This window comes from Bradyrhizobium semiaridum, assembly GCF_020329505.1.
GTDB lineage: Bacteria > Pseudomonadota > Alphaproteobacteria > Rhizobiales > Xanthobacteraceae > Bradyrhizobium > Bradyrhizobium semiaridum.
Window position 1 is genome coordinate 1 of sequence record NZ_JAGKJJ010000034.1, and the last position, 81,619, is coordinate 81,619.

79 protein-coding genes are annotated in these 81,619 nt (G+C 65.5%); 38 read left to right on the forward strand and 41 right to left on the reverse strand.

Annotated features, from left to right (window positions below):
* Positions 1-2 precede the first annotated feature (2 nt).
* From pcaG to J6500_RS27375, 5 genes are all read left to right on the forward strand, one after another.
* Complete coding sequence (gene pcaG, locus J6500_RS27355) at positions 3-626, forward strand: protocatechuate 3,4-dioxygenase subunit alpha (RefSeq protein ID WP_225715809.1); 624 nt, start codon at positions 3-5, stop codon at positions 624-626.
* Positions 627-790: 164 nt separating this feature from the next.
* Complete coding sequence (locus tag J6500_RS27360; RefSeq protein WP_225715810.1) at positions 791-1,114, forward strand: ArsR/SmtB family transcription factor; 324 nt, start codon at positions 791-793, stop codon at positions 1,112-1,114.
* A 10-nt stretch (positions 1,115-1,124) separates the two neighbouring features.
* Positions 1,125-1,589 carry an SRPBCC domain-containing protein gene (locus tag J6500_RS27365; RefSeq protein ID WP_225715811.1) on the forward strand — a complete coding sequence of 155 codons (465 nt, stop codon included), beginning with the start codon at positions 1,125-1,127 and terminating at the stop codon, positions 1,587-1,589.
* 21 nt (positions 1,590-1,610) lie between these two features.
* A complete protein-coding gene (locus J6500_RS27370; RefSeq protein ID WP_225715812.1) occupies positions 1,611-2,462 on the forward strand; it encodes a shikimate dehydrogenase in 852 nt (283 codons plus the stop codon).
* Between the two features lie 19 nt (positions 2,463-2,481).
* Complete coding sequence (locus J6500_RS27375; protein ID WP_225715813.1) at positions 2,482-3,651, forward strand: Gfo/Idh/MocA family protein; 1,170 nt, start codon at positions 2,482-2,484, stop codon at positions 3,649-3,651.
* A 242-nt stretch (positions 3,652-3,893) separates the two neighbouring features.
* Here the strand turns inward: J6500_RS27375 and J6500_RS27380 are convergent, their stop codons facing one another.
* The 4 genes from J6500_RS27380 to J6500_RS27395 form a co-directional block, all read right to left on the reverse strand.
* Positions 3,894-5,204 carry an ABC transporter substrate-binding protein gene (locus J6500_RS27380; protein WP_225715814.1) on the reverse strand — a complete coding sequence of 437 codons (1,311 nt, stop codon included), beginning with the start codon at positions 5,202-5,204 and terminating at the stop codon, positions 3,894-3,896.
* A gap of 252 nt (positions 5,205-5,456) precedes the next feature.
* Positions 5,457-7,013, reverse strand: a complete 1,557-nt coding sequence (locus tag J6500_RS27385; protein ID WP_225715815.1) for an MDR family MFS transporter — start codon at positions 7,011-7,013, stop codon at positions 5,457-5,459.
* Between the two features lie 185 nt (positions 7,014-7,198).
* Positions 7,199-8,365, reverse strand: coding sequence for an HlyD family secretion protein (locus J6500_RS27390; RefSeq protein WP_225715816.1), 1,167 nt, complete (start codon positions 8,363-8,365; stop codon positions 7,199-7,201).
* The gene (locus J6500_RS27395) at positions 8,358-8,837 is read right to left on the reverse strand and encodes a MarR family winged helix-turn-helix transcriptional regulator (protein WP_225715817.1); all 480 of its coding nucleotides are present in this window, start codon (positions 8,835-8,837) and stop codon (positions 8,358-8,360) included. Before J6500_RS27395 ends, J6500_RS27390 begins: the two co-directional genes overlap by 8 nt.
* A gap of 156 nt (positions 8,838-8,993) precedes the next feature.
* On the opposite strand from J6500_RS27395, the gene J6500_RS27400 reads away from it, so the two are divergent.
* Both J6500_RS27400 and J6500_RS27405 read left to right on the forward strand, forming a co-directional pair.
* Positions 8,994-9,482: a Fur family transcriptional regulator gene (locus J6500_RS27400; protein WP_225715818.1), complete on the forward strand. Its 489-nt coding sequence runs from the start codon at positions 8,994-8,996 to the stop codon at positions 9,480-9,482.
* Between the two features lie 218 nt (positions 9,483-9,700).
* A complete protein-coding gene (locus J6500_RS27405) occupies positions 9,701-10,657 on the forward strand; it encodes a DMT family transporter (protein ID WP_225715819.1) in 957 nt (318 codons plus the stop codon).
* 157 nt (positions 10,658-10,814) lie between these two features.
* On the opposite strand, the gene J6500_RS27410 is transcribed toward J6500_RS27405, so the two are convergent.
* Positions 10,815-11,690: a sulfurtransferase gene (locus J6500_RS27410; RefSeq protein WP_225715820.1), complete on the reverse strand. Its 876-nt coding sequence runs from the start codon at positions 11,688-11,690 to the stop codon at positions 10,815-10,817.
* Positions 11,691-11,951: 261 nt separating this feature from the next.
* Here J6500_RS27410 and ispG point away from each other — a divergent pair, with 261 nt between their 5' ends.
* The 4 genes from ispG (at position 11,952) to J6500_RS27430 (ending at position 15,468) form a co-directional block, all read left to right on the forward strand.
* The gene (gene ispG, locus J6500_RS27415) at positions 11,952-13,241 is read left to right on the forward strand and encodes a flavodoxin-dependent (E)-4-hydroxy-3-methylbut-2-enyl-diphosphate synthase (protein WP_225715821.1); all 1,290 of its coding nucleotides are present in this window, start codon (positions 11,952-11,954) and stop codon (positions 13,239-13,241) included.
* A 241-nt stretch (positions 13,242-13,482) separates the two neighbouring features.
* Positions 13,483-14,376, forward strand: a complete 894-nt coding sequence (locus J6500_RS27420; protein ID WP_225715822.1) for a TauD/TfdA dioxygenase family protein — start codon at positions 13,483-13,485, stop codon at positions 14,374-14,376.
* Positions 14,377-14,449: 73 nt separating this feature from the next.
* The gene (locus J6500_RS27425; protein WP_225715823.1) at positions 14,450-15,121 is read left to right on the forward strand and encodes a Rieske 2Fe-2S domain-containing protein; all 672 of its coding nucleotides are present in this window, start codon (positions 14,450-14,452) and stop codon (positions 15,119-15,121) included.
* On the forward strand, positions 15,088-15,468 hold the full coding sequence (locus tag J6500_RS27430; protein WP_225715824.1) for a hypothetical protein: 381 nt from the start codon (positions 15,088-15,090) through the stop codon (positions 15,466-15,468). The genes J6500_RS27425 and J6500_RS27430 overlap by 34 nt, the downstream gene beginning before the upstream one ends.
* Before the next feature lie 284 nt (positions 15,469-15,752).
* On the opposite strand, the gene J6500_RS27435 is transcribed toward J6500_RS27430, so the two are convergent.
* Positions 15,753-17,360, reverse strand: a complete 1,608-nt coding sequence (locus tag J6500_RS27435; protein WP_225715825.1) for a Na+/H+ antiporter — start codon at positions 17,358-17,360, stop codon at positions 15,753-15,755.
* Positions 17,361-17,467: 107 nt separating this feature from the next.
* Positions 17,468-17,842 carry a nuclear transport factor 2 family protein gene (locus J6500_RS27440; protein WP_225715826.1) on the reverse strand — a complete coding sequence of 125 codons (375 nt, stop codon included), beginning with the start codon at positions 17,840-17,842 and terminating at the stop codon, positions 17,468-17,470.
* A gap of 255 nt (positions 17,843-18,097) precedes the next feature.
* Between J6500_RS27440 and J6500_RS27445 the strand changes: the two genes are divergently transcribed.
* A complete protein-coding gene (locus J6500_RS27445; protein ID WP_225715827.1) occupies positions 18,098-19,945 on the forward strand; it encodes a caspase family protein in 1,848 nt (615 codons plus the stop codon).
* A 523-nt stretch (positions 19,946-20,468) separates the two neighbouring features.
* Here the strand turns inward: J6500_RS27445 and J6500_RS27450 are convergent.
* Together J6500_RS27450 and J6500_RS27455 are read right to left on the reverse strand one after the other, a co-directional pair.
* The gene (locus J6500_RS27450; protein WP_225715828.1) at positions 20,469-21,149 is read right to left on the reverse strand and encodes a DUF1345 domain-containing protein; all 681 of its coding nucleotides are present in this window, start codon (positions 21,147-21,149) and stop codon (positions 20,469-20,471) included.
* 16 nt (positions 21,150-21,165) lie between these two features.
* Positions 21,166-22,086: a polyprenyl synthetase family protein gene (locus tag J6500_RS27455; protein WP_225715829.1), complete on the reverse strand. Its 921-nt coding sequence runs from the start codon at positions 22,084-22,086 to the stop codon at positions 21,166-21,168.
* 184 nt (positions 22,087-22,270) lie between these two features.
* Between J6500_RS27455 and mtgA the strand changes: the two genes are divergently transcribed.
* From mtgA to J6500_RS27470, 3 genes are all read left to right on the forward strand, one after another.
* Entirely contained in the window at positions 22,271-22,942 is a 672-nt protein-coding gene (gene mtgA / locus J6500_RS27460) for a monofunctional biosynthetic peptidoglycan transglycosylase (RefSeq protein ID WP_225715884.1), read from the forward strand.
* Between the two features lie 160 nt (positions 22,943-23,102).
* The gene (rpmF, locus tag J6500_RS27465) at positions 23,103-23,285 is read left to right on the forward strand and encodes a 50S ribosomal protein L32 (protein ID WP_211990280.1); all 183 of its coding nucleotides are present in this window, start codon (positions 23,103-23,105) and stop codon (positions 23,283-23,285) included.
* Between the two features lie 136 nt (positions 23,286-23,421).
* A complete protein-coding gene (locus J6500_RS27470) occupies positions 23,422-24,039 on the forward strand; it encodes a hypothetical protein (RefSeq protein ID WP_225715830.1) in 618 nt (205 codons plus the stop codon).
* A 243-nt stretch (positions 24,040-24,282) separates the two neighbouring features.
* On the opposite strand, the gene J6500_RS27475 is transcribed toward J6500_RS27470, so the two are convergent.
* The gene (locus J6500_RS27475; RefSeq protein ID WP_225715831.1) at positions 24,283-24,567 is read right to left on the reverse strand and encodes a hypothetical protein; all 285 of its coding nucleotides are present in this window, start codon (positions 24,565-24,567) and stop codon (positions 24,283-24,285) included.
* A 222-nt stretch (positions 24,568-24,789) separates the two neighbouring features.
* Between J6500_RS27475 and J6500_RS27480 the strand changes: the two genes are divergently transcribed.
* Positions 24,790-26,481, forward strand: coding sequence for a bifunctional diguanylate cyclase/phosphodiesterase (locus tag J6500_RS27480; RefSeq protein ID WP_225715832.1), 1,692 nt, complete (start codon positions 24,790-24,792; stop codon positions 26,479-26,481).
* A gap of 150 nt (positions 26,482-26,631) precedes the next feature.
* Here the strand turns inward: J6500_RS27480 and phaR are convergent, their stop codons facing one another.
* Positions 26,632-27,228, reverse strand: coding sequence for a polyhydroxyalkanoate synthesis repressor PhaR (phaR, locus tag J6500_RS27485; RefSeq protein ID WP_225715833.1), 597 nt, complete (start codon positions 27,226-27,228; stop codon positions 26,632-26,634).
* A gap of 313 nt (positions 27,229-27,541) precedes the next feature.
* On the opposite strand from phaR, the gene J6500_RS27490 reads away from it, so the two are divergent.
* The 3 genes from J6500_RS27490 to yddG all read left to right on the forward strand — a co-directional run bounded on the left by J6500_RS27490 (position 27,542) and on the right by yddG (position 30,589).
* Positions 27,542-28,720, forward strand: a complete 1,179-nt coding sequence (locus J6500_RS27490) for an acetyl-CoA C-acetyltransferase (protein ID WP_225715834.1) — start codon at positions 27,542-27,544, stop codon at positions 28,718-28,720.
* Between the two features lie 185 nt (positions 28,721-28,905).
* On the forward strand, positions 28,906-29,631 hold the full coding sequence (phbB, locus tag J6500_RS27495) for an acetoacetyl-CoA reductase (RefSeq protein ID WP_225715835.1): 726 nt from the start codon (positions 28,906-28,908) through the stop codon (positions 29,629-29,631).
* A gap of 85 nt (positions 29,632-29,716) precedes the next feature.
* Positions 29,717-30,589 (forward strand): aromatic amino acid exporter YddG, encoded by an 873-nt coding sequence (gene yddG / locus J6500_RS27500; RefSeq protein ID WP_225715836.1) that lies wholly within the window; start codon positions 29,717-29,719, stop codon positions 30,587-30,589.
* Between the two features lie 134 nt (positions 30,590-30,723).
* Here the strand turns inward: yddG and J6500_RS27505 are convergent, their stop codons facing one another.
* Both J6500_RS27505 and gloB read right to left on the reverse strand, forming a co-directional pair.
* The gene (locus tag J6500_RS27505) at positions 30,724-31,155 is read right to left on the reverse strand and encodes a cupin domain-containing protein (RefSeq protein ID WP_225715837.1); all 432 of its coding nucleotides are present in this window, start codon (positions 31,153-31,155) and stop codon (positions 30,724-30,726) included.
* A complete protein-coding gene (gene gloB / locus J6500_RS27510; protein WP_225715838.1) occupies positions 31,155-31,922 on the reverse strand; it encodes a hydroxyacylglutathione hydrolase in 768 nt (255 codons plus the stop codon). Before gloB ends, J6500_RS27505 begins: the two co-directional genes overlap by 1 nt.
* A gap of 145 nt (positions 31,923-32,067) precedes the next feature.
* On the opposite strand from gloB, the gene J6500_RS27515 reads away from it, so the two are divergent.
* Positions 32,068-32,820, forward strand: coding sequence for a class I SAM-dependent methyltransferase (locus J6500_RS27515; protein ID WP_225715839.1), 753 nt, complete (start codon positions 32,068-32,070; stop codon positions 32,818-32,820).
* Positions 32,821-32,930: 110 nt separating this feature from the next.
* On the opposite strand, the gene J6500_RS27520 is transcribed toward J6500_RS27515, so the two are convergent.
* Together J6500_RS27520 and prmC are read right to left on the reverse strand one after the other, a co-directional pair.
* Positions 32,931-33,680, reverse strand: a complete 750-nt coding sequence (locus J6500_RS27520) for a DUF4167 domain-containing protein (protein WP_225715840.1) — start codon at positions 33,678-33,680, stop codon at positions 32,931-32,933.
* Between the two features lie 442 nt (positions 33,681-34,122).
* Positions 34,123-34,881, reverse strand: a complete 759-nt coding sequence (gene prmC, locus J6500_RS27525; RefSeq protein ID WP_376707868.1) for a peptide chain release factor N(5)-glutamine methyltransferase — start codon at positions 34,879-34,881, stop codon at positions 34,123-34,125.
* 36 nt (positions 34,882-34,917) lie between these two features.
* Between prmC and J6500_RS27530 the strand changes: the two genes are divergently transcribed.
* Positions 34,918-35,343 (forward strand): HIT family protein, encoded by a 426-nt coding sequence (locus J6500_RS27530; protein WP_225715841.1) that lies wholly within the window; start codon positions 34,918-34,920, stop codon positions 35,341-35,343.
* Positions 35,344-35,466: 123 nt separating this feature from the next.
* On the opposite strand, the gene J6500_RS27535 is transcribed toward J6500_RS27530, so the two are convergent.
* The 4 genes from J6500_RS27535 to J6500_RS27550 all read right to left on the reverse strand — a co-directional run bounded on the left by J6500_RS27535 (position 35,467) and on the right by J6500_RS27550 (position 40,364).
* On the reverse strand, positions 35,467-36,165 hold the full coding sequence (locus J6500_RS27535; RefSeq protein ID WP_225715842.1) for an ABC transporter ATP-binding protein: 699 nt from the start codon (positions 36,163-36,165) through the stop codon (positions 35,467-35,469).
* Complete coding sequence (locus J6500_RS27540; protein ID WP_225715843.1) at positions 36,162-38,009, reverse strand: branched-chain amino acid ABC transporter ATP-binding protein/permease; 1,848 nt, start codon at positions 38,007-38,009, stop codon at positions 36,162-36,164. The genes J6500_RS27535 and J6500_RS27540 overlap by 4 nt, the downstream gene beginning before the upstream one ends.
* A gap of 10 nt (positions 38,010-38,019) precedes the next feature.
* Positions 38,020-38,895 carry a branched-chain amino acid ABC transporter permease gene (locus J6500_RS27545; protein ID WP_225715844.1) on the reverse strand — a complete coding sequence of 292 codons (876 nt, stop codon included), beginning with the start codon at positions 38,893-38,895 and terminating at the stop codon, positions 38,020-38,022.
* A gap of 113 nt (positions 38,896-39,008) precedes the next feature.
* Entirely contained in the window at positions 39,009-40,364 is a 1,356-nt protein-coding gene (locus tag J6500_RS27550; protein WP_225715845.1) for a substrate-binding protein, read from the reverse strand.
* Positions 40,365-40,605: 241 nt separating this feature from the next.
* Here J6500_RS27550 and J6500_RS27555 point away from each other — a divergent pair, with 241 nt between their 5' ends.
* Both J6500_RS27555 and J6500_RS27560 read left to right on the forward strand, forming a co-directional pair.
* On the forward strand, positions 40,606-41,091 hold the full coding sequence (locus J6500_RS27555; protein ID WP_225715846.1) for a hypothetical protein: 486 nt from the start codon (positions 40,606-40,608) through the stop codon (positions 41,089-41,091).
* Positions 41,092-41,247: 156 nt separating this feature from the next.
* On the forward strand, positions 41,248-41,688 hold the full coding sequence (locus J6500_RS27560) for a MarR family winged helix-turn-helix transcriptional regulator (protein WP_225715847.1): 441 nt from the start codon (positions 41,248-41,250) through the stop codon (positions 41,686-41,688).
* A 101-nt stretch (positions 41,689-41,789) separates the two neighbouring features.
* Here J6500_RS27560 and prfA read toward each other — a convergent pair whose 3' ends face one another.
* From prfA to J6500_RS27575, 3 genes are all read right to left on the reverse strand, one after another.
* Positions 41,790-42,869, reverse strand: coding sequence for a peptide chain release factor 1 (gene prfA / locus J6500_RS27565; RefSeq protein ID WP_225715848.1), 1,080 nt, complete (start codon positions 42,867-42,869; stop codon positions 41,790-41,792).
* Between the two features lie 58 nt (positions 42,870-42,927).
* Positions 42,928-45,195 carry a phosphoenolpyruvate--protein phosphotransferase gene (ptsP, locus tag J6500_RS27570; RefSeq protein ID WP_225715849.1) on the reverse strand — a complete coding sequence of 756 codons (2,268 nt, stop codon included), beginning with the start codon at positions 45,193-45,195 and terminating at the stop codon, positions 42,928-42,930.
* A 453-nt stretch (positions 45,196-45,648) separates the two neighbouring features.
* The gene (locus tag J6500_RS27575) at positions 45,649-46,905 is read right to left on the reverse strand and encodes an aspartate kinase (protein WP_225715850.1); all 1,257 of its coding nucleotides are present in this window, start codon (positions 46,903-46,905) and stop codon (positions 45,649-45,651) included.
* Positions 46,906-47,091: 186 nt separating this feature from the next.
* Between J6500_RS27575 and J6500_RS27580 the strand changes: the two genes are divergently transcribed.
* The 3 genes from J6500_RS27580 to J6500_RS27590 all read left to right on the forward strand — a co-directional run bounded on the left by J6500_RS27580 (position 47,092) and on the right by J6500_RS27590 (position 49,427).
* A complete protein-coding gene (locus tag J6500_RS27580) occupies positions 47,092-47,559 on the forward strand; it encodes a PH domain-containing protein (RefSeq protein ID WP_225715851.1) in 468 nt (155 codons plus the stop codon).
* Between the two features lie 13 nt (positions 47,560-47,572).
* Positions 47,573-48,331: a bifunctional 2-polyprenyl-6-hydroxyphenol methylase/3-demethylubiquinol 3-O-methyltransferase UbiG gene (gene ubiG, locus J6500_RS27585; RefSeq protein WP_225715852.1), complete on the forward strand. Its 759-nt coding sequence runs from the start codon at positions 47,573-47,575 to the stop codon at positions 48,329-48,331.
* 196 nt (positions 48,332-48,527) lie between these two features.
* On the forward strand, positions 48,528-49,427 hold the full coding sequence (locus tag J6500_RS27590) for an EamA family transporter (protein WP_225715853.1): 900 nt from the start codon (positions 48,528-48,530) through the stop codon (positions 49,425-49,427).
* A 1-nt stretch (position 49,428) separates the two neighbouring features.
* Here J6500_RS27590 and J6500_RS27595 read toward each other — a convergent pair whose 3' ends face one another.
* From J6500_RS27595 to J6500_RS27615, 5 genes are all read right to left on the reverse strand, one after another.
* A complete protein-coding gene (locus J6500_RS27595) occupies positions 49,429-49,869 on the reverse strand; it encodes an EamA family transporter (RefSeq protein ID WP_225715854.1) in 441 nt (146 codons plus the stop codon).
* Positions 49,870-49,975: 106 nt separating this feature from the next.
* A complete protein-coding gene (locus J6500_RS27600) occupies positions 49,976-50,449 on the reverse strand; it encodes a DUF1178 family protein (RefSeq protein ID WP_225715855.1) in 474 nt (157 codons plus the stop codon).
* Positions 50,446-51,324, reverse strand: a complete 879-nt coding sequence (locus J6500_RS27605; RefSeq protein ID WP_225715856.1) for a carbon-nitrogen hydrolase family protein — start codon at positions 51,322-51,324, stop codon at positions 50,446-50,448. Before J6500_RS27605 ends, J6500_RS27600 begins: the two co-directional genes overlap by 4 nt.
* Positions 51,324-51,608: a glutaredoxin 3 gene (gene grxC / locus J6500_RS27610; RefSeq protein WP_225715857.1), complete on the reverse strand. Its 285-nt coding sequence runs from the start codon at positions 51,606-51,608 to the stop codon at positions 51,324-51,326. Before grxC ends, J6500_RS27605 begins: the two co-directional genes overlap by 1 nt.
* Positions 51,609-51,638: 30 nt before the next feature.
* On the reverse strand, positions 51,639-52,448 hold the full coding sequence (locus tag J6500_RS27615) for a ComF family protein (protein ID WP_225715858.1): 810 nt from the start codon (positions 52,446-52,448) through the stop codon (positions 51,639-51,641).
* Between the two features lie 75 nt (positions 52,449-52,523).
* Here J6500_RS27615 and J6500_RS27620 point away from each other — a divergent pair, with 75 nt between their 5' ends.
* Positions 52,524-53,366, forward strand: a complete 843-nt coding sequence (locus J6500_RS27620; protein WP_225715859.1) for a methyltransferase domain-containing protein — start codon at positions 52,524-52,526, stop codon at positions 53,364-53,366.
* 437 nt (positions 53,367-53,803) lie between these two features.
* Here J6500_RS27620 and J6500_RS27625 read toward each other — a convergent pair whose 3' ends face one another.
* The 5 genes from J6500_RS27625 to J6500_RS27645 all read right to left on the reverse strand — a co-directional run bounded on the left by J6500_RS27625 (position 53,804) and on the right by J6500_RS27645 (position 61,209).
* Positions 53,804-54,214, reverse strand: coding sequence for a (deoxy)nucleoside triphosphate pyrophosphohydrolase (locus J6500_RS27625; protein ID WP_225715860.1), 411 nt, complete (start codon positions 54,212-54,214; stop codon positions 53,804-53,806).
* A 249-nt stretch (positions 54,215-54,463) separates the two neighbouring features.
* Complete coding sequence (locus tag J6500_RS27630; protein WP_225715861.1) at positions 54,464-55,969, reverse strand: FG-GAP repeat domain-containing protein; 1,506 nt, start codon at positions 55,967-55,969, stop codon at positions 54,464-54,466.
* A 35-nt stretch (positions 55,970-56,004) separates the two neighbouring features.
* Positions 56,005-58,440 (reverse strand): FG-GAP repeat domain-containing protein, encoded by a 2,436-nt coding sequence (locus tag J6500_RS27635; protein ID WP_225715862.1) that lies wholly within the window; start codon positions 58,438-58,440, stop codon positions 56,005-56,007.
* Positions 58,441-58,682: 242 nt separating this feature from the next.
* Positions 58,683-59,924 (reverse strand): bifunctional glutamate N-acetyltransferase/amino-acid acetyltransferase ArgJ, encoded by a 1,242-nt coding sequence (gene argJ / locus J6500_RS27640; RefSeq protein WP_225715863.1) that lies wholly within the window; start codon positions 59,922-59,924, stop codon positions 58,683-58,685.
* 358 nt (positions 59,925-60,282) lie between these two features.
* Positions 60,283-61,209: a peptidylprolyl isomerase gene (locus J6500_RS27645; protein WP_225715864.1), complete on the reverse strand. Its 927-nt coding sequence runs from the start codon at positions 61,207-61,209 to the stop codon at positions 60,283-60,285.
* Positions 61,210-61,576: 367 nt separating this feature from the next.
* Between J6500_RS27645 and secA the strand changes: the two genes are divergently transcribed.
* On the forward strand, positions 61,577-64,447 hold the full coding sequence (gene secA, locus J6500_RS27650) for a preprotein translocase subunit SecA (protein WP_225715865.1): 2,871 nt from the start codon (positions 61,577-61,579) through the stop codon (positions 64,445-64,447).
* Between the two features lie 106 nt (positions 64,448-64,553).
* On the opposite strand, the gene J6500_RS27655 is transcribed toward secA, so the two are convergent.
* Together J6500_RS27655 and J6500_RS27660 are read right to left on the reverse strand one after the other, a co-directional pair.
* Positions 64,554-64,991, reverse strand: coding sequence for a VOC family protein (locus J6500_RS27655; protein ID WP_225715866.1), 438 nt, complete (start codon positions 64,989-64,991; stop codon positions 64,554-64,556).
* Between the two features lie 163 nt (positions 64,992-65,154).
* Positions 65,155-65,598: a MarR family winged helix-turn-helix transcriptional regulator gene (locus tag J6500_RS27660; RefSeq protein ID WP_225715867.1), complete on the reverse strand. Its 444-nt coding sequence runs from the start codon at positions 65,596-65,598 to the stop codon at positions 65,155-65,157.
* A 179-nt stretch (positions 65,599-65,777) separates the two neighbouring features.
* Here J6500_RS27660 and J6500_RS27665 point away from each other — a divergent pair, with 179 nt between their 5' ends.
* The 7 genes from J6500_RS27665 (at position 65,778) to J6500_RS27695 (ending at position 73,373) form a co-directional block, all read left to right on the forward strand.
* Positions 65,778-66,968, forward strand: coding sequence for a substrate-binding domain-containing protein (locus tag J6500_RS27665; protein WP_225715868.1), 1,191 nt, complete (start codon positions 65,778-65,780; stop codon positions 66,966-66,968).
* 250 nt (positions 66,969-67,218) lie between these two features.
* Entirely contained in the window at positions 67,219-68,733 is a 1,515-nt protein-coding gene (locus J6500_RS27670; protein ID WP_225715869.1) for an amidase, read from the forward strand.
* 39 nt (positions 68,734-68,772) lie between these two features.
* Positions 68,773-69,630, forward strand: a complete 858-nt coding sequence (locus J6500_RS27675) for a branched-chain amino acid ABC transporter permease (protein WP_225715870.1) — start codon at positions 68,773-68,775, stop codon at positions 69,628-69,630.
* 4 nt (positions 69,631-69,634) lie between these two features.
* Complete coding sequence (locus J6500_RS27680; RefSeq protein ID WP_225715871.1) at positions 69,635-70,855, forward strand: substrate-binding protein; 1,221 nt, start codon at positions 69,635-69,637, stop codon at positions 70,853-70,855.
* A gap of 7 nt (positions 70,856-70,862) precedes the next feature.
* On the forward strand, positions 70,863-71,945 hold the full coding sequence (locus J6500_RS27685) for a branched-chain amino acid ABC transporter permease (RefSeq protein WP_225715872.1): 1,083 nt from the start codon (positions 70,863-70,865) through the stop codon (positions 71,943-71,945).
* Positions 71,945-72,679 (forward strand): ABC transporter ATP-binding protein, encoded by a 735-nt coding sequence (locus J6500_RS27690; protein ID WP_225715873.1) that lies wholly within the window; start codon positions 71,945-71,947, stop codon positions 72,677-72,679. Before J6500_RS27685 ends, J6500_RS27690 begins: the two co-directional genes overlap by 1 nt.
* Entirely contained in the window at positions 72,672-73,373 is a 702-nt protein-coding gene (locus J6500_RS27695; RefSeq protein WP_225715874.1) for a branched-chain amino acid ABC transporter ATP-binding protein, read from the forward strand. The genes J6500_RS27690 and J6500_RS27695 overlap by 8 nt, the downstream gene beginning before the upstream one ends.
* A gap of 19 nt (positions 73,374-73,392) precedes the next feature.
* Here the strand turns inward: J6500_RS27695 and J6500_RS27700 are convergent, their stop codons facing one another.
* Genes J6500_RS27700 through J6500_RS27710 form a run of 3 tightly spaced genes read right to left on the reverse strand, consistent with a single transcriptional unit; the run spans position 73,393 to position 74,788 of the window.
* Positions 73,393-73,827, reverse strand: coding sequence for a hypothetical protein (locus tag J6500_RS27700; protein WP_225715875.1), 435 nt, complete (start codon positions 73,825-73,827; stop codon positions 73,393-73,395).
* On the reverse strand, positions 73,824-74,171 hold the full coding sequence (locus J6500_RS27705) for a DUF3147 family protein (RefSeq protein ID WP_225715876.1): 348 nt from the start codon (positions 74,169-74,171) through the stop codon (positions 73,824-73,826). The genes J6500_RS27700 and J6500_RS27705 overlap by 4 nt, the downstream gene beginning before the upstream one ends.
* Complete coding sequence (locus J6500_RS27710) at positions 74,168-74,788, reverse strand: phosphatase PAP2 family protein (RefSeq protein ID WP_225715877.1); 621 nt, start codon at positions 74,786-74,788, stop codon at positions 74,168-74,170. The genes J6500_RS27705 and J6500_RS27710 overlap by 4 nt, the downstream gene beginning before the upstream one ends.
* 174 nt (positions 74,789-74,962) lie before the next feature.
* On the opposite strand from J6500_RS27710, the gene J6500_RS27715 reads away from it, so the two are divergent.
* Positions 74,963-76,039 carry a flavodoxin family protein gene (locus J6500_RS27715; RefSeq protein ID WP_225715878.1) on the forward strand — a complete coding sequence of 359 codons (1,077 nt, stop codon included), beginning with the start codon at positions 74,963-74,965 and terminating at the stop codon, positions 76,037-76,039.
* A gap of 112 nt (positions 76,040-76,151) precedes the next feature.
* Positions 76,152-76,340, forward strand: a complete 189-nt coding sequence (locus tag J6500_RS27720; protein ID WP_225715886.1) for a hypothetical protein — start codon at positions 76,152-76,154, stop codon at positions 76,338-76,340.
* 371 nt (positions 76,341-76,711) lie between these two features.
* Here J6500_RS27720 and J6500_RS27725 read toward each other — a convergent pair whose 3' ends face one another.
* From J6500_RS27725 to J6500_RS27740, 4 genes are all read right to left on the reverse strand, one after another.
* Positions 76,712-78,196 (reverse strand): L,D-transpeptidase family protein, encoded by a 1,485-nt coding sequence (locus tag J6500_RS27725; protein WP_225715879.1) that lies wholly within the window; start codon positions 78,194-78,196, stop codon positions 76,712-76,714.
* Between the two features lie 229 nt (positions 78,197-78,425).
* Entirely contained in the window at positions 78,426-79,388 is a 963-nt protein-coding gene (locus tag J6500_RS27730) for an acetyl-CoA carboxylase carboxyltransferase subunit alpha (RefSeq protein ID WP_225715880.1), read from the reverse strand.
* A gap of 227 nt (positions 79,389-79,615) precedes the next feature.
* Positions 79,616-80,599: a site-specific tyrosine recombinase XerD gene (xerD, locus tag J6500_RS27735; RefSeq protein WP_225715881.1), complete on the reverse strand. Its 984-nt coding sequence runs from the start codon at positions 80,597-80,599 to the stop codon at positions 79,616-79,618.
* A 16-nt stretch (positions 80,600-80,615) separates the two neighbouring features.
* Positions 80,616-80,762 carry a histidine kinase gene (locus tag J6500_RS27740; RefSeq protein ID WP_225715882.1) on the reverse strand — a complete coding sequence of 49 codons (147 nt, stop codon included), beginning with the start codon at positions 80,760-80,762 and terminating at the stop codon, positions 80,616-80,618.
* A gap of 144 nt (positions 80,763-80,906) precedes the next feature.
* Between J6500_RS27740 and J6500_RS27745 the strand changes: the two genes are divergently transcribed.
* A complete protein-coding gene (locus tag J6500_RS27745; protein ID WP_225715883.1) occupies positions 80,907-81,539 on the forward strand; it encodes a shikimate kinase in 633 nt (210 codons plus the stop codon).
* Positions 81,540-81,619 lie beyond the last annotated feature (80 nt).

Sequence of the window (81,619 nt, forward strand, 5' to 3'; positions counted from 1 at the left end):
CAATGCCACGCCGATGGAGACCAAATAACGTGCCGAACCAGCGTCCTGATGGCGTCACCCCGTCGCAAACCGTCGGCCCCTATTTCAAGTACGGCCTGACGCCGAATGGCGAATATCGGTGGAATGACGCCTTCACCAATAATTTGCTGACGCCTGACGTCTCGGGCGAGCGCATTCGCGTCGAGGGCAAGGTCTATGACGGCGACGGCGCCGCGGTCGTGGACTGCATGCTGGAGATCTGGCAGGCCGACGCGCAGGGCCGCTTCTGCGATCCGCAGGACAAGCGCGCGCTGCCGAACTCGTCCTTCAAGGGCTTCGGCCGCGTTGGCACCGACAAGACCGGCGGCTATGCCTTCGACACCATCAAGCCGGGCTCGGTGCCCGATCCCGACGGCAAGCCGCAGGCGCCGCACATCCTGCTCGCAGTGTTCGCGCGCGGCATGCTGTTGCATCTCTACACGCGCATTTACTTCGATGACGAAGCGTCAAATGCGGCCGATCCTGTTCTCGCCCAAGTGCCGGCCGATCGCCGCGCGACCCTGATCGCGAAGAAGGCTACGGGCAGCGTCTACACGCTCGACATCCATCTGCAGGGCGACAACGAGACCGTGTTCTTCGACGTCTAGTCGTCGGCCGTAAGCCTGCCACCGCGCGCCGACAAGAGCGCGCTGATCCCATCGTCCGCATCACTGCCCGGATCTTGCTGAGGCCTTCGCCGCGCCAGGTTTCGGTTGACTATGCACATCCAATTATATAATATATAGGTTATATAACGAAGGTGACATTAACTGTGCCCAACCTCGATGCCGCTTTTTCAGCACTCGCCGACCCCACTCGCCGCGCGATCCTGGCCCGGCTCGCGCTGGGCGAGGCGACCGTGATGGAGCTGGTCGAGCCGTTCGACCTGACCCAGCCCGCGATCTCCCGGCACCTCAAGGTGCTCGAGGGCGCCGGCCTGATCTTGCGCCGGGTCGAGGGCACCAAACGGCCGTGCCGGCTCGCGCCGGCGGCGGTTGCCGAAATCGATCAGTGGCTCGCAATGCTGCGGCGGGCGCTGGAATCCAACTACGACCGGCTGGACGGTGTGCTGGCCGCGATGAAGCCCGAACAGTGAAGGACAAGTGATGAGCAAGCTGACGCTGACCACCGAAGGCGATCGCCACATCGTCGTGACCAGGCGCTTCGCGGCGCCGCCCGAGGCCGTCTACCGCGCGCATACCGAGCCGAAGCTGCTGCAGACATGGCTGCTCGGGCCGGAAGGCTGGACCATGCCGGTCTGCATCAGCGAGCCGCGGCCCGGCGGCAAGATCCGCTACGAGTGGACCGACGGCAAGGGCGGCGGCTTCCATCTCACCGGCGAATATCTCGAGCTCGAGCCGTTCAGCCGCATCGTCCATGTTGCGCGCATGCATCTGCCCGATCCGACGCCCGACAATCATGTCGAGACGCGCTTTGCCGCCGACGGCAGCGGCACGCTGATGGCGATGCGGATGACGCTGCCCGATGCAGAAACCCGTGCGGCGATGCTCGCCAGCGGCATGGAGCGCGGCATGGAAGCCAGCTATGCTCGGCTCGACAGCATGGGCTGAGACTTCCGCAATCGGGGGACAATGCGCGATCGCTTCCTCACCGGCCTGATCGGCTATCCGATCGCGCACTCCGCCGCCCCGGCCATGCACGAGCAGGCCGCAGCAGTGCTCGGATTGCATTGCCATTATCAGCTGATCGAGGTGCCGGGCGCTGCGCGCGACGATCTGCGCGCGATGCTCGACGGCATCAGGCGGCTCGGTTTCGCCGGGGTCAACGTCACGTTTCCCTACAAGGAAGCCGTCGGCGATCTGCTGGATGAGTTGTCGGCGGATGCGCGCGCGATCGGCGCTGTGAACACCATCGTCGTCGATGGCGCGCGGCTGGTCGGACACAACACCGACGCCACGGGCTTTGCACGCGCGGTCAAGCCGCTGCTTCCCGCCGCGCCTGATGCCGCGATCGCGCTGATCGGCGCCGGCGGCGTCGGCAAGGCGATCGCCTTCGCGCTGGTCGGGCTTGGTGCACGCGAGCTGCGCATCTTCGATGCGGATGCTGCCAAGGCTGCGCAGCTTGCGCACCAGTTGCAGGATCGTGGTGCGGTGCGTGCCGCCAGCGTCGCGGCGGCGGTCGAAGGCGCGGCCGGGCTGGTCAACGCAACGCCGGTCGGCATGCTGCCGAGCCGCGACACGCCGGTGCCGGACGCACTGCTGCATCCGGCGATGTGGGTCGCCGACGCCGTCTACACGCCGCTCTGGACCCCGCTGCTGACGGCTGCGAAGGCCAAAGGCGCCGAGGTCATGACCGGACGCGATCTCGCGATCGGGGCCGCGGCGGATGCATTCGCGCTGTTCACCAGCAAGACGGCGCCTCACGCCGTAATGGGAAATGCGTTCGACGCGGTGATGGCGGCGCGCTACGCTGCCTCCGCTTGAGGACGCGGAGAGAATCCCAATGACAACAATCAGGATCGGTCTGGTCGGCTGCGGCTTCGTGTCGGAGCTGCATATGTATGCCTATCGGCGCGTCTATGGCGTCGACGTCGCGGTCAAGGCAGTCGCGGCGCGGGGCGACCACGTCGTCGAATTCGCCCGCAAGCACCAGATCTCGACCGCCTATCGCAGTTTTGCCGAGCTCGTCGCCGACCGCGATCTCGACGTCATCGACATCTGCACGCCGCCGAATCTGCACGCTGCGATGATCGTCGAAGCGATGCAGGCCGGCAAGCACGTGATCTGCGAAAAGCCGTTCAGCGGCTATTTCGGCCGCGACGGCGACACGGCGCCGATCGGCAAGACCGTGCCGAAAGCGCTGATGTATCAGCGCGTGATGGAGGAGATGGCGACGACCCGCGCTGCCATCGAGAAGACCGGCAGGCTGTTCATGTATGCCGAGGACTGGATCTACGCGCCGGCGGTGACCAAGACCGCGGAGATCATCCGTGCCACCAAGGACAAGATCCTGTTCATGAAGGGCGAGGAGAGCCATTCCGGCTCGCACGCCGCGCATGCCGCGGAGTGGGCGATGACCGGCGGCGGCTCGCTGATCCGGATGGGCTGCCATCCGCTGTCGGCGGTGCTCTGGCTCAAGCAGGTCGAGGCCCGCGCGCGCGGCGAAACCATCACCGTCGCCAGCGTCACCTGCGACGTCGGCAATGTCACCGCCAGCCTCAAGCCGGACGAGCGTGCCTTCATCAAGGCCAGGCCGGTCGATGTCGAGGACTGGGGCACGCTGACCGCGACCTTCTCCGACGGCACCAAGGCCACGGTGTTCTCCGGCGACATGATCATGGGCGGCGTGCGCAACCTGATCGAGACCTATACGAGCGGCGGCTCGCTGTTCGCCAACATCACGCCGAACACGCATCTGACCAGCTACCAGACCTCGGAGGAGAAGCTCGCCTCCGTCTACATCACCGAGAAGGTCGACCGTAAAACCGGCTGGCAGTTCGTCTGCCTCGAGGAGGAATGGACCCGCGGCTATCTGCAGGAGATCCAGGACTTCATGGAATGCGTCGCCACCGGCCGTCAGCCGCTCGCCGACCTTTCGCTGGCGTATGAGACGACCAGGGTGAACTACGCGGGCTATTGGGCGGCGGATGAAGGGAGACGGGTGGTGTTGTAGACATTTGCATTGCGATTGATCGGACACCGGAGCAGCAGCGTGATTGCCGTGGTTTCACCGACATCTATGTCAGCCCCGTCATCCTGAGGTGCGAGCCTTGCAATGCAATTGCGCAGCTGGGCGGGCCTCGAAGGATGGATCGGCTAGAACTGGGGCCGTGCATCCTTCGAGGCTCGCCGAAGAGGCTCGCACCTCAGGATGACGGGGCTGATTCCCAACACGACGCAGCAAGCGGTCGAGCCCTACGCCGCGTACACCGATCCCTTCGGCAGCGGGAATACCGGGTCCTGCGTCCGGATGTTGGTCGGCCACACCACGGAGATGCGCTCGCCGGCGTTCTGCATCACGACGGGGGTCGAGCGCTCGTTCTGGCCGGCGAGCGGCGTGCCCGGCCGATAGAATTTCACGCCATAGCCCTGGATGGTGCCGCCTGCGGGGATATCGACGTCGAGCGCGGCCTTGCGGATCGCCTCGGGGTCGAAGCCGCCGTATTTTTCCTTGGCGACAGGCAGCACGTTGTTGAGCAGGATCCAGGTCTGGTTGAAGCCCATCGAGCAGTGCGGCGGCACCTCGGTCGCCTTGGTCTTCTCGCGATAGCGCGCGACCATCACCTTGGTGAGATCGCCGACCCCGGGCGCCAGCTTGGCCGGATCGAGCAGCTGTGCCGGCACCGGATCGATGTTGCAGAAATTGTCGATATCGGCACCAAACGTCTCGCGCAGCTTGTCGAGCTGGCTGTAGCCGGCACCAGCGCCGAACAGCATCTTGAACTTCAGCCCGCTCTCGCGCGCCTGGCGCAGGAACAGGGTGATGTCCGGGTTGTAGCCGGCATGCGAGATCACGTCGGCCTTGGCGCGCTTCAGCTTGGTGACGAGTACCGACAGGTCGGGCGCGGAGGCGGAATAGCCTTCCTTGAGCACGATCTGCAGCCCGGCCTCCTTGGCGAAGGCTTCGTCGGCTGCCGCGACGCCGACGCCATAGGGGCCGTCCTCGTGGATGAGCGCCGCCTTGACGTCCTTCGGGTCCATGCCGAGCTTGGCCTTGGCGTGCTCGGCGATGAAGCTGGCAAAGGCCTGGCCGTATTGGTCGGAATGGATCTGCGCACGGAACACGTATTGCAGGTTCTTGTCCTTGAACACGGCGGTGGAGACTGCGGTCGTGATCCACAGGATGCGCTTCTGCTGCTCGACCTTGGCGGCCAGCGGCACCGCATGAGAGCTTGCGAACACGCCGTTGAGGATATCGACCTTCTCCTGATCGATCAGGCGGTTGGCCTCGTTGATGGCGACATCGGGCTTGCTCTGGGAATCGACGTTGACCGGCGCCACCTTGTACTTGCCGCCGACGCCGCCCTTCTCGTTGACGAGATCAATGGCAATCTGGGTGCCGATCGAGGAGGCGACCGACCCGCCGGCGGCGAACGGGCCGGTGAGGTCGTAGATCACGCCGATGCGCACCGTCTCGGCCTGCGCCTGCGCGCGTGTCCAATCGAAACTGAAAGCAGCGGCGGCAGCCGCGGATGTCTTGAGCAGCGTCCTGCGTGACGTCGGCATCGCGTCCTCCCCTGAAGCCCGCCCTTTGTGACGGATTGTGATTTTTTCGGGAGTATTGGGAGCGGGCGGGCGAAAGTCAACGCGGCTCGCAGGCGCCGCGGCTCGCTCCTTGGTAGGGGGAGTGTCACGACTGTCGTCGCCGTCATTCCGGGGCGCGCCTCTTGGCGCGAGCCCGGAATCCACTGGGCCGCAGATTTGATGGATGAATGGATTCCGGGCTCTCGCTTCGCGAGCCCCGGAATGACGGGGAGATTACTCCATCACCGCGGCATGATCCGGCGGTGCCTGCTGCGAGCGCAGCGCGGCCTTGGTCGAGCCGATCATGATCGCGAGCGGGATCGAGATCAGGATGAACAGCATCACCAGCTGGTAGTCGTGCGAGAAGGCGATGATCTGCGCCTGCGCCGCCACCATCTTGTCGGCCATGGCGCGGCCGGCGTCGGTGCTGAGGTTGATCATCCTGGAGACGTCGGGCATCTGCAGCGCGTGGTTGAACGGGTTGATCTGCTCCGACAGCTTGGCGTAGATCCGCCGCGAGCCCTCGGTGAGCTGCGCGATCACGATCGAGATGCCGACCGAGCTCGCGACGTTGCGCAGCAGCGTCAGCATCGAGGTGCCGTCGGTGCGCAGATGGCCCGGCAGTGTCATGAACGACACCGTCGACAGCGGCACGAACACGAGGCCGAAGCCGAAGCCCTGGATCACGCTGACGACGACGATCTCGGTCGCCTGGGTCATGTCGGTCCAGCCGGTCATCTGGAACAGCGAGGCCGCGGTCAGCGCCAGGCCGGAGATGATCAGCGTGCGCGCCTCGAAATAGCGCATCATGCGGCCGACCAGCATCATCGCCACGAAGGTGCCGATGCCGCGGCTCGCCAGCAAAAGACCGGCGGTGATAATCGGATAGCCGATCACGTTCTGCAGGTAAGGCGAGGACAGCGCCATGGTCGAATACAGCACGAGGCCCATCACCGTCATGAACACGCAGCCGCCGAGGAAATTGCGGTCCTTGAATAGCGCGAACTGGATGAACGGCCGGTCGGTGGTCAGCGAATGGGCGAAGAAGAAATAGGCGCCGACCGCCGCGACGATGAACTCGATCATGATCTCGTTGGATTCCAGCCAGCCGAGCTGCTCGCCGCGGTCGAGCGCGAGCTGCAGCGCGCCGATCGAGACGGCCAGCGCGCTGAAGCCGAACCAGTCGAAGCGCAGATTGAGGTCCTGCTTGGTCTCGTCCATGAAGACGGCAAGGCCGAGCACGGTGATGGCGCCGAACGGCAGGTTGACGAAGAACACCCAGTGCCAGGAATAGGTTTCGGTCAGCCAGGCGCCGAGCGAGGGCCCCATAATGGGGCCCATCATCACGCCCATGCCCCAGATCGACATCGCCTTGGCGCGCTCGTGCAGCGCATAGGAGTCGAGCATTACGGCCTGCGACAGCGGCACCAGCGCCGCGCCGAACACGCCCTGCAGCAGGCGGAACAGCACCATCTGGTTGATGTCCTGCGCGAGGCCGCAGAGCACCGAGGCGATGGTGAAGCCGGCCGAGCAGATGATGAAGATGCGCTTGCGGCCGAAGCGGTTGGCGACCCAACCGACCGGCGCGGTCATGATCGCGGCCGCGACGATGTAGGAGGTCAGCACCCAGTTGATCTGGTCCTGCGAGGCCGACAGCGAACCCTGCATGTAGGGCAGCGCGACGTTGGCGATGGTGGTGTCGAGCGCCTGCATGATCGTCGCCGTCATGGCGCAGATCGTCACCATGTTCCGGCGCAGGCCGGGGACGGCGGAGGGTGACGGTGCGTTCATTCAGTTAGTCCTGTTCAAGCGACGGGAATCACCTCTCCCGCTTGCGGGGGAGGTCGGCGCGTAGCGCCGGGTGGGGCTCTTTCCACCGAACGATTCGTGGAGGGAGCCTCCGCCCCGACCCTCCCCGCAAGCGGGAGAGGGGGCGCACTGTCTTTGCGGTCGCTGGCTCGATCGATTTTCACCCGTCAGTCCTGATGCGCCGCCGCCGGCGACAGCCCGAGCAGGCCGGCCAGCGTGCGGCGGTGCTTGGTGTCGATCGTGGCGTAGACGCTCATGCCCGCTTTCAGCTTCTTCACGAACGGATCGCTCTCGTCGAAGTAGATGCGGACCGGCACGCGCTGCACCACCTTGACGAAGTTGCCGGTGGCGTTCTGCGGCGGCAGGATCGCGAACTGCGCGCCGGTGCCGGGCGAGAGCGAGCCGACCTTGCCCTTGAACACGTGGTTGGGGAAGGCGTCGACGTCGAGCGTCACCTCCTGGCCGACCGCGACATAGGTGAAGTCGCTCTCCTTCGGATTGGCGTCGACCCAGGGATGATCGACGTCGATCACCGAGAACACCGGCGAGCCGGCTGAGACGAAGCGGCCGAGCTGGATCTGGTCGACCTGGGTGGCGACGCCGTCGATCGGCGCTCGCAGTACGGTGTTGTCGAGGTTGCGCTGGGCGTCGTCGAGCTTGGCCTTGGCCTGGGCGTAGGGCGGGAACTGCTCGATCGGCAGGTCGATGTCGCCGAGCAACTGGGTCTTGTCCTTGGAGATCTGCTGCTTGATGTATTGCGCGAGACTCTCGGCCGTCACCTGCGCGTTGGCGGCATTGTCGAGGTCGAGCTGCGAGCCGAAATTCTGCTTGGCCAGCGTCGACTTGCGGTCGACGTCGCGCTTCTTCAACTCGATGCTCTGCTGGGCGAATTCGAGCATCTTGGTGTTGATTTTGATGTTGTCGACCAGATTGTCATAGGTGGTCCTGGTCTGGTCGAGCGCCGCCTTGGCCTGCGCGAGCGCGAGGCGGAACGGCACCGGGTCGATCTCGAACAGCTCGTCGCCCTTCTTGACGTGCTGGCCTTCCCTGACGATGACCTTGTCGATCTTGCCGGAGATCTCCGGCGTGATCAGCACCTTCTGCGCGCCGACATAGGCGTCGTCGGTGCCGACATAGCGGCCACCATTGAGATAGAACACGACGCCGCCGATCGCGGCGATCGTCGGCAGCACGACCAGCAGCAGCACCCGGCGATAGCGCCGCAGTCCCGCCATCAGGCGGCGGCGCGGCGCGCGGCTGGCCTTGCCCGCCGGCGCCGGCGTGTCGGGATTGCTCTTCTGCTCCGGCGCCAGTTTGAGGGCGGGTTCAGCCATAGCGCTGTTCCTTTCGGGAGGGCTCGCCGGCCGGGCTTTGGATGGCATTGCGAACGTTTTCCTTGATCTGTTCCAGTTGCGTGAGCAGGCGATGCGCATCCGCGGGATTGATGCCCTCGAGCGCGGTCGTCGTGAGTTCGGAGCGGAGGCCGGCCAGCTTGCCAAGCAGCGGGCGGGCGGCCTTCTTCAGATAGAGGCGGTTGACGCGACGGTCGTTCTCGTCGCTGCGGCGCTCGATCCAGCCATTGTCGCAGAGCTTGTCGATCAGCCGGGTCAGCGTGATCGGCTGCATCTCGAGCAGCTCGGCGAGCTCGGTCTGCTTCATGCCCTCGCTGCGCTCGACCTTGGCCAGCACCGCCCATTGCGCGCGGGTGATGCCGTAGCGCGCCGCCTCTTTGTCGGCGTAGACGCGGATCAGGCGGAACAGCTCGCCAAGCGTAAACATGAAGTTCGCGTCCACCGGACCGCGCATGGGCCTGCCTCCATAAGCTTGGAATATTATAAGCTTGCTTATGATTACTTCATGCCCGGTTAACGGGGAGCTGCCCCGCCCTCCGCACATGGCTGCGGAACGACCAGCGCGGCGCGGGCTTTGGGAACAGACGCAAAAATGCTACATATCGAGCCAATGAGCCTCGCCAAGCCGACATTTCCTGCCCCCGACCACGATCACGGCCGCTGCGCCGCGGACGCGATGGTGCATGCCGAGCAGGTCTGCGCGCGCCGGGCGCAGAAGTTCACCCCGATCCGCCGCCAGGTGCTGCAGGCGCTGCTGTCCAGCCACCGCCCGCTCGGCGCCTATGAGGTGATCGATGAACTCGCCAAGTCGATGCCGCGGCCGGCACCGATTACCGTCTACCGCGCGCTCGACTTCCTGATGGAGAACGGCCTCGTCCACCGCATCGAGAGCCGCAACGCCTTCCTCGCCTGCGCGCACGACCATGACGAAACCTCGATGGTGGCCTTCCTGATCTGCGACCATTGCGGCTCGGTCGGCGAGATCCCGGCGGCGCCGGTTGCGCAAAGCCTCACCGCTGCGGCGCGCGCCTCGGGCTTCATCCCAAAACTCTCCGTCGTCGAGATCGCCGGCACCTGCGCGCATTGCGCGAAGGCGTGATGGACTCTCCCTGCCGTCTTGGAGTCACCTCGTCCCGTTTGTGGGGAGAGGTCGAAATTCGCGGTAGCGAATTTCGGGTGAGGGGGAGTCTCCACGCGCGAACATCTATCGAATTTGCGGAGACGGCCCCTCACCCCTCCCTCTCCCCGCAAGAGCGGGGAGAGGGAGTCGAACCATCGAATAAAACAACACGCCGATAGAACCGGCCGCGAGGAAACATGTCGACCCAAGCGATATCAGCCAATGCTGCAAGGCCCGTCAGCGTCGGGCACGGCCTGCCGCCGGGCGCCATCGCCATCATGCTGATGCTGTGCGTGAGCTGGGGCTTCAACCAGCTTGCAGTCAAGCTGGCGCTGCCCGACGTGCCGCCGATGCTGCAGGCGATGATCCGCTCGGCCGGCGCGCTGCCGGTGATGCTGATCGTCGGCTGGCTGCGCGGCGTGCAATTCTTCAAGCGCGACGGTTCGCTGGTCCCCGGCATCGTCGCGGGGCTGATGTTCGGGCTCGAGTTCGTGCTGATCTTCTCCGGTCTCGTCTTCACCTCGGCGTCGCGCGCGTCGGTGTTCCTCTACACCGCGCCGTTCTTCGTCGCGCTCGGCTCGCACCAGTTCCTCGGCGAGCGCCTCTCCACTGTGCAGTGGAGCGGGCTGGCGCTGAGCTTCGCCGGCGTCGCGCTCGCGATCGGCGTGCCGCAGCCCAATGTCGACGCCAAGGTGCTGCTCGGCGACCTCCTCGTGGTCGGCGGCGGCGCGCTGTGGGCGGCGACCACGCTGGTCGCCAAGGGCACGCGCCTGCGCAACGCAGCACCGGAAAAGGCGCTCGGCTACCAGGTCGCGATCTCGATCCCGATCCTGGGCCTCGCCTCCTGGATCGCCGGCGAGCGCATCGATCATGTCCCGAGCGCACTGTCGATCTCGCTGCTGGCCTATCAGGCCGTCTGGGTGGTCGGCTGCACCTTTGTGATCTGGTTCGCGATGGTGAAGACCTATTCGGCGAGCAAGCTGTCCGCTTTCACCTTCGTCACCCCACTGTTCGGCGTCGTCGCGGCTTATTTCATCATGCACGACACGCTCACCCCGGTGTTCGGTATCGCCGCATTGCTGGTGATCGCCGGTCTCTATCTCGTCAACAAGCCCGATCCCAAGGTGACGCCGGACCCGAACGTGCCGGCGTGACATTCTCTGTCATTCCGGGGCTCGCAAAGCGAGAGCCCGGAATCCATTGGGCCGCATCATGCGCAGAGGAATGGATTCCGGGCTCGTGCTTCGCACGCCCCGGAATGACGGCGGGGAAAAAGTGTCGCTGTGCGAAAAATCACGCCGGCGGCACATTCTATCCCCGGTCGATCGGCAACGACTCGTCCTTGGCCCATTCGCCCATCGAGCCGTCATAGAGCGTGAGGTTGTCGTAGCCGAGCCGATGCAACTGGAACAGGTCGATGGTCGCCGAGATGCCGCCGCCGCAATAGGCGACGACGCGCTTGTCTTTCGTGATGCCCTGCGCGGCGAACGTCGCTTCGGCATCCGCCAGCGATACGAACGTCTTGTCCTTGGGATCGATCAAACTTGCCGCCGGCACGCTGACGCTGCCGGGAATGCGGCCGGGCCTCCCGTAGCGGCTCGGCTCCAGCCCCTTGTAGAACTGCGGGCCGAGCGCGTTGACGATCACGGTGTTGGCCTCGGCGGTGGCGGCGAGCACGTCGTGCTTGCCGACGAACAGGCCGTTCCGCGGCCGTGCGGAAAAGGTCGCGGGCGGATAGCCGCCGGCGAGGCCGGTCTCGATGTCGCGGCCCTCGGCGGTCCATTTGTCGATGCCGCCGTCGAGCACGGCGGCGCCGTCGAAGCCGAGCGAACGCAGCATCCACCAGAACCGCGTCGCCCACATCGCGGTGCCGATCGAATACAGCACCACGCGGCTGTTCGCCGATATGCCATGGCGGCCGAACGCGGCCTCGAGCTGGCCGACCTCGGGCATCATGAAGCGCAGTTCCGTGCGGGGATCGGAGAACTCGGCCTGCAGATCGAGGAAATTGGCGCCCGGGATGTGCCCGGCCTCGAACGTCTGGCGGCCCGAGACGACAATATAGGGAACACCGCTGCCGGCGGGCGCCGGCTCCAGATAAGCCGTGCAGTCGAACAGCCGGAGCTCGGGGCGGGTGAGGATGTCGGCGAGTTCCGCCGTGGAGATCAGCTCGCTATGGCCGGCCATGTCGCGTCCTCCCTCGGTGCCCTTAATGCTAAGATGCGCCAGATCACATGAAAAGCTGCGACCTTGCCCTTTGATTCACCCCGATCCGGTCCAATATAGCTGGCCATGCAGACCGCCGCTGCATGGCTTGCCTTTGGCCGCAATCGGCGGCATAAGCTGTTGAATTCACTTCGGAACATGACCGTTCGCCCGCCTGGCGCGGAGCCGCCGCCCCTTTGGCCCCCTTGGTGACTGTCACCAAAACCTGATATTCGAGACGCCATGAACAAGCCCGAGATTTTGCCGCAAGACGACGTCGCCGGCCCCGCGCCGCGGCACCAAACCACGCAGGTCATGGTCGGCAACGTTGCCGTCGGCGGCGGCGCGCCGATCGTCGTGCAGTCGATGACCAACACCGACACCGCCGATATCCAGGGCACCATCGCCCAGGTCGCGGCGCTGACCCGCGCTGGCTCCGAGATGGTGCGCATCACCGTCGACCGCGAGGAGGCCGCCGCAGCCGTCCCGCATATCCGCGACGGCCTGCGCAAGATCGGCATCACGACGCCCTTGATCGGCGACTTCCACTATATCGGCCACAAGCTGCTCGCCGAATATCCTGCCTGCGCCGAGGCGCTCGACAAGTACCGCATCAATCCGGGCAATGTCGGCTTCAAGAACAAGCGCGACACCCAGTTCGCCGACATCATCGAGATCGCCAACAAGAACGACAAGCCGGTGCGCATCGGCGCCAATTGGGGCTCGCTCGACCAGGAGCTGCTCACCAAGCTGATGGACGAGAACACGGCGTCGCCGAACCCGCGCGATGCGCGTGCAGTGACGCGCGAGGCCATGGTGCAGTCGGCGCTGCTGTCCGCCGCGCGGGCGCAAGAGCTCGGCATGCCCAAGAACAAGATGATCCTGTCGGCGAAGGTTTCCGCCGTGCAGGATCTGATCGCGGTGTATCAGGAGCTGGCGCGCCGCTCGGACTACGCGATCCATCTTGGCCTGACCGAAGCCGGCATGGGCTCAAAGGGCATCGTGGCTTCCTCGGCCGCGCTCGGCATCCTTCTGCAGCAGGGCATCGGCGACACCATCCGCATCTCGCTGACGCCGGAGCCCGGCGGCGATCGCACGCTGGAAGTGCAGGTCGCGCAGGAATTGCTGCAGACCATGGGCTTCCGCACCTTCGTACCGCTGGTGGCGGCCTGCCCGGGCTGCGGCCGCACCACCTCGACCACGTTCCAGGAATTGGCGCGCTCGATCCAGGATTTCATCCGCGACGAGATGCCGGCCTGGAAGACCAAGTATCCGGGCGTCGAGCAGCTCAACGTCGCGGTGATGGGCTGCATCGTCAACGGCCCCGGCGAATCCAAGCACGCCAATATCGGCATCTCCTTGCCCGGCACCGGCGAAGCGCCGGCCGCGCCTGTGTTCGTCGACGGCAAGAAGTTCCGCACCCTGCGGGGCCCCGGCATTGCCGCCGACTTCAAGGCGCTGGTGATCGACTACATCGACCAGCGCTACGGCAACGGCGCCAAGCTGCCGGAGCAGGCGGGAGCGGCGGAGTAGTTTCACTCCGCTCTTAACTCACACGCAACCGTCGTCCCTGCGAAAGCAGGGACCCATAACCACAGGCGATGGTTGTGGCGCGAGATGTGGCTGCGAGTCATCGCAAAACACTGTCCTGTGGTTATGGGTCCCGGATCTGCGCTCCGCTTGTCCGGGACGACGGGTATGTTTGCGGCCCGGATTGCGCTTCGCTCCATCCGGGCTACGATGCTCCCAATCAAGAACGATCGGGAGACCGCCCATGAGCTCACTGTCCGGCAAGCAGGGCCCGCGCTATCGCCACGTCGCCGACTCCACCGAGCCCTATGAGACCATCGGGGTCGAGAAGCTGACGCCGATCATCGGTGCGGAAATTTCCGGCGTCGATATTGCCCGGCTGGTCGACGACGAGGCCCGCTCGAACCGCCAGATGGATGAGATCCATCGCGCCCTCGCCGAAAATCTCGTCATCTTCTTCCGCGACCAGCACATCACGCCGCAACAGCACCTCGCCTTTGGCCGCAAGTTCGGCGAATTGCATGTGCATCCCGCCGCGCCGAATGAAGGCGATCCGGCGCTGATGAAGATCTACGCCGACAAGGATTCGCCGCGCGCCAATGGCGAAGGCTGGCACACCGACGTGTCCTGCGATCTCGAGCCGCCGATGGGCTCGATCCTTTATATCAAGCAGTGCCCGCCGCGCGGCGGCGACACGCTGTTCGCCAACATGTACGCGGCCTATGAGGCGCTGTCGGACCGCATGAAGGCCTATCTCGACGGGCTAACCGCGCTGCATGACGGCGAGCAGACCTATCGCGGGCTCTATGCCAATTACGGTGTCGCCGACAAACGGGAATATCCCCGCGCCGAGCATCCGGTCGTGCGCACCCATCCGGTGACCGGCAAGAAGGCGCTCTACGTCAACCGCGGCTTCACCCGCTTCATCGTCGGCATCCCGCGCGACGAGGGCGATGCGATGCTGGCCTATCTCTACCAGCATGCCGAGAACCCATTGTTCCAATGCCGCTTCCGCTGGACCGAGAACGCGATCGCGTTCTGGGACAACCGCTGCGCCCAGCACCGTGCAATGTGGGATTACTGGCCGCATACGCGGTCAGGGACGCGCGTGACCGTGAAGGGCGAACGGCCGGTGTGAGACGTCGAGGAGGGCGGGTATCGCGTCGCTCCACCCTCCGACGAATTGAAAAAATAACATCGGGAGATCGCCCATGCTTCGCGCCGAAGACAACAGGTTCCTCACCGAAGCAGGTGCCGGAACGGGCATGGGCGAATTGCTGCGCCGGTTCTGGATCCCGGTGCTGCTGTCGGAAGAGCTCCCCAAGCCGGACAGCGACCCGAAGAAGATCGTGGTCATGGGCGAGGAGCTGCTCGCCTTCCGCGATTCACGCGGCGTGGTCGGCGTCATCGACCAGTACTGCCCGCATCGCGGCGCCAATCTCTGGCTCGGCCGCAACGAGGAATGCGGCATCCGCTGCGTCTATCACGGCTGGAAGTTCGACACCGATGGGCGCTGCGTCGACATGCCGACCTCGTATCCGGACCTCAATGCAAAGGACCTGATCCGCATCAAGTCCTATCCGGTGCGCGAATGGGGCGACATGATCTGGGCCTATATGGGCCCCGCCGATCAGATGCCGGAATTGCCGGCGCTGGAGATGGCGCTGCTGCCGGCCTCGCACCGCTTCGTCACCAAGAAGTGGCAGGACTGCAACTGGGTGCAGGCCGTGGAAGGCTCGATCGACACCGCGCATTTCACCTTCGCGCATCTCTCCTTCGAGAAGGAGGAGAACGAAATCCTCGACATCAAGAAGCATTTCGTGAACCCGCTGACGTCGACGAAAACTATGTGCCGCTGCGCAACAAGGCGAACGATTATCTGATCGACCGTAAGCTGCAGCGGACCAAAAGCTATACCGGCATCAAGGGCGTCTCCGAGCAAGACGCCGCGGTGCAGGACAGCCAGGGCCCGATCGCCGACCGCAGCCGCGAGCATCTCGGCCCGACCGATCTCGGCATCATGCATTTCCGCAAGCTGGTGATGGATGCCGCCCGCGCGCTGCAAAACGGCGAGGCGCCGCCGCATGTCGCGCACCAGGACCGCTACACCGTGCGCTCCGGCGCCTGCGTCACCAGCAAGAGCAAGGACCTCACCGCCGTCATGATCGAGCGCTTCGGCGATCCCGCGGGGTTCGTCGGTGGCCCAGGACAGAACGCGGCGGCGGAGTAGGCCCCGCGGTCGTCCCAGCGACAGCAGCGGCCTCTAACCATGAAGTCGAAGCAGCATCCCGCCACCGCTGTCATCGCCCGGTCCATGTGCGCAATTGCGCACAGGCCGGGCGATGACAGTGTAGGTGGGGACGCAGTTCATTCACCATGTCGTCCCGGCGAAAGCCGGGACCATAGCCACCGCTGAACGTTGTTGCTGCTCGCTGGGACCCCAGCCTTTCGCCAAACTTGCGGCTGTGGCTATGGGTCCCGGGTCGCGCTTCGCTTGCCCAGGACGACAGAAAGCTACAGCGGAATCCTGTGATACTCGCGGTTGGCGAGGCTCGCTTCCTCCAGATCGAGGTCACGCTCGATGCGTCGCCGGGTCTCGTCGGTGATCTTGCCGTCGCGCAGCAGGGTGTGGATGAACTTGCGTTCGGCGGCGATCAGCTCGCGCGTCAGCTCGGTGCCGGTTGCGGAGACGTCGTGGCGGTTGGGATCGAGCGCGTCGGGCAGCTGGTTGAAGCGGATCTCGTGCCGCGAGCGCAGCAGCTTGACGACCTCGTCGGACAGCTCGCGGTCGTCGGTGATGGCGTCGAGCGATTTCAGCGCGGCGTTGAGCGCCTCGCGCCGCGCCGCGATCTCCTGCTCGTGCTCGGCGAAGTACTCGCTGCGGCCTTCTCTGGTAAGGCCGAGCCAGCGGACCACCGGCGGCAGTCCGAGGCCGAGTCCGACCAGGGTCACGAAGATCACGCCGAAGGCGACGAACAGGATCAGGTCACGATAGGGGAAGGCGTCGCCGCTCGGCAGTGTCAGCGGCAGCGCCAGCGCGGCGGCGAGCGACACCGCGCCGCGCACGCCGGTGAAGGCGACCACGAACACCGCGCGCCACGACGGCAGCGGGTCCTTGTCGCGCACACTGCGGCTGATCCAGCGCGGCAGATAGGTGCCGGGAAACACCCAGAGGAAGCGCGCGACGATCACGATCACGGCGACCAGCGCGGTGGCTTGCAGGATGTCATGCAGCGGGAACGCCTTCGACTTTTCGTATAGCGAGCGCATCTGGAAGCCGGTGAGCAGGAACAGCAGGCCTTCGATCAGATAGATGATCAAGTCCCAGAAGAAGATGCCCTGCAGACGCGTCGCCGCCGAGATCAGCAGCGGCCCGTTCCAGCTCATATAGAGCCCGCAGGCGACCGTCGCGATCACGCCGCTGCCGCCGAAATGCTCGGGGATCCAGTAGGCGAGATACGGCGTGATCAGTGACAGCGTGATCTCGACCTGCGGATCCCTGGCGCGGCGGCGGGCGCGCAGGCTGAGCCAGCCGACCAGCGTGCCGAACAGGATCTCGCCGGCGACGATGACGAGGAACGTGCCGGTCGCCCTCGGCAGCGAGAACAGTCCCGTGGTGATCGCCGCCAGCGCGAAGCGATAGAGGATCAGCGCCGTCGCGTCATTGGCGAGGCCTTCGCCCTCGAGCACGACAAGGATGCGGCGGGGCATGCCGAGCCTGCGTGCGATCGCCAGCGGTGCGACCACGTCGGGCGGTGCGACGATCGCGCCGAGCAGGAAGCCGATGCCCCAGGGCAGACCGATCAGATAGTGGGTCGCGGTCGCGACCATGAAGGCGGTGAAAATCACACAGCCGACCGACAAGAGGATGATCGGCCGCAGGTTGGCCTTGAACTCGCGCCAGCTCATCGCGACGCTCGCCGAATAGATCAGCGGCGGCAGCACCACCAGCAGCACCAGCTCGGGCGGCAGTTCGAGCGACGGCATGCCCGGCACGAAGGCGAGCACGATGCCGACCAGCAGCAGCAGGATCGCGGGGGCAATGTCGGTCCGGCGCGCCACCAGGGCGGTCCCCGCCAGCACGCCGAGCAGGGTGAGAAAGATCTGAAATTTGGCTTCCATGACGGTCAATTCGCCCGGAAACCCGCCTCAGTCAATGTCGTCCGGCGATGGCCGGACCACAGGGCATGTCACCCGATCGTCGCGGGACGCCCCGTGGCGCCGCGCGATCAGTCCTTGAGGTCGTAGCGGTAGGATTTCGAGACGATCTGCCAGCCGTCGGCGAGCTTCATCGCCACCAGATAATCGGTGAAATAGCGCGGCGGCAGCTGGCAGCGTACCTTGATGAAGGCGGTGTTGTCGTCGGAACGGTCGATGGTGACGATGAAGTCCTCGCGCGCCTTGCCTTCCGCCTTGCCCGACGGCCGCTTGCGCACCCAGGCGAGCCAGTCCGGCACGGTCAGGATCTTGAGTTCGCCTTTCTCCACCCAGCGCAGGTCGGCGGACGGATGGAACGCCGTGGCGAGCTTGTCGGCGTCGCCCTCGTAGAGGCCGTCAAAATAGGTCTGCACGACGCTTTCGACGCTGGATCGAGCTTGGCTCATTGGTGGGTCCTCCCGGCAGGAATTTGCTCTGCTAGGATTTAGCCACGAACCGATGGCTTGCGCCATGGCCGGCGCCAAAATTCCGCGTGAAGGTGACCCCACGCGAACCGCCGGTCGGCTTTCCAGACTAATGATGAAGACCGCCCGGCCGGCTGACGCGGATCGTGAGGCGGCTCACAAAGGCCGGCCGTTGTTTCTGGTAGTTCGGGCCCTGTGTTAGGAATTGCTGAACCACCACGTCCTGGATGCATCGACATGAATGGACCTGGACTCTTCAAATTGAATCGATTGCTGCTCGCCGTTGCGGCCTTCCTCCTGGTCTGCCAGCCCGCCTTCGCCGAGAAGCGCGTCGCGTTGGTGCTCGGGAACTCGGCCTATCGCAACACCGCGCCGCTGGCGAACCCGGTCAACGACGCCGGCGTGATCGCCGCGACCCTGAAGAATGCCGGTTTTGACCTCGTCGATTTCCGCCGCGACCTTCCGGCCGCCGACACCCGCCGGGCGCTGCGTGAATTTGCCGACCGCGCCCGCGATGCCGACATCGCCGTGGTCTACTACGCCGGCCACGGCATCGAGGTCGACGGCGCCAACTATCTGATCCCGGTCGACGCGCGACTGGAGCGCGACACTGACGTGTTCGACGAAGCGCTGTCGCTCGACCGCGTGCTGGTCGCGATCGAGCCGGTACGGAAGCTGCGGCTGGTGATCCTCGACGCCTGCCGCGACAATCCGTTCGCCAAGACGATGAAGCGGACCTTGGCGACGCGGGCGATCGGGCAGGGCCTTGCCAAGGTCGAGCCGACCTCACCGAACGTGCTGATCGCCTATTCGGCGAAGGCCGGGTCCACGGCCGCCGATGGCGACGGCAAGAACAGCCCCTTCACCGCCGCGCTGTCGAAATACCTGCCGACACCCGGTCTCGATGTTCGCCGCGCCTTCGGCTATGTCCGCGACGACGTGCTGAAGACCACCAACAACCGGCAGGAGCCGTTCGTCTACGGCTCGCTCGGCGGCGAAGATGTCGCGCTGGTTCCGGCGCCCGCCAGGCCGGTTGCCGCCGCCGCGCCGCCGCCCACGCCGCAGTCGGAGGCGCGCCGCGACTACGAGCTGGCGCTGCAGATCGGCAACAAGAGCGCGATGAACGCCTTCCTCGCGCAATATCCGGACGGCTACTACGCCAACCTCGCCAAGTTGCAGCTCGAGAAGTTCGCGGCTGAGGACGCCCGCGTTGCCGCCACCGAGAAAGCGCGGCAGACCGAACAGGAGCGGGCGCGGCTGGCCGCCGAGGGCGCGCAGAAGGCGCAGCAGGCCAAGGCCGAGGCGGATGCCAGGGCCGCCGAACAGGCGCGGCTCGCGGCGGAGCAGGCCAAGCAGATCGCCCAGGAGCAGGCGGCTGCCGCCGAGCAGAAGCGGCAGGCGGCCGAGGCTGCGGTCCCCGCGGACAAGCCTGCCGCCGATCAGGCCGCGGTGACCGCGCCGACAGCTGCGGAGAGGCCGACCAACGTGGCGGCGCTGACCACCGGCTCGCCGCAGGTCGATCTCGTCAAATCGGTGCAGACCGAACTGCGCCGGGTCGGCTGCCTGATCGGTGCGGTCGACGGCGAGTGGAACGCCGCCTCGCAGCGTTCGCTGACCCAGTTCAACCGCTATGCCGGCACCAGGCTCGACGCCAGGAACGCGAGTCTCGAGACGCTCGATGCCGTCAAGCTGAAGCCGTCCCGGGTCTGCCCGCTGGTCTGCGAGCACGGCTACCGCGCCGACGGCGACCATTGCAGCAAGATCGTCTGTGCCGCGGGCTCGTTCCTCAACGACGACAATGAATGCCAGAAGCGGCGCGAGCGGAAGCCGGTCGCCAGGCGCGATGCCGACGAGGACCGCCCGTCGCGGCGTGAGCGCGAACGCGCCTATCGTCAGCAGCGCGAGCCGTTGGCGCCGTCAGCGGCAGCTCCGCGCCCGCAGCCGCGTGCGCGCGCCGAAAGCGGCAGCGGCCAGATCATGTGCGACGCCTATACCTGCCGTCCGGTCCGGCGCGGCTGCCACCTCGAATATCGCGGCGGCGGCGGCCCCGGTCTCGGCGTCGGCAACGTCGAGGTCTGCAACTAGCCCGCTACTGCCCGGAGATGGGGGAATAGCGCGCGCCACGATGCCAGTCCCGTCATCCTATGAGGTGCGAACCTCTTCGGCGAGCCTCGAGGGATGCACGGCCCGACGGTTGGTCGATTCATCCTTCGGGGCTCGCAAGGGCTCGCGCCTCAGGATGACGGTATGAGAATTGTAGCGAGCGGCCTGCCCACATCGTCGTCCTGGCGAAAGCCAGGACCCATAACCACCGAATTCGATTGAGAGTGGGATAGCGGCTCCAGCGTCGCACAACAACAAGCGATTGGGGTAATGGGTCCTGGCTTTCGCCAGGACGACGCTGAATACATTCACATTCTCCCAACTCGTTCGGTGTCATCGCCCGGCCTGTGCGCAATTGCGCACAGCGGTGCGTGGGACAAAGCTTCACACCCTCTCAGGATGACGGGTTCGACATGGTCTACATAGGGCGGCCGCACCGCGCGCGTCGCGAGTTGATCGGTTGCCGCCGAGGAATGCGCAGCCTTGCCGGAGCGGCGTGCGGAAGCTAGATCGCGCTTGCGGCGATGTTCACCATCAGCGCCAGCAGCGCGGTGTTGAACACGAACGAGATGATGCCGTGCACGGTCGCGGTGCGGCGGATGATCTTGTCGGTGATGCCGACGTCGGAGACCTGCGCTGTCATCCCGATCACGAACGAGAAGTAGACGAAGTCCCAATAGTCGGCGTCGACATGCGCCTCCCCGCTCGGGAATTGCAGCCCGCCGGGCTGCTTGCCGCGATAGAATTCATGCGCGTAATGCAGCGCGAACGCGGTGTGGACCAGCCCCCATGACAGCGTCAGCGTGACGACCGCAAGCGCAATGCCGGCCGGACTGTTCTTGGATGCCCCGAGCTCGAACACGATGGCGGCGAGGCTCGCCAGCGCGCCGAATGCGGTCAGCAGCAGGATGAAGAAGCGGCCGTCGTCCTGCATCGCAGCGCTGCGCTTGATGTAGGCGATGCCACAGCGCAGCATCATCACATAGGCGAGCAGCAGATACAGCGCCGCGAAGCCGTCCCAGCCGATCAGAAGCCGCGTCACCAGGCGCGGCGACTCCGGCAGCAACAGGCACAGCACGATCCCGAAGGCGAGCGCTGCGAAGGTGCGCGGCCGGCCCACGACCACGCGGGCCGGCATCGGCAGCTTGCGGAAACGAACAAGGTGGTCGTCGAGCTCCTTGCTCATTCCCCGGTCGCTTTCGCTAGTTCTTCCGCTCCGCCACGAAGCGGGCGGCGGCGCGCAGCACGTCGCCCCGCGCGCCGAACACCGACAGCGCGGCGTCGGCACGCGCCAAAAGATCGCGCACGCGCTGCTTGGCGCCGTCGATGCCGAGCTGGGTGACGAAGGTGGTCTTGCCGAGCGCAGCGTCGGCGCCGGCCGGCTTGCCGAGCGCGGCGGCATCGCCCTCGACGTCGAGCAGGTCGTCGGCGATCTGGAAGGCCTCGCCGAGCGCTTTGCCGTAGTCGTCGAGCGCCTGGTACTCCTGCTGCGAGGACTGGCCGAGGATCGCGCCGGCGATGCAGCCGAAGCGCAGCAGCGCGCCGGTCTTCATCTGTTGCAGGCGGGCGACGTCGACCGGCTCGCGGTCGCCGAAGCGGCCTTCGCCGGCGAGGTCGAGGATCTGGCCGCCGGCCATGCCGCCGATGCCGGAGGCGCGCGCCAGCGCGCGGGTCAACAGCAGGCGGACATTGGCGTCCTTGTGGATCGCGTCGCGGGTGATGATGTCGAAGGCAATCGTCAAGAGCGCATCGCCAGCGAGGATCGCGGTGGCGTCGTCATAGGCCTTGTGCAGGGTGGGACGGCCACGGCGCAGGTCGGAATTGTCCATCGCCGGCAGATCGTCGTGGATCAGCGAATAGCAGTGGATGCACTCCAGCGCGGCGCCGGCCAGCAGCGCGGCCTCGCTCGGCACGCCGAACACCGCCGCGCTCTCGACCACCAGAAACGGCCGCAGCCGCTTGCCGCCGCCGAGGCTGGAATACCGCATCGCCTCGATCAGCCGCTTCGGGCGGACGATCTCGTCGGTTTCGGTCGTATCCGACAACAGTCTGGCGAGCAGGGCTTCGGTGTCCTCCGCGGTCTGGTCCAGCCGCTTGGCAAACTCTGCAGTACCGGTCGTCATTAAGAATTGCTCCAGATCGATTTCGGCCGGACAATCGTTGATGGCACCGGCTTCGTCAATTCCAGCCTGCGACGGATTGCGCCTTAAAAGTGCTGGAAAAACCGCGAATTATCGGCAGACGTCAGGTGGTGCCGGTCTTATCGTCACCGGTGCGCGGGCCGCATCCCAGCCGGAAACCGTCGTTTTGCGCATCATCCGAATTTTATTGCTGATTTTGCTGGTCCTGCTGTTGCTGCCGTACCTGGTGACGCCGTTCTACCGGACCGGCCACCCGGTCTCGGCCCTGATGGCGTGGCGGACCCTGACGGGGGCGCCGGTGACCCGGCACTGGATCGATTTCGGCGCCATGTCGCCCTATCTGGCGCGGTCCGTGGTCGGCTCGGAGGATGCCCATTTCTGCAAGCACAAGGGCGTCGACTGGGGGGCGTTGCGCGAGGTACTGGACGACGCCGAGGACGGCGAGGTGGCGCGGGGCGGCTCGACCATCACCCAGCAGGTCGCGAAGAACCTGTTCCTCTGGAACGGCCGCAGCGTGATCCGCAAGGCGCTCGAATTGCCGCTCGCGCTCTGGATCGATCTGGTGCTGCCGAAGCAGCGCGTGCTGGAAATTTACCTCAACATCGCCGAAATGGGCCCGTCGGGGCAGTTCGGCGCCGAGGCGGGCGCCCAATATGCCTTCGGCCGGTCCGCCGCGGACCTGTCGCCGCGGGAAGCGGCGCTGCTGGCGGCGATCCTGCCCAATCCGGTCAAGCGCAGCGCCCGCAAGCCCGGTCCCGGGGTGCGGCGGCTGTCCGGAACCTACATGGCCCGCGCCAACGCGGTGGCGCGCTGCTGGCGCGAAAATCGCGGCGATTAGGCCAATTTTCGGGCGATTTTTGCAGCTTCCGGCCCTAGCATTGCGCCGCCCCTTCCTCTATAAGCGCGGCCTTACCGGCATTGCAGCTTGCGCTCCGTACGCGCTGAGCCGCGTCCGTATTTCGGACGATGCCTCCGCAACACCCCTAGAGGACACCGTTATGGCCGTTCCCAGAAGAAAAACCTCGCCGTCGCGCCGTGGCATGCGCCGTTCGGCAGATGCGCTCAAGACCCCGACCTATGTCGAGGACAAGGACTCCGGCGAACTGCGCCGTCCGCACCACCTCGACCTGAAGACCGGCATGTACAAGGGCCGCCAGGTCCTGAAGAAGAAAGAGTCCTGATCCGCCGTTCTGGCCGTCGCACCGCGGCTTGCGGTGCCTGATTTCGGCCAACGAATGCGGTCAATACGGGCGTAGCAGCGGCGGGGCCAGTGCCTCGCCGCACTTGCTTGGTCCTCCTGTTGAAGGCGCAAGCCCGATGGTCGGTTTTCCGCTGCTGCTGATCCCGCTCGCGGTCTACAACATCATCGTCTTCCTGATGCCCGGCGTGTCCTTCACGGATCCGCTGTTCAGGCTGACCTTGATGTCGGGCGAGGTGTGGCAAATCACGCTGAGCGACATGCTGCTCGCCGCCGGCGTGCTGCTGCTTCTGCTCGAAGTGATCAAGGGCGCGCGTCCCGGCGCGAAATATCTCACCGACCATCTGCTGTCGCTGATCGTGTTCGGCGCGGCGGCGGCCGAATTCGTGCTCTGGCCGAAATTCGGCAACTCGACGTTCTGCCTGCTGACGCTGCTCGCACTGGTCGACTTCATCTCCGGAATTGCATTGCGCACGCGCCGCCGCCGGGTGGCTGCGCCGACCGGTCACGGCCAGTTCGAGCCCGTGCCGGCCGACGCGCCGCCGCCGACGCCGGCCGTTGCACCGGCACCGATCGCGCAGCCGTCGCCGGCACCCGCCCCGCCTCCGGCCGCACCAGCCGCGGCGGCGGAAGCTGTGCCGCATGAGGAGCCGACGCCGAAGCCCGGGCAGCCGACGATCGCGTCGCCCGACCTCCAGCCGGGCAACCAGTCGCCGCCGGACGCGCCGCAGCGCTGACCTCTCTGTTAGCTATCTCTGTCTAGAGCGGATGAAGTTTAGGTTGAAATAGGGCTCGCCGCAGTCCCGTTCACCTCTCCCCGCCGGGGAGAGGTCGGCGCGTAGCGCCGGGTGAGGGCTCTTGCTCTCTCGATAGACCGTAACCCCTCACCCGATTTGCTGCGCAAATCGACCCCTCCCAAGGGAGAGGTGGACCAAAACCCGCGGTCAAAACCGATCTAGCCTAACTGCATCGCGCTTAATCTAGACGATCTGCCGGGTGCGCCGCGCCACGCTGCGCCGTTCGCTGACATGCGGGCCGTAGGCGGTCTGCGCATCGGCCGGCGATCCGCGCCGCAGCCCGCGCGTCTGCGGCTCGCGCGCGGCGGTCGCGATCAGCTGGGCGAGGAAGGACGGATCGGCGTGGGGCAGCGCGATCTTGGGCGCCCAATGGGTCGTCGCAGTCAGCGGGACCAGGGCCGTACCGGTCGCACCGGGATCGCCCGTCACCTCGTCGTCGAGGATTTCCCACTGATCGGCATCGAACATTGCGAACAAGACCTCGGTTGAACCGTTATGTTTTGGGACGTTGCGTCCTTCGCCACCTCCTTGTGGCAAGGCTCATGCCCGCGGCGCCCGATCCGTTCCCGGGCAGCGTCAATTGTGGTTTCCAGATTATTTATCAAACTCACATAGCGTCCGATTCGCCGGAACTCCTATCTTGAGGACATACAGAATCACCGCCTGATGTCCCGAATTGAGGCAAGCTTGATGCCCACTGTCCCGCCAGCTGCCAGCATCCTCGCCGCGCTCGGTCAGGCGACCTTCGCCTGGGATTTGGCGACCGACGCGATCGCCTGGAGCGACAATGTGGCGGCGGTTTTCCCCGACATTCCCGAACCGGCGCTGGCGTCGGGTGCGGCGCTCGCGGCCTTGATCGAGCCGCAGCGTTCGGTCCGCACGGATGCGCTCGGCCAGGGCGCGCCGGCACGCAGCGGCGAGGGCGTTTGCTACCGGATCGAATACGGCGTGCGCGCCGTCACCTCGGCGCCCGTGATCTGGATCGAGGAGACCGGCTGCTGGTTCGCCGGCCCCGACGGCCGCCCGGCGCGCGCGGAGGGCATCATCCGCGTCAACAATGAGCGCCACGCCCGCGACGAGCAGCTTGTGAAACTGTCGCGGCACGATCCGCTGACCAACGAGCTGAACCGCACCCATCTGATCGCCTCGCTCGCCGAGACGATCGAGGAATGCGCGCGCTTCCGCACCGCCTGCGCGTTCATGCTGATCGGCATCGATCATCTGGCGCGGGTCAACGATGCCTTCGGCTTCGATGTGGCGGACGCCGTGATCGCCGAGATCGCCAGGCGAATCCGCGCCCGGCTGCGCAGCGGCGACATGCTCGGCCGCTTCTCCGGCAACAAGTTCGGCCTGATCCTGCGCAACTGCACCGTCGACGACACCAATGTCGCGGCCGAGCGCTTCCTCGCCGCGGTGCGCGACGAGGTGGTGCCGACTAAATCCGGCCCGGTGTCGGTGACGGCCTCGATCGGCGCCGTCACCATCCCGCGGCACGCGCGGACGGCGGAGGAGGCGGTCAACCGCGCCCAGGAAACGCTTGATGCCGCCAAGAGCCGGCGTGCCGGATCGTTCGCGCTGTGGAAGCCGAATGTCGAGCGCGACGCGCAGCGCCGCGTCAACATCCGCGTCACCGACGAGATCGTCACCGCGCTGAACGAGCGGCGGATCGTGATCGGCTTCGAGCCCGTGGTTGATGCGCATGCACGGCAGCCGGCGTTCTACGAGTGCCTGGTCCGCATGGAGCAGGACGACGGCCGCGCGCTGCTCGCCCCCGATATCGTGCCGGTCGCCGAGCGGCTCGGCCTGATCCGGCTGGTCGATCACCGTGTGCTCGAGCTTGCCGTCGCCGAGCTCGCGGCCGCGCCCGGCGTGCAGCTCAGCCTCAACATCTCGCCTGATACCACGATGGATCCCGACTGGTGGACCACGATCGAGTCGCTGATGCACGCGCATCCCGGCGTCGGCGAGCGGCTGATCGTCGAGATCACCGAGACGGTCGCGATCCAGGACATCGACGATGTCCGCGGCTTCGTCACCCGGCTGAAGAATTTCGGCAGCCGGATCGCGATCGACGATTTCGGCGCCGGCTACACCTCGTTCCGCAATCTACGCAAGCTCGGCGTCGATATCGTCAAGATCGACGGCGCCTTCGTGCAGAACATCGTGCGCTCCTCCGACGACCGCGCCTTCGTGCAGACGCTGATCGATCTCGCGCGGCGGCTCGAGATCAAGACGGTCGCCGAATGGGTGCAGGACGAAGAGGCCGCAATGATGCTGCGCGACTGGGGCTGCGACTTCATCCAGGGCCGCCTGATCGGCCTTGCCTCGCCGGACCGGCCGTGGAACGCGGCGGCCGAGAAGGCCGTGCCTGCCGCGGGATAGCCGTCATTCCGGGGCGCGACGAAGTCGCGAGCACGGAATCCATTTGGCCAATGTTGTGTGGATGAATGGATTCAGGGCCTGCGCCAAAGAGGCGCAGCCCGGAATGGCGAAATCGAGTTGGCGTTTGCTCGAGTGCAGCGCCGCGAAGCCCTACTCGTCCTTCTTCGCCGGCTGCGACATGCGCTCGAGGCGGTCCTGCATGTCCTTCATCTGGCGGCGGAGATCGTCGATGTTGTCGTCGCCCTGGGTCGGCTCCGGCACCTTCTCCGCCTCGGCATTGGTGCGCGGCGGCTGCGGCACGAATGGCTTGAACATCGAGAAGGTCTGCTGGAACAGCTCCATGTTGCGGCGGACCTGCTCTTCCAGCGGTGCGAACGGCGTTCCGCTCAGCGCGCCGGCAAGCTGCTTGCGGAACTTCTCCTGTTCCTTGGTCAGCGTCTCCAGCGACTGTTCGAGATATTTCGGCACCACCATCTGCATGCTGTCGCCGTAGAAGCGGATCAGCTGGCGCAGGAAGGTGGTCGGCAGCAGGTTCTGCCCGGCCTTGTTCTCCTGCTCGAAGATGATCTGCGCGAGCACGGAGCGGGTGATGTCATCGCCGGTCTTGGCGTCATAAACGAGGAAGTCCTCGCCTTCCTTCACCATCGCGGCGAGGTCCTCTAGCGTCACATAGGTGCTCGTACCGGTATTATAGAGCCGCCGGTTCGCGTATTTCTTGATCGTGGTCGGTTGTTCAGATTTTGCCATGGGCTCTCACTTCAACACCGAAGAACCTGGAACCCGGCAGCACCGCCGCAGGGCTAAATGCAACGCATCGCAGCAAAGGTAAGCATTTTCAAAGCGGTTCGGCTAGAGTTTTGTGCTGTGCGGTTAATCCCAAAGCAAAGGGATTGCTTAGGAAAGTGCCAGAGGCGCCATTTCGCGTGCGGCGCGGCGCGAAATCGGCCACTGGCCAATTGACACGCGCTGCCTAGGTTAACAGGATGGAATCAAGAGACAGGCCAGCCAAACCGGGCCGCCCGCCGTCGAGAAACCCAGCTACAACCCACAGGAGATGTCCATGTCAGACGATGTCGTCATCGTCAGCGCCGCCCGCACCCCGGTCGGCAGCTTCAACGGCGCATTCGCCACTACCCCGGCTCACGATCTCGGCGCGATCGCCATCAAGGCGGCGCTGGAGCGGGCCGGCGTCGAAGGCGGCCAGGTCTCCGAAGTCATCATGGGCCAGATCCTGACCGCGGCGCAGGGCCAGAACCCGGCCCGCCAAGCCTCGATCGCGGCCGGCATCCCGGTGGAAAGCCCGGCCTGGGGCGTCAACCAGCTCTGCGGCTCGGGCCTGCGCACGGTGGCGCTCGGCTATCAGGCGCTGCTCAACGGTGATTCGTCGATCGTGGTCGCCGGCGGCCAGGAATCGATGAGCATGGCCCCGCACGCGCAATATCTGCGCGGCGGCGTCAAGATGGGCGGCCTCGAGCTAGTCGACACCATGATCAAGGACGGGTTGTGGGATGCCTTCAACGGCTACCACATGGGCAACACCGCCGAGAACGTCGCCAAGCAGTATCAGATCACGCGCTCGCAGCAGGACGAGTTCGCGGTCGGCTCGCAGAACAAGGCCGAGGCGGCGCAGAAGGCCGGCAAGTTCAAGGACGAGATCGTCCCGGTCACCATCAAGTCGCGCAAGGGCGACATCGTCGTCGATACCGACGAATATCCGCGCCACGGCGCCACGCTCGATGCGATGGGCAAGCTCCGCCCTGCCTTCGAGAAGGACGGCACCGTCACCGCCGGCAACGCCTCCGGCATCAATGATGGCGCTGCCGCGGTGGTGCTGATGACCGCCAAGGAAGCCGCCAAGCAGGGCAAGAAGGTGCTCGCCCGCATCGTCTCGTGGGGTCAGGCCGGCGTCGATCCCAAGATCATGGGCACCGGCCCGATCCCCGCCTCGCGTGCGGCGCTGAAGAAGGCCGGCTGGAATATCGCCGACCTCGACCTCATCGAGGCCAACGAGGCGTTCGCCGCGCAGGCCTGCGCAGTCAACAAGGACCTCGGCTGGGATCCGGCCAAGGTCAACGTCAACGGCGGCGCGATCGCGATCGGCCATCCGGTCGGCGCGTCGGGCGCGCGCGTACTGGTGACGCTGCTGCACGAGATGCAGAAGCGCGATGCCAAGAAAGGCCTCGCGACGCTGTGCATCGGCGGCGGCATGGGCATCGCGATGTGCGTTGCACGCGACTGAACTGAAGGCAGCGGGGCGGGTTAGGTGATGAAAAGATCATCTGTCAACCGCGGCGCGAGCTGATAGAGATGATGCCCGGCCTCGCGCCGGGCATTTTTGTTTCGACGAGCATTTTTATTTCGGGGTTGTGAGTGCGAAGACCGGAGCAATTCCGGTTATAAAAGACGGCCAAGGAGGAGACGGACATGGCACGTGTTGCATTGGTGACGGGCGGAACGCGCGGCATTGGAGCTGCGATCAGCAAGGCGCTGAAAGCGGCGGGCTACAACGTGGCGGCGAGCTACGCCGGCAATGATGCCGCCGCGGAGAAGTTCAAGGCGGATACCGGCATTCCCGTTTACAAGTGGGACGTCGCCTCGTTCGACGCGTGCGCGGAAGGCGTCAAGAAGGTCGAGGCGGAGCTCGGCCCGGTCGACGTGCTGGTCAACAATGCCGGCATCACCCGCGACACCGCCTTCCACAAGATGACGCTTCAGCAGTGGAATGAGGTGATCAACACCAATCTGGGCTCGCTGTTCAACATGACGCGCCAGGTGATCGAGGGCATGCGCGCCCGCAAGTTCGGCCGCATCATCTCGATCTCCTCGATCAACGGCCAGAAGGGCCAGTTCGGCCAGGTCAACTACTCCGCCGCCAAGGCCGGCGACATCGGCTTCACCAAGGCGCTCGCGATCGAGAACGCCAAGGGCGGCATCACCGTCAACGTCATCGCGCCGGGCTACATCAACACCGAGATGGTGCAGGCGGTGCCGAAGGACGTGCTGGAGAAGAACGTGATCCCGCAGATCCCGGTCAACCGTCTCGGCGAGCCCGAAGAGATCGCGCGCGCGGTGGTGTTCCTGGCCGCCGACGAAGCCGGCTTCATCACCGGCTCGACGCTGACCATCAACGGCGGCCAGTATCACGCCTGAGCGGCGTCGCGCCGTACGCGATACCGATCACGACGAGATGCCCGGCCTTGTGCCGGGCATTTTCGTCTGTACAAGGGGGGCCGTGATGACGACCCGCACCGCTACCCTTGTTGGACTGACCGCCATTCTGATGTGGTCGCTGCTCTCGGTCATGACGGTCGCGACCGGGAAGATCCCGGCGTTCCAGCTCGCCGCGATGACGTTCGCGATCGGGGCTGTGGTCGCGTTCATCAGCTTTCTGTTTCGTCCCTCGGCTTTTGCCGCGTTGAAGCAGCCGCTGGTCGCCTGGGTCGTCGGCATCGGCGGTCTGTTCGGCTACCACGCGCTGTATTTCCTGGCGCTGCGCTTCGCGCCGCCGGCAGAAGCCGGCCTGCTCAACTATCTCTGGCCGCTGTTGATCGTGCTGTTCTCCTCGCTGCTGCCGGGCGAGCGGCTCGCGATCCATCACGTCGTCGGCGCACTGCTCGGGCTGGTCGGCACGGTGCTGCTGTTCGCCGGCAACACCGGCAATTTCGCCAAGGAGCAGATCCCGGGCTTCGCGGCGGCGTTCGTCGCGGCCTTCGTCTGGGCGTCCTACTCCGTGATGTCGCGCCGCCTCAAGGCGGTGCCGACCGATGCCGTCGCCGGCTTCTGCCTCGCCACTGCGGTGCTCGCCGCCTTGGTGCACATGGTGGTGGAGACAACGGTCTGGCCAGCGACCCCATTGCAATGGCTTGCCGTGATCGGGCTCGGCATCGGCCCGGTCGGCGCGGCGTTCTTCGCCTGGGACATCGGCATGAAGCGCGGCGATATCCGCGTGCTCGGCGCGGCCTCCTATGCCACGCCGCTGCTCTCGACCGCGTTCCTGATCCTCGCCGGCTTCGCGCAGGCCAGCGCCAACATCGCCATCGCGGCGATCCTGATCGCCGGCGGCGGGCTGATCTCGGCGAAAGACATGGTGTTGCGAAAGAGAGCGTAGGTCGGGCAAAGCGAGGCGTGCTTCACAGTCACCCTGAGAGGATGTGAAGCTTTGTCCTCATCATCGCCGGGCTTGACCGGGCGACCGCGAAGCGGCGTCTCGAAGGGTCGATGGCCATTGGACGGGGGATAGTCCTACGAAGGCTCCCAACCTTTCGGCGCGAGCTGGAATTTTGCGAATTCGAATGCCGGGGCGACGGTGCAGCCGACCAATGTCCACTCCCCACTGCTCTCCGCGGCCTGCCAGGCGTTCGCGGGCACGATCGCCTGCGGCTGTTCGCCGCCTGCGACATCCGGCCCGAGCGCCACCATTTGCCGGCTTCCGCCATCCTGCGCGATCTGCAGGCGCAGCGGAGCGCCCGCGTAATAGTGCCAGATCTCGACGGCGTCGACGCGGTGCCAGTGCGAGCGTTCGTCGCGCGCCAGCAAAAAGTAGATCGAAGTCGAATAGCTGCGCCCGCTGGCATCGCGGCGCTCGTCGCGAAACGTCTCGCGAAAATGCCCGCCTTCCGGATGCGGCTTGAGGTCGAGCCGGGCGATGATCTCCGCCGCCGAGAGCTCAGGCATCACGACTTGTTCTTGCGCTCGCGCAGCTCGCCGAACACCTGCGCCGGATCGGCGCCCTTCATGTGCAGCTTGGCCGCGACCACCGGCTCGTCGGCGCGCAGGAACACATTGGCCTTCTTCTCATCGCCGAGCAGGACCGGAATCGTCGGCTTGTTCTCGGCACGCAGTTTCGTCACCTCCGCCGCGCGGGCCTGCAGGGCCGCGTTGTCGGGCTCGACGGTGAGCGCAAACTTCACGTTCGAGGCGGTGTATTCGTGGCCGCAATAGAGGCGGAAATCATCCGGCAGCGCGCGCAGCTTCAAAAGCGAATCCCACATCATCGGGTAGTTGCCCTCGAACACCCGGCCGCAGCCGATCGAGAACAGCGTGTCGGCCGCGAACACCGCCTTCTCGGCGTCGAACACGTAGGAGATATGGTCGAGCGTATGGCCGGGCGTTTCCACCACCCGGGCCAAGAGGCTGCCGATCTTGATCACGTCGGCATTGGCGGCGCGCAGATCGACATTAGCGATCTTCGCCGATTTGTCATGCGGGGCGACGACGCGGCAGCCGTATTTCTGCTTCAGCTCGGCGACGCCGCCGACATGGTCGCCATGGTGATGGGTGATCAGGATGTCGGTCAGCGTCCAGCCCTCGCGCTCCAGCGCCGCGATGATCGGGGCGGCCTCCGGCGCGTCGATCGATGCGGTCGCCTTGGTCACGGGATCGTGGATCAGGTAACCGAAATTGTCGGTCAGGCAGGTGAAGGTGCGAATTTCGGCGGCCATGATGTCTCCACGAATGGCTTTCCACGAAGGGCTTGGGCGATGACGCTAACAGGCCAGATATAGGGGTGAAATATGGCGTTAACGCTCCGGCGGCAATGCAATTTTCGGCGCGGCGGGGCGGCAGGCGGCATGTTAGGTTAGGGCCATGGACGTCATCGATCTCCGGGATTTCTATTCCCAGCGCCTCGGCATCATCGCGCGGCAGCTGATCAACCGCGGGATCCGCGAGCGCTGGCCCAATGCCGATGGCCAGCGCGTGCTCGGCCTCGGCTATCCGACGCCCTATCTCGGCCTGTTCCGCGAGACCTGCGAGCGCTGCATCGCCTTCATGCCGGCGGCCCAGGGCGTGCTGAAATGGCCGACCGGGCGGCCGGCGCTGGCGACCCTGATCGACGAATTCTCGATGCCGCTGCCGGATGCCGCGGTCGACCGCGTGCTGGTGGTGCACGCGCTGGAGATGTCCGACGATCCGGAGCGGCTGCTGCGCGAGATCTGGCGCGTGCTGGCGCCGTCGGGCCGGCTGATCGCCGTGATCCCGAATCGGCGCGGCGTATGGACGCGCACCGACAACACGCCGTTCGGCCACGGCCGGCCCTATTCGCGCGCCCAGATCACGCAGCTGCTGCGGCAGACTTGGTTCACGCCGACCGCATGGGGGGAGGCGCTGTTCATGCCGCCGGTGCAGGGCAGCTGGTTCCTGCGTTCGGCGATGGCCTGGGAGCGGGTCGGCGCGGCACTGTCGATGCCGTTCGCCGGCGTGCATATCGTCGAGGCCAGCAAGCAGGTCTACCGCGCCATCCCCGCCAACCGCGAACGCGCGCGGCTGATTCCCTCGCTCCAGCCGGTGCTGGTGCCGTCATCGACCGCGACGCGCAACTCGGCGCATCCCGACTGGTAATGCTGCTCGCGCAGGCATCTCCTGCGGAAGCGCGAGACATCAACACGAGACATAAAAAAGGTGAGCGCGGCGCTGGCGCCGTCACCCACCCCCTTGAGGCATTCGACGGCTTAGTCGTTGCCGGACGTCGCGTCCTCGCTCTGCGCGGGCTGCGCGGCCATGTCGGGACGCGGGCCGTGCGGACGGCGGCGCCGGCGCGGGAAGCGTTCGCCACGCTCGCTGCGTTCGCCGCCGCCATTGCCCTCATAATTGCCATTCACCTGCGGCTGCGCGCCGCCGGTAATGAAGGAGGGCAGGCGGTCGACGCCGCCGGGATCGGCGAGCACCGGCTGCGGCTGATTCTGCGGCGGCGCCTGAAACTGCGGCTGCTGACGGTGCTCACGGTCGCCGCGGTGCTCACGCTCGCGCGGCTGCTGCTCGCGCGGCTGTTGGTCGCGCTGATAGGGCTGCTGGCTGTTGTCGCGCATGTAGGGTTGCGGCACGAAGCCCGGCTCCTGGCCGAAGCTCGAATAGCCGTCGCCCTCGTCGTCGGCGTCCTCGGACGTCGCGATCTCGGCATCGGGCCGCGGCTGCTGCTGGTTCTGCCGGAACTGCTCCTGGGCGGCCGCGATGATCCGGTAATAGTGCTCGGCGTGCTGATAGTAGTTCTCGGCCGCAACCGGGTCGCCGGAGGAGCGCGCATCGCGCGCGAGCTGGACGTATTTCTCGGCAACGTGGGAAGCCGTGCCGCGGATCTTGATGTCGGGGCCGTTCGATTCGTACACCCGCGTCAGAGGATTTTGGCCGCGCCGGTTATTGTTGTTGTTATTGTTGTTATTATTCCGGTTACGCATCCGCTTGTTATTTTGACCGTTTCTCATATGTCGCCTTTTATTCCAGCCCTGAAGTTATTGCAGTCCATCGCCTGGTCCGATTCGAGCGCACGCTAAGGCGCACGGAATCGCAGTGCCGTTCGAATTGGTTCGATGTCGCAGACCGTCGCGTTCAGCAAAGACGCGTTCCCCAACCGCCGACGGACTCCGCCAGCGACCAAATCATTCCGCCCGTCGAGACAGGCTCAGTTCTCTCACGTAAGTCTTCAAGCGCAATAACAGGCTTTCGTTCGCTTGGCGGTCGAGAGCAGCACAGCTCCGGCTATTGCGCTCAATATGACCTGCGTTCGTGGAACCTTTCGATCGGCGGGCTCTCGTCGAGAACCCTGGTCATCACCCGTAGGCTACGGGGCCAGCACCGATGTTGTGCCCGGAACGTAGTCGTTCCGGGGGGATATTCCAAGAGGTTTTTTTGCGTTCCAATAGGACTTTATCGGGGCAGTCGGCGGCCGGAAACCGCCCTCGGGATGCCTCCCAGATCGGCCTTGGGCGGTCCTGTTGGGGATAACCCCGCAGCCGTCATCAGCGCTTCAACGTCGCTCTCCTGGCCCTGTCCGATCTCGACAACCAGAACTCCATGCGGGACCAAGAGACACGCAGATTGCGAGATCAGGGTGCGGTAGGCGTCGAGGCCGTCGGTGCCGCCGTCCAGCGCGGCGCGAGGGTCGTGGTCGCGGACCTCGACGGCGAGGCCGGCAATGTCAGCCGAGCGGATGTAGGGCGGATTCGACACGATGAGGTCGAAAGGGCCGGCAAGTCCGCCGGCATAATTGGCGATGGTGAATGTCGCGCGCTCCGCAAGTCCGAGCTGCTTTGCATTCTGGGTGGCCGTCTGTAGCGCCTGCACCGAAATGTCGGTGCCGAAGCCATGCGCGTTGCGCAGTTCCGAGAGCAGCGCCAGCAGGATCGCGCCCGAGCCGGTGCCGAGATCGGCGATCCGTAAGCGGCGATCGGAGCTGCCGTCGGCGCGTATCAGTTCCAGTGCACGCTCGACCACCGTCTCGGTGTCGGGCCGCGGCACCAATGTCGCTGCCGAGAGCTGCAGCGGCAGCCCCCAAAACTCCTTGAAGCCGAAAATGCGCGCGACCGGCTCGCCGGCGAGACGGCGCCTGATAGCCTCATCGCGCGTTGTTAGCCGATGGTCGATGCGGCGTCGATATGGCTTGCGCCGTTCCCAGCCGGCGCGCACGGTGTTGCCTCAATCCGGACCGGGACACGAGCGACAATGACCGCCTATGACGACCAGAACATCTTCGCAAAGATCCTGCGCGGCGAGATCCCGAGCTTCAAGGTCTACGAGACCGACCGGACCTTCGCCTTCCTCGACATCATGCCGCGCTCTCCCGGGCACACGCTGGTGATCCCGAAGGCGCCCGCGCGCGGCATCCTCGATATCGCCGAGGACGATCTTGCCGAGGTGGCGCGGTCCGCAAAACGCATCGCCATCGCGGCGATGAAAGCGTTTTCCGCCGACGGCATCATCATCCAGCAGTTCAGCGAACCCGCCAGCGGGCAGGTCGTGCTCCACCTGCACATGCATGTGATGCCGGTCAAGGCCGGCGTCGCGCTGCTGCCGGCCCAGACCCACAAGCAGGACATGGACGTGCTGGCGGAGCACGCGAAGCGGATGATCGCGGCGCTGGGCGGCTGAGAGCGACAGACAGGTTGACTGGGTTGAGTGGGTCTGACGACGATCTCAGTGCATCTCCCCCGCAAGTGGGAGAGGGGACGCAATTCCGAGTGCCGCGGATATTCAGCCCAATCGCACCGCGCTTCACACCCCGAGATAGCGCTGCAACACTTCGGGCTGGGCCTTGATCTCCTGCGCCGGGCCTTCGTGGACGATGTGTCCGTTGTTGATGATGTAGATGCGCTGGGCGAGCGCGAGCGTTGCGGCGAGGTTCTGCTCCACCAGCACGATGGTCTGGCCGGCGTCGGCGAGGTCGCGGCAGGCCTTCATCAGATCGCGCACGATCACCGGCGCCAGCCCCTCGAACGGCTCGTCGAGCAGGATGATCTTGGGATCGCGCACCAGCGCACGGGCGATCGCCAACATCTGCTGTTCGCCGCCGGACAGGTCGGTGCCGCGATTGCCGCGGCGCTCCTTCAGCCGCGGGAACATTTCGTAGATGCGGTCCAGCGGCCAACGTTGCGAGGCGGTCAGGCCGGCGATCACGAGATTTTCCTCGACGCTGAGGCTGCCGAAGATGCGGCGCTCCTCGTGGACCAGCTGCATGCCGGCCTGCGCGATCTTGTGGCTCTTCTTGCCTGATATCTCCGCGCCGTCGAATTTCACCGAGCCATTGCGCGGCGTCACCACGCCCATCAGGCTTTTCAGCGTCGTGCTCTTGCCGGCGCCGTTGCGGCCGAGCAGCGCCACGACCTCGTTACGCTCGACGCGCAGCGAGACGTCGAACAGGATGTGGGAATCCCCGTAGTAGCTGTTCAGTCCGTTGACCTCGAGCAGGCTCATGCGGCGAGCACTCCATGCACGCCGCCGAGATAGGCCTCCTGGACGGTCGAGTTGTTCTTGATCTCTTCGGGCGTTCCCTCGACCAGCACGCGGCCTTCCTGCAGCACGGTGACGCGCTCGGCGAGCTCGAACAGCGCATCCATGTCGTGGTCGATGATGATCATGGTGCGGCCCCGGCTGATCGATTTGAGCAGCTTCACGGTCTCGACGCGCTCGCGCGGGCTCATGCCGGCCAGTGGCTCGTCGAGCAACAGGAGACTCGGCGAGGTCGCCAGCGCCAGCCCGATCTCGAGCCGGCGCTTCTCGCCATAGGCGAGCTCGGCGACCGGCGTGTCGGTCCGGCGGGTCAGATTGACCAGCGCCAGCGTATGCTCGACGCGCTCGGCGAGGCCTGGAATGCTGTCGATGCTGCGGAACAGGTCGAGCTTGAACTTGCCGCGAAGTCCCGACAATGCCGCGATCACCAGATTTTCGCGCACGGTGAGGCCGGCGAACAGCTGGTTGACCTGGTAGCTCTTGGTCAGGCCGAGCTGACAGACGTCGGTGACGTTCATCCCGGTGATGTCGCGGCCCTCGAAGGTGATGCTGCCCGAGGTCGGGTGAACCTCGCAGGTCAGCATCTTGAAGAAGGTCGACTTGCCGGCACCATTCGGGCCGATGATGCCGCGCAGCTCGCCGTGATTGACCGTGAAGTCGATGTCGCTGTTGGCGAGCAGGCCGCCATAGCGCTTGGTCAGGCCCTTGGCCTGCAGGATCGGTCCCGAGGGCCGGTCGTCGGGGCGGTGCGGCGCCGGCATCGGCGCGGCGGCGATCTCACTGGCGGGGGCGGCGTCCGATTGCGGTTCGCTCTCCACCGGCTTCCCCGCGCGGCGCTGGCCGGTCAGGAAGCTGTAGAGATCGACAATGCCGCCGATGATGCCGCGGCGCAGGAAACACACCAGCAGCACGAACACAATGCCGAGCACCAGCTTCCAGGCGGCGCCGAGCCCGAGCGCGGCCTGCAAAAAGTCCTGCAGCGACAGCCAGACCGCGGCGCCGACCAAAGGCCCGAACAGCGTGCCGCGGCCGCCGATCGCGGTCTGCATCACAAGCTGGCCCGACGTGTCGAACATGAAGGCGTCCGGCGGCATGAAGGCTTGCAGCACGCCGAGCAGGCCGCCGGCAAAGCCGGCATAGGCGGCGGCGATCACGAACGCGGTCAGCTTGTAGCCGTGAATGTTGTGGCCGACCGCGGTCGCGCGCAGCGGATTGTCCCTGATCGCACTGAAGATCGCGCCGACCGGCGAGCGCACGATGCGCAGCGCAATCACGACGCCGAGGAAGTAGCAGAACGCAATGAACTGGTAGAGCGACCAGCCGGTGGTGAAATGCAGCGTGGTGAAGCCGAGATTGAGGCTCGGCGTCGGCACCCCCGGCAGCCCGTTCTCGCCGCCGGTGAAATCCGACAGCGGATTGAACTCGACGAAGTAGAACACTTCGGCGATCGCGACCGTGATCATGGCGAAGTAGATGCCGGTGCGGCGCAGTGCGATCAGGCCGATCAGATAGCCGGTCGCGGCCGCTGCGATCATGCCGATGATCAGCGCGAGGATGACGTTCGGAAAACCGGCCCGGGTCAACAGGTACGCGGCGACGAAGCCGCCGGTGCCGTAGAACGCCGACTGGCCGAACGACAGCAGGCCGGTGAAGCCGAACAGGATGTCGAAGCCGAGTCCGAACAGGCCCCAGACCAGGATGCGGTTGACGGTGTTGGGCGCAAATCCCAGCAGCGGCAGCACGAACGGCGCGGCGATCAGCGCGGCGGCCGTCAGGATCTCGATCAGATATCGGCGCTGCTTCAGCATGGAAAATCCGTCATTCGCGGCCCTGCGTGCCGAGCAGGCCGTGCGGCCGCAGCACCAGTACGAGCGTCATGGCCACGAACAGCATCACGTAGGCGTAGCCGGGGTTGAACATCGAGGTGATGCTGATGATCTCGCCGGCGATCAGGCCGCCGAGAATGGCGCCGGGAAACGAGCCGACGCCGCCGATCACGACCACCACGAAGGTCTGGACCAGGATGTCGTCGCCGATGCCGGGGGTCAGCGACACCACCGGCGCGTTGACGATGCCGGCGAAGCCTGCCGCCATCGCGCCGATGCCGAACACGATCATGAAGACGCGGTAGACGTTGATGCCGAGCGAATCGACCATCACCGAATCCTCGATGCCGGCGCGCACGATCATGCCGAGCCGGGTGCGGTACAGCACCAGGAACAATCCGCCGAGCGCGACCGCGACGATGCCGACGACGGCGAGACGGTAGGTCGGATACAGCAGGAAGCCCAGCGAGGTGATGCCCTGCAGCATCGCCGGCGGCGGCACGATCTGCGACTGGCTGCCGAACGCCAGCCGCACGATCTCGACGAAGCAGATGCCGAGGCCGAACGTCACCAGCAGCTGGTCCTCGTGCGGACGATGATAGAAATGCCGGATGATGATGCGCTCCATCGCGATGCCGAGCAGCATCACGAACAGCGATCCGGCGATCACGGCGAGGACGAACGACTCGGTGTAGCTGTAGGTCAGATAGCCGGCATAGCCGCCGATCATGAACATGGCGCCGTGGGCGAGGTTGAGCACCCCGAGCGTGCCGTAGATGATCGTCAGTCCTGAGGAGATCAGCGCCAGCAGCGCGCCGAGCGCCAGCCCGTTGAACAGTTGCGAGACGAAATTTGGCCAGTTGATCATGGCGGCGGTTCACATGTCCCGTTCAATGACAGGGCAGCGTTGCGGGCGTCGCGACACAAAGCGGCGCCGCGCGGCAGGTCGCCCGCCCGCGGCGCCGAGTTGCCCGCGCATCATCAGGTGTAGTCGCCGGGGTGGCAGCCGAATGCGTCCGGCTTCTGCATCAGCCCTTCGCCGGGGACGATTTCGACGACGTCGTAATAGTCCTCCTTGTTCTTCATGTCCTTCTGCTGCTTGCCGCGGACGATGATGACGGGGCGGACCGCCTGGTGATCCTCGGCGCGGTAGTGTACGTCGCCGACCAGCGACGGCACGGTCTCGCCTTTTTCATAGGCCTTGATCACGTCTGGCGGATAGAAGCTGCCGGCCGCCTCGACCATGCGGGCCCAGTGCGCGAAGCTGACATAGGCGTTCTCGGCGCCCCATTCCGGCTTGTAGCCGTACTTCTTCTCGAACGCCTCGTTGAACATCTTGGCCAGCGGATACTTGTCCTCGATCGTCCACCAGTAGTCGGTCGCGGCATAGACGCCCTGCATCAGGCCGCCGGTCTCGCGGGCGATGAACGGCACCTGGTAGGGCACCACGAGCTTCATCTTGTCGAGCACGCCGAACTGCTTGGCCTGCTGCGTCGACAGCACCGCGTCATGGCCCCAGTTGACGTTGATCAAAACGTCGGCGCCGGAATTGGCGACGTTGAGCAGGTACGACGAATAGTCGGGCGCGCCGAGCGGCGAGACCTGGTTGGTGACCGTGGTCCAGCCCGCCTGGGCCAGAAAGTCCTGCATCGACTTGGTGACGGTGTGGCCGTAGGTGTAGTCCGGCGTCAGGTAGGCGGCCTTCTTGTTCTTGCCGAACTCCTTGATCATGACCGGCGCGATCGCGGCGGCGGCGGTCTGGCCGAAGAAGTTCTGGCGGAAGCCGTAGCGCACGCAGTCCTTGCCGGTGGTGTCGTTGGAGCCGGAGATGCCGCAGACGAAGATCACCTTCTCGCGCTGCGCCAGCTTGTTGAGCGCGACTGCGACCGCGCTCGAGGTGCCGCCGGTGATCATCACCGCCTTGTTCTCGGTGATGAAGCGCTGCTGCGCCTGCACCGCTTCGTTCGGCTTGGCCGCGGAATCCGCGACGCCGTACTTCAATTCCTTGCCGAGCACGCCTTTGGAGGTCTTCGGCGAGATCTTCTTGATCAGCTCGTGGCCGCTGTTGATGTGCTCGATCGCGAGCTGATAGCCCTTCAGCTCGTCCTCGCCCTGCACCGCGTAGGTGCCGGTGCGCGGCACCGAGATGCCGATGAACACCGAGGCGCCGGACGAGCCGGCGGGATAGGTGCCGATCGCGGCATGATCCTCGGCCCATGCCGAAGACGACATCGAGGCCGGCAACACCGACCCGCCGATCAGGCCCGCACCGGCTTGCAGCAGCGTGCGACGTGAAACGTTCAGGGCGCTGCCCGGCCGAAGGTCCTTGGTGCTCATCGCTCAGTATCCTCCAAATAATGATTGTTGGCGCGCATGAATCATTCGCCGCCGAATCCATTCGATCGGTCACGTGATGCGCCGGCTGCACTGCGACAGCCTGTCGCCGCTACAATTCCCCAGCGGGACTTTAAGTCAATGTCACTTTCGTCGAATCATATCGGTCTACGATATGATTAATGTCGAGACACGATACATCGGCGGATTTACCGCACGCGTGCCGGTTGTGTAGTGAGGGGCGATGATCGAAGACGATTCAGCTCGGGGGGAAGGTCCTGACAAAGCCGCGGCGACGCCGGGCGCCGCCGCAAGGCCGTGCCCGCTGAGCGTTCGTGCGCTCAACGTGCTGAAGGAGCTGGCGGTCGAGCTGCTTGACGACGTCCCGCCGAAGGCGGGCTGGGAGCCGCCGGACGAGTTGCTGCGCCGGCTGACCGCGCGGCATCTCGCTACCGCGCGCAATTGCGGCCGGCAGACCGCGCGCGAGATTCTCGATTGGGCTGAGACGCGCGGCATCGCGGTCCCTTCGCCGCACCACACCGGCAAGTCGCTGTCGGAGGTATGGAGCAGCCTGATCGACCGCGCCTCGGCGGGGCGCCTCACCAAGGACGAGATCACCGAGGCGCTGGAGAAGTCGATCCGCCGCCGCAGCCCGCGGATTCCGGTCGCGTTCCAGATTGTCCTGCTGAAGATCCTCAGCTCGGGCTACGATCAGCTGCCCCCGACTTGACTCCGCCGCTGCGACACTCGGCCCGTTGAAAACGCGGGCGTGGCGGTATCCTGAGGTGGTCCGTCTCGCCACGGCTTGGTAGATGTCGGCCGTCTCCGCCGCGCGCGCAGGGACGACTACAGGGACCATTGAATGCCTCAACCAAGACCGCGACGCATGCCGACCGGCGCCACCAAGCGTGGCGCCGCCGCGGTCGATTACGAGGCGCTGGCCCGGTTCCGCTACCAGCTGCGGACGTTTCTCGCCTTCAGCGAAGAAGCGGCGCGGCAGGCCGGATTGACCCCGCAGCAGCACCAGGCGCTGCTCGGCATTAAGGGGTTCGTCCGGCCGGGCCCCGCGACCGTCGGCGACATCGCGCGGTTTCTCCTGATCCGGCATCACTCGGCGGTCGAGCTGGTCAATCGCATGGTCAAGCTCGGGCTGATCGGCCGGGTCGCCGATCCCGACGATGCGCGGCGCGTTCGGCTCAAGCTGACCGCGAAGGGCGAGCAGAAGCTGCAAGCGCTTTCGAAGAAGAACATCGAGGAACTGCGCCGCGCCGCGAGCCCGGCGCTCCGCCGCCTGCTGAAATCATCGCCGCAGCCGAGCGGCTCCTAAAGCATGATCCGGAAATGTGCGAGGCGGTTTTCCGAAAGGATCATGCTTAAACAAAGAGCTAAAGCGCGATGGCGATTCAACAAAACCTCATCGCGCTTTAGCTACGCCGCGGCGCCCTGGGCCGCGAGCTGCGCGGCCTGGTGCTCGGTGGTCAGCGCGTCGATCAACTCGTCCAGCGCTTCGCCCGCGATCACCTGCGGCAATTTATAGAGCGTCAGGTTGATGCGGTGGTCGGTGACTCGCCCTTGCGGAAAATTGTAGGTGCGGATGCGCTCGCTTCGGTCGCCGGAGCCGACCTTCTCCTTGCGGTCGGCCGAGCGCGCCGCCTCGACGCGTTGCCGCTCGGCGTCATAGATGCGCGAGCGCAGGATGTTCATCGCCGACGCCCGGTTTTTGTGCTGCGAGCGGCTGTCCTGCATCATCACCACGATGCCGGTCGGAATGTGGGTGATGCGGATCGCCGATTCCGTCTTGTTGACGTGCTGGCCGCCGGCGCCGCCGGCGCGCATGGTCTCGATCCGCAAATCGGTGTCCTTGATATCGACGTCGACATCCTCAACCTCCGGCAGCACGGCGACCGTCGCGGCCGAGGTGTGGATGCGGCCCTGCGTCTCGGTGTCGGGCACGCGCTGCACGCGGTGCACGCCGGATTCGAATTTCAGCTTTGCAAACGCGCCGCGGCCCTGCACCTCGGCAATGATTTCCTTGAAGCCGCCGACGGTGCCCTCGCTGGCCGAGATCACCTCGACCTTCCAGCCCTGCAAGGACGCGAACCGCTCGTACATCCGGAACAGGTCGCCGGCGAACAGCGAGGCCTCGTCGCCGCCGGTGCCGGCGCGGATTTCCAGCACCACGTTGCGATCGTCCATCGCGTCCTTGGGCAGCAGCGCGACGCGGATCTTCTGCTCGAGCTCGCCGATGCGCGCCTGCAGCGTCTCCAGCTCGGCCTCCGCCATGGCGCGCATCTCGGGATCCTCGGCAGCATCCGCCAGCAGCGCCTCGGCGCCGGCAAGCTCGGTCCGGGCCGACCGATATTCTTTCACCGCATCGATCAGCGGGTTGAGCTCGGCGAGCTCGCGCGTGATCTGCACATAGCGGTCGGAGTTGATCTGTCCCAGGAGCTCGGCTTCGAGCGAGGCGTGATGGGCGAGGAGGATGTCGAGCTTGGCTTCGGGTAGCATGGCGGTATCTCGAAAATTGCGTCGGGCACGAAGGGCGGGGCAAGCGACGGCAGCGTCGCTACAAGGCCAGCCCCTCGGTCTCGGCAAATTTCGTCAGCGCCTCGCGGATCGACACGCTGCCGGACGGCTTGTCCAGCAGCGGATTGATCATCGCCTCGGCTTTCCCGGCGTCGAGGTCGAGGATCATCGCCTTGACCGGGCCGTGCGCGGTCGCCGACAGCGACAGCGAGCGATAGCCGAGCGCGATCAGCGCCAGCGCGCCGATCGGCTTTGAGGCCATCTCGCCGCACAGCGAGGCCGCCTTCTTCGCGGCCTTGGCTTTGCGCACGATGTCGCGCAGCGCGCGCAGGATCGGCGCCGAGAGGATGTCGAACCGCTCCGACACCTTGGCATTGCCGCGGTCGACCGCGAACAGGAACTGGAACAGGTCGTTGGAGCCGACCGAGACGAAGTCGACCCGGCTCAACAGCTCGTCGAGCTGGTAGAGCAGGGCAGGCACTTCCACCATGGTGCCGATATCGATGCGCTCGGGCAGCGCGTGGCCGTGCTGGCGCAGATAGGTCAATTCGCGCTCGACGATCGCCTTGGCCTGGTCGTATTCGGCGACATCGGAGATCATCGGGAACATGATCTTCAGCGCGCGGCCGCCGCCGGCGCGCAGCAGCGCGCGGATCTGGCCGCGCAGCAGGCCGGGACGGTCGAGGCCGAGCCGGATCGCGCGCCAGCCGAGCGCCGGATTTTCCTCGACCACCGTTTCCATATAGGGCAGCGCCTTGTCGCCGCCGATGTCGAGCGTGCGGAAGGTGACCGGCTTGCTGCCGGCGGCGTCGAGCACGGTGCGGTAGAGCGCGAGCTGATCGGTCGAGCGCGGCAGATTCGGGCTCACCATGAATTGCAGCTCGGTGCGGAACAGCCCGATGCCGGCGCTGCCGGTGTCCTCGATATGGGGCAGGTCGATGGTCAGGCCGGCATTGATCAAGAGCTCGATCGGCTGGCCGTCCTTGGTGACGCAGGGCTTGTCGCGCAGCGCCGAATATTGCGCCTGCCGCCGAGCGCGGAAGCGCACCCGTTCGGCATAGGCGGATTCGATCTCGGCGGACGGGCGAACGTAAATCTCGCCGGAGATGCCGTCGACGATGATGGCATCGCCGGGATCGGCGATGCCGGGTGCATTCGGCACCTCGCCGACCGCGGGAATGCCGAGCGCGCGTGCCACGATCGAGACGTGGGAGTTGGCGGTGCCTTCCTCCAGCACCAGGCCGCGCAGCCGCTTGCGGTCGTAGTCGAGCAGCGCCGCCGGGCCCATCGCGCGGGCGATCAGGATGGCGTTGTCGGGCAGCTGCTCGCGCGACGGCGCGTGGTCCTGGCCGACCAGCTGGCGCATCAGGCGATGGCCGAGATCCTCGAGATCGTGCAGGCGGTCGCGCAGATAGGGATCGGTCGAGCGCAGCATGCGCGCGCGGGTGTCGGATTGCACGCGCTCGACGGCGGCCTCCGCGGTGAGGCCGGTGGCGACCGCCTCGTGCAGCTTGTGCGACCAGCCCTGGTCGTTGGCGAACATGCGGTAGGCTTCCAGCACCTCGCGGTGCTCGCCGCCCTCGGCGACGTCGCCGCGCTCCAGCAGGCGATCGAGGTCGGCGCGCAGATTGGCCAGCGCGGTGTCGAGCCGCTTCAGCTCCTTGGGCAGGTCCTCGGCGATGTAATTCGTGATGACGACGCGCGGCTCGTGCAGCACGACATGGCCGAGCGCGATGCCGTCGGACAGCACCGCGCCGGTCTTGTGCATCGAGTGGCGGGCCGCGGGCTCGGCGCCGGGCGGCGCCAGCGCCGCCAGCTCGCCGGAGGCGATCATCTCCGCCAGCACCATGGCGGTGGTCTGCAGCGCCTCGACCTCTTCCTCGACATAGGTGCGCTTGGCGCGGTTCTGCACCACAAGCACGCCGAGCGTGTTGCCGGCGCGCAGGATCGGCACGCCGAGGAACGAGTGGTAGATCTCTTCGCCGGTCTCCGGGCGGTAGGAGAAGGCCGGATGGCTTTGCGCGTCGGACAGGTTCAGCGGCGTCGCCTCGCTGGCGACGAGACCGACCAAGCCTTCATGCGCGCTCAGCACGGTGCGGTGCACGGCGTCGCGGTTCAGACCTTCCGTGGCGTAGAGCTCGAGCGTGTTGTCGACGCGCAGCACATAGGTCGAGCAGACCTCGGCCACCATGTTGGCCGCGATCAGCACCACGATCTTGTCGAGCCGCTCCTGGGCGGAGACCTGCTCCGCCATGGTTTCCCGGAGCCGTCTCAACAGGACGCGGGGGCCTCCCGACGCGCTCCGCATAGGCTTCAATCCCTCCCCACGTCCGCTAGCATGCCGGGTGGCCGGCCGCTGGCGCAAAACTCGTCAAACCCAACAATTTTAGTCATTCGGCGTTGCCGCGAGCACCACCCCGCCGAATCGGCATCGCCAAAACTGTGGCACAGTTTGCGGCAGCCCGCCTGACTGGCCGTATAGCCAATCGAGGCTCGCTTTGCCAAGCAAAACGCCTGCCAGTAGCAAATAACGTCTGCGTCAGCCCAATGCTGCGCCCGCTAAGAGAAATTCTAACTCCGGGGTGGGTATCGTCGGAGAGCGCATGTTCCGTAATCGAGGGGCCGAGGCCCATCCACTCGTCATTCCGGGGCTCGCGAAGCGAGAGCCCGGAATCCATCGGGCCGCAAGTCAGGCGGTGGAATGGATTCCGGGCTCGCGCCAAGAGGCGCGCCCCAGAATGACGGCGAGAGAGACGCGCCGCTACGCCTGATCCAGCCCGTACAGCGTGTGCAGGGTGCGCACGGCGAGCTCGGTGTAGGCGGCGTCGATCAGGACCGAGAACTTGATCTCGGAGGTGGTGATGGCTCGGATGTTGATGTTGCGCTCGGCCAGCGCCTTGAACGCCTTGGCGGCGACGCCGGCGTGGCTGCGCATGCCGCTGCCGATCACCGAGACCTTGGCGACGTCGGTCGCGGTGTCGAGCCGCGCATAACCGATCTTGGCCTTGGCGGCGGTGATCGTATCCTTGGCGCGGTTATAGTCGCTGGCCGGAACGGTGAAGGTGAGGTCGGTGGTCTTGCCGTCCTCCGACACGTTCTGCACGATCATGTCGACGTTGATGTTGGCATCGGCGAGCGGCCCGAAGATCGAGGCGGCGACCCCCGGCTTGTCCTCGATCTGGCGCACGGAAATCTGGGCTTCGTCCTTGGAGAAGGCGATGCCGGTGACGACGTGCATTTCCATGATTTCCTCCTCGCTGCAGATCAGCGTGCCCGGCGGCTGGTTGGCGTGCGGGTCGATATCCTCGGGCTTGTCGAAGCTGGAGCGCACGAAGATCGGCATGTTGTGCACCATGCCGAGTTCCACCGAGCGGACCTGCAGCACCTTGGCGCCCTGCGAGGCCAGTTCCAGCATGTCCTCGAACGCGATCTTGTCGAGCCGGCGCGCCTTCGGCACCACGCGCGGATCGGTGGTGTAGACGCCGTCGACGTCGGTGTAGATGTCGCAGCGGTCGGCCTTCAGCGCGGCCGCGATCGCCACCGCCGAGGTGTCGGAGCCGCCGCGGCCGAGCGTCGTGATGCGGCCGGTCTGCGGGTTGATGCCTTGGAAGCCGGCGATCACGGCGACTTCCTTGCGCTCCTTGAAGCGGGTGATGATCTCGGTGCCGTCGATCTCGAGGATGCGCGCCGAGGCGTGCGCGTCCGAGGTCTTGATCGGGATCTGCCAGCCCTGCCAGGAGCGCGCCTGGATGCCGAGGCCTTGCAGCACGATCGCGAGCAGGCCCGAGGTGACCTGTTCGCCGGAGGCGACCACGGCATCATATTCGCGCGCGTCGTGCATCGGCGAGGCGTCGGTGCACCAGGCGACCAGCTCATTGGTCTTGCCGGACATCGCGGAGACGACGACGGCGACCTCGTGGCCGGCGTCGACCTCGCGCTTCACATGCTGCGCGACGTTGCGGATACGATCGATATTGGCGACGGACGTACCGCCGAATTTCATCACGAGGCGGCCCATGACGACGCGTCTGTTCCTTTAAGAGGATAAGTAGGTTAACCCACGCCGAAAACCGCAAGCGCGGGGACCGAAAGGCGCGTATACATAGCGCCGCGCCTGGGGGCAAGGTGGTTCCTGGGGGTGGTTTGGGGGCGTTTTTGCCGGTTGCACCAGTCTGTGGCGCAGAGGTAACTCAAGGCGGATCGGATGGGACGCTACATCGACGAAATCCTGCAGCCCGGCGAGAAGGTGCTCTATTCCACCAACGCGCACTGGATCTTTTACCTGCCGGCGATCGGGGCCTGGATCGTGGTGGCGATCCTCCTGATCCTGTCACGCCTCGTGACTGCCGACGGCCTGGTGCTGACCTGCCTCGCGGCCGCCGCCGTGGTGGCGGTCGCGGCGGTCTACTGGACCATCAGGGGCTGGTTCCACCGGCTCACCACCGAGACCGATGTCACCAACCTGCGTGTTGTCCACAAGACCGGCTTCATCACCCGCAAGACATTCGAGATGAGCCTCGACAAGGTCGAGAGTGTCGATGTCTATCAGAGCATCATGGGCCGTATCCTGAATTACGGCGATGTCACGATCTATGGCGTCGGCGAGGGCAAGCAGAAGATCGCGACCATCGCTTCGCCACTGGCGTTCCGCAGCTCGATCACCGCGCGATAGGGGCGCGCGCAACATGGCCATGCAGACAAGCCTTTCCTCATCCACCGCCAGCTCGGTCGATCCGGCCGAGATCGCGAAATTCTCGAAACTGTCCGACGAGTGGTGGGATCCGCGCGGCAAGATGGCGCCGCTGCACAAGATCAACCCGCTGCGCCTGACCTATATCCGCGACGCCGCCTGCCGCAAGTTCGAACGCAACGCCAAGAGCCTCGGCTGCCTGTCCGGCCTGCGCGTGCTCGACATCGGCTGCGGCGCCGGGCTGCTGTGCGAGCCGCTGTCGCGGCTCGGCGCCCAGGTGATCGGGGTCGATCCCGCCGCCAGCAACATCGCCGCGGCGAAGCTGCACGCCGAGAAGGGCCATCTGTCGATCGACTACCGCTGCACCACCATCGAGGAGATGGACGCGCGCGAGCGCTTCGACATCGTGCTGGCGATGGAGGTGGTCGAGCACGTCGTCGACGTCGGTGCCTTTCTGAAGCGCTGCGCGGCGATGCTCAAGCCCGGCGGATTGATGGTGGTCTCGACGTTGAACCGCAACTGGAAGAGCTTTGCGCTCGCCATCGTCGGCGCCGAATACGTGCTGCGCTGGCTGCCGCGCGGCACCCACGACTGGAGCAAGTTCGTCACCCCCGCCGAGCTCGAGCGCTACCTCGGCGACCTCAATCTCACCATCACCGAACAGGCCGGCGTGGTCTACAACCCGCTCGCCGACAAATGGAGCGTCTCGTCCGACATGGACGTGAACTACATGGTGGTGGCGGAGGAGGCGTGAGTCCCGTAGCCCGGATGGAGCGCAGCGCAATCCGGGGCCGCTCTCTTCGTTGACCTGTCCCGGATTGCGCTTCGCTCCATCCGGCTACAGGAATTAGCGGCGCCACCGCAATCCAGTCATGCGCTGCCGCTGTTTGACCGCGTCGGCTGCAACCGGCACGGTGTCTCCATACTCCCCCGGCACGCTTTTCTTTCCCATGTTCACCACCGCCTCGCTCTGGATTCCCTTCACCATTGCTGCCGCGTTCGGGCAGGTGGCGCGCAATGCGATGCAGCGGCAGTTGACCGGGCCGCTCGGGACCTGGGGCGCCACCAACATCCGCTTCCTGTTCGGTCTGCCGTTCTCGGTGGTGTTCTTCGCGCTCGCAGTGATCCTGACCGGCGATCGCCTGCCATGGCCGGTGCCGTCGTTCTGGCCATGGCTCGTCACCGGCGCGCTGAGCCAGATCGTCGGCACCGGCTTGATGCTGCTGGCGATGAACGACCGCTCCTTCGTCGTCACCACGGCCTACATGAAGACCGAGGCGATCCAGACCGCGATCTTCGGCTTCGTCTTCCTCGGCGATCATCTCACCGCGGCGAAAGTGGTCGCGATCGTGATCGCCACCGCCGGCGTCGTCATCACCGCGCTGCGGCCCGGCGGCCAGAAGAGCTTTGCCGATCTGCGCCCGACCGTGCTCGGCCTCGGCGCCGCGGCGGTGTTCGCGATCTCGGCGGTGAGCTTTCGCGGTGCAATCATTGCGGTCCCCGGGGTCTCGTTCGTGACGGCGGCATCCTACACGCTGGTGTGGAGCCTCCTCGTGCAGACGCTGATCCTGTCGGTGTATCTGCTGCTGCGCGCGCCCGATGTGCTGATGAAGATCCTCGGCCTGTGGCGTCCCTCGCTGTTCGCCGGCTTCATGGGCGCATTCTCGTCGCAATTCTGGTTCCTGGCATTCGCGTTGACCGCCGCCGCCAATGTGCGCACGCTGGCGCTGATCGAGGTGCTGTTCGCGCAGGGCGTGGCGTATTTCTCGCTGAAGCAGCCGTTCTCGCTGCGCGAATTGCTCGGCATCGTCCTGATCGTGGCCGGCGTCGCGCTGCTGATCGCGGCTTAGATTATCCTTTGGCCGCGATCAGCACCGCACCGGCCGAGATCAGCGCGATCCCGATCCAGCCATAGGCCGAGGGCCGCTCGCCGAGGAAGACGACGCCGAACAGCGCCACCAGCACCACGCTCAGCTTGTCGATCGGCGCGACCAGCGTCGCCGGGCCGAGCTTGAGCGCGCGGAAATAGCAGATCCACGACGCGCCGGTGCCGAGCCCGGACAACAGCAGGAATAGCCAGCTCCTGGCCGAAATCGGGCCGGATTGCGTGAACTGTCCGGTCGCGAACAGGATCGCCGACAGCGTGATCAGCACGATCACCGTGCGGATCAGCGTGGCGAGATCGGAGTTGATGCCCTCGACGCCGACCTTGGCGAAGATCGCGGTGAGCGCGGCGAACACGGCGGACAGGAAGGCCCAGACCTGCCAGGAGGAGAAGCTGTCGGGCTGCATGTCACTCTTTCCATCATTCCGGGCGCGCGAAGCGCGAGCCGGGAATCCATTGGGCGGCGAGTTATATGGATTCCGGGCTCGCGCTGCGCGCGCCCCGGAATGACAATCAATTCCGGTCTTCCGGCAGGGTCGGCAGCGGGGAGACCTCGACGCCCTCGTCGATCAGGGCGCGGGCTTCGTCGGGCGAGGCTTCGCCGTAGATCGGGCGGTGCTCGATATCGCCGTAATGCATCTTGCGCGCTTCGTTGGGGAAGCGGTCGCCGACATTGTCGGCGTTCTTGACGATGTGGTCGCGCAGTTCCTTCAGCTTGGCGCGCAGCTCGCGCTCCTGCGCCATCATCAGCGAGGTCGGCTCGTTCGATGCAGCTTCCACGGGCGCCGTGGCCGGAACGCGCTGGCTCGGCTCGCGGCCTTTCTTGCTGACGATGCGCGGCGCCATGATCGCGCGCTCCACCTTGCTCGAGCCGCAGGACGGGCAATCGATCAAATGGCGCCGCTCCTGCGATTCGTAGGCCGACGAACTCTGGAACCAGCTTTCGAACTGGTGGCCGTGCTCGCAGCGCAGGGTGTAGCGGATCATGCCGAGCCCCGGACGAGGTGCAGATGCTCCGGACCGGCCTTGGGATCGGCGATGCCGAAGCGTCGGCCGTGCTGCAGCGAGGGAATGGTTTTCCGCGCGGTCTCGACCTTGGCGGGATCGATCTCGGCGAGGAACACGCCCGGCTCGACGCCGCCCTCGGCGATGACCTCGCCCCAGGGATCGACGATCAGCGAATGCCCGAAAGTCTCGCGCTTGTTCTCGTGCAGGCCGGCCTGCGCCGCCGCGAACACGAAGCAGCCGGTCTCGATGGCGCGGGCGCGCAGCAGGGTGTGCCAATGCGCCTCGCCGGTCTTGCGGGTGAAGGCGGACGGCACGGTGAGGAACGAGGCGCCGGCTTCGGCGAGCGCGCGATAGAGCGCCGGGAAGCGCACGTCGTAGCAGATGGTGAGCCCGATCCGGCCCCACGGCAGATCCGAGATCACGGCGGTCTCGCCGGGCTGGTAGTTGGCCGATTCGCGATAGCTCTCGCCACCGGGCAGATCGATGTCGAACATATGGATCTTGTCGTAGCTCGCGAGCAGATTGCCCTCGGGTCCGATCAGGAACGAACGGTTCACCGCCTTCTCGGGCGAATAGCGCAGCGCCAGCGAACCGATATGCAGGTGGATCTTCAGCTCGGCGGCGAGCGCGCGGTAGGCTTGCAGTGATTTGTCGTCCTCTTCGCTTGCCAGATGCTCGAACAGCGCCTTGCGGTTCAGCTGCATCATGTTGCTGACTTCGGGCGTCTGCACGTAGTCGGCGCCCTGCGCGGCCGCCTCGCGGATCAGCGCCATGCCCTGCTCCAGGCTGGGCTCGGGCAACAGCGAGGTGCGCATCTGCACCATGGCGGCGATGAAATTGGTGGTGTCGGCCATCAGGCACCGCCTCCGTTCGCGAGCAGGCCATCGAGCTTGCCCTCGCGGTCGAGCGCGTAGAGCTCGTCGCAGCCGCCGACATGGGTGTTGCCGATGAAGATCTGCGGGAAGGTCGAGCCCGCGCCGGCCCGGTCGTACATCTCGTCGCGATAGGCCGGGTTGCTGGCGACGTTGAACTCGGTGAACGCGGCATTCTTGCGCGTCAGAAGCGATTTGGCCGCGGTGCAATAACCGCAGCCCGGGCGGGTGTAGATTTCAATGGCAGCAGGCGTTGCAGCAGTCATGACGCGCTCGGTTGAAGCAGAAGTTCCGGATTATATGGGAGCGCGGTGGGTATCGACAACCCGGGCAAACACCAGCACCTCGACCTGCGCCGCTTTGGCGCGCAGCAGCGCCCGCGCGCAGGCATCCACTGTCGCCCCCGAGGTCAGGACGTCGTCGACCAGGATTACCCGGCGGCCCTGGATCTCAGCCTTGCGCTCATCAGTGACGGCGAATGCGCCCTGCACATTGCTGGCGCGGTCCTTACGCGACAGCCCGATCTGCTGCTCGGTGGCGCGAACGCGCCGCAGCGCCTCGGTGGCCATTTTCACGCCGCTCTGGCCCGAGATCACCTTGGCCAGCGCGCCGGACTGGTTGTAGCGCCGGCTCCAGCCGCGGCGCCAGTGCAGGGGAACCGGAACCAGCAGGTCGGCTTCGCCGAGCAATTCCTTCCCCGCGCGGGCCATCCAGCGACCCATTGTCGGCGCCAGATCGGTGCGATCCTGGTATTTCAATGCGTGCACCAGCGTGCGCGCGACATCGTTGTAGCGCACCGCGGCGCGCGCCCGCTGATAGGCCGGCGGATTGGCGATCGCCTCCATCGACAGCAACTCGGGTCCGGGATCGTAGACGAAGGGAATACCGAGCCTCGGGCAGTAGGGCGGCGCAATGAATGACAGCTTGGCCCAGCATTCCGCACACACGCCCTCGCCGTGAACCGGCTCGCGGCAAGCGACGCACAGCGTCGGCAGCGCGATGTCGAGTGCGGCCCGCGCCGTCCGCATCCACGCGCTGCCGACCGCGCCCAGTGCACGGTGCAGATGGCTTGCAAGGGTGGGGCGCGGTGATGCCTCGGCGTCCATGGCGTGAGGCTAGCCTCTGCGCCGCGCCGGCTCAAGGCGCATTGCTTGTGGCGGCGGTCCGTCGTAACCAGCCGCATGGCTCCGAACTCGCCCACCGCTCCCATCCTGTTCGATCGCGCGCTGCTCGGTGCGCGGCTGGCGCGTGCGCAGCGCAAGGGCGCGGTCACGTTCCTGCTCGAGCGCGCGGCGGAGGACATGGCGGACCGGCTGCTGGCGGTGTCGCGCAGCTTCTCCGCGGCAGCCGATGTCTGGACGCCGGACGCCGGAGTCGCGGACGCTTTGCGCGGGCGCGTCGGGGCGGTCGAGACGATCGCTTTCACCGAGTCGGAAGCGCTCGCGCTGGCGCCTGAATCGCTCGACCTTGCAGTCTCCGCGCTGGCCCTTCAATTCGTCAATGATCTGCCCGGCGTGCTGGCGCAGCTCCGCCGCGCGCTGAAGCCGGACGGATTGCTGCTCGCGGCGATGCTCGGCGGCGACACGCTGACCGAGCTGCGGCAGAGCTTTGCCGCCGCCGAAGCGGAATGCGAAGGCGGGGCATCGCCGCGCGTCGCGCCGTTCGCCGATCTGCGCGATATCGGCGCGCTGTTGCAGCGGGCCGGCTTCGCGCTGCCGGTCACCGATGTCGACCGCGTCGTGGTGCGTTACGCCAACGCATTCTCGCTGATGAGGGACTTGCGGAGCATGGGCGCCACCAACGTGCTGCGCGAGCGCCGCCGCATCCCGACCCGCCGCGCCACCCTGCTGCGGATGGCGCAGATCTACGCCGAACGCTTCGCCGACGGAGACGGCCGCATCCGCGCCACCTTCGACATCGTCTGGCTCTCCGGCTGGGCCCCGCATCACAGCCAGCCGAAGCCGCTGAAGCCGGGCTCGGCGAAGGCGAGTCTCGAGGCGGCGGTGAAAAGCACGAAGCGTTAGGGACGCATGATGCCCGGGCTCGCTCTCCGGAGCCCTCTCCACAAGGCCAGGGCGATCGCATGTGAGGCATATCAGCTGGTTCACTTCGCCTCTCCCGGTTGCGGGGGAGGCCGACGCGCATCGTGAGATGCGTGGCGGGTGGGGGTGTATCCGCGGTGGGATTCCCTGTGCAGAGACACCCCCACCCCGCCCTCCCCAGCAAGCGGGAGAAGGGAGCCCGCCCATTCGTGCGTCCCTTACGGTGCGTCGCCTGGAGACGGCCGCTTACGCTCCCATAGGGGGAAAAAGGGTGCTCGCACAATTTCGGAATATTGGAATAATACAGGTGAGTTGCCCGACGTGTCAAGTCGCCGTGTCGACCGCCGGCAGCCGCCGGCTCCTTTGCATGGGGTTGTTTTTCGGTATTTTGGTCGTGCCTCCGTTCCGGCCCTATCCGCCTACAGCAACAGGTCGATCAGATGCGGCAGCAGCGGAATGTCCGCCGGCGGCATCGGGTAGTCGCGCAGCCTGCTCGCGCGCACCCAGGCCAGGGTCTGGCCCTCGCGCGCCACCGCGATGCCTTCCCAGCGGCGGCAGATGTAGAGCGGCATCAGGAGATGGAAGGTCTCGTAGGCGTGGCTGGCGAAGGTCAGCGGCGCGAGGCAGGGCTCGCTCACGGTGATGCCGATCTCCTCGTGCAACTCGCGGATCAGGGTCTGTTCCGGCCGCTCGCCGGGTTCGATCTTGCCGCCGGGGAATTCCCACAGGCCGGCCAGCGTCTTGCCTGCGGGGCGCTGCGCCAGCAGCACGCGCTTGTCGGCATCGACCAGCGCGCAGGCGGCGACCAGGGTCAATTTGATATCGGCCATGCGGCGTGGGCGTCCTTGCTCCTGCGATCTGGAAGCCCTCATTAACCAGCAACACGCTTGCAGCCAAACGATTTTATCTCGGCGCAGGCTTTCTGTGGTCGCGATAAGCTGGCTTCAATCGGCAAGCGGCAGGGCGGCCGGCAATCAGCCCGAGCCAGGGCATGATCCGGAACAGTGTGGAGCGGTTTCCCGGAAGGATCGCGCTCCGACAGAGAATCTGATCAGGACGTTTGCGATCGTCGCGCGCGGCTAGATCACGATGTGCCAGTCCGCCGGCACTGCGCCGGCCGAGGCGACGATATGGGCGCCGCCGATCTGGCCGTCATCCCAGATCGATACTTTGCCATTGTCGTTGCGCCAAAGAATGTCGGTCTTGCCATTGCCGTCGTAGTCGCCGGTGTCGGCGATGTGCCAGTCGTTGCCGACGACGCCCGCCGCGGCGATGATGTGGGCGCCGCCGAGCTGGCCGTTATCCCAGATCGACACCGCGCCATTGTCGTTGCGCCAGAGAATGTCGTCATGGCCGTCGCCGTTGAAGTCGCCGGTGCCGGCAATGTGCCAGTCCGCCGGCACCACGCCGGCGGAGGCAACGATGTGGGCGTTTGCGATCTTGCCCTGGTCCCAGATCGAGACCGCTCCATTGTCGTTGCGCCAGAGAATGTCGGCATGGCCATCGCTGTCGAAGTCGCCGGTGCCGGCGATCTTCCAACTGGCCGGCACCACACCCGCGGACGCGACGATGTGAGCGAGGCTCATTGCGCCGCCGTTCCAGATCGAGACCGCGCCATTGTCGTTGCGCCACACGATGTCGGCGCCGCCGTCGCTGTCGAAATCGCCGGTGCCGGCGATGTGCCAGTCGGTCGGCACCCCGCTGTAGGACCACGACCAGCCGTTGTTGCCGGTGAACATCACGTCGCCATTGTCGTTGCGCCAGAGAATCTCGCTGACGCCGCCGCCGGTGAAGCCGTCGCTGCCGGCGATATGCCAGCTGTTCGATATCTGGCCGGCGCTGTGGATGATGTGGGCGTTGCCGATCTGCCCGCTGCTCCAGACCGACACTGCGCCGTTGTCATTGCGCCAGAGAATGTCGTCGTGGGCATCGCCGTTGAAATCGTTCTTGGGAGGGGCTGGATAGAAATGGCCCTGAATCGAGAAATTGTCGACCGCGAGGCCGTTGGCCCGGTTGATGCCGTGTGGATCCGGGGGTGACGGAACCCAGCGAATGTAGAGGGTGCCACCGGGCGCAAGCCCCGAGTGCAAGTCGGCTTGGAGCGAGGTTTGATTTATATGAGAATTGCCCAGCGTCGGGCCGTTGCGGGACATCGGATTCGGCGAGGCGAAGTCCAATTGATCGACGTCGAACCATGTTCCTGTCGTGAGTGAGGTCGCATCAAGGCTGTACTGGAAATCGAGATGATTGGAACCGCCGCCGTGCCAAAGCTCACCGGTATACGAGATCGAGAACATCCCGATCGAGCGGTCGGTGTCGTTGACGAATTCGGCACCGACGAAGGTTAACGGACCAGGCGCAAACTCGCCGAAGGCGCGCTCCGAGCTGCCGTTCGCACCGTAGCTATAGACGCTGTTGGAGAAGCGGCTTCCGTCGTCCGCATCGACTAGGCCGTTGTCGACGATTTCGCGGAAATCCCAGCCCTGCGGGAGCTGACTCGCACTTTCGGTGCCGCTCGATACGAGCGTATCGAAGTTCTGGAAGTAAGAGAGGCTGCCGCTCAGCTGGATGGGCGATACGCTCATCGTCGATGCTCCGATCGAAATGCAACGCTGCTAGTCTAGATCGCGATGTGCCAATCCGCCGGCACCACGCCGGCGGAGGCGATGATGTGCGCGCCGCCGAGCTGGCCGTTATCCCAGATCGACACCGCGCCGTTCTCGTTGTGCCAGAGGATGTCGGCGCTGCCGTTGTTGTCGTAGTCGCCGGTATCCATAATGTGCCAGCTTGCCGGCACGGCGCCTGCGCTTGCGACAATGTGGGCGCCGCTAATCTCGGCGCTGTCCCAGATCGACACCGCGCCGTTATTGTTCTGCCAGAGCACGTCATCGTGCTTGTCGCCGTTGAAGTCGCCGGTGCCGGCGATCTGCCAGCCGTCAGGGACGGCGCCCGCAGCGGCGATGATGTGGGCGTCCGCGATCCGGCCGTCATCCCAGATCGACACTGCGCCATTGTCGTTGTGCCAGAGGATATCGGCCCTGCCGTTGCGGTCGAAGTCGCCGACGCCGGCGATCTGCCAGCCGTCCGGCACGGCGCCTGCCGAAGCGATGATGTGCGCGCCGCTGATCTGCCCGCTGTCCCAGATGGATACCGCGCCGTTGTCGTTGCGCCAGAGGACATCTGCGGTACCGTCGTCGTTGAAATCGCCGGTGCCGGCGAAGTGCCAGGTGGTCGGGACGCCGTTGAACACCTGCGGCGTGCTTCCGCCGGTGATCATCACCGAGCCGTTGTCGTTGCGCCACAACATCTCGCTGGTGTGATCGGCGTTGAAGTCTCCCGAGCCGGCCAGATGCCAGGCGTTGGAGATCATGCCGGCCGAGGCGACGATATGCGCGCCGCCGATCTGTCCGCTGTTCCAGATCGATACCGCACCGTTGTCGTTGCGCCAGACGATGTCGGCATGGTGGTCGTCGTTGAAGTCGTTCCTCGGATAATAGGTGGAGACGTCGGGGACGCTAGAAACCGTCAGCGATCCGGCCGGGCTGTCGCCGCCAGGCCCGACGATGTGCCAGGTCGACGGCACGGCGCCTGCGGACGCGATGATGTGGGCGCCGCCGATTTGCCCGTTATCCCAGATCGACACCGCGCCGCTGTCGTTGCGCCAGAGGATGTCGGCTTTGCCATTGCCGTCATAGTCGCCGGTGTCGGCAATGTGCCAGCTGGTCGGTACGACGCCCGCGGAGGCGACGATGTGGGCGCCGCTGGCTTGCCCGCTGTCCCAGATCGATACCTTGCCGTTGTCGTTGCGCCACAGGATGTCGTCGTGGCCGTCGCCGTTGAAGTCGCCGGTGCCGGCGATGTGCCAGTCACTGCCGACCGCGCCCACTGCGGAGACGATATGAGCGCGGCCGATCTTTCCGCTATCCCAGATCGACACCGCGCCGTTGTCGTTGCGCCAGAGGATATCGGCCGAGCCGCTGCCGTCGAAATCGCCGGTGCCGGCAATGTGCCAGCTCGCCGGCACCACGCCTGGATTCACGTTGTTGGTCGTGTTGTAGAAGTAGGACGACCAGACCTCGATTGCGCCGTTGTCGTTTTGCCAGAGGATGCCGCTGGTGCCTTCGCCGTAGAAATCGCCGGTGCCGACAATGTGCCAGTCCGTCGACTTCGGTTGGGTGAGAATCTGCGCGCGACTGCTGTCGCCGTTGAACCAAATCGACGTTGCGCCGCTGTCGTTACGCCACAGGATGTCGCTGATGCCGTTGCCGTCGAAATCGCCGCTGCCGGCGATATGCCAAGTGCCCGGAACGCTGCCGGCGCTGGAAATGATATGTGCCTGGCCGATCTGCCCGCTATTCCAGATCGACACCGCGCCGTTGTCATTGTGCCAGAGGATGTCGGCGCGCTGATCCTTGTTGAAATCGTTCCTGCGCGGGATCGGATCGAAGGTCGTGCTGATCGAGAAGTTGTCGATCGCCAGCCCATTGCCGACGCCGCCGGACGGCACCCAGCGGATGTAGTAGGACTCGCCTGGGCCGATGCCGATGGGGAGTTGGCCACCGACGAAGTCCTGGTTCTGAAGGTCGTTTCCGTTCAGCGCGTGGCTCTGTCCGGTGCCGGTGTTCGGCGCGTAGAAGTCCAGTGCGTTGACGTCCTCCCAGTTTCCGGTGGTGAGCGATGTTGCGCCCCTGATGCTGGAGCTGAACTGGAAATCCAGCCGACCGGATCCAATGTCGGACCGCCACTGCTCTCCGGTGTAGGAGATCGTGAGGTGCATGTAGCGGTCGGTGGTGTTGGTGAACACGGCGCCGAGGATGGATTGGCCGCCGGCCTCGCCGAACGCACGGTCGGGGCTGCCGTCTGCACCGTAGCTGTAGGTGTCGCTGAACGGCGAACTTCCATCGTCCGCTTCAAGGGTGGAATCGGCACCGGTGCCGCTCTCCACGAAGCTCCAGCCTTGCGGGAGCTGGCTGTCGCTTGCGCTGCCGAAGCTCGGCAGCGTGTTGAAGGTCTGGAAATAGGAGCTCCCGGTCAGCAGGATAGGTGACAGCGGCATCGTCTATGCTCCGGTCCGAATCGATGGTGCCCGACCGGAGCTGCATCGCGACCGGCGAGGCGAGAAACTGCGCGACCGTAACGCGCATGTCCGCCGCCGGCATCACCCGAACGGGCGATGCGGTGATCGCCAGATGTGCGGAATTTGTCGCGATGTCGCGTGTAACTCTTTACCCCGTCCTCCTCAGGGTGATCGGAGTAGAGGCGGAACCGCTGCTGTTGCGCGTGTCGTGACGGCCGACCTTACGACCTGTAGTCGCCGTTGATCGCGACGTATTCCTTGGTGAGGTCGCAGGTCAGCACGCGGTCGCGGCCCTTGCCGAGGCCGAGCGCGACCTTGATCTGGACCTTCGGTGCCTTCATCGCTTCCGACACTTCGGCCTCGTTGTAGGACGGATCGCGCGCGCCGCTCTTGGCGACGCGGATGCCGTTGAAGGAGATCGATAGCTTGTCGCGGTTGGCGGGCTCGCCGGCCTTGCCGACCGCCATCACGACACGGCCCCAATTGGCGTCCTCGCCGGCGATCGCGGTCTTGACCAGCGGCGAATTGGCGATCGACATCGCTATCTTGCGCGCCGACGGTTTTGTCGTCGCGCCCTCGACCACGACCTCGACCAGCTTGCGCGCGCCTTCGCCGTCACGCGCCACCTGCTCGGAGAGGTCGGCGAGGATCTGCTGGAACGCTTTTGTAAATGCCTTCAGGCGCGGGTCGCTGGCGCGCGAGATCTTCGGCGCGCCGTTGGCGGCCGCAGCCCCGGTGGCGAACGCCAGCAGCGTGTCCGAGGTCGAGGTGTCGCCGTCGATGGTCAGCGCATTGAAGGTGTCCTCGACGCCGGTCTTGAGCAGCGACTGCAGCACCGCGGCCGATAGCGGCGCGTCGGTGAAGATGAACGACAGCATGGTCGCCATGTCGGGCATGATCATGCCGGCGCCCTTGGCCATGCCGTTGATCGTCACCTTGGCCTTGCCGAGCTTCACGGTCGCGGTCGCGACCTTCGGGAAGGTGTCGGTGGTCATGATCGCCTTTGCGGCGTCCATCCAGCGGTCCGGCGCGGCGGTCTCGGCGAGCTGCGCCAGCACGCCGTCGAACTTGGTGGCATCGAGCGGCTCGCCGATCACGCCGGTCGAGGCGAGGAAGACCTCGCCGGTGGCGCAGCCGACGGCCTTCGCGGCGATCTGCGCGGTCAGCGCGGTGGAGGTCTTGCCGGTCTTGCCGGTGAACGCGTTGGCATTGCCGGAATTGACCACCAGCGCGCGCGCGCTCCCGCCCTTCAGCTTGGCGCGGCACCATTCGACCGGCGCCGACGGGCATTTCGACTTGGTGAAGACGCCGGCCACCGCGGTGCCCTTGTCCAGCAGCGCCAGCAGCACGTCGGTGCGGTTCTTGTAGCGGATGCCGGCGGCCGCGGTCGCAAGCCGCACACCCGCGATCGCGGGCATCTCGGGAACGTCAGTCGGGGCGAGAGGGGAGACGGCGGTGGACATCGGGAGGCTTCCGGCTACGGGGAGGGAAGCGCTCCATATCATCTCGTTCGGTTGAGTGGGAGAGGGGGCAGCAGCAATCACGGCGTCGGCCCGGCGAAGGCCGGGACCCATAACCATCGTCATCAATTATTCAAGAAACTCCTGCCCGAACTAAACAACCTCCGCTGCGGAGTATGGGTCCCGGCCTTCGCCGGGCGACGCCGTAGTCCGCATGCAGCGAAGCGTCATCCGGCAGCTCTGCAATCGCCGAGGGGCCCGTCCCGGATTTCGCTTCGCTTCATCCACTCTACACATTCGCCCAAAAAGCAAATGGCCGGGACGTGCCCGGCCATCGCAATTGAATCGATATCAGCCGCGCTTACTTCTTCGCCGGGGCCATCTTGTTGTCGGCCGGCTTGGCGGCGGCATCCGGTGCGGCGCCGGCCTTGGCGGCGTCGTCGGTCTTGTCCATGCGTTCGACCTTGGCGGCCTCGCGCAGCTTGGAGACGTAGTCGGCCTGCGCCTTGCGGGTCACATAGGTCTCGATCTGGGCCTTCACCTGGGCGAAGTCCGGTGCCTTGCGGTTGCGCTTTTCCTCGACCTTGATGATGTGCCAGCCGAACTGCGACTTGACCGGATCGGAGATCTTGCCCGGCTCGAGCGCGAAGGCGACCGCGGAGAATTCCGGCACCATCTGCTCCTTGGTGAAGAAGCCGAGGTCGCCGCCGTCGGCAGCGCCGGGATCCTTGGACTTCTTCTTGGCGAGTTCGGCGAAATCAGCGCCCTTGTCGAGCTCGGCCTTGACCGCCTTGGCCTCGTCCTCGGTCTCGACCAGGATGTGGCGGGCGCGCACCTCCTGCTCGCCGGTAATCTGCTTGGCGGCCTCGTCATAGACCTTCTTCATGGCCTCATCGGTGGTCGCGGCCTTGCCCTCGCTGGCGAGCAGGCTGTCCATCAACAGGCGGTTGCGGGTGAAGGCGAGGCGCTTCTTGAACTCGTCGGTGTTCTCGACCTTCTTGTCCTCGGCGGCCTTGGACACGATCTTCATGTCGATCAGGAACGACAGCACGTTGTCCTTCTTGGTCGCCGGGTCCATCTGGGCGAGGCTCGGGCCCAGTTCCTCCTCGGCGAGCGCGACGTCGCTGGCGCGGATTTCGGAACCGTTGACCTTCGCGAGCACCGGGTCGGATTCCGCGGCACGGACCGGCAGGCCGGCGGCCAGCACTGCGACAAGAGAGCCCGTCGCGGCCAGGGTGGCGAGGCCGAGGCGCAGGCCGGTTTTGATATCCCGAGGCGAGGTGGTCATGGAAAATCCTTAGGTCCAAGAGGTGAGGCTGAAGCGGGGCGGACACTCGCCCAATCGCGCCGCGATGACAACGCGAAAGTGTTGTCAAAATGATGAATTCCTTGACATCTTGGCCAAGTTGACAACCCCCCGACCGGGCCATATCTCTGGCCTATCGTGTCAACGGCGATAGCGCTTATTTTGCTGCGTTTTTGGCCGTTGAACCCAGGATGGCCTGTTTCCCACTCAATTGGCGGATGAGCTCCCGGGTCGGGGCCCGAACGCAGCGCGTCACAGTGAGTTGATAGGCGATCCGGTGGACCGTTTCTGGCTGTAACCGAACACTGAACCAAGACCGAAACTCGAGACCGAAGAACAGGAATTCCGCATGATCGGCGCGCTCGCCCGCAAGTTTTTCGGCTCCGCCAACGACCGCCGGGTCAAGGGCTATCAGTCCCGCGTCAATGCGATCAATGCGCTTGAGCCTGAACTGGTCAAACTGACCGACGAGCAGCTGAAGGCTCGCACCGCCGAATTCAGGGAGCAACTGGCGAACGGCAAGACGCTGGACGACATCCTGGTTCCGGCGTTCGCGACGGTGCGCGAAGCGGCCAAGCGGACGCTCGGCCAGCGCCATTTCGACGTCCAGCTGATCGGCGGCATGGTGCTGCACGAGGGCGACATCGCCGAGATGAAGACCGGCGAAGGCAAGACGCTGGTCGCGACCCTTGCGGTCTATCTCAACGCCCTCGCCGGCAAGGGCGTCCACGTCGTCACCGTCAACGACTATCTTGCCCGCCGCGACTCCGGCTGGATGGGCCAGATCTATTCGTTCCTCGGGCTTTCCACCGGCGTCATCGTGCACGGCCTCGACGATGCCGAGCGCAAGGCCGCCTATGGCTGCGACATCACCTACGGCACCAACAACGAATACGGCTTCGACTATCTGCGTGACAACATGAAGTACCGCCTGGAGGACATGGTCCAGCGCGGGCACTATTACGCGATCGTCGACGAAGTGGACTCGATCCTGATCGACGAGGCGCGCACGCCGCTGATCATCTCCGGTCCGCTCGACGACCGTTCGGATTTCTACAACACCATCGACACCTTCATGCCGCAGCTGACCAAGAAGGACGATTTCGAGGTCGACGAGAAGCAGCGAACGGTGACGCTCACCGAAGGCGGCATGGAGAAGCTGGAGAACCTGCTCCGCGACGCCGGCCAGCTCAAGGGCGATTCGCTGTACGACGTCGAGAACGTCTCGGTCGTGCATCACGTCAACCAGGCGCTGCGCGCCCATACGCTGTTCACCCGCGACAAGGACTACATCGTCCGCGACGGCGAGGTCGTGATCATCGACGAGTTCACCGGTCGCATGATGCCGGGCCGCCGCTACTCCGAGGGCCTGCACCAGGCGCTGGAAGCCAAGGAGCACGTCCAGGTCCAGCCGGAAAACCAGACGCTCGCCTCGATCACCTTCCAGAACTATTTCCGGATGTACGAGAAGCTGTCGGGCATGACCGGCACGGCGGCCACCGAAGCCGACGAACTGTTCGACATCTACAAGCTCGAGGTCGTGGAGATCCCGACCAATCTTGCGGTCGCCCGCCTCGACGAGGACGACGAGGTCTACCGGACGCAAGGTGAAAAGTATGCCGCGATCCTCGCCGAGATCGAGCGCGCCAACAAGCGGCTGCAGCCGGTACTGGTCGGCACCGCCTCGATCGAGAAGTCGGAGGTGCTGGCCGAGTATCTGCGCAAGCACGGCTACAAGCAGATCGATTTCAGTTCCGGATCCGGGATGGAGAAGCTGTATGCGGCGGCCCGCGCGGGCAAGCCGTCCAAGCTGTTCGCGGTGCTGAATGCGCGCTTCCACGAGCAGGAAGCCTATATCGTCGCCGAGGCCGGCGTGCCCGGCGCGATCACGATCGCGACCAACATGGCCGGCCGCGGCACCGACATCAAGCTCGGCGGCTCGCTCGAGATGCGGATCCAGCAGGAGACCGCCGACATCACCGACGAGGCCGAAAAGGCCAGGAAGATCGAGCAAATCAAGGCCGACATCGAGCGCTTCCGCGAGATCGTGCTGAAGGCGGAAGAGGACGTCGAGGTCGAGCCGGCGAAAGGTTCGAAGGCGGCCAAGACCGTGAAGAAGCCGGGCGGCCTCTACATCATCGGCTCCGAGCGCCACGAATCCCGTCGCATCGACAACCAGCTGCGCGGCCGCTCAGGCCGGCAGGGCGACCCCGGCCGCTCGAAATTCTTCCTGTCGCTGGAAGACGATCTGATGCGCATCTTCGGCTCCGACCGGCTCGACAGCATGCTGCAGCGGCTCGGCCTGCAGGAAGGCGAGGCCATCATCCATCCCTGGATCAACAAGGCGCTGGAGAAGGCGCAGCAGAAGGTCGAGGCGCGCAACTTCGACATCCGCAAGAACCTGCTGAAATTCGATAACGTCCAGAACGACCAGCGCAAGGTGATCTTCGACCAGCGCGTCGACCTGATGAAGGACGACAGCGTCGCCGAGACCGTCACCGACATGCGGCACGCTTTCGTCGAGGACATGATCGCGAAATACATCCCCGAGCATGCCTATGCCGAGCAGTGGGACACCGCGGGGCTGAAGGACGAATTGAAGCGCGTGCTCGACGTCGATCTGCCGGTCGACGAATGGGCCAAGGAAGAGGGCATCGCCGACGAAGAACTGCTCAACCGCATCGAGAAGCATGTCGACGAGCACATGGCGGCCAAGGTCGCGCAATGGGGCCCCGACGTGATGCGCTACGTCGAGAAGACCATCCTGCTGCAGACGCTGGATCATCTCTGGCGTGAGCATCTGGTCATGCTCGACCATCTGCGCCAGGTGATCGGCCTGCGCGGCTACGGCCAGCGCGATCCGTTGCAGGAGTACAAGACCGAAGCCTTCAATCTCTTCCAGGAGATGAGCGCGCATCTGCGCGAGGCGGTCACCGCGCAATTGATGCGGGTCGAGATCGTGCCGCCGGAAGAGCCGCCGCAGCCGCTGCCCGCGATGGAGGCGCACAAGCTCGATCCGAATACCGGCGAGGACGAGATGGCGTTCGCGCGGGCGAATTTCGCCGAGGCCAGCTACGCCCAGGCCACGCTGGCGCCGAAGGCCGCGGCCGCCGACCGCGACCCGAACAACCCCGCAAGCTGGGGCAAGGTCGGCCGCAACGAGGACTGCCCCTGCGGCTCAGGCAAGAAGTACAAGCACTGCCACGGCAAATACGCGTAAGCGCGTCGGTCGTTGGACCGCGGGCTTATCGGGTGGGCAAGCGCAAGCGTGCCCACCGTTCTCGCACTGCTCGTGATCTGACGGCTACGACGCTCTGCGCCCCGCCTCACCCCGCATACGCCTTGTCGAGATCGGCAATCACGATCTTTCGCATCTGCAACATCGCCTGCATGACGCGGTTCGCCCTGGTGCGATCGGAGTCGCTCAGATAGCGGCCGAGGGTGGTCGGGATCACCTGCCACGACAGGCCGAATTTGTCCTTGAGCCAGCCGCAGCGCGATTCCTCGCCGCCGTCGGCGGTGAGCCTGTCCCAGAAATAGTCCACCTGCTCCTGGGTCTCGACGCTGAGGAAGAACGACACCGCTTCGTTGAATTTGTATTGCGGGCCGCCATTGAGCGCGTGGAAGCGCTGGCCCTCGAGTTCGAAGGTCGCCATGAAGTCGGAGACGTTCTCGACCTTGGCGTTGGGAAACACCGATTGGTAGAAGGCGACGGCGTCGCGGACATTGTTGTCGAGCCACAGGAACGGCGTGATCGAAGTCATGACTGGGGTCCTCGTTGCGGGTGGGCCGGATCGCGGCTGCGCGCGAACGGGCGCCGGCGGGCGCGCCCAAAGGACGCGTAAGGCGGGGCGGACCCGACATTGGCCGGGCTATTTTTTCTATGTTGCGATGCGGTCGCGCCTGAACTCCGGCGGAGCGGGCGGCTCAGTTGGCGCTGCCGATCAGGCTTTCGAGCAGGCGCTTGAGCTCGTTGGTCGATTTGTCGCCATAGCTCTCGACGATGTGCTCCTCCTGGCTCACCGCCAGTGAGTTCAGCCGCCGGCACAGCGCCTTGCCGCGGTCGGAGATGAACATCAGCACCTTGCGGCGGTCCTTGGGATCCTGCACGCGGTAGACCAGCGTGTCCGACACCATGCGGTCGATCATCTTGGTCAGGGTCGGATGGTTGAGCAGCACGGCATCGGCGAGCTCGCCCATCGAGTGCCCGTTGCCGTCGGACAGCACCTTGAGGATGCGCCACTGCTCGACCGGCACGCCCTCCTTGCTGAGGCGCAGTTCCAACTGCCGGTTGATCTCCCGGTTGGCTTGCGCGAGCAGGTAGGCGAGGTGTTCGGTGATCGGGGAGTTTTCTTTCGGCGGTTTGGCCACGGCGTCCGACTTCGTATTGGTCCAAATGAGCGAATGACTGGCAATCTGTGCTGCATCTATATGCACGCCAATCCTTGAATATTCAATATTCTCAAAATAGGATCATTGCCCAACAAAAGGGCGGTTGCCGCGGCCGCCCGCCGAATGTGCTTTTGTCCCCGGGCCAGACAGGAGTTGGCGTGCGCTCGACGGTCACCTTCCCAACTCGCGGCGGCGGGCCCGCCTTTCCGCCATCTTTGCTGTTGCGGAATCTGTCGTCGCCGACGGCCGATCGCACCCTGTCGCCGGACGATCACGCCGTCTTCAGGCGGCGCGGTACCGGCAGCAAGCTGAGGGTCGGCGGCTTCATCTGCTGCTCGGGATCGCCGGGCGTTTGGGGGCCGTGCGCCACCAACAGCGCGCAGCTCGCGGTCGCCGAGATCAACCGGCGCGGCGGCATCCTCGGCCGCGAGATCGAACTGTCGATCTATGACGCCGGCGGGCCGCCCGATGAAGTCGTGCAGCGCGCCGAGCAGGCGATCGCCTCCGATGATCTCGACCTCGTCGTCGGCTTGCACACGAGCGCGGTCCGCCTGGCGCTGCGCAAGGTCATCACGCGCCATCGCATCCCCTACATCTACACGTCGGTCTATGAGGGCGGCGAGCAGACCCCGGGCGTGGTCGCGATCGGCGAGACGCCGCGCTGGCAGAGCCGGCCGTCGATCCACTGGCTCGCCGACGTCAGGAAGGCATCGCGCTGGTACCTGATCGGCAGCGACTATGTCTGGCCGTGGCAGTCGCATCGTGCGGTGAAGCGCTACATCGCGGAGACCGGCGGCCAGGTGGTCGGCGAGGAATTCGTCCCGCTCGGCGAGGACGATCACGAGCCGCATCTGGCGCGCATCCGCGCCGCCAAGCCCGACGTGGTGCTGATTTCGCTGATCGGCACCGACAGCATCACCTTCAACCGCGCATTCGGTGAATGTGGGCTCGCCGCGACCACGCTGCGGCTCGGCGGTGCCATGGACGAGACCGTGCTGCTCGGCATCGGCGCCGACAATTCCGAGAACCTGTTCTGCGCCTCCGGCTATTTTCCCGGCGTCGGCTCGCAGGCCAATGATGATTTCCAGATCCGCTATCGCGCGATGTTCGGCCCGAATGCGCCGCCGGTCGGCTCGCTCGGCCAGTCCAGTTATGAAGGATTGCGGCTGCTCGAGGCCGCGGCCAACAAGGCCGGCACGCTGGCGATGGAGCCGTTGATCGCCGCGGCGCGCAACGTCGTCTACACCGGCGCGCGCGGCCCGGTCGCCGTGCGCGACGGCCGCGCCCGGATGTCGATGTATCTCGCCGAAGCCGACGGTCTCGACTTCCGGCTGATCAAGCCGATCTGACGTTTCTTACCTCTCCCGCTTGCGGGGGAGGTCGCATTGCATCGCAGATGCAATGCGGGTGGGGGCTCTCTCCACGCTGAGGGCCTCACCTGCGGAGACCCTCCCCCACAAGCGGGAGAGGGAGCTTTCGAAATAATACTTGAAAAGGAAAATATTTCCGTTTTCAATACCGCCAACACGCCGACGGCTCGCAGCACAAGGACGGGCCGCGGCGCCGTGCCCAGGGATCAACACATCGAGGAGAGCTCCCGTGACCGTCGCCCTTCCCACCCCATCGCAACTTCGCGCCGTCGCCGAACAATGCGGTCTGTCGCTGACCGATGAGGACGTCACTTCGTTCCGCGGCCTGATGCAGGGCTCGATCGAGGCCTACAACCTCGTCGCCCAGATGCCCGACGAATTGCCAGAGGTGAAATATCCGCGCACGCCCGGCTATCGGCCGGCACCGGAGGACAACAAGCACAACGCCTGGTACCGCAAGTCGACCGTGAAGGGCGCGAGCTCCGGCAAGCTCAAGGGAAAGACGGTCGCGCTGAAGGACAACATCATGCTGGCCGGCGTGCCGATGACCAACGGCTCCTCGACGCTGGAAGGCTATGTGCCCGACTTCGACGCCACCATCGTCACACGCATGCTCGATGCCGGAGCCGAGATCGTCGGCAAGGTGCATTGCGAGCACTTCTGCCTGTCCGGCGGCAGCCACACCGGCTCCTACGGTCCGGTGCATAATCCGCACAAGATGGGCTACTCGGCCGGCGGCTCGTCGTCGGGCTCCGGCGTCGTCGTCGCGCTCGGCGAGGTCGACATGGCGATCGGCGGCGACCAGGGCGGTTCGATCCGCATGCCGTCCTCGTTCTGCGGCACTTACGGCATGAAGCCGACCTGGGGCCTCGTGCCTTACACCGGCATCATGCCGATCGAGATCTTTGTCGACCACACCGGTCCGATGACCGCGACCGTGGAAGACAACGCGCTGCTGCTCGAAGTGCTGGCCGGCGACGATGGCTACGATCCGCGCATCAAGGCGCCGAAGGTCGAGGACTACACCAAGGCGCTGGGCGCCGGCGTCAAGGGCATGAAGATCGGCATCGTCAAGGAAGGCTTTGAACAGCCGACCGCAGAAGCCGCCGTCAACGAAAGCGTGCGCGAGGCCGCAAAACGCTTCAAGGATCTCGGCGCGAGCATCGAGACCGTGTCGATCCCGATGCACCTCGCCGGCGGCGCGATCTGGACGCCGATCGGTACCGAAGGCCTGACCCAGACCATGATGTTCGGCGACGGCTACGGCCTCAGCCGCGGCGACCTCTATTCAACCTCGCTGATGGATTTCCATCGCGGCTGGCGCCGCCAGGCGGATTCGCTGTCCGAGACCACCAAGCTGTTCATGATGCTCGGCACCTACATCAACAACAATTTCGGTCCGCGCTTCTACGGCAAGGCCCTCAACATCTCGCGGCGGCTGGCCGCGGCCTATGACAAGGCGTTCAAGGACTACGATCTGTTGCTGATGCCGACCACGCCGATGAAGGCGACCAAGCTGCCGGCGCCAGACGCCAGCCGCGAGGAATATGTGGCCCGCGCGCTCGAGATGATCTCCAACACCGCGCCGTTCGACATCACCCATCATCCCGCGATGTCGCTGCCCTGCGGCATGGTCGACGGCCTGCCGGTCGGCCTGATGCTGGTCGGCCGGATGTTCGAGGAGTCCACCATCTACCGCGCCGCGCATGCCTTCGAGCAGGTCGGCGACTGGAAGAAGATGTGAGGCGCGCCTTGTCGCAACTCGACGGATGGATCGGACGCCATGGCCACTAGCTTCGCCGCGGCGTTCGAGATCGTGAGCTTCGGCGCGATCATCGTGCTGGTCGTGCTCGGGCTCGGCATCATCGCCAGCATGATGGGCATCTTCAACTTCGCGCAGGGCGAGTTCGTCCTGCTCGGCGCCTATGTCACGTACCTCGCCTCCGCGCACGGCGTGCCGATCTGGGCCGGCATGGTCGCCGCGCCCTTCGTGGTCGGCGCGCTCGGCTTCGTGCTGGAAGCCTTGATCATCCGCCGCTTCTACGCCGCGCCGATCGTGGCGATGCTCGGTACCTACGCGCTCGGCCTGATCATCCGCGAGAGCGTGCGCGGCCTGATCGGCGGCTTCTATCTCACAGTGCCGGAGCCGATCGGCGGCTCGATCGACCTCGGCTCGATCCACATCTCGGCCTGGCGCTTCACCATCATCGTGATTACGCTGCTGGTGATGGCCGCCTGCTACCTGCTGCTGGCACGCACCTCTTTCGGTCTGCGCGTGCGCGCCACACTGGAGAATCCGGCGCTGGCCCGTGCCTCCGGCATTTCCACGCCGCTGATCTACGGCGCGACGTTTGCGTTCGGTGCCGCGCTGGCGGGTCTCGCCGGCGCGCTGATCGTGCCGGTGTTCAGCCTGTTCGCCGATCTCGGCATCCGCTTCCTGATCCAGGGCTTCGTCGCGGTCATGGTCGGCGGGGTCGGCTCCTTCATCGGGCCGGTCGCCGGCGCCGGCGTGATCGGCACGCTGAGCGCGGCGCTGCCATGGGTCATGTCGCCCGTCGTCGCCGACGTGCTCGTCTTCGTGCTCGCCATTGCCTTCATCAAATTCAGGCCGCAGGGCCTCATCGCCGGAAAAGGGGTTTAGTCACATGTCCATTGATCGCATCAATCTGACCCGCCGCCGTTTCATGAGCAATTTTGCCTTTGCCACCGGTGCGATTGCGACCGGCGTCGGCAGCTGGGTGGTCCGTCCCGATTGGGCCAACGCCGCCGAGGGCCCGATCAAGGTCGGCATCGCGACCGACCTCACCGGGCCGATCGCCTATGCCGGCAATGCCGACGCCAACGTCGCCAAGATGGTGATCAAGGAGATCAATGCCGCCGGCGGCCTGCTCGGCCGGCCGCTTGAGCTCTATATCGAGGACACCGCGTCGAACGAATCGGTCGCGGTCGGCAACGTCCGCAAGCTGATCCAGCGCGACAAGGTCGACATGGTACTGGGCGGCATCACCTCGTCGATGCGCAACGCGATCAAGGATCCGATCGTCGCCCGCGGCAAGACGCTCTACATCTATCCGCAGCTCTATGAGGGCAAAGAGTGCACGCCCTATCTGTTCTGCACCGGCCCGACCCCGGCGCAGCAGTGCGACGAGTTCATTCCCTGGCTGATCAAGAACGGCGGCAAGAAGTTCGCGCTGCCGAGCGCCAACTATGTCTGGCCGCACACGCTCAATGTCTATGCCCGCAAGGTGATCGAGCAGAACGGCGGCGAGGTGGTGTTCGAGGAATACTACCCGCTCGACCAGGTGGATTTCTCGGCGACCGTCAACCGCATCATCTCCAACAAGGTCGACGTGGTCTTCAACACCGTGATCCCGCCCGGCGTTGGCCCGTTCTTCAAGCAGCTCTATGAAGCCGGCTTCCTGAAGAGCGGCGGGCGGCTGGCCTGCGTCTACTATGACGAGAACACGCTCAACATCAACCAGGCCAACGAGATCGAGGGGCTGGCGAGCTGTCTCGACTATTTCAAGGTGCTGACCAAGGACGATCCGGTCAGCGCCAAGATCCAGGCGGCCTATGAGAAGGACTTCCCCGGCACCTTCCTGTTCGCCGCCGGCAGCGCCGCGACCGGAACATATCGCGGCCTCAAGCTGTGGGAAGCGGCGGTCAAGGAGGCCGGCAAGGTCGACCGCGACGCGGTTGCGGCCGCGCTCGATCATGCCAAGATCGCCGAAGGGCCGGGCGGTCCGGCCGAGATGGTGTCGGGCAAGCGGCACTGCAAGATGAACATGTACACGGCCGTCGCCAAGGCCGGGACCTATGAGGTCGTCGCGCGCAGCAACGGTCTCGTCGATCCCAAGGAATGCTGAGACAACGATGGGTGGAGCAAAGCAGGCCCTCGCTGAAGTCAGCGAGGGACCAGATGCCGTGACGGGTGAAGTGGCTCCGGCCGCAGGCGAAGCAGCGCGACCGGCCGCGGCAGGATGGAAAATCCTGCCGATCGTGGAAGGGCTGGTGCTGCTCGTGGCACTGTTCCTGCCGCTGGTGCTGCAGGATTACCTCACGGTGTTCGCCACCCGTGTCGTCATCCTCGCGTTGTTCGCGATCTCGTTCGACCTGGTATGGGGCTATGCCGGCATCATGAGCTTCGGCCAGGCGCTGTTCTTCGGTGCGGCCGGCTATGGCGTCGCGCTGCTGGCGCGCGATCTCGGCGTCACCTCCATCCTGCTGATCCTGCCCGCGGGCGCGCTGATCGGGCTCACCGCCGCGCTGCTGCTCGGCGGCTTCCTGCTGCTTGGCCGCTATCCGTCGAGCGTGATCTTCGTTTCGCTCGGCACGCTCACCGGCTCCTACGCGGCCGATCGCCTCGCGCGTGGCTGGTACTATCTCGGCGGTCAGAACGGCATCCCGTCGATCCCGCCGCTGTCGCTCGGCTCGATCGATATTTCGGAAGGTCCGGTCTACTATTATCTCGCGCTCGGTATCCTCGTCGTCATCTATCTGCTGTGCCGTTTCCTGGTGCGCTCGCAGTTCGGCCTCGCGCTGGCCGGCCTGCGCGAGAACGAGCAGCGCATCGCCTTCTTCGGCTACAAGGCGCAGCACCTGAAGGCGATCATCTTCGCGATCGGCGGCACCATCGCCGGCCTCGCCGGCAGCCTCTACGCCTTCCACGAGGGCTTCGTCTGGCCCAACATGCTCGGTGTCGTGTTCTCGACCCAGGTCGTGCTCTATGTGCTGTTCGGCGGCTCCGGCACGCTGATCGGCGCCGTGATCGGCACCGTCATCATCGAGGGCGTCAGCTTCTGGCTGTCGGACAATTACCGCGACGTCTGGCCGATCATCCTCGGCGTGCTGCTGCTGCTGGTCATCATGTTCCGTCCGCTCGGCCTGATCTCCTTCGTGCTCGGCGAGCGCGAGCGAGTCGGCAGTTTCGGCAAAGTGCCGAAGGAGAGCCGGTAATGCCGCTGCTTGAAGCCTCCGGAATCAGCAAGGTGTTCGGCAAGCTCACCGCGCTCGACGGCGCCGCGCTCACCGTCGGCGAGAACGAGTTTCACGGCCTGATCGGCCCGAACGGCTCGGGCAAGAGCACGCTGATGAAATGCATCGCCGGCGCCGAGGTGCCGACCACGGGCAAGGTCTCGTTCGTCAACACCGACATCACCGCCTTCACGCCGACCGAGCGCGCCCGCGCCGGCATGAGCCTGAAGTTCCAGATCACCTCGGTGCTGCCGACGCTGACGCTGTACGACAACATCCTGCTGGCGTTGCAGGCGCAGTCCTCGCTGCTCGATCTGGTGTTCTCGCGCACCCGCCGCGCGCTGCACGACCAGGTGATGACGATGCTGACCCAGTTCCGTCTCGCCGATCGTGCCTTTGACGCCGCCGCGAACCTCTCGCACGGCCAGCAGCAATGGCTGGAGATCGCGATGGCGCTGGCCGGCAAGCCGCGGCTGTTGCTGCTGGACGAGCCGACCGGCGGCATGAGTCTCGAGGAGCGCCGCGTTACCGGCGAGTTGTTGCAGCCGATTAAGCAGCATTGCTCGCTCGTCATCGTCGAGCACGACCTCGATTTCATCCGCGACATCTGCGACCGTCTCACCGTGCTCGATCAGGGCAAGGTGCTGGCGTCAGGGACGATCGCGGAAATCCAGGCCAACAAGAGCGTCCAGGAGATTTATCTTCGCCGTGCCTGACCAGTCCTTCCTCGATATCAGGCATCTCGATGCCGGCTACGGCCGCAGCCAGGTGCTGTTCGACGTCAACATCGGCATTCCCTGGCGCGGCGGCGTCGCGGTGCTCGGCCGCAACGGCGCCGGCAAGACCACGCTGATGAAGACCATCGTCGGCGAGCTTACCAGCACGCAGGGCGAATTGTTCTTCGACGGCCGCGACATCACCCGCAGCCGCACCGAGCAGCGCGTCCGCTCCGGCATCGGCTATGTGCCACAGGAGCATTCGGTGTTCGCCCGCCTCTCGGTACGCGACAACCTCGCGGTCGGCTCGCTGACCAATTCGGATTCGTCCGCGGTCGATCGCGTGCTGGCGATCTTTCCCAAGCTCGGCCAGCGGCTCGACCAGCCGGCCGGCACGCTGTCCGGCGGCGAGCGCAAGATGCTGGCGATCGGCCGTGCCATGCTCGGCAGCCCGAAACTGCTTTTGCTCGACGAGCCGACCGAGGGCGTCTGGATCGGCGTCATTGAGGAGATCACTGAACGGCTGATCGAGCTGGCAAAACAGATCGCCGTCGTCATCGTCGAGCAGCACCTAGACCTTGCGCTCCGCGTCGCCGACTACGCCTATGTGCTCGACCGCGGCCGCGTCGCGCTGCAAGGCGACTCAGGCAAGGTGCGCAGCGACCCGGAACTGCTGAGGTATCTCGCGCCATAGGGCGGTGGTGGCGTGAGGACTATGAACGTACCAATCGCATCTTGCGGCGTGCGTACCACGCACCGACTGAACAAATCGCCCACGCGAGCGATGCGGCGATGAAGGCGGTGGCGACGCTGTCGCCCACCACCAGCAAGAAGACGATCGCAAAGGCCAGCATCCCGAATGCGCCGAGGGCCGCGCCCGCAGCGTCGAGCGCGGCCGCTTGCTGCCCGCGCCAGACGCCGTCGAGACCTGCGTCCCGCTTGCGGCGGATTTCATGCTTCTCGATCAGCGTCGCGCTGGCGCAGAAGATGGCAGGCAGCGCGAGAAAGATGCCTCCGATCATGGGACCCCAATAAGCGCTGATCAGGCCCGTGAAGACGGTTGCCGCCCCGCCCAGCGCGAAGCGGATCAGATATTCGTACCAGCGGCCCTGCCTGAGCGAGGAGGCCGAGAAGCTGATCGGCGTCATGCCTGTGCTCCGGCGACGGTCAGCAGGCCGAAGGCGACCACCAGCCAGACGACGAGCGACAGCAATGTTGCAGTGATTGCGCGCAGTCTTGCGCGAATGAGCAATTGGCAGACGACGAAACTGTAAACGGCAAGTGCGAGCGCTCCGGCGATCATCGCCTGGCTCTGCAAGCCGGCATAGTCGGCGCCATGCCTGTACACGGCGATGCCGAGTGTCGCGAGCGCAACGGATGGCGCTGCTCCGAGCAGGCCGGCGAAGCTCTTGGGACGCAGCACGTCGCCCAGCATCGCGAAGACGGAAACCACCGCCCCGCCGAGCAGGAAGCGGATGATGTATTCGCTCATCGCGTCTTGCTCCGCTGCGACATCCCGGCCGGATAGCCCGTCCACAATCGCAGGAGCCGCTCGAGCGTCGCTCCCAGCGCGAATCCCGCGGCCACGTCGCTGGCCCAGTGCGCGAGAACCGCAATTCGCGTCAACGACAGGCCGACGGCGACCGCCTGGATCGCACGGCGGCTGCGGGTGGGCAATGCCGCTGCGGCCGAAGCCAGGGCGCCCATATGCAGCGCGTGCCCGGAGGGAAACGCATCATCACGGTGGCCGGAGACCGGGATTCCGTGGACGTGGCCGATCACGGTCAGGCGATCGGGACGAAGCTGGTTGAACAACAATTTCAGGCCGTGCGGCAGCAGCGATGCCACGACCGTCACCAGCAGTGCATGATTGCCGGCGCGCTGCACCGTGGCGCTGCGCCCGCGCGAGGCGAGCCAGCCGGCGGCGGCGACAACGAGGAGAACCTTTTCATCTGCGCCCCATGTCAGCCCGCGCGCGATCTGTTCCGGAGCCGGCGCGGTATTACGGGCGATCGCATCCGCGATCGCGACGTCCGCCGGGGTTGGACGGACCGTGATCGGAAAGGTTGTCGCGCGTCGGCTTATTCGGACTCCGTCTCTGGTGTGCATCGCCTCTAACCAAGTGTACATTCAACGCGCCAGACGCGACATGGGTCCAAATGTCCGGCGAGGAACCAAATGCGATTCGATCGTCTTTAACCTCTGGTCGTTCCGCACTGCAGGATATTGCGTGCCGATCGCACGGCGCGCCGGGTGCGAGGCTGCTTGTCAGGGGAGATGACGATGGCGGAGCCGGATGTTCGCAAGGGGATGCCGCCCGTCAAGCTGTCGCGCGATGAATTCGAGCGGCGCTTCCGCAAACGATTTGCCGATCCGGTGTTTCGATCGATGCAGAAGGAGCTCGCGGTTATCATCGCCGGTGCCTGGGATGCCTACAGCCATTCGCGCAAAGCGCCGGTGACGCGCAAGGCCGGGCCAGGCTTTGCAGATCCCGAGTATGATCTCGCGGTCGACTGGCTGTCTGCGCGCGATGCCATCGATGAGGCGCAGCGCCGCCACGACGACCGTAACGCGCAGCCGCATATCCTGCTGATCAACGGCTCCTCGCGCAGCGAACATACTTGCCCGGGCGAGATGTCGAAAAGCTGGCGCATGGTCGAGATCGCCGAGGCGCGCTTTCGCGAGATGGGTCTTGCGGTCGACATCCTCGATCTGTCGCGGCTGACGTCCGAGTTCGGCAAGCACATCCATCCCTGCAAGTCATGCGTCTCCACGTCGATGGCGCTCTGCCACTGGCCGTGCAGCTGCTATCCGAACTATTCGCTCGGGCAAACCGACGACTGGATGAACGAGATCTATCCGCTCTGGGTGCGTGCGCACGGCATCATGATCGTCTCGCCCGTCAACTGGTATCAAACACCGACCGGATTGAAGGCGATGATCGACCGGCTGGTCTGCGCCGATGGCGGCAATCCCGATCCCACCTCGACGCATGGCAAGTCGGCCAAGGAGGCGAAGGAGCTCGAGCTCAAGGGCTGGCCGTATCGCCGGCATTTGAGCGGCCGGCATTTCGGCATCGTAGTGCATGGCGACAGCGTCGGCGCCGAGACCTGCCGCCGCTTTCTCGCAGACTGGCTGACCGATATGGAGCTGATCTCCGCCGGCAGCATGGCGGAAACGGACGGCTACGTCGGCTACATGAAGCCTTACGCGACCTCGCACCGCGACCTCGACGAGGACAAGGCCTTCCGGGATCGGGTGTCGAATGTCGCGGATGCGCTCGGTGCCGCCGTCAAGCTCGCGCGCGCGGGGCGTCTGGAGGACCCCGGAAAGGGCCTCAAGGATCCGCAGCCGAAGTAGCTCCCGGGTTCCCAAAGCACTTCACTGGGAACGAAGCCCGCTGGATACCGTTAGGCCGCGGGAGGAGTCACCAATGCGTTATCTTTCGATTGTCGCTCTCGCCGCTGCTGTGATGAGCGGTGGCACCGCGCTCGCGCAGCATTCCGGCACCCAGGCGGAACAATCCGCCTGTTCGCGCGATGCACATCGCTTCTGTCGCAAGGAGCTCGGCAATGACGGCGCCGTGCAGAACTGCCTGCAGATGAACCGCGCCAGCCTGAGTTCGCGCTGCAAGAAGGTGTTCGAAAGCCACGGCATGTAGCCGTTGCGGTGCGGAAGATACGGCTGTTCGTCATTCCGGGCTCACGAAGCGAGGCCGGAATCCTTATGTCGCGAGCGTGCTGTATCCCATCCGCAACGGTCGTCGCCCGGCTGACCGGGCGATCCAGTGCGGCGCGGCCCATCGATTCAATCACTACTGCCTCTGGAATACTGAATCATCCGCCTGCGCGGGTGATGACGCCGAACTAGCTGGTCACCGTTGAATCAGAACTAACCCCGTCATTGCGAGGCAATCCGTCGTCCTGCATACGGGGGACGACGGATTGCTTCGCAGCCTGTCATCGGGCGCGCGTTCGCGCGACCCGTTGGCTCGCAATGACGATGGAGGGAGACGCGACGGGACGCAGCGCCTTACTTCATCGCCGAGAAGCGGGTGTCGAACGAATTCGACTGCACCACCGGCGCGGAGCCGGCGAGCTGGGTACCGGTGGTCGGGGCCGGCGCGGCCGCGGCGGTGTCGGTGACGGAGGGCTTCAGCGCCGGCTTGGCGGCCTGCTTGGGTTCAACCTTGGGCTCGACCTTGGGGGCGACGCGGACCACCGACTGCGGCTTGGTCTCGGCGACCTTCGACTTGGCCGGCGCCGCGGCGACGGCGGGCTTGGGCGCAGGCGCGGCGGCCGGGGTTGCGTCGGCGGCGGCGCTGCCGCCGAGGCCGACCTTGCGGGCGAAGCTGGAGAAGAAGCCCTCGGATTTCTCCGTGGACTTCTCGGCCGGCGCGGCGGTGGCGACGCGGGTCGAGGAGGTCGTCGCGACCGGCGTCTCCTCCGGGACCGCAACCAGATTCGGCTTCGGCGGATTGACCGTGCCGGGGATCGTGCCGGGCGCGCGGGCCAGCGCGAGTGACTGCAAATTCTGGCTCTCGCCGCCCTCGGAGAGGCCGGTGGCGCCTTCCGGAATCTTCGAGGCGAAGATCGCGTTCATGCCGCCGTCGATGCCGGTGTTCATCCGCGCCATCGGCGTGCCCTTCGCGATCAGCTTGGCGGTCTCGGCCGCGTCCTGCTGCTCCTTCTCGCGCACCGCGCTCGCGATCTCCTCGGGAACCACATAGGCCGGGCACTTGGCGGAAGCATCGAACACCGGATCGCGGGTCGCGCCCGGCGGCTTCACGGCGTCGAAGACGTACTTCTTCTCGCAGAAGTCGACCTTCGGCTCCTGCTTGGTCACCTCGAAATGATCATAGCCTTCCTTGATCATCTTCCAGAAAGGCATGTTCGGATTGTTGCGGTGCTTGGCCATGTTCACCGGCGTCATCCGGAACGGATAGGCCTGCAGCTGGAACGCCTTCTGGCCGCCGAAGAACGACTCGCGGCCGAGCGAATAGATCTCCGCGATCTGTTCGTCGGTCATCGCGTAGCAGCCGCGCGACGAGCAGTCGCCGTGCACCATCAGCTGTGAGCCGGTGCGGCCGAGCGATTTGTCGAAGGCGTTGGGATAGCCGGTGTTGAACGACAGGTAGTAAGCCGACTGCGGGTTCATCTGGCTCGGGTTGATCGAGTAGAATCCTTCGGGCGCCTGGCGGTCGCCTTCGCGGATCTTGGGGCCGAGATCGCCAGACCAGCGGCAGATCGGATAGGTCTTGAGCAGCGCGAACTGGCCGGAGCGGGTCTGCTTCCAGACCTCGAGCACGGCCTCCTGCTTGAACAGGCGGACCAGCATCGGCGACTGCAGGTCCATGTCCTTCTCGGCCATCGCGGCGACGAGCTTCGGCGGGACCGGCTGGTTGGCCTTGGCATTGTTGGCGAGCGAAATCTGGTCGCTGTCACAACCGGCGAGCAGGACGCTCGCGGCGAGGGCCGCGGAGGCGAGAAGCGCGCGTACGAGCGTGCGATGAATCAAGTCCAAGCTCCACACCCACCGGGCGATGTTCGCGACCCCAACACGGCGAATATGCCCTGAAGCCAATGTGTAAAATATTAGCCTTCGACACCCCCGGCCCGCAACACGAACGGGGCCGGGCGGCCCTCACGGTAGCAGGCATGGTTCAAGGAATGTTAAAGACCCGTCTGTGGGCCCAATTGAGGCCAAAATGGCCGAATTCGGCGAAAAATCCGGCCGTTTTGCCGCGCTAGCCGAGCTTGCGGCCGATATCGAGGAATTTCTGCCGCCGCTGTTTGCGAATCGCGTCCGGATCAAGATTTCGTAGGTCGTTGAAGGCCTGGGCGATGGCGTCGCCCGTGGTCGCGATCATCGCCGCCGCGTCGCGGTGGGCGCCGCCGGCAGGCTCCTTGAGGATCTGGTCGATCACGCCGAAGCGCAGCATGTCCTGGGCGGTGATCTTCATGCTATTGGCGGCTTCCTGCGCCTTGGTGCCGTCGCGCCACAGGATCGAGGACGCGGCTTCCGGCGAGATCACGCTGTAGATCGCATGCTCCAGCATCAGCACGCGGTTCGCGGTGGTGATGGCGATGGCGCCGCCGGACATGCCCTCGCCGGTGACGATCGCGACATTGGGCACGCCGAGCGACAGGCAGGCATCGGTCGAGCGCGCGATCGCCTCGGCCTGGCCGCGCTCCTCGGCGCCGATGCCGGGATAGGCGCCGGCGGAATCGACGATCGACAGCACCGGGATGCCGAAGCGGTCGGCCATCTCCATCAGCCGCACCGCCTTGCGGTAGCCCTCGGGGCGGGCCATGCCGAAATTGTGCTTGATGCGGCTCTCGGTGGTGGCGCCTTTCTCCTGGCCGATCACGCAGATGCTCTCGCCGCGGAAGCGGCCGAAGCCGCCAACCAGGGCCTCGTCGTCGGCGAACTTGCGGTCGCCGGCCATCGGCGTGAATTCGGTGATCAGGCCGCCGATGAAGTCGGTGAAATGCGGCCGCTGCGGATGCCGCGCCACCAGCGTCTTCTGCCACGGCGTCAGGTTGGCGTAGAGCTCGGCGAGCGCCTGCGCCGCCTTGTCCTCGATCCGCGCGACCTCGTCGCCGATGTCGCTGCCCGAGGCGGCAAGCGCCCGCAACTCGTCGATCTTGGATTCAAGCTCGGCGACGGGTTTTTCGAAGTCGAGATAGCTGCGCATCGGTTCGGGCATCAACTGAATATAGGGAGGAACGGAGCGAGGGGCGAAGCGGTTTTGGCGTCGGATGGAGAAGTTTTGATACTTCAATTGGTTAACGTGCGTTCGGGCCGAACGCAGGCTTCGTCGCAAGCAGGTGACGCTCTTTCTGCGGAGATGGTGCGGAAGTCAAGGCGGATCGCATGCGGCCGGTCGCTGCGGCGGAGCCTGCTACTCCATCTACAAGGAACGCTTCCGAATACCTACGCCTTCTCCGCCAGCGGATGCAGGTCGCGCACCAGGCTCTTCAGCCGCTCCGCGACCACATGGGTGTAGATCTGGGTGGTCGAGATATCGGTGTGGCCGAGCAGGGTCTGCACGATGCGCAGGTCCGCGCCATTGTGCAGCAGGTGGCTGGCGAAGGCGTGGCGCAGCACGTGCGGCGAGACGAGGCGCGGTGCGAGGCCGGAGGCGCTGGCAAGCTCCTTGAGGTCGCGGGCGAAATGCTGCCGTGTCAGGTGGCCGCTCTCGCCGAACGAGGGAAACAGCCATTTCGACGGCGCGGCCTTCTTCTTCCCCGGCTGCATCATCTCCATCGCCGCAAGGTAGTCCGCCATTGCCCGGCGCGAGGCGTCGTTGAGCGGCACCAGCCGCTCCTTGTTGCCCTTGCCGCGCACCACGATCATCCGCGCATCGCGCCGCGCCGCGGAGAGCGGCAGCGACACCAGTTCGGAGACGCGCAGGCCGGTGGCGTAGAGCACCTCGAGCAGGCAGTAGAGTCGCAGCGCGCGCAGCCGCTGCGCCGGCGAGACGTCGGTCTGGGTCAATTGCTTCGCACGTGTCAGCATGCGATCGACGTCCTGGATCGACAGCACCTTGGGCAGGCCGCGGCCGCGCTTCGGGCCGGACAGGATCGCGGCGGGGTCGTCGCTGCGGATCCGCTCGTTGAGCAGGAAGCGGTAGAGATGCCGCATCGCCGACAGCCGCCGCGCCACGGTGGTCGATTTGAAGCCTCTGACGTCGAGGTCGGCGAGGTAGCCGCGCAGCGCATCGGTGTCGGCGCCAGTGAAGTCGGCGCCGGAGCGAGCGAGGTAATCGGAGAAGTCGGTTAGGTCGCGCCGGTAGGCGTCGAGCGTGTTGGCGCCGGCGCCCTGTTCCGCGGCGAGCATGTCGAGGAACAGCGCGGTCAGCCTGGCGTCGGAAGTCTTGGTCGGGGTCGTTGCGGGGGTCTTGGCGCGTGCGGGCATGCCAGCACCATAGCGCCTATTTCTTGAGGAACTTTTCCGGCGGGATGGTCACCGTCATCTCCCGCGGCTTGGGCGTCACGTAATTCGCCAGTGCGAACACGATCCCGTAGCCGATGCCGAAAATCACGGCGACGACCGTCAGGAAGCGGAACAGGGTGGGCATGGAGGCGGCTCGGGCGGCGAATTAACCAATGAAATCATCCAACATGTTCCCCGCGCCGTTGCAAGAGTCGCTGGTAACGGTATCGCCGGGGGTAGTATAGGTGGCTCGAATCCCGACAATTCGTCCGGTGACCTGAGCTTTTTGATGTCCGACGCAGCCGTACCGGCACCGACCCAGGCGACCCTCGAGGCCGAGATCGCGGCCGCGTTGGGGCCGCGGTCGATCGTGCTGGTCGGCATGATGGGCGCCGGCAAGTCGACCATCGGCCGGCGGATCGCGGCGCGACTGAAACTGCCGTTCACCGACGCCGACACCGAGATCGAGACCGCGGCGGGCATGTCGATCCCGGAGATTTTCGAGACCCATGGCGAGCCGTATTTCCGCGACGGCGAGGCGCGGGTGATCGCCCGCATCCTCGATACTGGCCCGATCGTGCTGGCGACCGGCGGCGGCGCCTTCATGCGCGAGGAGACGCAGAACCGGATCCGCGCGCGGGCGGTGTCGATCTGGCTGAAGGCCGATGCCGATGTCATCATGCGCCGGGTCCGCCGCCGCGCCGACCGCCCGCTGCTGCACACGCCCGATCCCGAGGCGACGGTCAACCGGCTGCTCAGCGAGCGTGAGCCGGTCTACGCGAATGCCGACCTCACGGTCGCCTCGCGCGACGTGCCGCACGATCGCATCGTCGACGAATGCCTGGAAGCGCTGCACGCGCATCTGTGCGGCCCGCGGCCGGCCGTCGAGCCACCTGCTGATGGAATGAACACGACCTCATGACTGCGCCCTTGAAACACGCCGCCTCCGTTACCGTCGACGTCGCGCTCGGCGACCGCGCCTACGACATCGTGATCGGCCGC

Excerpts from the sequence above, each read along its gene's own strand:
- pcaG (WP_225715809.1), top strand. The coding sequence starts at position 3 with ATGCCACGCCGATGGAGACCAAATAACGTGCCGAACCAGCGTCCTGAT.
- J6500_RS27365 (WP_225715811.1), top strand. The coding sequence starts at position 1,125 with ATGAGCAAGCTGACGCTGACCACCGAAGGCGATCGCCACATCGTCGTG.
- J6500_RS27370 (WP_225715812.1), top strand. The coding sequence starts at position 1,611 with ATGCGCGATCGCTTCCTCACCGGCCTGATCGGCTATCCGATCGCGCAC.
- J6500_RS27375 (WP_225715813.1), top strand. The coding sequence starts at position 2,482 with ATGACAACAATCAGGATCGGTCTGGTCGGCTGCGGCTTCGTGTCGGAG.
- J6500_RS27380 (WP_225715814.1), bottom strand. The coding sequence starts at position 5,204 with ATGCCGACGTCACGCAGGACGCTGCTCAAGACATCCGCGGCTGCCGCC.
- J6500_RS27385 (WP_225715815.1), bottom strand. The coding sequence starts at position 7,013 with ATGAACGCACCGTCACCCTCCGCCGTCCCCGGCCTGCGCCGGAACATG.
- J6500_RS27390 (WP_225715816.1), bottom strand. The coding sequence starts at position 8,365 with ATGGCTGAACCCGCCCTCAAACTGGCGCCGGAGCAGAAGAGCAATCCC.
- J6500_RS27395 (WP_225715817.1), bottom strand. The coding sequence starts at position 8,837 with ATGCGCGGTCCGGTGGACGCGAACTTCATGTTTACGCTTGGCGAGCTG.
- J6500_RS27400 (WP_225715818.1), top strand. The coding sequence starts at position 8,994 with ATGAGCCTCGCCAAGCCGACATTTCCTGCCCCCGACCACGATCACGGC.
- J6500_RS27405 (WP_225715819.1), top strand. The coding sequence starts at position 9,701 with ATGTCGACCCAAGCGATATCAGCCAATGCTGCAAGGCCCGTCAGCGTC.
- J6500_RS27410 (WP_225715820.1), bottom strand. The coding sequence starts at position 11,690 with ATGGCCGGCCATAGCGAGCTGATCTCCACGGCGGAACTCGCCGACATC.
- ispG (WP_225715821.1), top strand. The coding sequence starts at position 11,952 with ATGAACAAGCCCGAGATTTTGCCGCAAGACGACGTCGCCGGCCCCGCG.
- J6500_RS27420 (WP_225715822.1), top strand. The coding sequence starts at position 13,483 with ATGAGCTCACTGTCCGGCAAGCAGGGCCCGCGCTATCGCCACGTCGCC.
- J6500_RS27425 (WP_225715823.1), top strand. The coding sequence starts at position 14,450 with ATGCTTCGCGCCGAAGACAACAGGTTCCTCACCGAAGCAGGTGCCGGA.
- J6500_RS27435 (WP_225715825.1), bottom strand. The coding sequence starts at position 17,360 with ATGGAAGCCAAATTTCAGATCTTTCTCACCCTGCTCGGCGTGCTGGCG.
- J6500_RS27440 (WP_225715826.1), bottom strand. The coding sequence starts at position 17,842 with ATGAGCCAAGCTCGATCCAGCGTCGAAAGCGTCGTGCAGACCTATTTT.
- J6500_RS27445 (WP_225715827.1), top strand. The coding sequence starts at position 18,098 with ATGAATGGACCTGGACTCTTCAAATTGAATCGATTGCTGCTCGCCGTT.
- J6500_RS27450 (WP_225715828.1), bottom strand. The coding sequence starts at position 21,149 with ATGAGCAAGGAGCTCGACGACCACCTTGTTCGTTTCCGCAAGCTGCCG.
- J6500_RS27455 (WP_225715829.1), bottom strand. The coding sequence starts at position 22,086 with ATGACGACCGGTACTGCAGAGTTTGCCAAGCGGCTGGACCAGACCGCG.
- rpmF (WP_211990280.1), top strand. The coding sequence starts at position 23,103 with ATGGCCGTTCCCAGAAGAAAAACCTCGCCGTCGCGCCGTGGCATGCGC.
- J6500_RS27470 (WP_225715830.1), top strand. The coding sequence starts at position 23,422 with ATGGTCGGTTTTCCGCTGCTGCTGATCCCGCTCGCGGTCTACAACATC.
- J6500_RS27475 (WP_225715831.1), bottom strand. The coding sequence starts at position 24,567 with ATGTTCGATGCCGATCAGTGGGAAATCCTCGACGACGAGGTGACGGGC.
- J6500_RS27480 (WP_225715832.1), top strand. The coding sequence starts at position 24,790 with ATGCCCACTGTCCCGCCAGCTGCCAGCATCCTCGCCGCGCTCGGTCAG.
- phaR (WP_225715833.1), bottom strand. The coding sequence starts at position 27,228 with ATGGCAAAATCTGAACAACCGACCACGATCAAGAAATACGCGAACCGG.
- J6500_RS27490 (WP_225715834.1), top strand. The coding sequence starts at position 27,542 with ATGTCAGACGATGTCGTCATCGTCAGCGCCGCCCGCACCCCGGTCGGC.
- phbB (WP_225715835.1), top strand. The coding sequence starts at position 28,906 with ATGGCACGTGTTGCATTGGTGACGGGCGGAACGCGCGGCATTGGAGCT.
- yddG (WP_225715836.1), top strand. The coding sequence starts at position 29,717 with ATGACGACCCGCACCGCTACCCTTGTTGGACTGACCGCCATTCTGATG.
- J6500_RS27505 (WP_225715837.1), bottom strand. The coding sequence starts at position 31,155 with ATGCCTGAGCTCTCGGCGGCGGAGATCATCGCCCGGCTCGACCTCAAG.
- gloB (WP_225715838.1), bottom strand. The coding sequence starts at position 31,922 with ATGGCCGCCGAAATTCGCACCTTCACCTGCCTGACCGACAATTTCGGT.
- J6500_RS27515 (WP_225715839.1), top strand. The coding sequence starts at position 32,068 with ATGGACGTCATCGATCTCCGGGATTTCTATTCCCAGCGCCTCGGCATC.
- J6500_RS27520 (WP_225715840.1), bottom strand. The coding sequence starts at position 33,680 with ATGAGAAACGGTCAAAATAACAAGCGGATGCGTAACCGGAATAATAAC.
- J6500_RS27530 (WP_225715841.1), top strand. The coding sequence starts at position 34,918 with ATGACCGCCTATGACGACCAGAACATCTTCGCAAAGATCCTGCGCGGC.
- J6500_RS27535 (WP_225715842.1), bottom strand. The coding sequence starts at position 36,165 with ATGAGCCTGCTCGAGGTCAACGGACTGAACAGCTACTACGGGGATTCC.
- J6500_RS27540 (WP_225715843.1), bottom strand. The coding sequence starts at position 38,009 with ATGCTGAAGCAGCGCCGATATCTGATCGAGATCCTGACGGCCGCCGCG.
- J6500_RS27545 (WP_225715844.1), bottom strand. The coding sequence starts at position 38,895 with ATGATCAACTGGCCAAATTTCGTCTCGCAACTGTTCAACGGGCTGGCG.
- J6500_RS27550 (WP_225715845.1), bottom strand. The coding sequence starts at position 40,364 with ATGAGCACCAAGGACCTTCGGCCGGGCAGCGCCCTGAACGTTTCACGT.
- J6500_RS27555 (WP_225715846.1), top strand. The coding sequence starts at position 40,606 with ATGATCGAAGACGATTCAGCTCGGGGGGAAGGTCCTGACAAAGCCGCG.
- J6500_RS27560 (WP_225715847.1), top strand. The coding sequence starts at position 41,248 with ATGCCGACCGGCGCCACCAAGCGTGGCGCCGCCGCGGTCGATTACGAG.
- prfA (WP_225715848.1), bottom strand. The coding sequence starts at position 42,869 with ATGCTACCCGAAGCCAAGCTCGACATCCTCCTCGCCCATCACGCCTCG.
- ptsP (WP_225715849.1), bottom strand. The coding sequence starts at position 45,195 with ATGCGGAGCGCGTCGGGAGGCCCCCGCGTCCTGTTGAGACGGCTCCGG.
- J6500_RS27575 (WP_225715850.1), bottom strand. The coding sequence starts at position 46,905 with ATGGGCCGCCTCGTGATGAAATTCGGCGGTACGTCCGTCGCCAATATC.
- J6500_RS27580 (WP_225715851.1), top strand. The coding sequence starts at position 47,092 with ATGGGACGCTACATCGACGAAATCCTGCAGCCCGGCGAGAAGGTGCTC.
- ubiG (WP_225715852.1), top strand. The coding sequence starts at position 47,573 with ATGGCCATGCAGACAAGCCTTTCCTCATCCACCGCCAGCTCGGTCGAT.
- J6500_RS27590 (WP_225715853.1), top strand. The coding sequence starts at position 48,528 with ATGTTCACCACCGCCTCGCTCTGGATTCCCTTCACCATTGCTGCCGCG.
- J6500_RS27595 (WP_225715854.1), bottom strand. The coding sequence starts at position 49,869 with ATGCAGCCCGACAGCTTCTCCTCCTGGCAGGTCTGGGCCTTCCTGTCC.
- J6500_RS27600 (WP_225715855.1), bottom strand. The coding sequence starts at position 50,449 with ATGATCCGCTACACCCTGCGCTGCGAGCACGGCCACCAGTTCGAAAGC.
- J6500_RS27605 (WP_225715856.1), bottom strand. The coding sequence starts at position 51,324 with ATGGCCGACACCACCAATTTCATCGCCGCCATGGTGCAGATGCGCACC.
- grxC (WP_225715857.1), bottom strand. The coding sequence starts at position 51,608 with ATGACTGCTGCAACGCCTGCTGCCATTGAAATCTACACCCGCCCGGGC.
- J6500_RS27615 (WP_225715858.1), bottom strand. The coding sequence starts at position 52,448 with ATGGACGCCGAGGCATCACCGCGCCCCACCCTTGCAAGCCATCTGCAC.
- J6500_RS27620 (WP_225715859.1), top strand. The coding sequence starts at position 52,524 with ATGGCTCCGAACTCGCCCACCGCTCCCATCCTGTTCGATCGCGCGCTG.
- J6500_RS27625 (WP_225715860.1), bottom strand. The coding sequence starts at position 54,214 with ATGGCCGATATCAAATTGACCCTGGTCGCCGCCTGCGCGCTGGTCGAT.
- J6500_RS27630 (WP_225715861.1), bottom strand. The coding sequence starts at position 55,969 with ATGAGCGTATCGCCCATCCAGCTGAGCGGCAGCCTCTCTTACTTCCAG.
- J6500_RS27635 (WP_225715862.1), bottom strand. The coding sequence starts at position 58,440 with ATGCCGCTGTCACCTATCCTGCTGACCGGGAGCTCCTATTTCCAGACC.
- argJ (WP_225715863.1), bottom strand. The coding sequence starts at position 59,924 with ATGTCCACCGCCGTCTCCCCTCTCGCCCCGACTGACGTTCCCGAGATG.
- J6500_RS27645 (WP_225715864.1), bottom strand. The coding sequence starts at position 61,209 with ATGACCACCTCGCCTCGGGATATCAAAACCGGCCTGCGCCTCGGCCTC.
- secA (WP_225715865.1), top strand. The coding sequence starts at position 61,577 with ATGATCGGCGCGCTCGCCCGCAAGTTTTTCGGCTCCGCCAACGACCGC.
- J6500_RS27655 (WP_225715866.1), bottom strand. The coding sequence starts at position 64,991 with ATGACTTCGATCACGCCGTTCCTGTGGCTCGACAACAATGTCCGCGAC.
- J6500_RS27675 (WP_225715870.1), top strand. The coding sequence starts at position 68,773 with ATGGCCACTAGCTTCGCCGCGGCGTTCGAGATCGTGAGCTTCGGCGCG.
- J6500_RS27680 (WP_225715871.1), top strand. The coding sequence starts at position 69,635 with ATGTCCATTGATCGCATCAATCTGACCCGCCGCCGTTTCATGAGCAAT.
- J6500_RS27685 (WP_225715872.1), top strand. The coding sequence starts at position 70,863 with ATGGGTGGAGCAAAGCAGGCCCTCGCTGAAGTCAGCGAGGGACCAGAT.
- J6500_RS27690 (WP_225715873.1), top strand. The coding sequence starts at position 71,945 with ATGCCGCTGCTTGAAGCCTCCGGAATCAGCAAGGTGTTCGGCAAGCTC.
- J6500_RS27700 (WP_225715875.1), bottom strand. The coding sequence starts at position 73,827 with ATGACGCCGATCAGCTTCTCGGCCTCCTCGCTCAGGCAGGGCCGCTGG.
- J6500_RS27705 (WP_225715876.1), bottom strand. The coding sequence starts at position 74,171 with ATGAGCGAATACATCATCCGCTTCCTGCTCGGCGGGGCGGTGGTTTCC.
- J6500_RS27710 (WP_225715877.1), bottom strand. The coding sequence starts at position 74,788 with ATGCACACCAGAGACGGAGTCCGAATAAGCCGACGCGCGACAACCTTT.
- J6500_RS27715 (WP_225715878.1), top strand. The coding sequence starts at position 74,963 with ATGGCGGAGCCGGATGTTCGCAAGGGGATGCCGCCCGTCAAGCTGTCG.
- J6500_RS27720 (WP_225715886.1), top strand. The coding sequence starts at position 76,152 with ATGAGCGGTGGCACCGCGCTCGCGCAGCATTCCGGCACCCAGGCGGAA.
- J6500_RS27730 (WP_225715880.1), bottom strand. The coding sequence starts at position 79,388 with ATGCCCGAACCGATGCGCAGCTATCTCGACTTCGAAAAACCCGTCGCC.
- xerD (WP_225715881.1), bottom strand. The coding sequence starts at position 80,599 with ATGCCCGCACGCGCCAAGACCCCCGCAACGACCCCGACCAAGACTTCC.
- J6500_RS27740 (WP_225715882.1), bottom strand. The coding sequence starts at position 80,762 with ATGCCCACCCTGTTCCGCTTCCTGACGGTCGTCGCCGTGATTTTCGGC.
- J6500_RS27745 (WP_225715883.1), top strand. The coding sequence starts at position 80,907 with ATGTCCGACGCAGCCGTACCGGCACCGACCCAGGCGACCCTCGAGGCC.